This window comes from Streptomyces sp. NPDC048637 (genome assembly GCF_040650675.1).
Lineage (GTDB): Bacteria > Actinomycetota > Actinomycetes > Streptomycetales > Streptomycetaceae > Streptomyces.
Window position 1 is genome coordinate 1 of sequence record NZ_JBEZHQ010000031.1, and the last position, 105015, is coordinate 105015.

The 105015-nt window shown below is 71.2% G+C and carries 85 protein-coding genes; 45 read left to right on the top strand and 40 right to left on the bottom strand.

Translation table 11 applies throughout. The features are described 5' to 3' along the window. Positions 1-207: 207 nt before the first annotated feature. The 4 genes from AB0C46_RS30025 to AB0C46_RS30040 form a co-directional block, all read right to left on the bottom strand. Positions 208-1242 (bottom strand): NUDIX domain-containing protein, encoded by a 1035-nt coding sequence (locus tag AB0C46_RS30025; RefSeq protein ID WP_362831639.1) that lies wholly within the window; start codon positions 1240-1242, stop codon positions 208-210. A gap of 348 nt (positions 1243-1590) precedes the next feature. After that, a complete protein-coding gene (locus tag AB0C46_RS30030; RefSeq protein WP_362831640.1) occupies positions 1591-2508 on the bottom strand; it encodes a carbohydrate ABC transporter permease in 918 nt (305 codons plus the stop codon). Beyond that, positions 2505-3416 (bottom strand): sugar ABC transporter permease, encoded by a 912-nt coding sequence (locus AB0C46_RS30035; protein WP_362831641.1) that lies wholly within the window; start codon positions 3414-3416, stop codon positions 2505-2507. The genes AB0C46_RS30030 and AB0C46_RS30035 overlap by 4 nt, the downstream gene beginning before the upstream one ends. Before the next feature lie 44 nt (positions 3417-3460). Further along, entirely contained in the window at positions 3461-4717 is a 1257-nt protein-coding gene (locus AB0C46_RS30040) for an ABC transporter substrate-binding protein (RefSeq protein WP_362831642.1), read from the bottom strand. Between the two features lie 268 nt (positions 4718-4985). On the opposite strand from AB0C46_RS30040, the gene AB0C46_RS30045 reads away from it, so the two are divergent. Further along, the gene (locus AB0C46_RS30045) at positions 4986-7061 is read left to right on the top strand and encodes an NPCBM/NEW2 domain-containing protein (RefSeq protein ID WP_362831643.1); all 2076 of its coding nucleotides are present in this window, start codon (positions 4986-4988) and stop codon (positions 7059-7061) included. Between the two features lie 94 nt (positions 7062-7155). On the opposite strand, the gene AB0C46_RS30050 is transcribed toward AB0C46_RS30045, so the two are convergent. Next, positions 7156-9405 (bottom strand): protein kinase, encoded by a 2250-nt coding sequence (locus AB0C46_RS30050; protein WP_362831644.1) that lies wholly within the window; start codon positions 9403-9405, stop codon positions 7156-7158. A 107-nt stretch (positions 9406-9512) separates the two neighbouring features. Then, on the bottom strand, positions 9513-10466 hold the full coding sequence (locus tag AB0C46_RS30055) for an ROK family protein (protein ID WP_362831645.1): 954 nt from the start codon (positions 10464-10466) through the stop codon (positions 9513-9515). A gap of 142 nt (positions 10467-10608) precedes the next feature. On the opposite strand from AB0C46_RS30055, the gene AB0C46_RS30060 reads away from it, so the two are divergent. Next, on the top strand, positions 10609-11649 hold the full coding sequence (locus AB0C46_RS30060; RefSeq protein WP_362831646.1) for a LacI family DNA-binding transcriptional regulator: 1041 nt from the start codon (positions 10609-10611) through the stop codon (positions 11647-11649). 272 nt (positions 11650-11921) lie between these two features. Here the strand turns inward: AB0C46_RS30060 and AB0C46_RS30065 are convergent, their stop codons facing one another. Beyond that, on the bottom strand, positions 11922-13208 hold the full coding sequence (locus AB0C46_RS30065) for an aldolase/citrate lyase family protein (protein WP_362831647.1): 1287 nt from the start codon (positions 13206-13208) through the stop codon (positions 11922-11924). A gap of 197 nt (positions 13209-13405) precedes the next feature. On the opposite strand from AB0C46_RS30065, the gene AB0C46_RS30070 reads away from it, so the two are divergent. Next, the gene (locus AB0C46_RS30070) at positions 13406-13924 is read left to right on the top strand and encodes a DinB family protein (RefSeq protein WP_362831648.1); all 519 of its coding nucleotides are present in this window, start codon (positions 13406-13408) and stop codon (positions 13922-13924) included. A gap of 102 nt (positions 13925-14026) precedes the next feature. Here AB0C46_RS30070 and AB0C46_RS30075 read toward each other — a convergent pair whose 3' ends face one another. The 4 genes from AB0C46_RS30075 to AB0C46_RS30090 form a co-directional block, all read right to left on the bottom strand. Then, positions 14027-14989, bottom strand: a complete 963-nt coding sequence (locus AB0C46_RS30075; RefSeq protein ID WP_362831649.1) for an electron transfer flavoprotein subunit alpha/FixB family protein — start codon at positions 14987-14989, stop codon at positions 14027-14029. 49 nt (positions 14990-15038) lie between these two features. Next, the gene (locus AB0C46_RS30080; protein WP_362831650.1) at positions 15039-15824 is read right to left on the bottom strand and encodes an electron transfer flavoprotein subunit beta/FixA family protein; all 786 of its coding nucleotides are present in this window, start codon (positions 15822-15824) and stop codon (positions 15039-15041) included. Positions 15825-16074: 250 nt separating this feature from the next. Continuing rightward, the gene (locus AB0C46_RS30085) at positions 16075-16581 is read right to left on the bottom strand and encodes a flavin reductase family protein (RefSeq protein ID WP_362831720.1); all 507 of its coding nucleotides are present in this window, start codon (positions 16579-16581) and stop codon (positions 16075-16077) included. Between the two features lie 225 nt (positions 16582-16806). After that, positions 16807-17226, bottom strand: a complete 420-nt coding sequence (locus AB0C46_RS30090) for a thioredoxin family protein (protein WP_362831651.1) — start codon at positions 17224-17226, stop codon at positions 16807-16809. Between the two features lie 81 nt (positions 17227-17307). Between AB0C46_RS30090 and AB0C46_RS30095 the strand changes: the two genes are divergently transcribed. Both AB0C46_RS30095 and AB0C46_RS30100 read left to right on the top strand, forming a co-directional pair. Further along, on the top strand, positions 17308-17718 hold the full coding sequence (locus tag AB0C46_RS30095; protein WP_362831721.1) for a DUF4395 domain-containing protein: 411 nt from the start codon (positions 17308-17310) through the stop codon (positions 17716-17718). Positions 17719-17876: 158 nt separating this feature from the next. Continuing rightward, positions 17877-18593, top strand: coding sequence for a lysophospholipid acyltransferase family protein (locus AB0C46_RS30100; RefSeq protein ID WP_362831652.1), 717 nt, complete (start codon positions 17877-17879; stop codon positions 18591-18593). Between the two features lie 57 nt (positions 18594-18650). Here AB0C46_RS30100 and AB0C46_RS30105 read toward each other — a convergent pair whose 3' ends face one another. The 5 genes from AB0C46_RS30105 to AB0C46_RS30125 all read right to left on the bottom strand — a co-directional run bounded on the left by AB0C46_RS30105 (position 18651) and on the right by AB0C46_RS30125 (position 23453). Then, entirely contained in the window at positions 18651-19349 is a 699-nt protein-coding gene (locus AB0C46_RS30105; protein WP_362831722.1) for a phenylalanine--tRNA ligase beta subunit-related protein, read from the bottom strand. A gap of 120 nt (positions 19350-19469) precedes the next feature. Continuing rightward, positions 19470-20087, bottom strand: coding sequence for a transglutaminase domain-containing protein (locus tag AB0C46_RS30110; RefSeq protein ID WP_362831653.1), 618 nt, complete (start codon positions 20085-20087; stop codon positions 19470-19472). A gap of 80 nt (positions 20088-20167) precedes the next feature. After that, positions 20168-21256, bottom strand: a complete 1089-nt coding sequence (locus AB0C46_RS30115; RefSeq protein WP_362831654.1) for a low specificity L-threonine aldolase — start codon at positions 21254-21256, stop codon at positions 20168-20170. Next, the gene (locus tag AB0C46_RS30120; RefSeq protein WP_362831723.1) at positions 21235-21996 is read right to left on the bottom strand and encodes an SDR family oxidoreductase; all 762 of its coding nucleotides are present in this window, start codon (positions 21994-21996) and stop codon (positions 21235-21237) included. The genes AB0C46_RS30115 and AB0C46_RS30120 overlap by 22 nt, the downstream gene beginning before the upstream one ends. Before the next feature lie 59 nt (positions 21997-22055). Further along, positions 22056-23453 (bottom strand): DUF6421 family protein, encoded by a 1398-nt coding sequence (locus tag AB0C46_RS30125; RefSeq protein ID WP_362831655.1) that lies wholly within the window; start codon positions 23451-23453, stop codon positions 22056-22058. A 556-nt stretch (positions 23454-24009) separates the two neighbouring features. Between AB0C46_RS30125 and AB0C46_RS30130 the strand changes: the two genes are divergently transcribed. The 4 genes from AB0C46_RS30130 (at position 24010) to AB0C46_RS30145 (ending at position 27451) form a co-directional block, all read left to right on the top strand. Continuing rightward, entirely contained in the window at positions 24010-24693 is a 684-nt protein-coding gene (locus AB0C46_RS30130; protein ID WP_362831656.1) for a glycerophosphodiester phosphodiesterase family protein, read from the top strand. A gap of 168 nt (positions 24694-24861) precedes the next feature. Then, on the top strand, positions 24862-25743 hold the full coding sequence (locus AB0C46_RS30135) for an ABC transporter substrate-binding protein (RefSeq protein WP_362831725.1): 882 nt from the start codon (positions 24862-24864) through the stop codon (positions 25741-25743). A gap of 14 nt (positions 25744-25757) precedes the next feature. After that, positions 25758-26642, top strand: coding sequence for an amino acid ABC transporter permease (locus tag AB0C46_RS30140; protein WP_362831726.1), 885 nt, complete (start codon positions 25758-25760; stop codon positions 26640-26642). Then, on the top strand, positions 26639-27451 hold the full coding sequence (locus AB0C46_RS30145; protein ID WP_362831657.1) for an amino acid ABC transporter ATP-binding protein: 813 nt from the start codon (positions 26639-26641) through the stop codon (positions 27449-27451). The genes AB0C46_RS30140 and AB0C46_RS30145 overlap by 4 nt, the downstream gene beginning before the upstream one ends. 109 nt (positions 27452-27560) lie before the next feature. Here AB0C46_RS30145 and AB0C46_RS30150 read toward each other — a convergent pair whose 3' ends face one another. Beyond that, a complete protein-coding gene (locus AB0C46_RS30150; RefSeq protein ID WP_362831658.1) occupies positions 27561-28094 on the bottom strand; it encodes a GNAT family N-acetyltransferase in 534 nt (177 codons plus the stop codon). 139 nt (positions 28095-28233) lie between these two features. Here AB0C46_RS30150 and AB0C46_RS30155 point away from each other — a divergent pair, with 139 nt between their 5' ends. From AB0C46_RS30155 to AB0C46_RS30175, 5 genes are all read left to right on the top strand, one after another. Beyond that, positions 28234-28620 carry a VOC family protein gene (locus AB0C46_RS30155; RefSeq protein WP_362831659.1) on the top strand — a complete coding sequence of 129 codons (387 nt, stop codon included), beginning with the start codon at positions 28234-28236 and terminating at the stop codon, positions 28618-28620. 186 nt (positions 28621-28806) lie between these two features. Then, positions 28807-29412, top strand: a complete 606-nt coding sequence (locus tag AB0C46_RS30160; RefSeq protein ID WP_362831660.1) for a DUF5134 domain-containing protein — start codon at positions 28807-28809, stop codon at positions 29410-29412. A gap of 138 nt (positions 29413-29550) precedes the next feature. Further along, the gene (locus tag AB0C46_RS30165; protein WP_362831661.1) at positions 29551-30489 is read left to right on the top strand and encodes a M56 family metallopeptidase; all 939 of its coding nucleotides are present in this window, start codon (positions 29551-29553) and stop codon (positions 30487-30489) included. 86 nt (positions 30490-30575) lie between these two features. Further along, positions 30576-31304 carry a phosphatase PAP2 family protein gene (locus AB0C46_RS30170; protein ID WP_362831662.1) on the top strand — a complete coding sequence of 243 codons (729 nt, stop codon included), beginning with the start codon at positions 30576-30578 and terminating at the stop codon, positions 31302-31304. A gap of 10 nt (positions 31305-31314) precedes the next feature. Further along, the gene (locus tag AB0C46_RS30175) at positions 31315-32013 is read left to right on the top strand and encodes an HAD-IA family hydrolase (protein ID WP_362831663.1); all 699 of its coding nucleotides are present in this window, start codon (positions 31315-31317) and stop codon (positions 32011-32013) included. 22 nt (positions 32014-32035) lie between these two features. Here the strand turns inward: AB0C46_RS30175 and AB0C46_RS30180 are convergent, their stop codons facing one another. The 3 genes from AB0C46_RS30180 to AB0C46_RS30190 all read right to left on the bottom strand — a co-directional run bounded on the left by AB0C46_RS30180 (position 32036) and on the right by AB0C46_RS30190 (position 35748). Next, on the bottom strand, positions 32036-32434 hold the full coding sequence (locus tag AB0C46_RS30180) for a VOC family protein (RefSeq protein ID WP_362831727.1): 399 nt from the start codon (positions 32432-32434) through the stop codon (positions 32036-32038). 297 nt (positions 32435-32731) lie between these two features. Beyond that, positions 32732-34951 (bottom strand): NADP-dependent isocitrate dehydrogenase, encoded by a 2220-nt coding sequence (locus AB0C46_RS30185; protein WP_362831664.1) that lies wholly within the window; start codon positions 34949-34951, stop codon positions 32732-32734. 257 nt (positions 34952-35208) lie between these two features. Continuing rightward, on the bottom strand, positions 35209-35748 hold the full coding sequence (locus AB0C46_RS30190; RefSeq protein ID WP_362831665.1) for a hypothetical protein: 540 nt from the start codon (positions 35746-35748) through the stop codon (positions 35209-35211). Positions 35749-36557: 809 nt separating this feature from the next. Between AB0C46_RS30190 and AB0C46_RS30195 the strand changes: the two genes are divergently transcribed. The 5 genes from AB0C46_RS30195 (at position 36558) to AB0C46_RS30215 (ending at position 42959) form a co-directional block, all read left to right on the top strand. Further along, positions 36558-37499 (top strand): hypothetical protein, encoded by a 942-nt coding sequence (locus AB0C46_RS30195; protein ID WP_362831666.1) that lies wholly within the window; start codon positions 36558-36560, stop codon positions 37497-37499. 79 nt (positions 37500-37578) lie between these two features. Continuing rightward, complete coding sequence (locus AB0C46_RS30200; RefSeq protein ID WP_362831667.1) at positions 37579-39114, top strand: amino acid permease; 1536 nt, start codon at positions 37579-37581, stop codon at positions 39112-39114. A 239-nt stretch (positions 39115-39353) separates the two neighbouring features. After that, positions 39354-40046 carry a response regulator transcription factor gene (locus tag AB0C46_RS30205; protein ID WP_362831669.1) on the top strand — a complete coding sequence of 231 codons (693 nt, stop codon included), beginning with the start codon at positions 39354-39356 and terminating at the stop codon, positions 40044-40046. A 178-nt stretch (positions 40047-40224) separates the two neighbouring features. After that, positions 40225-40884 carry a DUF4255 domain-containing protein gene (locus AB0C46_RS30210; protein WP_362831670.1) on the top strand — a complete coding sequence of 220 codons (660 nt, stop codon included), beginning with the start codon at positions 40225-40227 and terminating at the stop codon, positions 40882-40884. Then, positions 40881-42959: an ATP-binding protein gene (locus AB0C46_RS30215; RefSeq protein WP_362831672.1), complete on the top strand. Its 2079-nt coding sequence runs from the start codon at positions 40881-40883 to the stop codon at positions 42957-42959. Before AB0C46_RS30210 ends, AB0C46_RS30215 begins: the two co-directional genes overlap by 4 nt. A 117-nt stretch (positions 42960-43076) precedes the next feature. Here AB0C46_RS30215 and AB0C46_RS30220 read toward each other — a convergent pair whose 3' ends face one another. Together AB0C46_RS30220 and AB0C46_RS30225 are read right to left on the bottom strand one after the other, a co-directional pair. Continuing rightward, on the bottom strand, positions 43077-44429 hold the full coding sequence (locus tag AB0C46_RS30220; RefSeq protein WP_362831673.1) for a hydrogenase expression protein: 1353 nt from the start codon (positions 44427-44429) through the stop codon (positions 43077-43079). A 371-nt stretch (positions 44430-44800) separates the two neighbouring features. After that, positions 44801-47950 carry a BTAD domain-containing putative transcriptional regulator gene (locus AB0C46_RS30225; protein WP_362831675.1) on the bottom strand — a complete coding sequence of 1050 codons (3150 nt, stop codon included), beginning with the start codon at positions 47948-47950 and terminating at the stop codon, positions 44801-44803. Between the two features lie 328 nt (positions 47951-48278). On the opposite strand from AB0C46_RS30225, the gene AB0C46_RS30230 reads away from it, so the two are divergent. The 6 genes from AB0C46_RS30230 (at position 48279) to AB0C46_RS30255 (ending at position 54111) form a co-directional block, all read left to right on the top strand. Next, on the top strand, positions 48279-49472 hold the full coding sequence (locus AB0C46_RS30230) for a hypothetical protein (protein ID WP_362831677.1): 1194 nt from the start codon (positions 48279-48281) through the stop codon (positions 49470-49472). Between the two features lie 314 nt (positions 49473-49786). After that, positions 49787-51349, top strand: a complete 1563-nt coding sequence (locus AB0C46_RS30235; protein WP_362831729.1) for a DUF4157 domain-containing protein — start codon at positions 49787-49789, stop codon at positions 51347-51349. An 87-nt stretch (positions 51350-51436) separates the two neighbouring features. Continuing rightward, a complete protein-coding gene (locus AB0C46_RS30240) occupies positions 51437-53014 on the top strand; it encodes a phage tail sheath subtilisin-like domain-containing protein (RefSeq protein WP_362831679.1) in 1578 nt (525 codons plus the stop codon). An 85-nt stretch (positions 53015-53099) separates the two neighbouring features. Continuing rightward, positions 53100-53543, top strand: a complete 444-nt coding sequence (locus tag AB0C46_RS30245; RefSeq protein ID WP_018087540.1) for a phage tail protein — start codon at positions 53100-53102, stop codon at positions 53541-53543. Continuing rightward, positions 53543-53956, top strand: a complete 414-nt coding sequence (locus AB0C46_RS30250) for a hypothetical protein (RefSeq protein ID WP_362831681.1) — start codon at positions 53543-53545, stop codon at positions 53954-53956. The genes AB0C46_RS30245 and AB0C46_RS30250 overlap by 1 nt, the downstream gene beginning before the upstream one ends. Beyond that, positions 53953-54111, top strand: a complete 159-nt coding sequence (locus AB0C46_RS30255) for a DUF6760 family protein (RefSeq protein WP_208686034.1) — start codon at positions 53953-53955, stop codon at positions 54109-54111. Before AB0C46_RS30250 ends, AB0C46_RS30255 begins: the two co-directional genes overlap by 4 nt. 330 nt (positions 54112-54441) lie before the next feature. On the opposite strand, the gene AB0C46_RS30260 is transcribed toward AB0C46_RS30255, so the two are convergent. Further along, positions 54442-54837: a hypothetical protein gene (locus tag AB0C46_RS30260; RefSeq protein WP_362831682.1), complete on the bottom strand. Its 396-nt coding sequence runs from the start codon at positions 54835-54837 to the stop codon at positions 54442-54444. A gap of 128 nt (positions 54838-54965) precedes the next feature. Next, positions 54966-55133: a hypothetical protein gene (locus tag AB0C46_RS30265; RefSeq protein WP_362831683.1), complete on the bottom strand. Its 168-nt coding sequence runs from the start codon at positions 55131-55133 to the stop codon at positions 54966-54968. A gap of 2236 nt (positions 55134-57369) precedes the next feature. On the opposite strand from AB0C46_RS30265, the gene AB0C46_RS30270 reads away from it, so the two are divergent. The 8 genes from AB0C46_RS30270 (at position 57370) to AB0C46_RS30305 (ending at position 65316) form a co-directional block, all read left to right on the top strand. Beyond that, positions 57370-57705 (top strand): hypothetical protein, encoded by a 336-nt coding sequence (locus AB0C46_RS30270; protein ID WP_362831684.1) that lies wholly within the window; start codon positions 57370-57372, stop codon positions 57703-57705. Between the two features lie 76 nt (positions 57706-57781). Further along, positions 57782-58219, top strand: a complete 438-nt coding sequence (locus AB0C46_RS30275; RefSeq protein WP_190142579.1) for a phage tail protein — start codon at positions 57782-57784, stop codon at positions 58217-58219. A gap of 1 nt (position 58220) precedes the next feature. Continuing rightward, entirely contained in the window at positions 58221-59015 is a 795-nt protein-coding gene (locus tag AB0C46_RS30280) for a LysM peptidoglycan-binding domain-containing protein (RefSeq protein WP_362831685.1), read from the top strand. A 16-nt stretch (positions 59016-59031) separates the two neighbouring features. Next, entirely contained in the window at positions 59032-60951 is a 1920-nt protein-coding gene (locus AB0C46_RS30285) for a VgrG-related protein (RefSeq protein ID WP_362831687.1), read from the top strand. 65 nt (positions 60952-61016) lie between these two features. Continuing rightward, positions 61017-61457: a GPW/gp25 family protein gene (locus tag AB0C46_RS30290; protein ID WP_362831688.1), complete on the top strand. Its 441-nt coding sequence runs from the start codon at positions 61017-61019 to the stop codon at positions 61455-61457. Continuing rightward, positions 61457-63460: a putative baseplate assembly protein gene (locus AB0C46_RS30295; protein WP_362831689.1), complete on the top strand. Its 2004-nt coding sequence runs from the start codon at positions 61457-61459 to the stop codon at positions 63458-63460. Before AB0C46_RS30290 ends, AB0C46_RS30295 begins: the two co-directional genes overlap by 1 nt. After that, on the top strand, positions 63457-64014 hold the full coding sequence (locus AB0C46_RS30300) for a phage tail protein (protein WP_362831690.1): 558 nt from the start codon (positions 63457-63459) through the stop codon (positions 64012-64014). Before AB0C46_RS30295 ends, AB0C46_RS30300 begins: the two co-directional genes overlap by 4 nt. Positions 64015-64017: 3 nt before the next feature. Then, positions 64018-65316 carry a zinc ribbon domain-containing protein gene (locus tag AB0C46_RS30305; protein WP_362831692.1) on the top strand — a complete coding sequence of 433 codons (1299 nt, stop codon included), beginning with the start codon at positions 64018-64020 and terminating at the stop codon, positions 65314-65316. Positions 65317-65427: 111 nt separating this feature from the next. On the opposite strand, the gene AB0C46_RS30310 is transcribed toward AB0C46_RS30305, so the two are convergent. The 6 genes from AB0C46_RS30310 to AB0C46_RS30335 form a co-directional block, all read right to left on the bottom strand. Further along, positions 65428-66486, bottom strand: coding sequence for a class I SAM-dependent methyltransferase (locus AB0C46_RS30310; protein ID WP_362831693.1), 1059 nt, complete (start codon positions 66484-66486; stop codon positions 65428-65430). Continuing rightward, positions 66483-67676 carry a glycosyltransferase gene (locus tag AB0C46_RS30315; RefSeq protein ID WP_362831694.1) on the bottom strand — a complete coding sequence of 398 codons (1194 nt, stop codon included), beginning with the start codon at positions 67674-67676 and terminating at the stop codon, positions 66483-66485. The genes AB0C46_RS30310 and AB0C46_RS30315 overlap by 4 nt, the downstream gene beginning before the upstream one ends. Further along, positions 67673-68494, bottom strand: a complete 822-nt coding sequence (locus AB0C46_RS30320) for an alpha/beta hydrolase (RefSeq protein ID WP_362831695.1) — start codon at positions 68492-68494, stop codon at positions 67673-67675. The genes AB0C46_RS30315 and AB0C46_RS30320 overlap by 4 nt, the downstream gene beginning before the upstream one ends. Before the next feature lie 3 nt (positions 68495-68497). Beyond that, entirely contained in the window at positions 68498-68752 is a 255-nt protein-coding gene (locus AB0C46_RS30325; protein ID WP_362831731.1) for an acyl carrier protein, read from the bottom strand. 71 nt (positions 68753-68823) lie between these two features. Next, positions 68824-73518 carry a beta-ketoacyl synthase N-terminal-like domain-containing protein gene (locus AB0C46_RS30330; protein ID WP_362831696.1) on the bottom strand — a complete coding sequence of 1565 codons (4695 nt, stop codon included), beginning with the start codon at positions 73516-73518 and terminating at the stop codon, positions 68824-68826. Position 73519: 1 nt separating this feature from the next. Further along, complete coding sequence (locus AB0C46_RS30335; protein WP_362831733.1) at positions 73520-80416, bottom strand: SDR family NAD(P)-dependent oxidoreductase; 6897 nt, start codon at positions 80414-80416, stop codon at positions 73520-73522. Between the two features lie 659 nt (positions 80417-81075). On the opposite strand from AB0C46_RS30335, the gene AB0C46_RS30340 reads away from it, so the two are divergent. Continuing rightward, a complete protein-coding gene (locus AB0C46_RS30340) occupies positions 81076-82278 on the top strand; it encodes a hypothetical protein (protein WP_362831697.1) in 1203 nt (400 codons plus the stop codon). 93 nt (positions 82279-82371) lie between these two features. Continuing rightward, positions 82372-83526, top strand: coding sequence for a N(5)-(carboxyethyl)ornithine synthase (locus AB0C46_RS30345; protein ID WP_362831698.1), 1155 nt, complete (start codon positions 82372-82374; stop codon positions 83524-83526). Positions 83527-83628: 102 nt separating this feature from the next. Here the strand turns inward: AB0C46_RS30345 and AB0C46_RS30350 are convergent, their stop codons facing one another. Further along, positions 83629-85533, bottom strand: coding sequence for an FAD-dependent oxidoreductase (locus AB0C46_RS30350; RefSeq protein ID WP_362831735.1), 1905 nt, complete (start codon positions 85531-85533; stop codon positions 83629-83631). Between the two features lie 591 nt (positions 85534-86124). Between AB0C46_RS30350 and AB0C46_RS30355 the strand changes: the two genes are divergently transcribed. Further along, positions 86125-87222 carry a PP2C family protein-serine/threonine phosphatase gene (locus AB0C46_RS30355; protein WP_362831700.1) on the top strand — a complete coding sequence of 366 codons (1098 nt, stop codon included), beginning with the start codon at positions 86125-86127 and terminating at the stop codon, positions 87220-87222. A gap of 72 nt (positions 87223-87294) precedes the next feature. Here AB0C46_RS30355 and AB0C46_RS30360 read toward each other — a convergent pair whose 3' ends face one another. The 8 genes from AB0C46_RS30360 to AB0C46_RS30395 form a co-directional block, all read right to left on the bottom strand. After that, the gene (locus AB0C46_RS30360) at positions 87295-88506 is read right to left on the bottom strand and encodes a 4-hydroxybenzoate 3-monooxygenase (protein WP_362831701.1); all 1212 of its coding nucleotides are present in this window, start codon (positions 88504-88506) and stop codon (positions 87295-87297) included. After that, positions 88506-89624: a 3-oxoadipate enol-lactonase gene (pcaD, locus tag AB0C46_RS30365; RefSeq protein ID WP_362831702.1), complete on the bottom strand. Its 1119-nt coding sequence runs from the start codon at positions 89622-89624 to the stop codon at positions 88506-88508. The genes AB0C46_RS30360 and pcaD overlap by 1 nt, the downstream gene beginning before the upstream one ends. Next, positions 89621-90958: a 3-carboxy-cis,cis-muconate cycloisomerase gene (pcaB, locus tag AB0C46_RS30370; RefSeq protein WP_362831736.1), complete on the bottom strand. Its 1338-nt coding sequence runs from the start codon at positions 90956-90958 to the stop codon at positions 89621-89623. Before pcaB ends, pcaD begins: the two co-directional genes overlap by 4 nt. A 40-nt stretch (positions 90959-90998) precedes the next feature. Next, positions 90999-91559 carry a protocatechuate 3,4-dioxygenase subunit alpha gene (pcaG, locus tag AB0C46_RS30375; protein ID WP_362831703.1) on the bottom strand — a complete coding sequence of 187 codons (561 nt, stop codon included), beginning with the start codon at positions 91557-91559 and terminating at the stop codon, positions 90999-91001. Then, on the bottom strand, positions 91556-92308 hold the full coding sequence (pcaH, locus tag AB0C46_RS30380; protein ID WP_362831705.1) for a protocatechuate 3,4-dioxygenase subunit beta: 753 nt from the start codon (positions 92306-92308) through the stop codon (positions 91556-91558). Before pcaH ends, pcaG begins: the two co-directional genes overlap by 4 nt. Before the next feature lie 7 nt (positions 92309-92315). Further along, positions 92316-93494 carry an acetyl-CoA C-acyltransferase gene (locus AB0C46_RS30385; protein ID WP_362831706.1) on the bottom strand — a complete coding sequence of 393 codons (1179 nt, stop codon included), beginning with the start codon at positions 93492-93494 and terminating at the stop codon, positions 92316-92318. A 90-nt stretch (positions 93495-93584) separates the two neighbouring features. After that, positions 93585-94223 (bottom strand): CoA transferase subunit B, encoded by a 639-nt coding sequence (locus tag AB0C46_RS30390; protein WP_362831708.1) that lies wholly within the window; start codon positions 94221-94223, stop codon positions 93585-93587. Then, entirely contained in the window at positions 94223-94978 is a 756-nt protein-coding gene (locus AB0C46_RS30395) for a CoA transferase subunit A (protein ID WP_362831709.1), read from the bottom strand. Before AB0C46_RS30395 ends, AB0C46_RS30390 begins: the two co-directional genes overlap by 1 nt. Before the next feature lie 338 nt (positions 94979-95316). Between AB0C46_RS30395 and AB0C46_RS30400 the strand changes: the two genes are divergently transcribed. The 3 genes from AB0C46_RS30400 (at position 95317) to AB0C46_RS30410 (ending at position 98490) form a co-directional block, all read left to right on the top strand. Further along, positions 95317-96306 carry a LysR family transcriptional regulator gene (locus AB0C46_RS30400; protein ID WP_362831710.1) on the top strand — a complete coding sequence of 330 codons (990 nt, stop codon included), beginning with the start codon at positions 95317-95319 and terminating at the stop codon, positions 96304-96306. A 253-nt stretch (positions 96307-96559) separates the two neighbouring features. Beyond that, positions 96560-97180, top strand: coding sequence for an isochorismatase family cysteine hydrolase (locus AB0C46_RS30405; protein WP_362831738.1), 621 nt, complete (start codon positions 96560-96562; stop codon positions 97178-97180). Beyond that, positions 97177-98490 carry an MFS transporter gene (locus tag AB0C46_RS30410; RefSeq protein WP_362831711.1) on the top strand — a complete coding sequence of 438 codons (1314 nt, stop codon included), beginning with the start codon at positions 97177-97179 and terminating at the stop codon, positions 98488-98490. Before AB0C46_RS30405 ends, AB0C46_RS30410 begins: the two co-directional genes overlap by 4 nt. A gap of 233 nt (positions 98491-98723) precedes the next feature. Here the strand turns inward: AB0C46_RS30410 and AB0C46_RS30415 are convergent, their stop codons facing one another. Continuing rightward, positions 98724-99467 (bottom strand): ATP-binding protein, encoded by a 744-nt coding sequence (locus tag AB0C46_RS30415; RefSeq protein ID WP_362831712.1) that lies wholly within the window; start codon positions 99465-99467, stop codon positions 98724-98726. Between the two features lie 26 nt (positions 99468-99493). Here AB0C46_RS30415 and AB0C46_RS30420 point away from each other — a divergent pair, with 26 nt between their 5' ends. From AB0C46_RS30420 to AB0C46_RS30445, 6 genes are all read left to right on the top strand, one after another. Further along, positions 99494-100450, top strand: coding sequence for a helix-turn-helix domain-containing protein (locus AB0C46_RS30420; protein ID WP_362831713.1), 957 nt, complete (start codon positions 99494-99496; stop codon positions 100448-100450). A gap of 302 nt (positions 100451-100752) precedes the next feature. Further along, the gene (locus AB0C46_RS30425) at positions 100753-101523 is read left to right on the top strand and encodes an MBL fold metallo-hydrolase (protein WP_362831715.1); all 771 of its coding nucleotides are present in this window, start codon (positions 100753-100755) and stop codon (positions 101521-101523) included. Positions 101524-101545: 22 nt separating this feature from the next. After that, a complete protein-coding gene (locus tag AB0C46_RS30430) occupies positions 101546-102115 on the top strand; it encodes a CGNR zinc finger domain-containing protein (RefSeq protein WP_362831716.1) in 570 nt (189 codons plus the stop codon). 408 nt (positions 102116-102523) lie between these two features. Then, positions 102524-103561, top strand: coding sequence for a phenylacetaldoxime dehydratase family protein (locus tag AB0C46_RS30435; protein WP_362831717.1), 1038 nt, complete (start codon positions 102524-102526; stop codon positions 103559-103561). 361 nt (positions 103562-103922) lie between these two features. Next, positions 103923-104603, top strand: a complete 681-nt coding sequence (locus tag AB0C46_RS30440) for an alpha/beta hydrolase (RefSeq protein ID WP_362831718.1) — start codon at positions 103923-103925, stop codon at positions 104601-104603. 139 nt (positions 104604-104742) lie between these two features. Next, complete coding sequence (locus AB0C46_RS30445) at positions 104743-104925, top strand: hypothetical protein (RefSeq protein ID WP_362831719.1); 183 nt, start codon at positions 104743-104745, stop codon at positions 104923-104925. Positions 104926-105015: the final 90 nt, after the last annotated feature.

Sequence of the window (105015 nt, forward strand, 5' to 3'; positions counted from 1 at the left end):
ACCAGCCTTTCCCCCCCCCCCCTCCGGGTGGGGTGGGGTGGGTGGGGGTGGGGGTGTCCGGACGTAAAGCGAAGCAGTTCGGACACCCCCACCCGCGCAGGCCCGTCACCGCACCCCAACAGCCCCGCGCAGCGGACCCCGCCCGCCGCCAGGCGAAACGGCGGGACAGCCAAAAACGTGGGGCCGAGGCAAAGCGCAGCGGACCGGTTACCCGAGAGGGACCCCCGCCTCCAGGTGGAGTGGGCAGCCACGCTCGCGGGCCCGCAGGGCCCAGCGGAGGCGGTTCCACCGCACCGGCGGGAGCATCTTCTCGGCTTCGGACTCCGTGACGAAGCGCCAGTCGCGCAGCTCGGCGCCGGGCAGCAGCAGCTTGCTGATCCGGTCGCCGGTCAGTGTGCCGCCGTCGTAGAGGAGCCGGAGACCGCCGAAACCGGGCGGCTTGGGGGCTTCCCAGTCCAGTACCAACAGCCGGAGCGCACGCGGCAGTTCGATGCCCAGTTCCTCGGCGACCTCCCGTACTCCGGCCTGTGCGGGCGCCTCACCGCGTTCCACGACGCCGCCGGGGAATTCCCAGCCGGCCTTGTAGGTCGGGTCGACGAGCAGCACCCGGTCCTGGTCGTCGAAGAGCAGTACACCGGCGGCGAGCGTCTCGGCGATCGGTTCGGGTGTCTGCACGATGTCGCAGGCGGCGGCGCCGGTGCGGACGGCCTCGGCGACCTGTTCGGCGGCCTGCCGGGGCGTGAGCCGGGTGGTGTCGACGACGTGGGCGTCGCCGCGCAGCCATGGCAGTGCGTCGGCGTACGGGGCGAGGTGTGCCAGGCTCCACCGGCGGATCGACGCGTGGGTTTCGGCGTCGCCCGGGGTCTCCTCGCGGTGTGCTATCCGCTCCCGCAGGATCGTTTCCTCGGTGTGCAGCAGGACATGTCGTACGGGTATCCGGCGGGCGGCGAGGGCGCCGAAGATCTCGTCGCGGTACTCCTGGCGCAGCAGCGTCATCGGTGTCACCAGCGGACCGGGTACTTCGGTGAGCAGGGCGGCGGCGGTGTCCACGACCATGCGACGCCAGGCCGGCAGGTCCTGATAGTCGTCGATCTCCTCGAACCGCTTGGCCGGCAGCATCAACCGCAGTCCGCTGCCGAGGAGTTCGGGGTCGTAGAGCGTGCTTCCGGGAAGCAGGTCGAGCAATTCATGAGCCGTAGTGGTCTTGCCCGCACCGAACGTGCCGTTCAGCCAGACGATCACGGTTTCCCCTCTTCCCTAGACCCCAGGTGAGTTGCCCGCAACACCCTGCCACGGAAACGCTCGGGAACCAGGGGCCGCGCGCACGACGGGAACGTTGCACATTCGACCATCGGCCCGGCCAGGGGGACTTCGCTCACCCATGGACGCGCCGATCGAGAAATGCCGCGCACGGCGGATGCCGGTCACCGTATCCGCCGCCGCGAAGCCCCCGGCAGACAAGCGCTCCCCCGCCTCTCCTGTACCGAAACCCTCACCCGATACCGGGTTTTCGCACCGCGGCGGCCAACGGGGCGCCGCATATGACGGCGGCCCATTGCCGGCTCGGTGGCCGGTTCCGTACGGTCCCGCCTACCCCTTGCTCGCGCCGAGGGTCAGACCGGCGATGAAATGCCGCTGGAGGAGCAGGAAGACCAGGACCGTGGGCAGCGCGACGAGGACGGAGCCCGCGGCGAGAAGGTTGTAATCGGTGAAGAACTGGCCACGCAGATTGTTGAGGGCCGAAGTGACCGGGAGTTTGTCGCCGTCGGAGAGGAAGACCAGGCCCCAGAGGAAATCGTTGTACATCCAGGTGAATTGCAGGGTGCCCAGGGCGGCGAGCGCGGGACGGCACAGGGGCAGGGTGACCCGCCAGTACTGCGCCCAGACGCCGGCTCCGTCGACGATCGCGGCCTCCAGGATTTCCCGCGGCAGGGTGCGCATGAAATTGGCCAGAACGAAGACACAGAAGCCGAGTTGGAAAGCGGTCTGAACGGCGATGACGGCCCAGAGGGAGTCGTACATCGTCAGGGAGTCGGACATCCAGTACGGCAGCGGAATCCTGTTGAACAGGACATAGAGCGGGGTGACGATCACCTGCTGGGGCAGCAGGTTCCCGGCGGTGAAGACCATCAGCAGGATGATGCCGCCGGGGATCCGCAGCCGGGAGACGGCGAAGGCCACGAACGAGGCCAGGAAGAGAGTGAGCAGCACACCGGGGACGGCGATGAGCAGCGAGTTCAGAAAGTACTTGCTCATGCCGGAGTCGACGAAGGCCTGGCGGTAGTAGTCGAAGGAGAGCCGGCGCGGGAAGGAGAAATAGCCGTATTTCGCGGTCTCTTCGTAGGGGCGCAGTGAGGCGTAGACGGCGAGCAGCAGCGGGGCGAGGAAGGCGAGGGAGACGGCGCTGAGAAAGAGGTGGACGCCGAAGCGGCCGCGGCGGCGCGCCGGTTCCGGGGCCGCGGGGCCCGGTCGCAGGGTGGGCGGCGCGGTGGTGGCAGAGGCGGTCATCGCTGCTGCTCCCCTCGGAGTTCCTGGACGAGATAGGCCACGATGAATCCCAGGGAGACCAGCAGCAGGACGACGGCGAGGGCCGAGCCGAAGCCGATCCGGCTCGCCTCGCCGATGATGTTGTCGGTGACCAGCACGGACAGCAGTTCCAGGCCGTTGCGGCCCTTGTTGACGGCGTAGACGATGTCGAAGGCGCGCAGCGATTCGATGACGGTGATGACGCCGACGATGACATTCACCGGGCGCAGGGTGGGAAGCACGACCCGGAAGAACGTCTGGCGTGCACTGGCACCGTCGAGGGCGGCGGCCTCTTTGAGACCGGGGTCGACGGATTTCAGTCCCGCGAGATAGAGGATCATGACATAGCCGGTGTGCCGCCAGCAGGCGGCGAGCAGCACCATCCAGATATTGAGTCCGGGATTTCCCAGCCAGTCGGTGGGATTTCGGCCGCCGATGACCGCGTTGAGCGCGCCCTGGTCCCGGGAGAGGATCAGCTGGGCGATAAAGCCGACGACGGCGAGCGAGAGCACCACCGGCATGTAGAGCGTCGACTGGTAGAAGCGGCTGAAGCGGACGCCGCGGTCGATGAGGACGGCGAGCAGCAGACCGAAGGGGGCGGCGAGCAGCCCGAGGAAGACCAGCCACAGCAGGTTGTGGCGGACCGCCGGCCAGAACTGCGGGTAGTCGGTGAAGAGGTGGTCGTAATTCTTGAGGCCGGCCCACCGGATATCGCCGATACCGTCCCAGGTGGTGAAGGACAGCCCGACGGAGGCGAACGTCGGGCCCCAGATCAGGGCGAGGTCGAGCAGGATCGGTATGCCCAGCAGCACGCCCAGGACGACGCGGTCGCGGCGGGTGTGCCGGCGCGGCCCCGGTCGTCGGGCGCGCCGTGCGCGGAGGTTCGGCACGGCGGTTCGCTCCCCGTCTTTCACAGCGGCCGTTCGGCGGCGCCTCACGTGGCGGAAAAAATCTGCTTCTTCTGGCGTTCGATGTCGTTCACCAGGCCGTCGATGTCATCCGGTCTGTTGAGGAACTGCTGGATCGCCTGGATCATCACGGTCGAGGCGAAATCGGGCCGGGTGTCCCGGTCCAGAAATTGCGATATCTGCTTGGCGCCCGAGACTAGCCGGACGGCCTTCTTCTGCAGCGGGGTGTAGGCGGCGGTGTCCGCGCCGCTGTTGACGGCGATGTTGTTGGGGTCGGACTTGAGGTAGATGTTCTCCGCCTCGGGTGTGGCGAGGAATGTCAGCAGATCCTTCGCCCCGTCCCTGTCCTTGGCCTTTTTCGACATCAGAAATCCGTCGATCGGCGCCTCGACCGCGTCCTGGCCATGGGCCGGGTCGATCTCCGGGAAGGGGAAGAAGTCCAGGTCCTCCCGGTCGGCGGCGCTGAACTGCTGCCCGGGGTGCGGCAGTCCGAGCACGGTCATCCCGGCCTTCTTCTGCGCGAGGGTCTGTGCGGCCTCCTGCCAGGTACGGCCGTTGGCGCCCTTCTGGTGGTAGGGCAACAGCCCGCGCCAGAGGTCGAACACCTGCTTCACCTGCGGACTGTTCCAGGATTTCTGGCCGCGCAGCAGGGCGATATGGAAGTCGTAGCCGTTGGCGCGCATATTGAGGTAGTCGAAGGTGCCCATCGCCGGCCAGCCGTCCTTGTCGCCGAACGCGAACGGCACCAGGCCGTCCTTCTGCATTTGCCTGGCGAGCGCCCGGTACTGGTCAAAGGTCTTGGGGATGTCGTATCCCTTTTCCCGGAACACGCTCTTCCGGTGGAAGACGGCCCACGGATAGTAGTAGTACGGGACCAGATACTGCTTGCCGTCCGGACCCGTCGACTGCTTCTTCAGCGCATCGGTGAATCCGTCGAAGTCCCGCCACAGCTCGCTGATGTCGGAGAGCAGTCCCTTCTGTGCGAAGTACTGCATGCGGTTCCCGGCGAACCACATGAAGACATCGTCCGGACTGCCCTGGAGATAGCGGTTGATGTTCTCCTGGAAGTTCTCGTGATGGACGGTATTGACCTGCACCGTCTTCCGTGACTTCTTCTCGTACGCCTTGAAGGCCTCGGCGAAGGCCTTCTTCGGCACGGCGTCCGAGGCGTTGGAGCCCAGGGTGACGCCGCTGGGGCCGCCGCTGCAGGCGGCGAGCAGGGACGGGAGGGCCACGGCCCCCGCGCCGACCGCCGCGCCCCTCAGCAGTGTCCGGCGGGACATCCGATGTCCTGCCGCTCCCTCATGTGCACCCGAGCCGCTGACCGTTGACTGGACCATGTCCCCCTCCTCAGGGGTGGAACCAAACAGAACCGAACGCGAGTGGTGGGATCTCACTCCGAACGGCAGGTCGCGTCAAGGGTTTTGGCAGGCGGAGCAGGAACCGTTACCGCTCCTCTTCCAACAGAGTCAAACAAGCCCTACCGTAAACACTCGCACGCGACCGGTACCCGACCCCACACACCTCTCGCGAAGACGGAGGACGCGAAGCATGCGCGTTCATTTCCGCACCACCCACCGGCGAGGTCACCGAAGAATCGTCGGAGCGCTGTCCGCCGCGCTGCTGTGCACAGCAGGGGTGACCGCCCTGCCCGCCGCGGCCCGGACACCCGACGCCCCGGCCCCCGGCACCGCCCACCCCGCCCGCGCCACCGGCACCGATCCGGCGCCCCGGCTTCCCGGCGGGCTCGCCAAGACGCCGCCCATGGGCTTCAACAACTGGAACTCCACCCACTGCCGGGCGGAGTTCAACGAGGAGATGGTCAAGGGCATCGCCGACCTCTTCGTCGCCAAGGGCCTCAAGGACGCCGGCTATCAGTACGTCAATCTCGACGACTGCTGGGCGCTGCCCACCCGCGACGGGAACGGCAAGCTCGTACCGGACCCGCAGCGCTTCCCGCACGGCATCAAGGCGGTGGCCGACTACGTCCACTCCAAGGGCCTGAAATTCGGCATCTACACGAGCGCAGGCATCAAGACCTGCAACCCGGCCGGATTCCCCGGCGGCCTGGGCCATGAGAAGTCCGACGCCCAGCAGTTCGCCGACTGGGGTGTGGACTACCTCAAGTACGACAACTGCAACAACCTGGGTGTGGACGCCCAGCAGCGGTACCGCACCATGCGGGACGCGCTCAAGGCCACCGGGCGGCCCATCGTCTACAGCATCTGCGAATGGGGCGAGAACAAGCCCTGGGAGTGGGCGTCGGACGTAGGACATCTGTGGCGCACGACCGGCGACATCAGTGACTCCTGGTCGAGCATGCTCGACATCGCGAAGCAGAATCTGCCGCTCGCACCGCACGCCGGCCCCGGGCGCTGGAACGACCCGGACATGCTGGAGGTCGGCAACGGCGGGATGACGGACACCGAGTACCGCAGCCACTTCTCCCTGTGGTCGATGATGGCCGCCCCGCTGCTGATCGGCTCCGATCTGCGCAAGGCGACCCCGGAGACGTTCGAGATCCTGGGCAACAAGGACCTCATCGCCATCGACCAGGACCCCCTGGGCAAGCAGGCCACGGTGCTGAAATCCGAGGACGGCCGCTGGACGGTGGTCAGGCAACTGGCCAACGGTGACCGTGCGGTGGCGCTGTTCAACGAGTCCGGCCGGCCGCAGCGGATCTCCACCACCGCCAAGGACCTCGGCCTGCCGCAGGCCGACGGCTACCGGCTGCGCGATCTGTGGCAGCACCGGGACACCCACACCACGGGCACCGTCTCCGCCACCGTCCCGGCGCACGGCACCACCGTCTACCGTGTCTCCGCCGACGCCCGCTGGGCCGCCTACCCGCCGGCCGTCGAGACCGGCACCGACCGTGCGCCGCTGGTCGAGGCCGGCACCCCCGCCGGACTCCGCTCCACCGTCCGCAACCTGGGCGGTACCCCCGCCAAGAACCTCACGGTGACGCTCAAGGCCCCGCGGGGCTGGCGGGTCAAGGCCACCTCACCCGCGTCGGCCCGCGCCCTCCCCGGCGGCCGGACGCTCCGCACCAGCTGGCGGATCAGCGCGCCGGCCGGCACCGCGCCCGGCGCCTACGCCCTGCCGCTCACCGCCGACTACCGCTCACCGCACGGCGAGCGCAGCACCACGACACTGCCCGGCACGGCCCATGTGGTGGTGCCCCCGCCGCCCGGCACCGCGGACGCCGCCACGCTGCCCTGGCTCACCGCCACCAACGGCTGGGGTCCGGTGGAGAAGAACAGCAGCGTCGGGGAGGACGGGGCCGGCGACGGCAGGCCGCTCGCCATCGACGGCACCGGCTTCGCGAAGGGCCTCGGGGTCCATGCCGCCAGCGAGGTGAGCTTCTACACGGGCGGGCGGTGCTCCGCGTTCCGCGCCCGCATCGGCATCGACGACGAGGCCGGTGACCGGGGCTCGGTGGGCTTCGAGGTGTGGGCCGACGGCAAGCGGGTCGCCCGGACCGCCACGGTGACCGGCGCGGATCCCGCCCAGGCAGTGAGCGCCGCGGTCGCCGGTGCGCAGACCGTCCGGCTGGTCGTGACCGACGGCGGGGACGGTATCGACTACGACCACGCCGACTGGGCGGACGCCACGTTCAGCTGCTGAGGCGGCAGTTGGTGCCGGGCGGGCCCGTCGGTCCGCCCGGCACCCGGACCGCGTTCCGGACGGTCAGCAGGTGGGCAGCCCGGGGACCGGCTGGTCAGCAGACGGGCAGCCCGGGGACCGGCTGGTCGTTCGCCCCGCCCTTGAGGTAGACGACGCTGATGTAGACACCGGAATTGCCGCTGTCGTCATCGGTCTTGGCCCACCAGACGTTCGTCCACTTCCCGTACGTCTCCCGGCGGCCCAGCCTCGCCTGGCAGTAGAAGTAGTTGGTGCCCATGGTGAGCGTGCCGACCTGCTGGAAGGACGCGGTGTACGAGTTCGCGCTGCGCCAGACGTCGCAGTTGGCCTTGCCGCCGCCGATCGGCTCGCACGACGGCCCCTGCGTCGGCTCACCGCCGCCACCGCCACTGTCCCCGCCGGACCCGCCGGACGCCCCGCCGTGGCCACCGTCCGAGCCGCTGCCACCGTCGGTACCACCCTGGGTTCCCCCCGAGTCACCGTCCTGCCCGCCCGGACTCCCGCCCGCACCACCCGGCTTGGGATCCTTGCTCCCGTCACCGTCCGAGGGCCGGCCCGACGCGGACGGCGCCGCGCTCTTCCCGCCGCCCTTGTCCTTGTCGTTGCCCTTGCCGCTGCCCTTGCCGCCTTCCTCACCGCCGGCCTTGCCCTCGGCCGCATCCCGGGTGCCCGGCCCGCCCGGTGTCTCGCCCGGCGGGGCCGACTGCCGCCCGCGGTCCGCGACCGTCCCGCTCGACCCGCCGCCGACCAGCGCATACGTCAGACCACCACCAGCCGCGAGCACGGCGAGCACCGCCGCCACGGTCGGGACCGCACGACGCCGTCCCCGGGCGGACACCCGCTCGGTGTCCCGCTCGGTGTCCCGCTCGGCGGGGCTCGCCGAGTACGGCCCGTGGACGCCCGGTGGGGGCGTGGGGTGTCCAGCTGGGGTGGGGGGCGGTGCCGGTGCCGGTGGCGACAGTGGCGTGGGCTGTGTCACCGGGGCGCCCTGGGCCCCCGCCGGTCCGGAAGGCCAACCGGCGGGCGGTACCCCCGTGTTCACCGGTCCGGCGGGGCCGGTGGGGGTGGCAGGGGTGGCGGGGCCGGGACCAGTGGGTCCCGCTCCGGTGGGACCCGCTCCGGTGGGACCCGCTCCGGTGGGACCCGCAGGACCGGCGGACGCGGCCGCACCGCCCGGCCCGGCCGCGGCCGCCGTCGGGCCGGGCTCCCCCGGCGCGGCCGGCGGTACGGCCGCCCGGACATCCGTCACCGTGGGCGGATGCGGCGCTCCGGGCGCCGGCGTGGGCTCGCGGCCCTCGGCCACCGCCGCCAGCATGCTCCGGGCCTGGGCGGCGGAGGGCCGGTCGGCCGGGTTCTTGGCCATCAGGGCATGGAGTACGGGGGTGAGCGGCCCGGCCCGCCGGGGCTCGGGGAGCGCCTCGGTGACGATCGCGGTGAGCGTCGACCACACCGACGTACGGCGGAACGGCGCGCCACCGCCCTCGACCGCCGCATACAGCGTCATGCCGAGCGACCAGATGTCCGAGGCCGGGGTGGGGTCCTGGCCCTGGGCCCGCTCGGGCGGCAAGTAGTCGAGCGAACCGACCAGTTCGCCGCTGCGGGTGAGGTGCGTGGTCGCGCCGTCGCCCGGGGCCTCGATGCTGGCGATGCCGAAATCGGTGAGCACCACCCGGCCTCCCCCGGTGCCCGAACTGCCTGGGCGGTGCCCCCAGCCGTCCAGCAGCACATTGCCGGGCTTCACATCGCGGTGCAGCACGCCTGCTTGGTGGGCTGCGTCCAGGGCATCCATCACCTGGGCGCCGATCCGGGCGATCTCCCGCGGGTCGAGGGCGCCCCGCTGTTCCAGCGCATCGTCCAGCGAGGGGCCGTCCACCAGCTCCATGACGATGACGGGCCGGCCGTCCTCGTCGAGGACGTCATGGACGGTGATCACGCCGGAGTGCCGGATGCGGGCCGCGGCCCGCGCCTCGCGCTGCATCCGGGTACGCAGATCGGCCAGCTCCGGAGCCGAGGCGTCGGTGTAGGCGCGGAGGACCTTGACCGCGACCTCGCGGCCCAGCACCTCGTCGACGGCACGGCAGACCACGCCCATGCCGCCGCGTCCGATCCGATCGGTGACGCGGTACCGGCCGCCCAGCAGCCGCCCGGTCAGATCCGCGTCATTGCCGCGCCGTGGCCCGCTCGCGGCGGCGGCTCCGGGCGCACCGTGGCCCGCCCCGCCGTCGGCGCTCCGCGGTGGGCCACCGGCCGGCGCACCGGGGCCACTCGCACCGCTCGCCCCAGGCTCCCCGTCCGCTCCGCCCTGCGCACGCTCCCCCGCTGTCACCGTCGCCGATCCCCTCGCTACCCGTACCCCTGCCGACCGCCGTGTGCGTCACGGCGGACGTCGCGATGGGCACCACACTAAGGGGCGCGCGGGGGCCTGTGGTGAGGTCAGGGCGCGGGGACAAAGGCATCGAGACGGGACTGTTGTGCGGCGGCCGCGGCACCCACCACCCCGGCGTCCGTGCCCATTTGGGCGGGTACGACCGTCAGGCCCGACACGAACGACAGCGTCGCGTAGTCCCGCAGAGCCGCCCGCAAGGGACGGAAGAGGACATCCCCCGCACCCGCGACTCCCCCGCCGATGACCGCGATATCGATCTCGACGAGCGTGGCGGTGGCGGCGATCCCGGCGGCCAGCGCCCGCGCCGCTCGCTCGAAGGAGCGTATGGCGACCGGGTCACCCGCGTGCGCGGCGGCGGCGACGGCGGCCGCGCTGGTGTCGCCGTCGGGGCCCGGCTGCCAGCCGTTGGCCAGCGCCCGGCGGGCGATATTGGGTCCGCTGGCGATCCGCTCGACACAGCCGCGGGCCCCGCACGGGCAGGCGTCACCGTCGACCTCGACGCTGATGTGGCCGATGTGCCCGGCGTTACCCGTGGGCCCCGGGTGCAGCCGGCCGTTGAGGACGAGCCCGCCGCCGACCCCGGTGGACACCACCATGCACAGCGCGTTGGCGTGCCCCCGTGCGGCGCCCTGCCAGTGCTCGGCCGCGGTCATCGCAACGCCGTCCCCGACCAGCACGACCGGGCGCTCCCCGACGAGTGCCCGGACTCCGGCCACGAGCGGGAAGTCGCGCCAGCCGGGGATGTTGACCGGGCTGACGGTGCCCGTAGCGGCGTTCACCGGACCCGCGCTGCCGATTCCGACGGCCGCCACCCGCGCCCAGTCCGGCCCCGCCGCCAGCTCGCCGACCACCTCGGCCACCGCACGCATCACCGTCGCCCCGTCCTTATCGGCGGGGGTCGGCCGGGCGATCCGTACGACCAGCCTGCCGTGGGTGTCCACCAGAGCGCCGGCGATCTTGGTGCCGCCAATGTCCAAGGCTGCGCTGAGGTCGGTCTGCATCGGTGTGGAATCTCCTGGTGGGCCCGGGGGCCGAGCGTACCGGCCCGGCGCGAGAACGCCAGTCTCCCTTTGATTGACAACGTTGTCTAGAGGCTATGCTCGACGCCACACGCCGACGCCGACAGAATCAGGACCGCACACCGTGACCGACACCGCGCGGGGCACGTCCCGCCGCTATGGCACCCGGCCCACGATGAAGGATGTCGCGGCGCGCGCCGGGGTCGGCCTCAAGACGGTCTCCCGTGTGGTCAACGGCGAACCAGGGGTCACCCCGGACACCGAACGGCGCGTCCAGGAGGCCATCACGGCCCTGGGATTCCGCCGCAACGACTCCGCCCGGATCCTGCGCAAGGGACGCACCGCCAGCATCGGCCTGGTGCTGGAAGATCTCGCCGACCCCTTCTACGGCCCGCTCAACCGCGCCGTCGAGGAGGTCGCGCGCAGTCACGGTGCGCTGCTGATCAACGGCTCCAGCGCCGAGGACCCGGCCCGCGAACAGGAGTTGGTGCTGGCCCTGTGCGCCCGGCGGGTGGACGGCCTGGTCATCATCCCGGCCGCGGACGACCACCGGTATCTGGAACCGGAGATCGCGGCCGGGATAGCCACGGTCTTCGTCGACCGCCCGGCCGGACGTATCGACGCCGATGTCGTCCTCTCCGACAGCTTCGGCGGCGCGCAGGACGCGGTGGCCCATCTCATCGCGCACGGCCACCGCCGGATCGGCTTCATCGGCGACCAGCCCGGGATCCACACCGCCCACGAGCGGCTGCGCGGCTACCGTACGGCAATGGCCGCCGCCGGCCTGCCCGTTGACGAGTCCTGGGTCTCGCTCGGCCCGACCGCACCGGAGCGGGTACGGTCCGCCGCGACCGCCATGCTGGACGGCCCGCACCCGGTGACCGCGCTCTTCGCGGGCAACAACCGCGTCACGGTCACGGCGGTCCGGGTACTCGCCGAACGTCCGCGCCCGGTCGCCCTCGTCGGCTTCGACGACTTCGAACTCGCCGATCTGGTCAACCCCGCCATCACCGTCGTCGCCCAGGACGCCGCACGACTGGGCCGCACGGCGACGAATCTGCTCTTCCGCCGGCTCGACGGCGCCGATGACGCACCCCGCCGGATGGAGATCCCCACCCGGCTGATCCCCCGCGGCTCGGGCGAGATCCCCCCCTCGGAGAGCTGAGCGCCCCGGCGCGCGGCGGCCCCTGCGAGCACCACCAGCGCGACGAGCACGGTGGCGGCCTTGAGCGCATGGCCGACCGGTAGATGGTGGAGGAGGCCGGCGCCACGGGCCTCCCCCTGCGGGCCCCCATCGACGACCTCGGACCGGCGGTCGGCTGACGCGCGAGGGCCCGCCGATCGGCGGGGCCCTCGTCGGGCACTGCGGGCCCGTAAGCGATTGGCAGCCAACTCCCCGCACCGTGCGAGGAGTTGTGCCGGTTTCGGCTGTCGCCCTCAGGCCTCCGTGGCCGTCGGACGGCCCGCGAGGGCGTTCAGGTCGGCGCGGGTCATCCCGGTCAGGCGGGCGACCTCGGCAATGTCCACGGCGCCGCAGTCCAGACCGCGCAGCAGGTAGCCGCTCAGCGCCTTGGCGGTGGCGGGCTCGTCCATGACGTCACCGCCGGCCTTGGCGACATACGCCGCGAGCCGGGCCGCGGCCTGCTCCAGGCCTCCGCGGTAGAAGGCGTAGACCGCCGCGTAGCGGGTGGGCAGATGGGCCGGGTGCATGTCCCAGCCCTGGTAGTAGGCGCGGGCCAACGAGCGGCTCACGAGGCCGTGGTGGAGCCGCCAGGCCGCGTGGACCCGGTCGGTCGGGCCGACGGGGAGGACATTGGTCGAGCCGTCGGAGAGCCGTACGCCGGTGCCGGCCGCCGCGACCTGCATCACCGCCTTGGCATGGTCGGCCACCGGGTGGTCGAGGGACTGGTGGGCGGCGCTGACGCCGCAGGAGGCGCTGTAGTCGAAGGTGCCGTAGTGCAGGGACGTGGCACGGCCCTCGGCCGCCTCGATCATGCGGGCGACGGTGGCCCGGCCGTCGGCGCCCAGGATCGACTGGGTGGTCTCGATCTGGATCTCGAAGCCGATCCGGCCACTCGCCAGGCCGTGCGCCTTCTCGAAGGCCTCCAGCAGCCGGACCATGGCGGTGACCTGCTCGGCGTAGGTCACCTTGGGGAGCGTGAGGACCAGTCCGCCGGGCAGACCGCCGGCCTCCATCAGGCCGGTGAGGAAGATGTCGAGGGTGCGGATGCCGCGGTCGCGGACGGCGGCCTCCATGCACTTCATCCGGATGCCCATATACGGGGCCGCGGTGCAGTTCTCGTACGCGGCGGCGACCAGGGCGGCGGCGCGGGCCGCGGCCGCGTCCTCCTCGGCGTCCGGGCGGGGGCCGTAGCCGTCCTCGAAGTCGATGCGCAGATCCTCGACGGGCTCACGGGCCAGCTTGGCGCGGACCCGGTCATGGACGTCGGCGGCGAGCACGTCGGGGATGCCGAGGACGGCGGCGAGCGCACCGGCGTCGGGGGCGTGCGCGTCGAGGGCGGCGAGCGCCTGGTCGCCCCAGGAGCGCAGGGTGTCGGCGGCGAAGGCGTCGCCGGGGACATAGACCGTGTGGACCGGCTGGCGGGTGCCGGGGTCGCCCGGGTAGCGCCGCGCCAGATCCGCGTCCACCTGGGCGAGAGCGGCGCCGATGCCCTCGCGTACGGTGTCCGCGAGGCTTGTCGCCACGGTCTCCTGCTGCCCCATTCGCTGCCCCTCCCGGTACTCACGCCCGACAACCGGGCGCATTCCGCTTGACGGAATCAACAATCCGTATAGCGAAGTTAACTGGGTCGTTCGACGAGGTCAACACCCCTCGCCCGGGGCGACGCAGGTCACGGGCCTGCGGCCACTGCCCGAAAACCCCGTGGCGGGACGGTGCCGGCCCCGCCAGACTCGCCCGCATGACTTGGATCGCACCCTCCATCGAACGCAGAGAACTCCCGACCGTGGCCGGTGAACGGGAGATGCTGCAGGGCTGGCTCGACTTCCATCGCGACACCCTCCTCACCAAATGCACCGGACTCACCGCCGACCAGCTCATACAGCCAAGCAGCGCACCGTCCACCCTCACCCTGCTCGGCCTCGTGCGCCACATGGCGGACGTCGAACGGACCTGGTTCCGCAAGCGCTTCCTCGGTGAGCGTCTCGGCGATCACTACTTCACGGGGGACAATCCCGACGCCGATTTCGACGACCTCGACCCGTCCGCCGCCGAGGCGGACTTCGCGGCCTTCCGCGCCGAGATCGAGGCCTGCGACAAGGCCGTGGCGGACAGCGGGCTGGACGAGACCTTCGGTACTGCCCGGGGCCGCACGCTGAGCCTGCGCTGGATCTACGTCCACATGATCGAGGAGTACGCGCGGCACAACGGCCACGCGGACCTGCTCCGCGAGCAGATCGACGGCGCGACGGGCAGCTAGGGCATCCCTCCGCGGCCCCTTCCGCCGCGGACGCACGAGGCCCCGTACGCAGCGCGCGTACGGGGCCTCGTGCATGCGCCGAGGGTCGGCGCCTCGACAGGTTCAGCCCTTGCGGGTCTTGACCTCGTCGGTGAGGGCCGGGACGACGTCGAAGAGGTCGCCGACCACGCCGTAGTCGACCAGGTCGAAGATGGGTGCCTCTTCGTCCTTGTTGATGGCGACGATGGTCTTCGAGGTCTGCATACCGGCGCGGTGCTGGATCGCACCGGAGATGCCCGCCGCGATGTACAGCTGCGGCGAGACCGACTTACCGGTCTGGCCGACCTGGTTGGTGTGCGGGTACCAGCCGGCGTCCACCGCGGCACGCGAGGCGCCGACGGCCGCACCGAGCGAGTCGGCGAGCGCCTCGATGACCGGGAAGTTCTCGGCACCGTTGACGCCACGGCCACCGGAGACCACGATCGCGGCCTCGGTCAGGTCCGGGCGGCCGGTCGACTCACGCGGGGTGCGCGAGACGATCTTGGTGCCCTTGGAGGAGTCGGCGACGGTCACCGCGAGCTGCTCGACCGTACCGGCGGCCGGCGCGGCCTCCGGGGCGGCGGAGTTGGGCTTGACGGTGATGACCGGGGTGCCCTTCGAGACACGGGACTTGGTGGTGTACGAGGCCGCGAAGACGGACTGCGTGGCCACCGGGCCCTCGTCGCCGGCCTCCAGGTCGACGGCGTCGGTGATGATGCCGGAGCCGATGCGGACCGCGAGGCGGGCGCCGATCTCCTTGCCCTCCGCGGAGGACGGCAGCAGCACGGCGGCCGGCGAGACCGCGTCGTAGGCGGCCTGCAGCGCGTCGACCTTGGGAGCGACGAGGTACTCGGCGAACTCCGGCGCGTCGGCGGCCAGGACCTTGACCGCGCCGTGCTCGGCGAGGACCTTCGCGGCCTCCGCGGCGTTGGCGCCGAGGTGCACCGCTACCGGCTCGCCGATGCGGCGGGCGAGGGTGAGCAGTTCGAGGGTGGGCTTGCGGACGGCACCGTCCACGTGGTCGACGTAGACAAGGACTTCAGCCATGGGATTGCTCTCCTGCGGGAAGAATGAGGGCGGTGGAAAGGACTGCGGCTCAGATGAACTTCTGGCCCGCGAGGAACTCGGCGAGCTGCTTGCCGCCCTCGCCCTCGTCCTTGACGATCGTGCCCGCGGTGCGGGCCGGACGCTCGGTGGCGTCCTCGACCTTGGTCCAGGCGCCCTCGAGGCCGACCTCGTCCGCCTCGATCTCCAGGTCCTCCAGGTCCAGGGACTCCACCGGCTTCTTCTTGGCGGCCATGATGCCCTTGAAGGAGGGGTAACGCGCCTCACCCGACTGGTCGGTGACGGACACGACGGCCGGCAGAGCGGCCTCCAGCTGCTCGCTGGCGGTGTCGCCGTCCCGGCGGCCGGTGACCTTGCCGTCGGCGACGGACACCTCGGAGAGCTGGGTGACCTGAGGGATGTTCAGCCGCTCGGCGAGCAGCGCGGGCAGCACACCCATCGTGCCGTCGGTGGAGGCCATACCGCAGACGACGAGGTCGTAGCCGGTCTTCTCGATGGCCTTGGCAAGGACGAGAGAGGTGCCGAGCGCGTCGGTGCCGTGCAGGTCGTCGTCCTCGACGTGGACGGCCTTGTCGGCACCCATCGACAGCGCCTTGCGCAGCGCGTCGTTGGCGTCCTCGGGACCGACGGTGAGGACCGTGATCTCCGCCTCGTCGGCGGCTTCCTTGATCTGCAGGGCCTGCTCGACGGCGTACTCGTCGAGCTCCGAGAGCAGACCGTCCACATCATCACGGTCGACGGTCAGGTCCTCGGCGAAGTGCCGGTCGCCGGTGGCGTCGGGCACGTACTTCACACAGACAACGATCCTCAAGCTCACGCCGACTCTCCTACCTGCTTCGTCTCTTCAGAACTGCCTTGTGCTGGCAGCATAGGCGCCTGTTGGGGCGGCTCCCGGTCGGATCCGGTTCCCCACGCCGACCGTCATATTACTCGCCAGTACATCCAGTCTTGCGCCCCGAATCAAGGCCGTCGAAATGTGACCTTGCCAACGGCCCTGAACGGGCGAAGAGGATGCCGCGCCGGAACCTGAGCCTGTCGTCGCACCAGAGAGGTCCGACGACGGCCCGTCAGTCCCGCAGCGCGTTGAAACGGCCCTGGTGATAGAGGAGCGGACGGCCGGGCCCCGCGGGGTCGCCGACGACGGGCTGGGCGAGCACGAGGCAGTGGTCGCCGGCCGGCACCCGCGCCACGACCTTGCACACCAGCCAGGCCAGCACACCGTCCAGGAGGGGTACCTCCTCGGGGCCGGTGCGCCAGGAGGTGGCGGGGCCGAAGCGGTCGGCGCCGCTGCGCGCGAAGGTGGCGGCCAGCTCCTGCTGGTGCTCGCCGAGTATGTGGACGCCGATGTGCTCGGCCGCCGAGACGGCCGGCCAGCTGGAGGAGCCGGTGCCCACACCGAACGAGAGCAGGGGCGGGTCGGCGGCGACGGAGGTGAGGGAAGTGGCGGTGAAGCCCGCGGGGCGGGAGCCGGGGGCGGTGATCACCGCGACGCCGGCGGCGTGCTGCCGGAAGACCGAGCGCAGGAGCTCGGGAGAGGCGGTGCGAGGCGTGCCGAGGCCGGGCAGGGCCGTCATGGAGTTGTCCTTCTGCTGTCGAGTACGAGCCCGGGTGAAGCCGCCGGCGGCCGTCGGGCGGCCGGCGGCACTGAAGTCGTCGCTGCTCACATACCCGGACAGCGGGCGCTGGCAGTCCGCAGAAGGTCGACGTGGGCGCGTCCGTAGAGAAGGGGTCCTGGCCGCATCACGTCAGAGTGACGATTCGTGACCCACAGCGTCAAGGGGCGATCGGCATCTGGGAGATCAATCACGGACGGCCGCGCCCAGCGCCGCGATGACATCCGCCTTCCTGGGCTGTCCGGAGGCTCGGCGCACGATCGTCCCGTCCGCGTCGAGCACCAGCACGGTGGGGGTGCGCAGCACATGGAGCTGCCGCACGAGGTCCAGATGGTCCTCCGCGTCGATCTCGACATGGGCCACCCCCTCGACCATGCCGGCGACCTCGGTGAGGGTGCGCCGGGTGGCCCGGCAGGGCTGGCAGAAGGCACTGGAGAACTGCAGCAGGGTGGCCCGCTCCCCCAGCTCCGCCCCGATCTCGGCGGCGCCCAGCCGTGCCGTGTCGTCCCGCTCCCGCACCGTCAGCCTCCCATTGCGGCGTTGGTGCCACACGCCGAAGGCGCTCGCCGCCGCGAGCACCGCGATGCACACCATGAGTCCAGTCATCGAGGGATGCAGCGTTCACGAGACCGCAAAGATTCCCGGGGGTGTATCCGGCCCGGTCTGCGGAAGGGTGAGGGCATGCCTATCGACAGGATCGACGTACGGGGCCCGAGGTTCGGGGCGGCGCTGACGACCGTCGTGCTGGCGGCCGTACTGATCACCGGAAGCGGCCCGCTGCTGGCCTTCCAGGCGGTGGTCTTCGCCCTCGGGGCGGTGGCGGGTGTGCCGCGGTCGCCCTATGCCTGGCTGTTCAGGGTGGCGGTGCGCCCACGGCTGTCCCCGCCGGCCGGGTTCGAGGACGCCGCGCCGCCGCGCTTCGCCCAGTGCGTCGGGCTGTTCTTCGCGGTGGTGGGGCTCGCCGGTTACTTCGTGGGGCCGCAGTGGCTGGGGCTCGCGGCCACCGGCTGTGCGCTCGCGGCGGCCTTCCTCAATGCGGTGTTCGGGTACTGCCTGGGGTGCGAGATGTACCTTGTGCTGCGGAGAACGGCCGGCTGAACCGGGCGTCACGTGAGAAGAATCTCCCGGCCCGGGCGGCCGGCGCGCTGGCCGCCACGGCCGACTTCGGGCACGATCTCCCGAAAGCCGCAGTTACGACTGCGTAGGTTTCCGCCGGGAGAACCCTCCCCAGGCGTGGAAAAGGGGTCCTCCGGACAATGGCAGAGCTCGTCTATCCGCCGGTGATCGGCGCCGCCCGCACGCTCTTCAAGGCGCTCGATCTGAAATTCGACATCGCCGGGACGGATCACATTCCGCGCCGCGGCGGGGCGGTTCTGGTGAGCAATCACATCGGGTATCTCGACTTCGTCTTCGCCGGGCTGACGGCGCGGCCGGCCAAGCGGCTGGTGCGCTTCATGGCGAAGGAATCGGTCTTCCGGCACAAGGTGTCGGGGCCGCTGATGCGCGCGATGAAGCACATCCCCGTGGACCGCGGCCAGGGGATGCACGCTTACAAGCACGCGCTGACCGCACTGCGTTCGGGTGAAATCATCGGGGTCTTCCCCGAGGCGACGATCTCCGAGTCCTTCACCCTGAAGACCTTCAAGTCGGGTGCGGCGCGGCTGGCCCAGGAGGCCGGGGTGCCGCTGCTGCCGGTGGCGCTGTGGGGCACCCAGCGGCTGTGGACCAAGGGCCACAAGCGCGATCTGGGCCGTAACCACTTCCCGATAACGATCCGGGTGGGCGAGCCGCTGGAGGCCGACCCGGCCGAACAGGCCGAGAAGATCACCGATCGGCTGCGGACCCGGGTGCAGGATCTGCTGGAGGCGGCCCAGCGCGCCTACCCCGTACGCCCCAAGGGCCCCGAGGACACCTGGTGGATCCCGGCCCACCTGGGCGGCACCGCCCCCGCGGCGCCCGGGCGCCTCGCGTAACGACGCCCGGCTCGCGTAACGACGCCGGCTCGCATAACGACGCCGGACCGGCCCGGATCAGCAGGACCGGATCTCACCGATCTCGATCCGGGCGTCCGGGCAGGCCCGGTGCAGCGCCTCGGCCAGCTCCGCGCCCGCGGCCGTCAGCGCGTCGAGCGTCATGGGGGCCATTCGCTCCAGCAGGAAGAGGGCGCTGACCGAGTCCTCGGTGAGACGGGTGCGGACACCCTGCCGCCAGTTCCAGCGGCGGCAGGTGACGCCCTCGTCGTCGCACCAGACCACCTCGCCCGCGTCGGGGTGCTCGATGATCTCGGCACCCTCCGCCGCGGTCACGAACGGCTCCTCGCCGGTGGCCCGGACGAGCCGCATACCGCCCTGGATGCGGTCCAGGTCCTCACCGCCCACGGGGATGAGATGGGCGACGCTGATGGCGTTGTACAGATCGACGAGGCGGTTGATGCGCGGCAGCCCGCCGTCCGCGAGCGCCCGCCTGGCCAGCGCCTCGGCGGAGTTGCGGGTGCGGGAGGGCTTGCTGCCGAAGGCGGTGTACGCGGCGCGCCAGGCGGCCATGTGCGGATCGTCCTGCGGGGCACGTCCGCCGAGGCGCTCGGTCAGCCGGCGGGTGGCGTCGTCCAGGAGCGCCGAGCCGGCCTCGTCACTGGGCCCGTTGGTCAGGCCGTGGGCTTCCACGGCGAGCCACCCGAACCCGGGCGCCAGGGCGCGGACCTCGTCGGAGACATACAGGGCACAGGTCATGTCGGAGACATGCGGATCACAGGCGATGTCGGAGACATACGGGTCACAGGCGATGTCGGAGACATGCGGATTACCGGCGATGTCGGAGACCTGCGAAGAGCTGGGCATCAGGGCCGTTCCTCAGAGATCGGTGGGAAGCGTCTGCCAGAGGTGAGGCCGGTCGACGGCCTCCCGGAGGCATTGGAGCACGACCGGGTGTGGTTCAGCAAATAGCACTGGGTAGTCCAGTTCGTTGCACTCCGGCCGCACGGTGAAGGCGAGCTGCTCGCGGTCGAGGCGGAACTGCGCGTCGACGCCGGGCTTGTTGCCCCTCGGGTCCTGCCGGGCCCAGCGGTCCTCACCGGGCAGCCTGACGGCCACCAGGCCGTGGACGGCCTCGAATTTCTGGTAGCACAGCGCGGTGGGGATGCCTTCCGCCCGCAGCAGGGCCGCGAGCGCATGCGCCTTGGCGCAACAGAGGCCGGTGCGCTGCGCGAGGACGTCCGAGGCACGCCAGGTAACCCTCCCCCACCCTTCGGCCGGGGGGACCCCCATCTCGCTGCGCTCATCACCGGCGTCCTGGCTGTGCGGGATGGCGTCGCGGACGAACTCGAAGGCGGCCTTGGCGTATGCGTATGCATCGGGGGCGTCGACGGAGAGGGTGGCCGCGATGGCCCGGACGCGTGGATGCTCGTGATCGATGACCTCGCCGGCAGCCAAGTAGGCAGAGATATCCGGGGTGTTCTGGATCAGCTCCATGCCCGGGGAGCGTAGCGATGCGCCCGGCCGAGAGTCAATGACTTTTCAGCCGGGCGCATAGCTATGCAGTGCGTTCCGTCCTAGCGGCCCATCTCCTCGCGGAGTGCGGCGAGGAAGCCGTCGACGTCCTCCTCCGCGGTGTCGAAGGCGCACATCCAGCGCACCACACCGGCCGACTCATCCCAGAAGTAGAAGCGGTAGCGCTTCTGGAGCCGCTCGCTGACGTCGTGCGGCAGACGCGCGAACACCCCGTTGGACTGCACGGGGTAGAGGATCTCCACCCCGCCGATCTCCCGCACCCCGGCCGCCAGCCGCTGCGCCATGGTGTTGGCGTGCCGGGCGTTGCGCAGCCACAGGTCCTTGGCCAGCAGCGCCTCCAGCTGGACGGAGACGAAGCGCATCTTGGAGGCCAGCTGCATGGACAGCTTCCGCAGATGCTTCATCGCCCGCACCCGGTCGGGGTTGAGCACGACCACAGCCTCGCCGAAGACGGCACCGTTCTTCGTGCCGCCGAAGGAGAGGATGTCGACGCCCACGGCGTTGGTGAAGGCCCGCATCGGGACATCGAGCGTCGCCGCCGCGTTGGCTATCCGCGAGCCGTCCAGATGCACCACCATGCCGCGCTCATGGGCGTGTTCGCAGATCGCCCGGATCTCGTCGGGCGTGTAGACCGTGCCGAGCTCCGTGCTCTGGGTGATCGAGACGACCTGCGGCATGGCACGGTGCTCGTCGTCCCAGCCGTACGCCTGGTGGTCGATCAGCTCAGGGGTGAGCTTGCCGTCCTCGGTCGGCACAGTGAGCAGCTTGAGCCCGCCGACCCGCTCGGGCGCACCGCACTCATCGACATGGATGTGCGCGGACTCGGCGGCGATCACCGCGCCCCAGCGGTCGGTCACGGCCTGCAGGGCGACGACATTGGCGCCGGTGCCGTTGAACACCGGGAACGCCTCGGCGCGCTGCCCGAAGTGGCTGCGGAAGACACGCTGGAGGTGCGCGGTGTAGTCGTCCTCGCCGTAGGCGACCTGATGGCCGCCGTTGGCGAGGGCGAGCGCGGCGAGCACCTCGGGGTGCGCGCCCGCGTAGTTGTCGCTGGCGAAGCCGCGTATCTCGGGGTCGTGGTGCTGCCGGGCGTCGGTCTTCGCGCCGGTCACGGCTCGGGGGTCAGCCACAGACGCTGTCCATTCACTTCCTGGGCGGGCCGGCTCCAGACCCCGGCGATGGCCTCGGCCAGCTCCGTGACATCCGTGAAGCCCGCGAACTTTGCGTTCGGTCGCTCGGCGCGCATCTGGTCGTTGACGAGCGCCTTCACGATCAGAATGGCAGCAGCGGCGCTCGGCCCCTGCTCACCCCCCGCCTTGCGGAAACCGTCCGCCATGGCCAGCGTCCAGGCCTCGGCGGCGGCCTTGGAGGCGGCATAGGCGGCATTGCCCCCGGTGGGCTTGCTGGCGCCGGCCGCGCTGGTGAGGAGAAAACGGCCGTTGCCGCTGCGCTCCAGGGCCTCGTAGAACGCGAGGGAGGTGTGCTGGACGGTGCGGACCAGCAGCTTGTGCAGCATGTCCCAGTCGGCCAGGTCGGTCTCCGCGAAGGTCGACGAGCCGCGCCAGCCGCCGACGAGGTGCACCAGGCCGTCGATCCGGCCGAATTCCTTCTCCGTACGGGCCGCCCATTCGCGTGCCTGGTCCAGGTCGAGGAGGTCGACGGTGTCCCCTATCACCGTGGCGCCACCGTGGGCGTAGCGCGCCGCGTCCACGGCCTCCGCCAGGCGCTCGGGGTGGGAGTCCGAACCGACCACCACCGCACCCGCCTCGGCCAGTCGCAGCAGGGTCGCACGGCCGGCCGGTCCGGCCGCGCCCGCCACCGCGATGACCGCACCCTCCAGCGGCCCCTGTCCGCCCGTCGAAGTCACCATCTTCGTCGCCTCCTCGTCCTGCTGCTGGACGGCCTTCGGCCGGGTGTTCCGCTCGGTCTTCATGCCGCCGCCAATGCGTCGCTGTGGGCCGTGATGCCCTTGGTAGAGGCGATCACAGCACGCAGCTTCTTGGCGAGCGCTTCGTAGAACATGCTCAGCGGGAATTCGTCGGGGAGCACGTCGTCCACGAGTTTGCGCGGCAGCTGGTCCAGGTCGAGGGCGTCGGGCCCCTTGGCCCAGACCGAGCCCGGGTGCGGTGCGAGATAGGTCGAGACGAGGTCGTACGCGGCGAACCAGTGGACCAGCTTGGGCCGGTCGATGCCGTCGCGGTAGAGCTTTTCGATCTCGCCGCACAGCTGGTTGGTGACCTTGGGCGCCCGCTCCCAATCGATGTGCAGTGTGTTGTCCGTCCAGCGTACGACGTCGTGCTTGTGCAGGTACGCGAACAGCAGCTGGCCGCCCAGGCCGTCGTAGTTGCGGACCCGGTCGCCGCTGACCGGGAACCGGAACATCCGGTCGAAGATCACCGCGAACTGCACATCGCGCGCCTGGGAGTACCCCTCGGCCTCCAGCTTCACGGCCTCCTTGAAGGCGGTGAGGTCGCAGCGCAGCTCCTCCAGGCCGTACATCCAGAACGGCTGGCGCTGCTTGATCATGAACGGGTCGAACGGCAGGTCACCGTGGCTGTGGGTGCGGTCGTGCACCATGTCCCACAGCACGAACGCCTGCTGGCAGCGCTCCTGGTCGTCGAGCATCTCGCGCAGGTCCTGCGGGAGTTCGAGGCCGAGCGTCTCGATGGCGGCCTCGCTGACCCGGCGGAAGCGGGCGGCCTCGCGGTCGCAGAAGATCCCGCCCCAGGTGAACCGCTCGGGTGCCTCGCGCACGGCGATGGTCTCCGGGAAGAGCACGGCGGAGTGGGTGTCGTAGCCGGCCGTGAAGTCTTCGAAGGTGATGCCGCAGAAAAGGGCGTTGTCGTAGCGGGTGCGCTCCAGCTCGGCGAGCCACTCCGGCCAGACCATGCGCAGGACGACGGCCTCGAAGTTACGGTCCGGGTTGCCGTTCTGGGTGTACATGGGGAACAGGACGAGGTGCTGGAGGCCGTCGGCGCGCTGCTGGGCGGGGTGGAAGGCGAGCAGCGAGTCCAGGAAGTCCGGCACGCCGAAGCCACTGTCGGCCCAGCGGCGCAGGTCGGCGGCGAGCGCCTCGTGGTAGGCCGCGTTGTGCGGCAGCAGCGGGGCGAGCTCACCGACGGCCGCTATCACGCGGTCGACCTCGGCGCGGACGGCGCCGGCGGTCGGCGCGCCCTCCGCCGCCAGGTCGATCGAACCGTCCTTGGACTGCCACGGGCGGATGGTCTCGACCGCGTCCTTGAGCACGGGCCACGCCGGGTGTGCGACCACACTCTCTGCGGTCGTGGTGGCCCCCTGGACACCCACAGGCGAAAGAATTTCCGTCATGACTGCCCTCCGGCGGTAGATCGTGTTGTCAGAACACGGTAACCAGCCGAGGATCGCCCACTCAAGTGGTGCCGGTGGAAATCTTTCTGCCGACACCCCGCGCTCACGCATATTTTTCCTGTGTGTAGCGGATCGGGCGACACATCCTGCCCGTGATGCCGAGGCTTTCGGCGCTTCTTTCAGGGCCTGTTGACAACGGAATGGCGCCTTCCGGCCTCCCGGGCCGGGCGCTGCCCGACCGCCCGGACGCCTACCGTCCGTAGTCGTATGGCATATGCCACATCCGCTCCCCGGCGCCGCCGCGACCCGTGCCGCCCGGGGTCCCCGGGCGGCCCGTCAGCGCGCTGAGGACTCGCCCACGCGAGGGTGAGGGGGTCTGGAAGCCGGATATGGCGGGTACCCGTACTGGACACACCGCGGCCCCGTCCGGCACCCCTTTTTCCGCCGTACGGGCCCGTTAGGCTGTGCGCCATTTCGTTACGCCGTTGCCGACGGCCGTCGGTCGACACCAGGACTGAGCCGACAGCAGCACCGAGCCGACAGAAGCGAGGCAGCCTTGTCCTTTCTCACCATCGGACACCGCGGGATCATGGGCGTCGAGCCGGAGAACACCCTGCGCTCCTTCGTACGCGCCGAGCACGAGGGCCTCGATGTCATCGAACTGGATCTGCATCTGAGCAAGGACGGCGCGCTCGTGGTGATGCACGACGCGGATGTGGACCGGACCACCGACGGCGCCGGTCCGATCGCCGAGCGCACCCTCGCCGAACTGCGCGAACTCGATGCCGGCCAGGGCGAGCGGATCCCCCTCTTCGAGGAGGTCGTGGAGGCGGTCAAGGCGCCGCTGCAGGCCGAGATCAAGGATGTGGCGGCCGCGCAGGCACTGGCCGAGGTGATGCGCTCGCGCGATCTGGTCGGCCGGGTCGATGTGATCTCCTTCCACGACGAGGCGCTGGCCGCGATCCGGACCCTGCTGCCCGGCGTCCGTACCGCGCTGGTCGGCAGCCGCTACGGCGCCGATGTCGTCGACCGGGCCCTGGCCGTCGGCGCGACGATGCTCTCGCTGAACATCCGCCGGCTCACCCTGGAACTGGTCGAGCGGGCCCATGCCGCGCAGCTGAAGGTCGTGGCCTGGACGGTCAACACTCACGACCAGCTCCGTCTCGCGCGCGGCCTCGGTCTGGACGGCGTGGTGACCGACCAGCCGGAGATCCGGCGGGCGGTCCGCTTCACGGCGTAAGGCAGCGGGCGGGGTGCCGAGCCGGGCGGGGTGTACCGCGTCCCCCCCGGCCCCGCCTCCGACACACGGAGAAATCCGCAGTTCACAACCGTGCAATGTGCTTCCGGCATGCGGACGTTTGCCCCGGTGATCTCGACAGATGACCTCGCGCACTGCCACTCTCCCGCCATGCGCCTCGCCAACCGCCCTCTCCGCCTTGCCGCTTGCGCCACCGTCGCGCTACTCGTCGCGGCCGTCGGCTGTGCCCCACAGGACGCGTCCCCCGGTAGCCCGGGGGCCGCCGGGCAGGGCAAGCAGAGCTGCGACCGCGGCAAACTGGCCACCGTGGCCGACGGCAAGCTCACGGTCGGCACCGACAAGCCCGCCTACGCACCGTGGTTCCAGGACGACGACCCGGCCGGCGGCAAGGGCTTCGAGTCCGCGGTCGCGTATGCCGTCGCCCGGCAACTGGGCTATGACAAGGGCGCGGTGCACTGGCAGACCGTGCCGTTCAACAACGCCTTCGCGCCCGGTGAGAAGAAGTTCGACTTCGACATCAACCAGATCTCCATCAGCGCCGCCCGCAAGCGGGCCGTCGCCTTCTCCTCCGGCTACTACGACGTACGGCAAGCGGTGATCGCGCTCAAGGGCTCCCGGGCCGCGCGCGCCAAGAGCATCGCCGACCTGCGGCGGGTCAAGCTCGGTGCGCAGGTCGGCAGCACCAGCCTGGACGTCCTGCAGGACACCGTCCGGCCCACGCAGCCGCCGGCCGTCTTCCAGAAGAACGACCTCGCCAAGTCCGCGCTGAAGAACGGCCAGGTCGACGCGATCCTCACCGATCTGCCGACGGCCTTCTCCATCACTTCGGCGGAGGTGACGGACGCCGAGGTGGTCGGGCAGTTCGCCGCCACCGGCGCCGACGAGGAGCAGTTCGGTCTGGTCCTGGACAAGGAGAGCCGGATCACCGGGTGCGTGACGGCCGCGGTGGACACGCTGCGCAAGAACGGCACCCTGGCCGCGCTGGAGCAGAAGTGGCTGACCGACGCCGTTTCGGTTCCGGTGCTCAAGTGACGTACGGAGAAGGTGTGGTGAAGACCCGTACGGCGCAGGAGGGGGCCGACGGCGGGTATGTGCCGTCGCCGCGGCGGATCGAGCGGGAGCGCTTCAAGCGGGCCAGGGCCCGGCGCGCCACCGCCGTCGCCGCACTGAGCACCCTGGTCACCGGCGCTGTCCTCTTCCTTGTCATCACCCGCTCGCCCGGCTGGCCGCGCACCCGCGAGACCTTCTTCAGCCTGGAGTACGCCCGTATGGCGCTGCCGAAGGTGCTGGACGGGCTGCTGCTGAATCTGCGGCTGCTGGTGGTGTGCGGGGCGGCGGTGCTGGTGCTCGGGCTGCTGATCGCGGTGGCCCGGACGCTGCGCGGCCCGGTGTTCTTCCCGCTGCGCGCCCTGGCCGCCGCGTACACCGACTTCTTCCGCGGACTGCCGCTGATCATCTGTCTGCTGATGGTGGTCTTCGGGGTGCCGGCGCTGCGGCTGCAGGGCGTGACCACCGATCCGGTGCTGCTCGGCGGTTCCGCGCTGGTGCTGACGTACTCGGCCTATGTCGCCGAAGTCTTCCGGGCCGGCATCGAATCGGTGCACCCCTCGCAGCGGGCCGCGGCCCGGTCGCTGGGGCTCTCCGGCGGACAGGCGCTGCGCTTCGTGGTGCTGCCGCAGGCGGTGCGGCGGGTGGTGCCGCCGCTGCTGAACGATCTTGTCTCGCTGCAGAAGGACACCGGTCTGGTGTCCATCGCGGGCGCGGTGGACGCGGTCTACGCCGCGCAGATCATCGCCGCCAAGGACTTCAACTTCACGCCCTATGTGGTGGCCGGGCTCATCTTCGTCGCGCTGACGATCCCGATGACCCGCTGCACGGACTGGATCACGGCCCGCATGGACCGCAGGCGCGCCCAGGGAGGCCTCGTATGAGCACGACGGACGACACCCCGCGGCCGGCCGGCGAGGCCGTCGGGAAGGCGGCGCCCGGCGACGGCCCGGTCCTGCGGCTGGAGTCCGTGCGCAAGACGTACGGACGCGGCACGGTCGTCCTGCGGGAGGTGGATCTGGCGGTCCCGCCGCACACCGTGACCGCGCTGATCGGCGCCTCGGGGTCGGGCAAGTCCACCCTGCTGCGCTGCGCGAATCTGCTGGAGGAGATCGACGACGGCGCGATCTTCCTGGACGGCGCGGAGATCACCGATCCGCGGGCCGACGTGGACGCGGTACGCCGCCGGATCGGTGTGGTCTTCCAGGCCTACAACCTCTTCCCGCACATGACCGTGCTGGACAACATCACGCTGGCGCCCCGCCGGGTGCACGGGGTGCCGCGCGCCGAGGCGGAGACGCGGGCCCGCGAGCTGCTGGAGCGGCTCGGGCTCGGCGGGCGGGCCGGGGAGTACCCGGACCGGCTCAGCGGCGGCCAGCAGCAGCGGGTCGCGATCGTCCGTGCGCTGGCCGGGCGGCCCCGGCTGCTGCTGCTCGACGAGATCACCGCGGCGCTCGACCCGGAACTGGTCGGCGAGGTGCTCGGTGTCGTCCGCGAGCTCAAGGAGGAGGGCATGACCATGGTCATCGCCACCCATGAGATGGGCTTCGCGCGGGAGGTTGCCGACCAGGTGTGCTTCCTGGACGGCGGGGTGGTGCTGGAGCGCGGCACGTCCGCGCAGGTCTTCGGCGATCCGCAGCACGACCGCACCCGGCAGTTCCTGCAGCGGATCATCCAGGCGGGACGGCTGTGAGCGGCTGCCGCCCGCTGGTCAGGGCCGCTCCCGCCCGCCCGAGCCGCTCCGGCCCTGACCGGCCGCACAGGCCCCAGGGCCGCTCCGGCCCTGACCCGTCGGAACGGCCCTAGCCGAGCGGCTTGACCAGCAGCTCGAATTCCAGGTCGGGGCGCTGGGGTATGCCGAAGCGCTCGTCGCCGTACGGGAACGGGGTGCACTCCCCGGTGCGCCGGTAGCCGCGGCGCTCGTACCAGGCGATCAGCTCCGTGCGCTGCCGGATGACCGTCATCCGCATCTCCCGGGCGCCCCAGATGTCCTGGGCGGTCCGCTCCGCCTCCGCGATGATCACCTTGCCGAGGCCGCCACCCTGGAGCTCCGGGCGCACCGCGAACATCCCGAAGTACGCGTGGTCGCCGCGGTGTTCGAGCTGGCAGCAGGCGATCAGCGCACCGTCCCGCTCGGCAATCAGCAGCCGGCCGGTCTCGTTGCGCACCACCGCGGTGACGCCGTCCGGGTCGGTGCGCTGCCCCGCCAGCAGGTCCGCCTCCGTCGTCCAGCCGCTGCGGCTCGCGTCGCCGCGGTAAGCCGACTCGATGAGACCGACGAGCCCGGGGACATCGGCATCGAGGGCGGTACGGAAGGTCAGCTCGCTGGTGGGCATGGTGCGCGGAGTCCTCTCAGGCGGACGGGTGGCTGCAAGGAGGCTAACAACCGGCAGATGTACGGCGTCAGGGCCTTTCATCACGGTCTTCCGGCGGCGGGTGCCCGGCCGCGCGCGGCGGGCGGCGTAGGGTCCGGCCATGGTGCACGTACTGAGCAGCAGGGTGCTGTTGCGGCCGGCCGACCCCGAGCGGTCGCGGGCGTTCTACGGCGGGGCGCTGGGGCTGGAGATCTACCGGGAATTCGGTACGGGATCCGAGCGCGGCACGGTCTACTTCCTCGGCGGCGGGTTCCTGGAAGTGTCCGGCCGCGCCGCCGTTCCGGCCACCGAGACCCTCCAGCTGTGGCTCCAGGTGGCGGACGCGGCGGCGGCACACCAGGAGCTGCTGGCGCACGGGGTGGAGGTGCTGCGTGAGCCCGTGCAGGAGCCGTGGGGGCTGATCGAGATGTGGCTCGCCGACCCGGACGGCCACCGGATCGTGCTGACACAGGTCCCGGCGGACCATCCGCTGCGCTACCGCCCTTAGGGCCTGTCCGATAGGTCAGGGTCGGAAGGCCCTAAGGGTGCCTTCGCGCCCCGTACGGCCGGGGCGGAAACGGTCCCGGCGGGCAGCTGCTGCCGCGCTCCCCCCTTGCGCCCGTGCGCTCCCGTGTGCCGGGCGCCCGGCGGGCATCCTGCCCCCGATGCGTACGGGTACGAGGGGAGGTGCTCCGTGCACGGACCGGTGTGGGTCGGCTGGCCGCTGGTGCTGCTGTGCGCCGCCGCCGGCGCGTACTGCCTGTCGCGGGCGCGTACCGGTCCGGCCGCGCAGCGGGGCGAGGTACGCGGCGAGGGGCTGATGGCGCTGGGGATGGCGGCGATGGCCTGGCCGGTGGCGCCGCCGTCGTGGTCGCCGTGGGTGTTCACCGCGGTCTTCGGGGCGGCGGGCCTGTGGGCGCTGGCACGACGCCATCTGCATCATGCGGTGGGCGCCCTGGCCATGGCGTACATGGCGCTCGCGATGGTGGTGCCGTTCCAACAGCCGGGCCATACGGGGCGGATGAGCCACCTGGGCCAGATCGGCCAGATGGGCCAGGCGGGCGGGGCGGGCCCGATGGCGCACGCGGTGCCGGGCGGCGTGCCGTTGTTGACGGTGCTGTTGCTCGTCTACTTCACGGGGTACGTCCTCGCGGCGGGGGTCCGGCTGGTGCCGGTGGCCGGCGCGGGGGCCGGGGAGGCGAGGGCGAGCGGGCCGGTGGCGGTGGCGGGCACCGGGGTGCTGCGGGCCTGCCGGGTGGCGATGGGTATCGGCATGCTGGCGATGCTGCTGGCGCTGTGAGCTGCGGCAACACGCTGCCGTCCGGTTCGGCGCCGTTGGTGCGCCCGTTGACCGTGCCCACCTGTTGCGGGGGTGGTATGCATCACTTCCGACGCATGGCCGTACCAACGGGTAGTCGTGCGCTCATAGGGTGACGGCATGATGGTCCCTCTCGCGCTGATGATGCTCGGCGTGCTGGCCGCGGCAATGGCGCCACGGCTGATGGCCCGTTCCGACTGGCCCGACCGTGAACCGGTGCTCGCCCTGTGGGTGTGGCAGTGCGTGGTCGCCGGTGTCCTGCTGTGCTGTCTGCTCGCAATGTCGCTGAGCGCAGCCGCCGCCTGGGAAGCCGTCCGCAGCCCGGTGTTCGGGTTCGCCCCACGGGTCGTCGTCGAGGCCTATGCCCTCAAGACGCACGGGCCCTGGGCCGGGGTGCTGGCCCTGCTGCTGGCGGGTGGCGGCGCCTGGACGGCGCTCGCGCTGACCCGCGAGGTGCGGGCGGTACGCGCCCGTCGCCGGCAGCGGCGGGCCGAGCTGCTGCTCCGCTCCCCGCTGCTGCCCGGCGAGGAGCCCTCCGGGGAGCGCCTGGTCGTCCTGGAGGGAGACCGCCCGGAGGCCTGGTGGCTGTCCCACGCCTCGCCCCAACTGGTCATCACCACCTCGGCGTTGCGCCGGCTGAAGGGGCATCAGCTCGATGCGCTGATCGCCCATGAGCAGGGCCATGCGCGGGCCCGGCACGACCTCCTGCTGTACTGCGCCTCGGCGCTGGCCGCCGGTTTTCCGCAGGTCCCGGTCTTCGCCGCGTTCCGCGACCAGGTGCACCGGCTGGTCGAGCTGGCCGCCGACGATGTGGCCTCGCGTCGCTTCGGCCGGCGGACGATCGCCCTGGCCCTGGTCGAACTCAACGAGGACCGTGGGGTGTTCGGCCCCTGCCCGGCCCAGCTCGCCCAGGTACCGGAGCGGGTGGACCGGCTGCTGGCCCCCGCACCGCGGTTCACTCCCGGCCGCCGGCTGCGGATGACGGCGGTGGCGGCGCTGGTGCCGGCGGTACCGCTGCTGGTGACGTTCATTCCCGGGCTGAGCGCCTTGACCTACTAGGGCTGTCTTCAAAGTCCCGCTAGGGGGAGACGCCGTGTAGGGGGTGGCCCTCGCCCGGAACGCCGGGTATCGGCGAGGATCGTCTTATGCCACCGACGCCGCAGCCCACCGTCCGGTCGTCCGCCGTGGACGACGGGCGCCACCCCGCCCCCGCCCCGCGCGTCCCGGCGCTCGCCTGCGCCGGCCTCTGCACGCTCGCCTTCGGCCTGCTGCTCGCCCTGGTCGCTCTGCGCTGGGGACCCTTGATGTCGGTGGACCGCGCGCTGGCCGGTGTGCTGCACCGGACGGCCGTCGAGGCGTCCGGCTGGACCCGCCTCAGCCGGATGCTCAGCGACTGGCTGTGGGACCCGTGGGCGATGCGCGCGGTACTCGCGGGGGCGGTCGTTCTGCTCGTACGGCGTGGTCAACGGCTGCTCGGCGTCTGGGTGGCGGTCACCGCGCTCGTGGGGACGGGACTGCAGCAGGTGCTGAAGGCGGTGGTCGGGCGGGACCGCCCGGTCTGGCCGGACCCGGTGGACTCCGCGCATTATGCGGCGTTCCCGTCGGGGCATGCGATGTCCGCGCTGGTCGCGGGCGCGCTGGTGCTGTGGCTGCTGCGGCTGGGCGGGGCGCGCCCGCTGTGGCGCCGGACGGCCCGGACGGTGGTGGTGGTCTCGGTCGCCGGTGTCGGCTTCACCCGGGTGTATCTGGGTGTGCACTGGCTGTCGGATGTCGTCGGGGGCTGGCTGCTGGGCGGGGCGCTGGTGGCCGCGGCGGCCGCGGCGTACACCGGATATGTGCCCCGCCGGAGGGGCACGGCGCCGCACGGTGGGTAGGGGAGCGGTCATGACGACGATCAAGGGTGTGCTCTTCGACTTCTCCGGGACCCTGCTGCGGATCGAGCCCGCCGAGTCATGGCTGCGGGCGGCGCTGGCCGCGTGCGGTACGGCCATGGCCGATGCCGAGATCGCCCGCCGGGCCGCCGCGCTGGAACGGGCCGGTGCGCTGCCCGGCAGTCCCTCGCCCGCCGAGATCCCCGACGCGCTGGCTGACCTGTGGGAGGCCCGCGACCGCGACGCCCGCCACCACCGCGCGGTGTACACCGGACTGGCCCGCCAAGTGCCGCTTCCCCAGCCGGAGTTGTACGACGTGCTCTACGACCGTCACATGACGGCGGCGGCCTGGCAGCCGTACCCCGACGCCGCCGAGGTACTGGCGGAACTGCACCGGCGCGGCATCCGGATAGGCGTGCTGAGCAATATCGGCTGGGATCTGCGGCCGGTGCTGCGCGCCCATGGCCTGGACCGCTACCTGGACGCCTGTGTGCTGTCCTACGAGCACGGCGCCCAGAAGCCGGACCCGCAACTCTTCGCCCTGGCCTGCCGGGAGTTGGGGCTGGACCCGTCCGCCGTCCTGATGGTGGGCGACGACCGCAGGGCGGACGGCGGCGCCACGGCCCTGGGCTGTTCCTTCCTGCCGGTGGACCATCTGCCGGTGGAACGGCGCCCGGACGGGCTGCGGCCGGTGCTGGACCTCGTGGGCTGAGCCACGGGCGCCGGGCGGGCGGTCAGCCGGCGGACCGCGGTGTCAGCCATTCCTGGAGCTCGACGAGGTTCCCGTCGGGGTCCTTGAGGTGGGCGACCCGCATCCGGTCCGTCATCGGCGCCGGGCCGTGCGCGAGGACGGCGCCGCGCCCGGCCAGCTCCGTGCAGTAGGCGTCGAGGTCGTCGACCCGGAGGACGACCAGGGAGCGGTAGCCGTCCGGCGCGGTCGCCAGCTCGCCGAGGACCCGGGCCATCCGTGCGCGCTCCTGCAGCGCGATGCCCGCGGTGCCGTCGTCGCAGGTGAACTTCGCATACGGACCGTCCGGGGCGGCGAACTGCGGGGTGAGCCCCAGCGTGTCCCGGTAGAAGCGGTAGCAGCCGGGGAAGTCCGAGACGAGCAGGCGGACTTGGGCGAGTTCCATCGATACCCCCGTGCGGAGAAGTGCGGACACTGCGCAGGACGCTACCCCTTCACGGCGCACCGCCCCCGGCCACCTCCGCCGCCCACCCCCGCAGTGTCGCGAAGTCGTCCGGGCGCAGGCCCTTCGCCGGATCGACGCGCGCGCCGGCGCCTGACCCGTGCGGCGGCGGGCGCTCCAGGACCGGTCGCGGCCTGCGGAAACCGACGGCGGGCCCCCGGCATACCACCGGCCGGAAACGGCACCGCCCCGGCCGGTGGGATGCCGGCCGGGGCGGAAGGGGCTTCCGCAGCTGTCGCGTCAGCTGAGGGAGGCCAGGGCCTGGTTGAGGGCCGTCGACGGACGCATGACCGCCGAGGCCTTCGCCACCGTGGGCTGGTAGTAGCCGCCGATGTCGGCCGGCGAGCCCTGCACCGCGGCCAGCTCGTCGACGATGGTCTGCTCCTGCTCGGTCAGCGTCTTGGCGAGGGCCGCGAACGCCTCCGCGAGCTGAGTGTCGTCGGTCTGCTTGGCCAGCTCCTGCGCCCAGTAGAGCGCGAGGTAGAAGTGGCTGCCGCGGTTGTCGATGCCGCCGATCTTGCGGCTGGGCGACTTGTTCTCGTTGAGGAAGGTGCCGGTGGCGCGGTCGAGGGTGTCCGCGAGCACCTGGGCGCGCGCGTTGCCGGTCTTCTGCGCGAGGTGCTCGAAGCTGACCGCGAGGGCGAGGAACTCACCCAGGCTGTCCCAGCGCAGGTAGTTCTCCTTGACGAGCTGCTGGACGTGCTTGGGCGCGGAGCCGCCGGCGCCGGTCTCGAAGAGTCCGCCGCCGTTCATCAGCGGGACGACCGAGAGCATCTTCGCGCTGGTGCCCAGCTCCAGGATCGGGAACAGGTCGGTCAGGTAGTCGCGCAGCACGTTGCCGGTGACCGAGATCGTGTCCTCGCCACGGCGGATCCGCTCCAGGGAGAACGTGATCGCGTCGACCGGCGACATGATCTCGATCTGCAGGCCGTCGGTGTCGTGCTCGGCGAGGTAGGTCTTGACCTTCTCGATGAGCTGGGCGTCGTGCGCACGGCCCGCGTCGAGCCAGAACACCGCCGGGTTGCCGGTCGCGCGGGCGCGGGTGACGGCGAGCTTGACCCAGTCGCGGATCGGCAGGTCCTTGGTCTGGCACATCCGGAAGATGTCGCCGGCGCCGACGACCTGCTCGAGGACGGCGTTGCCGCTCTCGTCGAGGACCCGCACGGTGCCCGTGACCGGGATCTCGAAGGTCTTGTCGTGGCTGCCGTACTCCTCGGCCTTCTGCGCCATCAGGCCGACATTCGGGACCGAGCCCATCGTGGACGGGTCGTAGGCGCCGTTGGCGCGGCAGTCGTCGAGGACGGCCTGGTAGATGCCGGCGTAGCTGCTGTCCGGGAGGACCGCGAGGGTGTCCGCCTCGCCGCCGTCCGGGCCCCACATGTGGCCGGAGGTGCGGATCATGGCCGGCATGGAGGCGTCGACGATGACATCGCTCGGCACGTGCAGGTTGGAGATACCGCGGTCGGAGTCGACCATGGCGAGCTCCGGGCCCTCGGCGAGCTCGGCGTCGAAGGACGCCTTGATCTCGGCGCCGTCGGCCAGCGACTCCAGGCCCTTGTAGATGCCGCCGAGGCCGTCGTTCGGGGTCAGGCCGGCGGCGGCCAGCGACTCGCCGTACTGGGCGAACGTCTTCGGGAAGAAGGCGCGGACCACGTGGCCGAAGATGATCGGGTCGGAGACCTTCATCATCGTGGCCTTCAGGTGCACCGAGAACAGCACGCCCTCGGCCTTGGCACGGGCGACCTGCGCCGTGAGGAACTCGCGCAGCGCGGCCACCCGCATCACGGACGCGTCGACGACCTCGCCCGCGAGGACCGGTACCGACTCGCGCAGGACGGTGGTGGAGCCGTCGTCGCCCGAGAGCTCGATGCGCAGCGTGCCGTCCTGGCCGAGGACCGCGGACTTCTCGGTGGAGCGGAAGTCGTCGACGCCCATGGTGGCGACGTTCGTCTTCGAGTCGGCCGTCCAGGCACCCATGCGGTGCGGGTGGGCCTTGGCGAAGTTCTTGACCGATGCCGGTGCCCGGCGGTCGGAGTTGCCCTCCCGCAGGACCGGGTTGACGGCGCTGCCCTTGACCTTGTCGTAACGGGCGCGGATGTCGCGCTCCTCGTCGGTCTGCGGGTCGTCCGGGTAGTCCGGCAGCGCGTAGCCCTGCTCCTGCAGCTCGGCGACGGCCGCCTTCAGCTGCGGGATCGAGGCCGAGATGTTCGGCAGCTTGATGATGTTCGCGCCGGGAGTCTTCGCCAGCTCACCGAGCTCGGCGAGGGCGTCGTCGATGCGCTGCCCCTCCTCCAGGCGCTCGGGGAAGCTTGCGATGATGCGCCCGGCCAGAGAGATGTCACGGGTCTCCACGCTGACGCCGGCCGTCGACGCGTATGCCTGGATCACCGGCAAGAACGAATACGTCGCCAGGGCCGGGGCCTCGTCAGTGTGGGTGTAAATGATGGTCGAGTCAGTCACCGGGTGCTCCGCTCCACGTCTGCAACATTGCTCGACATCAAGATATCTCGTGAGCGCCTCCCTCTCGACAGGACCCCACCCCGGGCAAAAGCGGAGGAACCGGCTCCGACCGGATTCGGCCGGAGGAATCCCGCCGGCCGCTCGGCGGGCGCCGAGCCCCCTTCCCGCCCGCGCCACCGTCGGGCGGACCGGATGGCGCGGCACGGCGGCCGAGGGCGCGGCCGCCGTAGACCGCGCCCTGAGCTGCGACGCGCCGGTCACCGGACCTTCGTCCACTCCTTGCAGCCGTTGGTCTCGAACGTCTCCCCCTTGTTGACGGTGACGCGGGCCGGGCCCTGGGGGATGCCGGTGGCGATGATGCTGTCCATGTCACCGCTGGAGTTCTTGGCGCGCGCCCAGTGACACAGCGGCCCACCGGATGCGGCCGGGCCGCCGGTCCGGTAGGTGCCGGCGGCGATGTCCTCCCCGACGAGGTGGCTGCCCTGGCCGACGACGGCCTCCGGACCCGCGGGTGCCGCCGCCTTCTCCACGGGCTGCGCGTCGCCCTCCGGCTGCTCCGCCCTGGCCTTGGCCGTCTTGGCGGTAACGGTGCCCCTGACGGCGGGGACGGTCTTCGCCTCGGCCTTCTCGCCGCCGCTGCCGACCGCGGCCCCGAGCCCGAAGACGACGCAAGCACAGACCCCACCCACTGCGATCTTGAGGGCGGCGTACTGCTTCTCCGGCGGCCGGGTGGCCCGCGGCGGCGCGAACGGGTGGGGCTGCTGACCGGACGGCGCGGGCCGCTGCGAGTACGACATGATCAATCCCCCTGGCCGGTGTGATGGTGTCGTGAAGACCACCCATTGCCGTTGAAGGTTGTGCTGCCCGGCGCCCGCGTGTGCCATCCGCGCCTTACGCGCCGTCGCTAGTTGCGGCCGGTGCGGGGTTCAGCACCGGATATCCACCGTTTTCCGCATATTTCACCAGATCACTGCCGCGCACGCGGCATGATGACGGCGCCCCGCGGCGTGGCACCGGCCCGAGCGGTCAACTCGCCCTGGATCAGGGGTCGATGAGCTGCAAGGAAGGCGTGAACCTGCCCAACACGCCGACGGGGAAGCCACATCGCATGAGATTTATCCCCGAAGAAATGTGCGCCGACGTTCCTCAGTGAATAGTCTTCTTTCTCAAGTCAGCACTTCATGAACGAAGTTGACAGTCCGCTTGCGCAGCTCATGCATGCCACGTACAGGAGATTGCGGTGATTGCCCCTCAAGGTCACATCGGGCTTTCGCCTGCGCACGAGACAGCCCGGCAGGGGCCGGATCCGGGGCTCACGGGCGCCGGCCCCGGACCTCACCGGTGTCCGGGCAGGCCTCTCGCCAGCGGCGCGGGAGCGGTGCCACACCGCCCCGCCCGACGCCCTCACCGTCCCGCCCGTCCAGGATTCCGGACATCCGGACCCGGCCGGCCCCGTGGTCGTTCGCTCAGCACCACGCGATCCCCCTACGTCGGCGTCCGACACGGCGGACGCCCACCCGGAGGCCTCAAAAGTGCCTGTTGACACCCCCCTTGCGCACGGTGAGGAACTGTTCCCCTCACCCGAGAGACCGCTGACGGGACAGCGGTGAGACGTCAACCGGCCTTCGACCGGCATCCGGCGCGGGACGACACCCGGTTGCGCGCAGTGGTCGAGGACGCCGCGATGGGCAGATGGGAAGGCGCACGCGAACTGCTGACCGCCACCGGTGCCGACTGGGACCGCCGTATCTTCCGGCTCCAGGTGCTCGCCCGCGCCGGGGCGCGGCTCACGTTCGCCGACACCTGGGCACAGGCCGAACCGCGTTCTCCGCATGCCCTGGCCCTCCTCGCCACCGTCCTGGCCCTGCGTTCGATGGCCGGCTCACGGGGGCAGGGCAGCGGAGCGGAGATGGAGCAGGCGTGGGAGACCTGCCATGCCGCCGGGGACGCCCTGCCGGCCGATCCGACGCCGTACGTCGTCATGCTCGCTCTGCTGCGCTACCACTCGCCCGACCGCGACCGGCAGTGGCGGGAGACGGTGCACAGCGTGTGGCAGGAGGTCGAGGAACGCGATCCGTGGAACAGGGAGGCGCACCACGAGCTCCTCACCTACATGTTCCCCGACTGGCACGGCGTGGCGGGCGAGATGTTCCACTGGGCGCAGGAACGGTGCGCCCATGTCCCCCGCGGGATGCCGTTGCACGTCCTGCCGCTGGTCGCGCTCGCCGAGTCGCACCGCACACGGATGAAGAAGGAAGGGCACCGGTACGGCCTGACGGTGCATCCCTGGACGGACAACCCGTCGACCCAGCAGGCGTGGGTGAACTGGTGGACCTACCGGGCCCCCTCCATGCCGCACGCCGCGTTCCACGATGACGCCAACTACCTGGCCCACGCGATGTCCTTCGCGAATCAGCACCGGGCGGCGGCCGAGGTGTTCGACGCCATCGGCCCGTACGCCACGGATGTGCCGTGGAGCTACTGCGGAGACGCTCAGCAGCTCTTCGCCCGTCATCGGAAGTGGGCGGTGAAGGGGGCCGCGCCGTAGCGCCGTGCACCGTTGCACCGTTGCGCAGACCGATGTTGTTCCGCACGTCACCGCGCCACCAACAGGAGAGGGCCCAGTCATGCCATTGGACATGCCAAGCGTCACGCAGACGGAGGAGGAGCGCCTCGCCGAACTCGGGATCGCCCAGACGTTGGACCGCTCGATGTCCGGGCGGCAGAACTTCGCCGTCTCGTTCACGATCATCAGCATCCTGTCCGGCTGCCTGACCATGTACGGCTTCGGTATGAACACCGGCGGGCCGGCCCTGATCATGTGGGGCTGGGTTCTCGTCGGCCTGATGACCCTGTTCGTCGGCCTGGCCATGGCCGAGGTCTGTTCCTCCTACCCGACCTCCGCCGGCCTCTACTTCTGGGCGCACAAGCTCGCCCCGCGGAAGTCCGCTCCGGCCTGGGCCTGGTTCACCGGCTGGTTCAACACGCTCGGCCAGGTGGCCGTCACCGCGGGCATCGACTTCGGCGCCGCGTCGTTCCTCAACGCCTACCTGAACCTTCAGTTCGGCTATGCCGCCACCCCCACCCACACGATCACGCTCTTCGGCGTGATCCTCCTTCTGCACGCCGTGGTGAACACCTTTCGGGTGCGCGTGGTCGGCTTCTTCAACACCATCTCGGTGTGGTGGCATCTGATCGGCGTCGTGGTGATCGTCGGCGCCCTGCTGATCATCCCCGACAAGCACCAGTCCCCCGGTTTCGTCTTCACCGAGTTCGTCAACAACACCGGCTGGGGCTCCGGGGTCTACGTCGCGCTCATCGGGCTCCTGATGGCCCAGTACACCTTCACCGGCTATGACGCCTCCGCCCACATGACGGAGGAGACGAAGAACGCCTCGGTCGAGGGGCCGAAGGGCATCGTCCGCTCCATCGTCGTGTCCTGGGCCGCCGGATTCGTGCTGCTCTTCGGCCTGACCTTCGCCATCCAGTCCTACAACGGCGCGCTGGAGTCGGACACCGGTGTGCCGCCGGCGCAGATCTTCCTGGACGCGCTCGGTGCGAGCACCGGCAAGCTGATGCTGCTCGTCATCATCGGCGCCCAGCTGTTCTGCGGGATGGCTTCGGTGACCGCGAACTCCCGCATGATCTACGCCTTCTCCCGCGACGGGGCGCTGCCGTTCTCCTCCGTCTGGCACAAGCTCCACCCGGGGACCCGCACCCCGACCAACGCCGTGTGGCTCGCCGCCGGCGGTGCGTTCGTCCTCGGTCTGCCGTACCTGTTCAACACGACCGCGTACGCCGCCGTCACGTCCATCGCGACGATCGGCCTCTACATCGCGTATGTGGTGCCCACCCTGCTGCGGCTGCGCCAGGGAGAGAACTTCCGGCGAGGTCCCTGGCACCTGGGGCGCTGGTCCAAGCCCGTGGGCCTGATCGCGGTCAGCTGGGTCGTGATCATCACCGTGCTGTTCATGCTGCCCCAGCAGAGCCCGGTGACCCTGGAGACGTTCAACTACGCGCCCCTCACCGTGGGTGTGGTGCTGGTCTTCGCCGGCACCTGGTGGCTCGTCTCCGCCCGCAAGTGGTTCCTCAACTCGCAGCACCCCCGGAGCAACCCGTCGCAGACGCCGGCGCCGGAGCGGACGGCCTCCACCTCGCGCTAGGGACGCCCCTCAGGAGCCTCCTTCACGGGGGTAACGCGCTCGCCCGCACAGCGCGTTGCCCCCGGTTCTCGCACCGCTTTCCTCCTCCGCGATGCGGTGGTCGTGGCCCTCTTCGCCCGGATCGTTCGCCCCGATCGCCGAAGGGTTCCGTTCCGGCGTTGATTGCCCGCCAAACGTTTGTTGATTGCCTTCGCTCACTATGCGGCTATCGGTAAACGGGGGCGAGACGAGGAACACAAGTGCCGGATACACGTGTCACGGTGACAGTGCACGCCTCCGACCCGCTCAGTCGGGCCGGAGTCGTCAGTCACCTCCAGCACCAGCCCACCGTCGAGATCGTCCAGAACCAGGGCGGAGCGGCGGCCAAGGAGCAGGCGGAGCGTGCGAGAGCGAGGGAGGGCGGCGGGGAGGCGGTCGGGGCCGTGGCGATCATGCCCATCGACCGGTTCGACGAGCTCGCCGCGGCGGAGCTGAGACGGCTCGTCCGGGGTGGTGAGCAGCGCGTGGTGCTGATTGCCCGGGATCTGCGCGAGCCGGAGCTGCTGACGATCGTGGAGTACGGCGTACGGGCCATCCTGTGGCGTCATCAGGCCACCCCGCAGCGGCTGTTGCGCGCAGTGCAGAGCGCGGCGCGCGGCGAGGGCGACCTGCCGCCGGACCTGATCAGCACGCTGCTCACCCAAGTGGGGCAGCTGCGGCGGTCCGTGGCGACCTCCGCCTCCGTGGGCCTCGTACCGACGCTCGGTATGGCGCCGCGCGAGGTCGATGTGCTGCGGCTGGTCGCCGAGGGGCTGGACACCCGGCAGATCTCCGAGAAGCTCGCCTACTCCGAACGGACCGTCAAGAACGTCCTGCACGCCCTGATGACGCGGCTGCAGTTGCACAACCGCGCGCACGCCGTCGCTTACGCGCTGCGTGAGGGATACATCTGATGGGGGCGGAAGCGGGCGCGGATACGGGTGTGGGTGTGGGTGTGGGTGCGGGTGTGGGTGTGGGTGCGGAGACAGGTGCAGAGGCGACAGCAGAGGGTGAAGCGGTGACGGAGTTGGCACAGGAAATCCGGACGGCGGGCGAAGTCCGGACGGCGGGTCACCGGGCGGGGGAACGAGCGTGATCCACGAAGTCGATGAAGCGATGCGGAGTGTGCTGCGCGGCGGGGTGCTGCCGGACGGCGCCGGGGACGTCGCGTTCGAGGCGCCCACCCGCGACTGGGCGGCGCGGCGCAACGCACCCACGCTCAATGCGTATCTCTACGACATACGCGAGGAGGTCGCCCGCCGCGAGCGCGGGACGATCGCGGAACGGGACGCCAGTGGTGTGGTCGTGCGCAGACATCAGCCGCCGCGCTGGTTCCGGCTGTCCTACCTCGTCACGGCATGGACCACCCGCCCGCAGGACGAGCACCGGCTGCTGTCCGCCGCGCTGGGATGCCTGCTCTCGCACGAGATCCTGCCGGCGGCCGCGTTGCCGAACGCGCTCCGCGCGCTGAAGGTGAGCATCCCGCTCACGGTGGCGGTGCCGCCGCCCGAGTCCCGTTCGATCGCCGACATCTGGTCCGCGCTCGGCGGCGAACTCAAGCCGTCCCTGGACGTGGTGGTCACCGTGCCCTTCCCGGTCTCGCCGTCGTACGAGGTGGCGCCGCCGGTCACGGAGGGCGCGGTCACGGTCGTCCGCGGACTCGACGGTGTCCCCGGCGACTCCCGGCCCCGGATGCTCCGGTCCGCTCCGGGTGGCGCGCCGTCCGCGAGGGACAGCGAGGGGGAACGGTGAGTGGCACCACGGTCGCCGAGCACGCCGGCGGCGCACTGCGGGGCCGGCTGGCGAGGCTGCGCGAGCGGGTGGCCGGGCTGGTCGAGCGGCGCAGCGCCGACGATCCGACGGCCTCGGACCCGCTGCGCGGGCTCTATGTGACCCCCGAGACGGCCAGACGGCTGGCCGCACCATCGCCGACCGAGGGCACGGGCGAGTCGTCCACAGCGGGTGGGGCGGAAGCGGGCGAGCTGGACGACGCGGCACCGGGCCCCTGGGGGCCAGCGGACCGATCGGTCGCGCTCGCCGGGCGGTTCGGGCTGTCGGCCTTGGACCTGCATATCCTCCTGGCCGCGCTCGCGCCCGATGTGGACCGGGGCTTCGAGCCGCTGTACGGCTACCTCAACGACGATGTCGGGCGGCGCCGTGCCACGGTCGCGCTGGCGCTGGACCTCGCGGGCACCGGCCCGTACGAGCCCGCGGCCCGCGCCCGCTTCCACCCCGCCGCGCCGCTGCGGTCCGGTGGGCTGCTGGTCATCGAGGACGAGGACCGGCCACTGCCGGGACGGGCGCTGCGGGTGCCGGAGCGGGTGGTCGCCCATCTGCTGGGCGACGACGGCCTGGATCCTGAACTCAGCGGCAGTGCGGTGGAGTTGCTGTCGGCGGAGCAGCAAGCCGACGACCGTACGGGAAGCGCTGCGCGCACCGGCGACAAGACGTTTGCCGGGCGGCTCGCCGCGCTCGCGGGCGAGGGCCCGCTCGCCGTACATCTGCGGGAGCGCCGGCCCGGTACCGCCGCCGAACCGGTGGCCGACGCGCTGCGGCGCGCCGGCCTGCCCGTGCTGCGGTACCGGCCGGAGGGCCACCGCGATGACGCTGTGGGCCTCGCGGGCGCGCTGCTGCGGGAGGCGCGGCTGCGGCGGGCCGCGCTCGTCGTGGGGCCGCTGCCGGAGCGGCCCGACGGGCTCGTCAGGGCGCTGGCGGGCGGGGACGTGCCGGTGGTCTTCTTCGGAAGCGAGCCGTACGACCCGGGCTGGGCCCCGGATTCCGGGCTGTTCGCGCTGGACGCGCCGGACCACGGGGCGGCCTCGGGCGAGGTCTGGAGCGCCGAACTCGGCTCGGTGGACGAGGGCTTCGACCTCGCCGCGGCCGTCGCGCCGTACCGGCTGGGCGCCGCCCAGATCCGGCGGGCGGCCCGTGCGGCCACCGCTCTCGCCGCCTTCGACGGGACGCCGGTGACCGCCGCCCACATCCAGCACAGCGCGCGTCAGCAGTCCGCACCGCTGCTGGACCGGCACGCCCGGCGCGTACGCCCCGCTGTCGGCTTCGACGGGCTCGTCCTGCCGCCCGAACCACTGTCCCTGCTACACGAATTGGTGCAGCGGGCGCGCCATCGGGAGCAGGTGCTGGGCACCTGGCGGCTGCGCACCGGCGGTGGGCGCGGCAGAGGTGTGGTGTCCCTGTTCGCCGGGGAATCCGGTACCGGAAAGACGCTCTCCGCAGAGGTCGTGGCCGGCGAACTGGGCCTGGATCTCTATGTGGTGGAGCTGTCCTCGGTGGTGGACAAGTACATCGGGGAGACGGAGAAGAACCTGGAGCGGATCTTCTCCGAGGCGGATCGCACGGACGCGGTGCTGCTCTTCGACGAGGCGGACGCCGTCTTCGGCAAACGTTCGGAGGTCAAGAGCTCGCACGACCGGTACGCGAACCTGGAGAGCGCCTATCTGCTCCAGCGGCTGGAGGCGTTCGACGGGATCGCCGTCCTGACCACCAATCTGCGGGCCAACATCGACGAGGCGTTCACCCGGCGGCTGGACCTGGTAATCGATTTCCCGTTCCCGGACGCCGGGCAGCGGATCGCCCTGTGGCGGTCCTGCCTGGCGGCCACCCCGTGCGCCGATGACCTCGGCCTCGACGTCTGTGCCAAGGAGTTCGAGCTCTCCGGCGGGGCGATCCGGTCGGCCGCGGTGACCGCGGGCTATCTCGCGGCGGGGCGCGGCGGACCGGTGACGGCGGCGGATGTGCGGGCCGGGGCGCGGCGCGAGTACCGCAAGATGGGGCGGCTGGTGCCGGACGCGTCGCCGTTGTGGGACTGAACCTCGGACTGAACCTCGCTGTCGGACTGAGGCTCGTTGTCGGACTGACCTCGTTGTCGGACTGAGCCTCCGGGTGCGGCCGGGGCCGGGCGGCGTACCGCCCGGCCCCGGATGGCCTCACTGCCCGTCGGCGATCTTCCAGTCCTGCCGGTCCCAGGGCCCGTCGGCGCACTTCCCGGACAGCGCGCCCTTGTCGTTCTGCAGATCGGTCAGGCACTCCTGGTTGCGCATGTTGACGATGCGGGTGCGGCCGTCGCCCGCGTCCGTCAGCCGCCACTTCTGGTGGGGCGGCAGCCCGCCCGAGTTCAGTTGCTCCGGGTCGGCCGCCCAGAGCTCAACCTCGTTGGTGTTCGGTTTCAGCTGGGCAACGCTGCCCGGGGCGCTGGCCGACTCAAGGGCGACCGTGTTGTCCTCGGGGTAATGGTGGATGATCCACCACTGGTTGCGGCCGAACTGGTCACCCGTCCACTGCGGGCTCTGGCCGATCTGTGTGCCGTCCTCCTGGCTGCCCCCGTTGGCCTGGAGGTACCAGCCGCCGTTGATGTTGGACCGGATGGTCTGCTCCTTCGGGCCCTGCTCCTCCCCGCCGCCGTCATCGGCGGGCTCCTCCGGGGGCTGCTCCTCGGGCTTCTCCTCTGGCTTCTCCTCCGGGGGCTGGGAAGGCGCCGGCGCGGACGGCTTCTCCTTCTCCGGGAGCTTCTTGGACTGGCCGGGCTTCTCCCGCGCGCTCGTGGACACCTTGGGGACGGTTCTGAACCACAGCGCCACGAACGCCAGCGCCGCCACGACCAGCAGCGAGAGCACCGCCATCGCCCAGCGCGGCAGTACGGACGGCTGGAGGTAGGTGCCCCGCAGTTCGGTCGGCTCCGGGGCGCCGGCTCGCTGCACGGAGACGGTGAACGGGTGCTTGTTGAGACCTCCGACCCAACTCACCGTTCCGGGCCGGATGCTGAGCTGTACGAAGCCGGCGCGGCCCGGCGCGACCTGGACCGATGTCGGCTCGGCCTCGACGGTGAGGGCGTCACCGTTCTCGCGCCCGGAGAGGGACACCGTCAGCGGCTGGTTGCCCAGGTTGTCGACGGCGACCGACGCCTTGGCACGCCAGCGGCCGCGTACGGTCAAGGGCACCAGCTCACAGCGGAGTTCGGAGAACGGCCCCACCGTGACCTGTCCCTCGACGACGTCCCGGATCTCGGGGTGCTCGGCCGGCTCGACGCGTATGCCGAAGGGCGTCGGACCGGCCACGGCGTCCGACGTACGCGGAGGCGCGAACTCGACCTGCGCCGTGCCCTCGGCCCCGGGGTACAGCCGCAGCACGTCCGGCTCCACCCGGGTCCAGCCCGCTGCGGCGCCGGCCGGCCGCAGCCGGTACTCCTCAACGGTGTCGCCGGTGTTGCGTACCCGCAGCCTTACCCTCGCGACGGAACCGGGGTCGACGGTGATCGCGGCCGGTTCCAGTGAAGTCCACATGCTCACCAGGGCAGTCAACCGGCGCGCCGTCCCCCCCGTCAGCGTGCGTAAGGGCAGAGCCGGGGGCAGAGCCGGATGTCCTTACGGCTCCCTGCACCCTTTACGGCTCCATGCGCATCCTTGAGAGTCCTTGCGGCGTGCGGCTTGCGGCGTGCGGCTTTCGGATTACGGATTGCGGCGTGCGGCTTTCGGCTCCCTGGCGGTTGCGGGCAGGGGCGGCCGTGTTGTCGTTGCGGCGGTCCGGGTGCGGAACTTGGCCGTCGTTGCGGACCACGCCGTGCCTGCCCCCGTGTTGCGCACCCGCAGCCGGGCGGTGGCACGGACGCCGGGACCTACGGTCACGGCGGCCGGGTCCGGAGCGGTCCACGACGTCATGCCCGCAGGCTAGAGCCGCATCCGCCACCTCTGATGGTACGAAGGTGCCGTCCCGGGGGCACGGACTCCTGCCCTTCCGGCTCCCCCTGGAGGATTCCTGGAGCAGGCCCCGCCACGCCGCATCCGCGAGTGCGTACGGAATCCCGGCCGCGTACGGCCGTTCCGGCCTCGCCTGCACCGACAGCCGGGCGTGGCGGGCCCCGGTCGGACTCTCCGACGCCCAGCAGTGCACCTCCACGGACGGCCTGCGGCAGCCCCCGGGAGAAGGCGCCGCCCACCTCCCGTGCAAGGGGAAGGGCCTGTTGCGCGCACTCCGGCGCCGCCCGCTCCCGGCCACCGCCGGCCGGTTCGCCGTACGCGCGCCTGACCTGGGTCAGCGCTGTCCGGCACGGGTGCTGCTGCGCAGGACCGCACCGCCGCGCCACCTGCCGACGAGGGACCGCCGCCTGCCGTGGAGGTCCGTCCCGCCGCGGCACACCGCCGGCCCGGCACCGGGACAGCACACCGCCGGCCCGGCACCGGATCTGCCCAAGCCTGCCCACGCTCACCGCGCTCCCCGCGCTCCCCGCGCTCCCCCGCTGTGCGGCCGTGGCGCTGACCGGCGGAGCGGCGGGCGAAGGGGCCGGCCGCAGTCTTTCCCGTGGCGCGCGCTCTGCCCGTGCGTAGGTCTCGGTGCCGTGGTGCGAGGCCCTGAGCAGGCGCCGGGCGTGCGCGCTGGCCACGTCGTCGCCGTGCCGCCGGGCGCTGTCCACGGCGCGGCGCACAAGCGGTTCGAGGTCGCGGTGGCGCGCGGTGCTGCTGAGCGTATGCGACCACGCGGTGAGCAGATCCACGGCGGAACCCAGCAGTCCGGGTGCCGCGTCCAACGCCCGCTCCACGGCCGCGTACAGCCGCGGGTACGCCTGGTGCAGCCACTCGCGCGCGGCGTCGGCATCGGTGAGCGTACGGCCCGGGGAGTCGGGGCGGCGCAGCAGATCAGGCAGGACGTGGTGCGGCTCGATCAGCCGCGCCGCGGTCAGGACGGTGGCCAGCTCATGGTCGAAGAAGCGGCGCTGTGCCGCCTCCCGGTCCCCCGGGCTGTCATGGCGCTCGCCCAGCCGCCGGGCGAAGAGCCCGACCAGGTCGTGATAGCCGTAGCGGTCGTCGCCGTGCAGCTCCACGAGGCCGGCATCGGCCAGCGCCTCGACCGCCGCCTCCGCCTCGTCGTCGGTGGTGTCCAGCAGCGCGGCCGCGGCGCCCCGGCAGAAGGTCGGCATGCTGCACAGGGCGAAGACCCGGAAGGCGTGGGCGAGGCCGGGCGCGAGCGCCTCGTAGCCGGCCCGGAAGGTGGCCGCCACTCCCAGGTCGCCCATCCGCAGCTCGTCCAGCCGCCGCTCATCACTCAGCCGGGCCACCAGGCCGGCCATGGCCCAGCCCGGCCGGGCCGCCAGGCGGGCGGCGGCGATGCGCACGGCGAGCGGCAACCCGCCGCAGGCGGCGACCAGTTCGCGCGCGGCAGCCGGCTCGGCGGCCACCCGCTCCGCCCCCACGATCGCGCCGAGCAGCCCCAGCGCCTCCCCCTCGTCCATCACCTCCACGTCGACCCGGTCGGCACCGGGCAGCGCGAGCGTCCGCGCACGGCTGGTGACCAGCACCGCGCACCCTGGCGCCCCGGGCAGCAGCGGCCGCACCTGTGCACTGTCGCGGGCATTGTCGAGGAGTACGAGGACCTCGCGGTCGGCGATCAGCGAGCGGTACAGGGCGGCCTGCTGCTCCGGCCCCTCCGGTACGGCGCTCTCCGCGACACCGAGAGCGCGCAGGAAGTGCGTCAGAACGGCGCTGCTGTCCTCCGGTGCCAGGCTGGTGCCCTGCAGATCCACATACAGCTGCCCGTCGGGGAAGCGGTCCCGTACGGAATGCGCCACATGGACGGCCAGCGCCGTCTTGCCGACCCCGCCGAGCCCACTGAGCGTGGCCACCACCGGTGCCCGTCCACCCGCCGCCCCGCGCAGCGTCGAGGCCAGGCGGGCGACCACCCCTGCACGCCCCGCGAAATCGGCGATGTCGGGCGGGAGCTGAGCCGGTACGGGCGGGAACTGAGCCGGTATGGGTGGGGGTGGGGGTGGGACGCTACGCGAGGCGTCCCGGGTCGGGCGGGGCGGGCGAGGCCGGCGGTCACGGCTGTCACGGCTGTCACGGCTGTCACGGCTGTCACCAGCACGGTCACGACTGTCACCAGCACGGTCAAGGACAGGACGGGCCCGGTCGCCGGCAAGGCCGGCACCGGGCACAGGTCTGGGACCAGGCCCGGAGCCGCCCGGCTCCGCACACAACTCTGCGTACGCCGCGCGGAGTTCACTGCCCGGCTCGGCGCCGAGTTCGGCGTCGAGGGTGCGGCGGGTGGCCGCGTACACCGCGCGGGCCTCCGCCCGGCGACCCGCGCGGTGGAGGGCCAGCATCAGCAGGGCCTGGGCACGTTCCCGCAGCGGATGGTCGGCGGCGAAGGCACGCAGTCCGGCGATCGAATCGGCCAGTGAGCCGGCCATCGAGCCGGCCCTCGCATCGGCACGCCCACCCCACTCGACCACGCAGCCGAAGAGCTCCTCCTGAGCGGTGACGCACAGTTCGGTGAGCCGGTCGCGCTGCCGCTGTGCGTACGGCCCGGGCAGTCCGGCCAGGGCCACGCCCTCCAGGAGCGCCAGCGCACCCCTCAGCTGCTCGTACGCGCCCTCGGTGTCGCCCGCCCTCCGCAACCGGCGCGCCGTGACCAGCCGCTCCTCGAAGGCCGCCGCGTCCAGCGCCTCGCCGGGCACCCGTAGTGCGTAGCCGCCGTCCGACGACACCAGCAGGTGCGCGTGCTGCCTGGGCTTGCGGTCCGGCTCCAACAGGCCGCGCAGTCGCGAGACATACGTCCGCAGGGTGCCCACCGCACGCGGCGGCGGCCATTCGCCCCACAGCGCGTCCACCAACTGCGGTACGGATACGGGCCGGCCCGAGTGCAGGAGCAGCACCGCCAGCACGGCGCGCTGCTGCGGCGGGCCGAGATCCAGCGGACGGTTCCCCCGCCAGGCCCGCACCGGGCCGAGCACCTGAAACCGCAACCGGTCGCCCCGGCCGGGGCTGCTCGCCTTCAACGCGCCCTCCAGCTCGTCCGCGCCGCCGCGCACCGCCTGTTCACTCCCCTGCCCAAGACGGCCTGTTACGCCCACGCTTGGGACCGGCACTGATGTACCGGCCTTACCAACGTAACCCAGCACTCGGACACCGATTCCTGGAAAACGTCCGATACTCGCCCAACCACGCATCCCCCGATTTCTCCGGTCATCAGGGCTTCTCACCGGTGCCCACCGACGCTCACCGGTGTTCAGAAGGGCAACCGCCCTGCCCGTTCGGCTCCCCTTCCGGCTCTGGAGGCGATCCACGGCAGGGCCGAAAATCGGCAGTGGGGCCACCCAGGACGCACCACGAACCACCGGCCGCCAGAACGGAGCCCTCGTGCACGCACACGAACGGCGGGCCACGGGAGGGGAATCGGCGGCGCGCCGCGGACCCGAACGCCCCCGCACCCCCGCCTCAGCCCTGTCCACCCACCGGACGGACGCGCTGCGCACCCTCCAACGGACAGCGGGCAACGCAGCGGTCGCCCGCGCGCTGGCCCCGGCGCCGGAGCACGCACGCGACCCACAGCAGCTGCAGCGGTACGCGGAGGGAGAGGCTGCCCACGGCTTCGACAAGGTCTCCGCGCACGGCGGCATCGCCATCCGGGGCCGGTACGAGGCCTACGCCGACGCAGACATGATCACCGCCGCCGCGCACAGCCTCGACGCCCAGGACCAGGTGCCGATCACCCTGGAGCGCGGAGCAGCGGTGCAGGTCGGTGAGCGCACCCTGTACCGGGTACTGCCCGTGTACAAGGACGCGGGCCGGGCCGCGGCCGCCGTACGGGCCGCCGGCCGGAACCCGCAGGGGGCCGGTCACGAGCCCGTGGCCGGGGACAGCGCGGCACAGCGTGACGACAAGCGCGCCGCCTACCTGCGGTCCCTGACCGACCCCCCGGAAGTCAGGCAGCTCGTCGCGCTCACCCAGCGCATCGTGGCGGCGCTCCAGGGACGGGCCGAACCGCGGAGCTCCACGGTCGACGGTCTGCGGTCCGAAGCCATGAAGCTGGCGGTGGCCACGATGGGCGGCGGCTGGGTCGCCGCGCGGTTCCCCTACCCGGAGCGCACCGGCCGGGAGGGGCTGACCGACCTGGCCGTCATCATGCCGAGCCTGACCGCCGACTTCCTCGCCGGACTCCCCGCCGTCGAGAACCAGGAGGCCCAGGTGCACGAGCTGCTCATCACCCTCCCCAATGACTGCAAAGCGGCGGCGGCCCAGCTCATCGGCACGCCGCCGAACGGCGGCCTCAGCGTGCGGCGTGACGCACCCGCCGTCGGCGAGAACCACTTCGTCGACCTGACCGGAGCGGCCCCGGACGGCTGGGCGAACCACTTCGCCGCCGTCATCCTGCGCGACGGTTCCGACAGCCTCACGTACGAGTCGGCCGCCGACCGCACCAGCGCACTGCAGCAGGGCAAGTCCCTCGGCTACTTCGAACTGTACGGACGGGCCGGGACCGACCAGTCCTTCGACCAGGTCATCGGTGCCAAGAACCAGGCCTACGCGGAGCGGGCGGCGCAGCCCACGTGACCGAACAGGCGGCGCAGCCCGCGTGACCGAACGGGCAGTGCGCTCTGCCCCCGACGGGGCCCGTTCGTCTCTACAGCCGGGCCCGCCCGTCAGCCAGGGTTGAAAGCGTAGGGCGCAGAAACAGCAAGCAGTGGTGATGGGGGAGGAACGTCGTGCGGGCACAGGATCGGCAGCCCCGCTCGGGGAGCGACCGCTCGGGGGCGGCGCACCCCGTCCGCGCAACCTCCTCCCCTGCTTCCGACGCGGCCCGTCTGGCCGCGGCCGGCGAGGCAGGCCGCCTCACGCCGGAGGCGGCCGCCGTCCTCCAGCGGGCCGTGGGCAACGCGGCGTTCGCGGCCGTCCTGGCCGACCGGGAGCAGCACCAGCACAGCGCGGGCTGCGGACACACCGCACCCCCCACCGTGCAGCGTTCGCCCGTCCAGGACGTCCTGCGCGCACCCGGCCGCCCACTCGACGAGCCGGTCCGCGCCGACATGGAGACCCGCCTCGGCGCGGACTTCTCCGATGTGCGCGTGCACACCGACACCTCCGCCCATGCATCGGCCGAGTCCGTCAACGCCCATGCGTACACCTCCGGTTCGCACATCGTCTTCCAGCGCGGCCGCTACAACACGTCCTCCGCGGCGGGCCGCCACATGCTCGCTCACGAACTGACCCACGTCATCCAGCAGCGCAACGGCCCGGTCGCGGGCACGGACCGCGGTGACGGGACGAAGGTGAGTGATCCGTCCGACCGGTTCGAGAGGGAGGCGGAAGCCACTGCGAGCCGGGTGCTTTCCGCAGAGGTGCAGCGTACGGCCGACCCCGTGCCCGCCCCGGCGCACGGCACCACGGACGGGCATCGGCCCGTGCAGCGGACGTTCAAACTGGGACCGAGGAAGACCGTCACATCCGCTGACGACGTCCTCCCCCTCGATGACCTCATCGCAAGGGGCAAGCAACGCCATGCCCGGTGGGACGCGACCTTCAAGGAAAAGGTCCGGGACGAAATCATCGCCATGGCGAGCGATGAGCAGAATTTCGGTCAGTGGTCGTACGAGGACCTCTTGGATGCCGCCGCACGGCGGGTTCACGGGGAAGCGGCGTCCCACCTTGACCCGGTGGTTCCGCTCGCCGTCAAGACCGGTCCGTCGAATCCGGATCACATGGAGGTGGACCTCTCTGAACAGGAGCAGATCCATCGCCTCGCCGAGGTCCGCCGGCGGCTTTCCTTGCGCGGGACGGAACAAGATCTCTATGAGTTCCGCGACAGCAAGAAGATGGCGAACCCGTTCGAGCACACGCCGAGCGGAAGCACCTACTCCATCGGTCATACCGGAAACTTCGTCCTGGGCGGCCCCCAGGAGGGCGATTACGCGGAACTCTTCAAGGGCGCCAGGGACAATTCCGGGCTGTCGGACAAAGAGCTCGCCAAGCACTTCCTCCGGGCACTGACCGAGCCGGACTACAACTTCGGCGAGATGAGCAAGGAAGGCCGCCAGTACTGCGCGAAGATACTCGCCATCATTCAGGGCGCCGAGTTCCGTCGTGCCGCAGCCAACCCGACCGCGGCGATCGCCGCCTTCAACAAGGTCGTCACGGGCGAAGCAGCAACACTGCACGAGGCCCTCAACAGGTACGCCCTCTTCGCCAAGTCCAAGGGGAAGTCCGCCACCGGCGGCTCCAAGGACTCCCAGTTCCATCGTGATCCGGATGTGGACCAGAAGGACGAGGACTTCAAGAAGCGAGCGCTGAGCGAGTACCAGGCACTCGCTCAGCTGGTCTCCGCCAACGGCTTCGACCCGAGCGATGCGGACGAGTTCTACAAGGGGTGCGACGAGATTGGCGCCACCTCGATGAGTTCCTTCATCGCCACGTTCGACTACACGATGCGCTGACCCTTATCGCCAGCCATTCTTCATCGCCACCGCACAGCACGAGAAACCACCGAACGGCCAGTTCGTCCATCCAGGGAGTAACAGAACATGCCCACCTACCTGTCCCCCGGCGTCTACGTCGAGGAAGTCGCCAGCGGATCGCGGCCCATCGAAGGGGTCGGGACGTCGGTGGCGGCCTTTGTGGGGCTCGCTCCCACCGGTCCGCTCAATGATCCGACACTGGTGACGAACTGGTCCCAGTACGTGGCCGCCTTCGGTGAGTTCACGGATGGGTACTACCTCGCGCACTCCGTGTACGGGTTTTTCAACAACGGCGGAACGGCCGCGTATGTCGTGCGGGTCGGCGGCACCGGAGAGGGAGAGACGCAGGCCGCCGCGGCCCCTGAGGCCCCCAGGGCCCTGACGGCCGGGGAGCCGACCGCGCTCGGGGCCTTCAAGGTCTCCGCGATCGCGGCGGGTTCCGCCGGCGGCGGGGCGCTCACCGTCGAGGTGCAGGATGTCGAGGGCGAGGGCAGCGCCGACCGGTTCAAGCTGATCGTCAGGGACGGCGACAAGGTCGTCGAGAGTTTCGACGTCAGCGCGAAGAAGAGCTCGCGGAACTATGTCGTCGCGCTGGTGAAGCAGCGGTCCAAGGCGATCGTCATCGAAGAGGCCGTCCCCGCAGCGCAGGTGACGAAGCCCGACGCGCAGAACGTCACGCTGGCGCCGCCCACCCCGGTACCCGCGGCCCCCGCCGGGAACGGCGCGGTCGAGCAGGTCGCCTCCGGCCAGTTCATCGGCGACTCCGCCGACCGCACCGGCTTCGGCGGCCTGGAGGCGCTCGACGAGATCAACATGGTGGCCGTACCCGACCTGATGGCCGCCTACCAGCAGGGCCTGATCGACCTGGAGCAGGTCAAGGCCGTCCAGCTGGGCCTGGTCGCGCACTGCGAGCTGATGGGCGACCGGATGGCGATCCTGGACCCGCCGCCGTCGCTCAACGCACGCGACATCCGTAAGTGGCGCCAGGAGGTCGCGGGCTACGACTCCCGCTACGCCGCGCTCTACTACCCGTGGATCAAGGCCTTCGACCCGGCCACGGGCCAGACCCGCACCATCCCGCCGTCCGGTCACATGGCCGGTGTGTGGGCCCGTAACGACTCCGAGCGTGGCGTCCACAAGGCCCCGGCCAACGAAATCGTCCGCGGGGCCATCGACCTGGAGCTGCAGATCACCCGCGGCGAGCAGGATCTGCTCAACCCGATCGGCGTGAACTGCATCCGGGCCTTCCCCGGACGCGGCATCCGGGTGTGGGGCGCGCGGACCATGGCCTCCGATCCGGCCTGGCGCTACCTGAACGTACGGCGCTACTTCAACTACCTGGAGGAGTCGATTCTCATCGGCACCCAGTGGGTGGTGTTCGAGCCGAACGACCAGGCGCTGTGGGCCCGTATCCGGCGTAACATCTCGGCGTTCCTGGTGAATGAGTGGCGCTCGGGCGCCTTGTTCGGGCAGCGCCCCGAGGACGCGTTCTATGTGAAGTGTGACGCGGAGACCAACCCTGTCGAGTCCGTCGATCTGGGACGGGTCGTGTGCGAGATCGGCATCGCGCCGGTCAAGCCCGCCGAATTCGTGGTCTTCCGGCTGGCCCAGTTCTCGGGCGGTGGCGGGGAGCTGGAGGAGTAACAGCCGCAGCCGGGGCCGTCCCCCCTTCCTCCGCAACTCCCTCTCGCCCGTCACCATTTCCTTCCCAAAACAGGAGTGAACCACCTTGTCCCTTCAGCCCGGTGATGCCCTCACCTCACACAATTTCGGCCTGCAGATCGACGGCGTGATGGTCGAATATCTGCAGGAGGTCAGTGGTCTGACCATGGAGCAGGACGTCATCGAATACCAGCAGGTCTCGGCGGACGGAAAGCCCGTCGTGAAGAAGATGCCCGGCACGAAGAAGGCCGGCGAGTGCACGGTGACCCGCGGTATGACGCAGAGCGGCGCGTTCAGCGAGTGGATCAACAAGTCCATTGCGGGCGACATGGGTTCGGCCCGTAAGAACGCCACCATCATGATGATGGACTACCAGAACAACCCCGTGAAGCGTTACAACATGCGCAATGCCTGGTGCAGCAAGGTCGAGACCAGCGGGGTCAAGGCGGGCGACGCCGCCGCGCTGACCGAGCAGGTCACCATCGTCTTCGAAGAGCTGGTCATCGAATAATGCGGCGCGACGGCCCGGCGGGGGCGCAACAGCAACGTGAGCCTTTGCGTACGGAATTCGAGTTCGAGTTGCCGCGCGGATTCGTGGACGAGTCCGGGGCCGTCCACCGAAACGGCGCGATGCGGCTCGCGACGGCACGGGACGAACTGATCCCGCTGCGGGATGTACGCGTGCGCGAGAACCCGGCATATCTGTCGGTCGTGCTGCTGGGCCGGGTCATCACCCGGCTCGGGACGCTCGCCACCGTGCACGACGGGACGGTGGAGAACATGTTCGCCTCCGATCTGGCCTTTCTGCAGGACTTCTACCGGCAGATCAATGCGGAGGGACACACGCGCGCCGCGGTGTCCTGCCCGCACTGCGAGGAGCCCTTCGAAGTGGAACTGGCCGGGAGCCGCCTGGGGGAATCGTGACGTACGCGACCGGGCGTATCGAGGAGGAAGTCGCCTATCTCGCCTACCACTTCCACTGGGGCATCGACGACATCCTCGACCTCGAACACGCCGACCGGCGCGCGTACGTGTCACAGATCGCCACCCTGGTGGAGCGGGCTGAACGGGAGCAGTGACTGAGGATGGGGTTGTTCAGGTGGCGGCGGGGGCCGCGGAGTGCCCAGGGTGCGCAGCATGCGCAGGGGCCTGAGGCCGGGGCGTCTGCGGAGGTTTCTGCCGGGCGCGCGGACGGTGGTGGCGATGGCGGCTGGTCCGCCGCGCCCCCCATCCAGCGGGTCCTGAGTGCGCCCCGCACCGTCGCGGAGGCCGGCTTCGCCGCGTCGCTGAGCGCGCACCGCAATCACTCCTTCGGCGGGGAGCTGGGGCACGACGTCCGTGCCACGGCACCCGGTGGTGTCCTGCGCGATGCGCTGGTGCCCGTCGTCGGCCGCCCCGCCGACCTCGGCCTACCGGTCCTGCGGCTGCCGGTCGCGGGACGGGCGGAGGAGGCCGCGCCCGGGAGCGCGGGAGCGGCCTCCGGGTTCGCTGCTGTGCCGGGGGCGGGTGCGGGTGCGGGGCGAAGTGTGGGCGCGGGCCAGGGGCAGGGTGTCGTACGTTCCCGAGGCGGGGCCGGTGTGCAGCGGGTGGCGGCGCCGGGCGCTCCGGGTACCCAGGCCGAAGGTGCAGCACGTACCGAGGCCGGGGGTGCGGCCGCCGTGCAGCGGGCGGCGGCGCCGGGCGCTCCACGTCCCCGGACCCCTAGTGCGCAACGTACCGAGCCCCAGGGTGCGGCCGCCGTACAGCGAAGCGAAAACCCAGGCGGGGCCGTCGTACAGCGGGCGGCGGCGCCGGGCACCCCGCATGCCCAGACCCAAAGCGCAGCACGTAACGAGGCCCAAGGTGCGGCCTCAGTACAGCGGGCGGCTTCACCAGGCACACCAGGCACACCAGGCACATCGCGTGCCCAGACGTCTGCCGCGCGTGCTCTTCGTCAACCGGCTTCGGGGGGCGCGAGGTCGTCCGCGAACCCGCGGAACGACGCGCCGAGCGCCGCGCCGGTCAGGTCGCCTGGCACGCCTCCGGTCGCCTCGTCGGCCGGGCCGTCTGCCACGGCGTCCGCCATCCCGTCTGCCTCGGCGTCCGCCACGCCGTCTGCCATGCCGTCGGGCGCCCCGCTGGGTGGGCAGCAGAGGCCGGCGGTGGCCGAGTCGGCATCCGGGGGTGCGGGCGGTTCAGGTGCGGGTGGACGTGGGCGTGGGGGTGGCACGGTTGCGCCCGGTGCCAAGTCCGCGCCCCATGCCACGGCTTTGCCCGGTGGCAAGTCCACGCCCCATGCCACGGCCTTGCCCGGTGGCAAGTCCGCTCCTCGTACCACGGCTGTGCCCGGTGCCGAGGCCGCGCCCAGTGGCGGAGGGCAGGCGGCTCGCTCCGCGTCGCATGGGGTGGGGTCTGCTGCCCTCCCCTCAGCCCTGCCGGTAGCCATGCCCGTACGGAAGGCCGCCGGCGCGCGGTCTCCGCTCACCTCGGCCGGCAGGGTCCCGATGCCGCCACGCCAGCTGCGGCCGGCCGCCCCGTCGCATCCGGGGAGCACCGGCACCGCCCCCTCCCCCAGCAACACGCCCTTGCAGCGCACCGAAGCACCAGCATCAGCACCAGCACCGGCACCGGCACCGGCACCGGCGGCCATGACGGCCCCGGCAGCGGCGCCCCCTGTCTCTCCCCCCTCGCCCCACACCCCTGCCGCCGGACCGACGAGTGAGGGTGCGGCACCTGCCTCTGCCGCGGTACGGCCCGATGTCCACCAACCGGTCATACAGCGGCGGGCTGTTGGCCCACGCCGATCCATCACGCCCAACCAGAGCAGCGCGCCGGAGGCCGCCCCGAACAGGGACACGGCACCCGGCGCCCGCCCCGCGCCGGGCGATGTCTCGGCCCCGCCGACTCCCGGCACAGCACCGAGCACGAGCCCTGCCCCGAACCCACGACCGGTCTCCCCTACGGCCTCGCCCGCCAGCACGCCTCCCCTCGCAGCCGCTGGCAACAGCGATCAGGCGACCGCGCGCCCGGCCGCGAGCGAGGGCGACCGAACGCCACGGCCGGTCCAGCGAGCAGTGGGACAAGCTGCCCGTCGAACCACGCGGCGAGCCGCAGGAACAGGGACTCAGCGCCTGGGACTTGGTGCTCCACTGGCCCCTAGTGCGGACACCGGCAACCCGGTCAAGGACATGGCGGGCGACGCACAGCCGGCCCAGCCTCCGGCCGACGACGGCCGTACGCCGGGCCCCGGACAGCCCCGACAGACCGCACAACCCGCACAACCCGCACAACCCGCAATCCAGCGGAAGCCACTGATCGGCGCACCCGCCGCGTCCACCGCGATCCATCGCCAGGACACTGCACCGACGCCTACAGCTACGCCGACACCGGGACCGACAGCGACACCGGCCCCAGCACCAGCACCAGCACCAGCACCAGCACCAGCAAAACCGGCCCATACGCCTACCCCAGCCGCGACCCCAGCCCCAGCCCCAGCGCCGATGCAGCGCTCCGCGGCGGCCACCGAACGCCACACCCCCGTAGCGCCGTTGACGCCGACACGTACCTCGGGGAGCCGTGCAACGGAGAGCCGCACACCAGAGACCCGCGAGCCGAAATCCCGTACGCCGCAATCCGGTACGCCGCAATCCCACCCACGGGATCTCCGCCCACGGGAATCCCACACGCCGGGCCCCCTTACGCCGCAACCCCACGCACGGAAATCCCACGCCCCCGAATCCCACACGCCGCAGTCCCACCCGCAGGAATCCCACACCCCCGAATCCCACCCGCAGGAATCCCACACGCCCGATTCCCGCACGCCGACCAGCCGCGCGCTGACGACCGGCGCCCCTCGGCCTCCCCTCGTCACGCGCCGAGCGCCGCTCGCGTCGGCACGTGCGCTGGACCCGGCCGCCCGGCAACAGTCCTCCGGGCAGCGGGCGGAGGCGGCCGGCCCTGCAGCGGTGCAGCGCGCAAGTGTGCAGGCGGCACCCGCCGTCCCCCTGCGCCCCGTGGCGGGCACTGCGGGTACGGAGAGCCCGGCCGGCAGAGCGGGCCCGGTGCCCCGGCGGGCGGGGGTCCCAGCCGTCGCGCTGCAGAAACCGGCGTCGGCGCCGCCGCGGACTCCGGGCCCATCGCCCGCTGCATCCCGTACGGTCCGGACCGCACCGGGTGTCCCCGCCATGCCCATGGTGCGCCAGGCGCCAACCGCTCCCGGTGCCCCGGCTTCAGCCCCGGCTGCGGCCCCGCGGCCCCTCATGTCGGCCGCCCTGCCTGGACGATCGCCGTCAGCCACACCCCCGGGGCCCGCTCCAACAGGAGCCCCCCGTCCGATTCAGCGCGCCCCCGGCTCCGCCATGGCCGCCCCCACACCACCAACCCCCGCGACGGCCAGCCACACACCACCCCCCACAGCAGCCACCCCGAAACGCACCCCAGCTACCCCAACCACCCCAACTACCTCTACCTCAACTGCCTTCACCACCACGGCTGCCACGGCTGCCACGACGACCCCTACCAACCCCACCCGCCCCACCCGCCCCACCACCCCGAGCACCCCCACCGACCCCACCGACCCCGCCGCCCTGGACGCGCTCGCCCGGCGACTGGTGGCCCCGCTCTCACGGCTGCTCCGTGCCGAACTGCGCGGCGACCGCGAGCGCATCGGCCGGCTGCGCGATCACGGCCGCTGACCGCGCCCGCGCCCCTCCCCGTCCATCACCGGCCAGCCCGCCCACCACCACCACCTCACCCGAAAGACCACGCACCATGCCCCAGGCCCAGGACCCCGGCTCCACCGTCTTCTTCAAGCTGACCATCGACGGCCAGGACCTCGGCCTGTTCAACGGCTGCGACGGCCTGGCCTCCGAGGTGGAGGTGGAGCAGCGGCAGGAGGGCGGCAACAACGGTTTCGTCTGGCAGTTGCCCACCCGCGTGACGTTCTCCACGATCCGTCTCACCCGCCCCCTCACCGCCGACACCTCCCGTGTGGCCGCCTGGATTTCGTCCCTCGCCACCGGCATCAGCCGGCCCACCGCGCAGATCGCCGCCCTTCGCGCCGACGGCTCGATCGTCGCCCAGTGGGGGCTGGTGGAGGTGCTGCCCGTGCGCTGGCAGGGGCCGACCCTGGACCCGGCCAGCCCGGGCGTGGCGACCGAGACGCTGGAGATCGCGCACCACGGGTTCACCGACGCGGGAGGTGCCTGAGGTGGCCGCGCCGACGGGCGGGAAGGCGGGCGCCAGCCTCGTACGGGCCGCCCTCGCGATCCATCAGCCCCCCACCGACCTCGGCGGGTCCATCGGCGGCCGCATCGGTGAGGTGGAGTTCCAGTTCAATCCGACCCAGTTGCAGCTGGGGCGGGAGGCGGAGTGGCACACCCAGGCCGCGGTCGCCTATATGCGGGGTGCACCGCCCAAGTTCACCGGCACCCGGCCCGCCACGCTTCAGCTGGAGGTGTTCCTGGACGCCTCCGGCACCCCGAATTCCGGGAAGGTGCAGAAGCAGATCGAACTGCTGTTGTCCTGTTGTGAGGTGACGGCGCAGAGCGTCAATTCCAAGCGGCCGTCGCCGCCTTGGGTGCGGTTCTCCTGGGGCTCTTTCAACACGGTTCAGTTCGTGGCGTATGTGACGAGTGTCAGCGCCACCTACACGCTCTTCAACCCCACCGGCGAGCCGATCCGGGCCACCTGCACGCTGTCCCTCACCGAAGTGGCCATGCCCACCAAGGGGCAGAATCCCACCTCCGGCGCGCTCTCCGCACGCCGTATCCACCGCACGGTCGCGGGTGACTCGCTCGCCTCGCTGGCCTGGCGGGAGTACGGGGACGCCACCCGTTGGCGGCTGATCGCGGAGGCCAACGAGATCGACGATCCGATGCGGCTTCGGCCGGGCACGGAGCTGCTGCTGCCGGCCGCCGACGAAGGCCACCCCGAAGACCCGCCCCCGAGCAGTCCCGCACACGGTCCCACCGGTAGCTCCACATCCCACGAGGCCGCCCGATGATCAGCGAGAAGATCCGATGAGTGAGAAGACGTACACCAGCGTCGTGCACGCCGAGATCGGCGGCGCACCTCTGCCCGACAAACTCGCCGCTCTGCTCACCGCATGCTGGGTGGATGCGAGCGTCAATGTGCCGTCCGCCTTCCAGCTCACCTTCAGTGACACGGGATCGGACATCCTCAAGACCTTCCCGCAGCTGAAGGTCGGCGCGAAGGCGGTGCTGTCGCCGTTCACGGACGGGCGGCGCGGCACGCCGATGGTGACCGGCGAGGTCACCGCTCTTGAGGTGGACGCGGATGCGAGCGGCAAGTCGCTGGTCGTGCGGGGGTACGACCCGGGGCACCGGCTGCTGCGCAATCGCCGCGTCGCGGGCTACCCCAACATGACCGCCAGCGACATCGTGCGCCGTCTGGCCGGCCTCAACAAGCTCTCCCTCGGCAAGGTGGAGGCGACCAGCACCGTCTACGAGCTGGCCACCCAGCCCAATATCACCGACTGGGACTTTCTGCTCCGCCTCGCCCAGGAGAACGACGCCCATCTCTCCTTCGACCCGAAGGGCAAGCTGCAGTTCGGCAAGCTCACCCCGGCCGCGTCGGCACCCGCCGACACCACACCGGCCGCGCAGAGCCCGTACGTCCTGGAGTTCGGCCACAACGCGCTGCACAGCCGCATCGCCGTCACCGCCGCCGGACAGGTCGACAAGGCGGGCGCCCGCGGCTGGGACATGCGGGCCAAGCGTGCGCTGTCCGCGCAGTCCCCGGCCACGGCGAGCAAGGACATCGTTGCGGACATCACGCCCGCGGCGCTCAGCAAGCCCTTCGGGTCGGCCGAACTGACCGCCACGGACCCGCCGTTCACCACGCAGGCCCAGGTCACCCATGCCGCGCGTGCGCTGGCCGATGACGTGGCGGGCTCCTTCGCGGAGCTGGAGGTGGCGGTGACCGGCAATCCGCAGCTGAAGCCGGGCCAACCCGTCGCGCTCAAGGGCGCCGGTTTCCCCTTCGAGGGGAAGTACACGGCGACCGGCGTCCGCCATGTCTTCGAGTCCGGGCGGCAGTTCACCACCTGGCTGACCGTCTCGGGGCGGCAGTTCCGGTCGCTGTACGGGCTCGCGTCCGGCGGCGTGGATCCGGCGCCGCCGATGCCGGGCGTGGCCATGGCGCTGGTCAGCAATGCCAAGGACCCGCTGAAGCTGGGCCGGGTCAGGCTGCGCTTCCCCTGGCTGTCGGACACGTACGAGAGCGACTGGTGCCGGATCGCGCAGCTGGGCGGCGTACGCGGCGGCGGTCTGATGCTGCCCGAGGTCGGCGACGAGGTGCTCGTCGCCTTCGACCGGGGCTCGCTGGAGCATCCCTACGTCCTGGCCGGGCTGTACAACGGCATCGACAAGCCGACGCCCAACACGGACGGGCTGCAGCCGGTTGACCCGACCAGCGGCCGGGTCAACTGGCGCTCCCTCGCGTCGCGCAGCGGCCACACCGTCGAGCTCATCGACGCCAAGTCCCGGATGAAGAGCGGCATCAGGCTGCAGACCGGCAACGGCAAGCTCACCGTCCACATGGACCAGACCCGCACCCAGGTCACCATCCGCAGCGACGGTTCCGTCTCCATCACCGGGACCCGGAATGTGAGCATCAAGGCGGGCGGCAACCTGTCGCTGACCGCGGGCGGCTCGCTGACGATGAGCGCGGGCGGGGCGGTCGACATCAAGGCGGGCGCGAAGTTCGGCGTCGCGGCGGGCGCCGTGGCGGACATCAACGCGACCGGCGCCATCAGCCTCAAGTCGGCCGGTGCGGTGGCCGTCAACTCGGTCGGCGCGGTCTCCGTCTCCGCGGTCGGCGCCGTGGCCGTCAACGCGGGCGCCGCGGCAGCCATCAACTCGCCGGCCACGGTCACGCTGAACGCACCGGCCGTCCTGCGCAACGGCATTCCGTTCTAGGGGCGTGAGGAAGTTGGAGGAGTTGGAGGAGTTGGAGGACATGCGTCTCAAGGGGGGCACCGGACATGAGTGAACAGTTCGTCGGCGCGGGCTGGGCCTTCCCGCTGCGCACGGACGCGGGCGGCGGTATCGCGCTGGTCCGCCGCGAGCGCGAGATCGAGGAGTCGATCCGGCTCGTGCTCGCCACCGCGCCCGGGGAGCGCCCGATGCGGCCGGAGTTCGGCTGCGCCGTGCACGACATGGTCTTCGCCCCGGTCAATGAGGCGACGGCCGGGCGCATCCGCTATGAGGTGCGGTCCTCACTCGACCGGTGGGAGCCGCGTATCGAGGTCCAGGACGTCGAGGTCAGCCCGGCACCCGACGATCCCTCCGTGCTGTTCATCGATGTGCGCTACAGCGTGCGCGGCACCAACAACCCGCGCAGCCTCGTCTTCCCCTTCTATGTCATCCCGTCCACGGAATCCGCCTCCACGGCGTCCCCTGCGTCCGCCGAAAGGGAAGCCTGATGGCCCTGCCCGCACCCCATCTCGACGACCGTCGTTTTCAGCAGTTCGTCGACGACGCCAAGCGCTATATCCAGCAGCGCTGCCCCGAGTGGACCGACCACAATGTCTCGGACCCCGGAGTGACCCTCATCGAGGCCGTCGCGCACATGGCCGACCAGATCGTCTACCGGCTCAACCGGGTGCCGGAGAAGAACCATCTGGCCTTCCTCGACCTGCTGGGCGTCACCCTCTTCCCGCCCTCCGCCGCCCGCGCCGACGTCACCTTCTGGCTCTCCGCCCCGCAGCCCGAGCCGGTCGTGCTGCCCGCCGGTACGGAGGTGGCCACCGGGCGGACCGAGACCGAGGAGTCGGTGGTCTTCGCCACCGAGGACGATCTGGCCGTGGTGCCCTGCGAACTGACCGCCGTACTGCGGCAGGAGGCGGGGACCACGCCCGAGGACTGCAGCCAGGACGTCTTCGCCGGCAGCGATGTGGCCGTCTTCGCGGCCGCCCCGCAGCCGGGTGACACCCTCCTGTTCGGGCTGTCGGCGGCGGTACCGCGGTGCGCGGCCGTGTTGCAGCTGGACAGCCGGGTGGACGGGGTCGGCGTGGACCCGCGCCAGCCACCGCTGCGCTGGGAGGCCTGGACCGCGGACGGCTGGACGGAGTGCGAGGTCTCGGAGGACTCCACCGGCGGCCTCAACCGGCCCGGCGAGGTCGTGCTGCACGTCCCGGCCGGGCACATCGTCTCCCGTGTGGGCAGGACGGATGCCGCGTGGCTGCGCTGCCGGGTCGTCGAGGCCGCGCAGGGCCAGCCGTTCTACAGTGCCTCGCCGACCGTACGGTCCGCCTCCGCGTTCACCATCGGGGGCACGACGACGGTCGCGCACGCCGTCGTGGTGCAGGACGAGCTGCTCGGCGAGTCCGCGGGCGTGCCCGGCCAGCGGATCCGCCTGGCGCATGCGCCCGTTGTCGCCGACCGCCCGCCGCTGCGGCTGGAGGTCTCGGACGGGGACGGCTGGCAGGAGTGGCAGGTCGTTTCCGACTTCGCGGCCTCCGGCCCGTACGACCGGCACATCACGCTGGAGGAGGCGACCGGGGAGATCGCATTCGGCCCTTCGGTGCGCCAACCGGACGGTTCGATACGGCAGTTCGGGGCCGTACCGGTCAAGGGCTCGGTGATTCGGGCCCCGCACTACCGCACGGGCGGCGGGCGGTCGGGCAATGTGGCGCGCGGCTCGATCCAGGCGCTGCGCAGCTCGATCCCGTACGTGGCGCGCGTGGAGAACCGTGAGGCGGCGCGTGGCGGGGTCGACGGCGAGACGGTGCAGGAGGCGAAGGTCCGCGCGCCGATCACGCTGCGCGCGCAGGAACGGGCCGTGACCGCCCGTGACTACGAGGAACTGGCGCGGCGCGCGGCCCCCGAGGCCGCCCGGATCGCCTGTCTCGCGGTCGATCCCGCCGAGCGCGCGACGGGCGGCGCGTCGGGCCCGGAGGCCGGCGAGACCGGCCGGACCGGCGAGAACGCCGTCCGGGTCCTGGTCGTCCCCCAGGCCGTTCCCGACCGCGGTGGCCGGCTCCGCTTCGAACAGCTGGTGCCGGGTGGAGAACTCCTGGGCCGGGTCACGCAGTTCCTCGACGAGCGCCGCCCGGTGGGCACCCGCCTCGCGGTCGGCCCGCCCTTCTACCAGGGCGTCACGGTCGTCGCTACGCTGCACTCCTTCCGGGCGGCACGGGCCGACCGGGTACGCGCCGAGGCCCTGGACGCGCTCTACGCCTACCTGGACCCGCTGACCGGCGGGGCCCATGGCGACGGCTGGCCCTTCGGACGCCCGCTGCGCTCCGGTGAGATCTTCGCGGCCCTGCAGCGGGTGCCCGGTGTGGAACTCGTCGACGAGGTGCTCCTGCACCCCGCCGACCCGCTCACGGGGCGCCGCGGCGACGCCACCGACCGCATCGAACTCGCCCGCTCCGCGCTGCTGTTCCCCTTCGACCACCGCGTCCGTGTGATCGAGGCCCGATGAGGGGCACACCGGCGGGGATGGCCTCCCCGCACCCACTGGGCGAGCAGCTCCCCGCGGTCTACGCCGACGACGACTTCGCCCAGCGCTTCGTCGAGGGCCTCGATTCCGTCCTCGCCCCGCTCTTCAACGTCCTGGACTGTCTGGAGAACTACTTCACGCCCGCCCTCGCGCCCGAGGACTTCGTCGACTGGCTGACCACCTGGGTCGGCACCGAACTCGACGGGACGGAACCGCTGGCCACCCGCCGCCGCGCGGTGGCCACGGCCGTCTCGCTGCACCGGGTACGCGGCACCCGGCGCGGCCTGTCGGACGCCGTCCAACTGGCCTTCGGAGTCCGCCCGGAGATCATCGAGAGCGGCGGCGCGACCTGGTCCGCACGCCCGCTCGGCGCCTTCCCTGGCTCGCCGCATCCCGGCCTGCGGGTGACCCTGCGGGTCCGTGACCCCGCCGCCGTCGACCCGCACCGTCTGCACGCCGTCGTCGCAGCGGCCCGTCCCGCGCACCTCCCCTTCGCGGCCGAGGTGACCCAGCTGCCCACCCCTGAAGGAACCTGACCCATGCCGACCAACCACACCACCTGCCCCGACTGCGGCTCCCCCGCCCCCCAGACGGACCAGTCCTTCTGCGACTCCTGCGGAGCCTTCCTGCGCTGGGACCGGCCGGCGTCGAACTCGCCGACGGCGGCTCCGGAGCGTCCGGCCGCCGCGGCCCCGCCGACTCCCCCGGCTCGCACCACGAACGCCCCGGAATCCGCCCCCGGCCCGAGTGCCCCGAACCACCCGGCGCCCTCCGGCACCGCCAGGCCCGCAGCAGGCCCCGCCGCTCCTCCTCCTGCTCCCGCCACCGGCGCCGGTACCCACTCGGCCGCCGCTCCTCAGCAGGGTGCCGGCGAGGAACCGACCGCCCCGCTCCCGCCGGCCGCCGCGCACGACGGGGACGCGGGCCGGTCCCCGTCCGGTCCGGGCAGCGAGGACGGCCCGGCCGCCCCCCGTCCGGCCGGCGGAGGGGGCGTCTCCGAGACCGGGATCCGCGCCCTCCTGGTCCCCGTACCGGGTGCCTCACCCACCCCGCCGCCCGAGGCTCCCGGCGGGGTGCTGCCGGGCCGTCCCGAGGCGTCCCGGCCCCGGGTCCGTACCCCGCACGCGGTCCCCGAGCCCGAGGACGGCGCACCGTGCCGGAGCTGCGGAACGCGCAACGCGGCAGGCCGGCACTTCTGCCGGAGCTGTGCCCACCTCCTCGCCGACACCGCGCCGGAGGCCGCCGAAGGCCCGTACGCGGGGGAGCGGCCGCGCCTGCACCGCGACCGGTCCCGGTGGATCACCCGGGCCGTGGTGGCGGCGGTGATCGCGGCCGCCGTGGTCGGGGGAATCATCGGGGGGCCACCGGCCGCGCAGGCCGTACAGGACCACTTCGCCAAGCGCGTCCCGGTACCCGCCTCCACCTGGAAGGCTTCGCACGCCGGACCCGACCACGACGCGAAGCTCGCGTTCGACACCTACTCCAACACCTGGTGGGGGACGGGCTACTCGGGCAACTCGGACGGCCAGTACCTGGAGGCCGGATTCAGCCAGCCCACCGACCTGCTCAACATTCTGATCACCCCCGGTGTCTCCGCACGCACCCCGCAGGCCGCCGACCCGGCCCGTCCGCGCGAGTTCGACCTGATCGTGACCGACTCCGCGGGCAAGCAGCACCTCTCGCGCGCCGTGATCAATGACGGCAGGCCACAGAAACTCGATGTGGCCGTGCGGGATGCGCTGCGCGTACGGCTGGTGCTGCACACCGCGTACGGCGCCGCGGAGGACAAGCAAGTGGCCATCGCCGAGCTGGAGTTCTTCGGCCGGTCGGCGGGATAGCCGGCGGGGGCAGGGACGGCCGACGGCGGCACACTCCCCCAGGAGCATGCCGCCGGAACGGCGTTCTCCCGGCGCGCGGCCCGCTGCGCGCCGGGAGAACCGTGCCGAGGGTCACGGCCCATCGCGGCGGGCCAGGAGCCGGTAGGCGTTGGAGAGGCCGGCCCGGTGGGCCACCGGCTTGATCAGCCGGTCGAGCAGCCAGCCCAGCGTGAGGAGGGGAACGCCTCCGGCGAGCACCATGCCCCGCACCGCCCGGCGCGCTCTGCCGGGTGCCTCGGCGCACCATGGTTCGTCCTTGTGCGGGGCCAGGCTGCTCAGGGCCAGCCAGGCCGCGGCGAGCAGGTCGGCGGGGTCATGTGGTGCGGCGTGTTCCTCCGCGACCACGGTGAATCCCAGCCCGGTCAGCCTCTCGCGCAGATTCCCCACCGGAATGAAGTGCAGGTGCTGCGGCTGCAGCCACGGCAGCCACCAGCGGCCGAGAAGCCCGCCGAACCGGCACTGCGGGTCCGGTACCTCGATCAGCAGATGACCGCCGGGGCGCAGCACCCGGTGCGCCGCAGCCAGCTCTTCCTCGGGAGCAGTGCTGTGTTCCAGATAGTGGAACATGCTCACCACGTCGTACTGCGCGGTCAGTTCCCCGGCCAGCTCGGCGAACGCGCCCCGGTGGCCCCGCCGCACCCAACCTCGTTGCCGGGCCGACTCGACGCCCGCGCTGATGTCCAGCCCGTCGAAGACGGTACGGGGCAGAACAGCACGCGCCGCGTCGCAGAAGTGCCCCTGTCCCGTACCGACGTCCAGCCATGTCTCCGGCTCGGCGTGCGGCAGCACGGCTTCCGCCCGGAGCCGGTAGCGGGCCTCGTGCCCCCGGAAGAGAGCGGCGAGGTTCTCCTCACCGAGCCCGTCGTAGAAGTCTCGGTAGTAGAACTCCAGCCCCTCGGGGGTGAGTTGGGGGTTCTGGAAGATGTGGCGGCATTCCTGGCACTGTTCCAGGACGAACCTGCCGGGCTTGCCCTGCAACAGGTCGCGCGTCCTGAGCCGTACCTTCAGCCGGGCCGCACCGCACCACGGGCAGTCGGTTCGTCGCGGTGAGAAGAACCGCGCCCACCCGTGCGCCAGATCGTCCTGGTAGCGGGGGCGGAGCGCGGCGACCTGATCGGCCCTGCTCATCATCGAAGTCTTCCTGTGGCTGGTGCGGCTGGGTGGGCGGCGAGGTGTTCGAGGTGTGCCGCCGCGGCGGCTGCGCCCCCGGCGGCGCGGAAGGACCGGCCCACCCGTTCGGCGGCGGCCCGGTAGCCCGGCTCGCCCAGCACGGAGTCCAGGGCCGTGCCGAGCTGGACGGCGGTCGCCCGGCCGAACCGGACACGCAGGCCCGCGCCGGCCTGCACCACCTGGGCGGCGACGGTGGGCTGGTCGTCCCGGATGGGGGCCACCACGAGGGGCAGCCCGTGCCACAGTGCCTCGCAGACGGTGTTGTGCCCGCCGTGGCAGACCACGGCGTCGCACCGTTCCAGCAGCGCCAGCTGGGGAACGCTCGGGCGCACGAGCAGCCCTTCGCCGTCCCCGCGCAGCGTCCCTGACGGGTCGACGACCACCGCCTGCAACCTGTCCGACCGGAGCCGCACCGCCTCCGCGCACTCGGCGAGGAAGCGTGCCCCGACCTCGGCGTTGGCCGTGCCGAGGGTGATCAGAACCGTGGCCCGCCGGGGGTCCAGCCGGTCCCACGGAAAGTCGACGGTGGACGGTCGGGAGGCCAGGGACGGGCCGACGAACCGCACCTGGTCGCCGAAGGACTCCGCCGGCCCGACCAGTGCCTCGGAGCTGAAGGTCAGCACGAGCCGATCGGACAGCCGGGGGTCCACCGCGCTGCCCGGATCGCCGATCCGCTGCCGCAAGGCGTGGATCACTTCGGTGATCCACTCTTCCACCTTGGGCAGGCCGGCCAGTGCGGTGAACCCCGCCGATGTGGTCGCCGAGGTGGCCCAGGGGACCTGGAGCCGTTCGGCCAGCAGTCCGCCGGCGACGGCCTGCTGGTCGGCGATCAGGACGTCCGGACGGAATGCCGTCACCGCGGCGGACACCCCCGGGGCCATGGCCTCCGCCAGGGGGATGAGGAACCGCTCCCAGAGAAACTTCAGCGCCGCCGGGCCCCGGAGCGAGAGCGGTCGCAGCAGGGCGGGATCGTCGAGCGGAGGCGCGGCGCACGGGAACACCGTCGCCCGCTCGCCGGCCAGCGGTCGCACCACGTCCGGCAGTCCGGCCCAGGCGACCAGGTGCCCCCGCTGGACCAGTTCCGCCGCGACGCCGAGCGTGGGGTTGAGGTGTCCGACCAGGGGTGGCACCACGAACAGGAACCTGCTCACCGGGCGCCGACCTCCGCTGTCCCGGCCGCGTGGTGGGCACGGATCCACTCGGTGATCAGATCGCTCACCAGGTCCGTGGCCCCCATCAGGACCCAGTGTTCCTGGTCCGGTACCACGACGGTCCGGCAGTCGGTGAGCAGCGACCGCAGCCACGGTTCCTGGGCCGCGAGGTCCGACTCACTGCCGTACACGGCCAGCACCGGGCAGCGCAATGACCGGATCTGGTCCTCCGCCATCAGCCGGCTGGCGGGGATGTCCTGGGCCATGGTGCTGGAGCTCAGCAGCCTCGACGCCGACTTCACCCGGCGGGTCGCATGCGCCCCGTGTTCCCGGGTCAGCCGCTCGTGGAGGTCGGTGCGGGCGAACTCGACTGCGGCGCGGCGCAGGTTGACGGCCATCTTGCGCGACCAGGCCGCGGTGGCCGGCTCGGATTCGATCACTGACACGCTGGCCACCCGCTCGGGCCGGTGTGCCGCATAGCTGAACGCGATGGTGCCGCCGTAGGAGTTGCCGACCAGATGGACCGGTCGCGTCACCTCCAGCCGGACGAGCAGCGCATCGAGGTCGCCGACGAAATCCTCCAGCAGGTAGCCGCTCGGCACCCGTTCACTGTGGCCGTGACCGCGCAGGTCGTACATGATCACGTCCATCCCCGCCGCGGCGAACACCGGCGCCAGGGTGAAGTAGTAGCTGACGAGACTGTCCACGAGCATGCCGTGCACGAACACCACCGTGGGCGGTGTCTCGGTGCCCGCGGTGTTCCGGGCGGGCATCCGCTCCACGTGCAGCGCGATGCCGTTGGCGTTGATCACCGCCACCGTTCAGCACTCCCCCGCTCGGCGCAGACAGCCGGCCACGTGGGTGACGAGCTGACCGATCGTGAGGTAGATGATCTCTTCGAGGTCGAGGCCGGCCAGATACTCGGCGAAGTTCACCTGCTCGCCGTACCTCGCCTCCAACTGGCCGCCGAGGGTCACCAGGTCGATGCTCTCCAGGTCAAGGTCGTCGTGGAACCTGGTGGCCATGGTCATCTCGACGTCCTCCAACCCGCAGTCGTCGAGCACTGCCTTGAGCATGCCGGTGATCTCGCCGAACACCACTGCCTCTGCCTCGTCTGCACGTACCGGTGGCTGTGCCTGACCGCTGTTCACTGCGTCGTCTCCTGTTCGTCCATCGTGTCCGTGGTGTCCGTGGTGTCCGTGGCGTCCGTGGCGTCCGTCGCGTCCGTCGCGTCCGTCACGCCCGTCACGCCCGTCACGCCCGTTGCATCCGTCGCATCCGTCGCATCCGTCATGCCCGTCGCATCCGTCGCATCCGTCGCGTCCGTCACGTCCGTCGAATCCGTCGTCCATGCGACGACGTACTCCCTGCTCGGCAGGTCGGCCGGATTGCTGATCCGGCGGCAGTGCACGCGGTGCCGCCGGCCCGCCGACTCCACCAGCAGTTCCTCCGGCTGCGCGGCGACCACGGTGAAGTCCTTCGGCCGCCCTTGCAATCCGGTGCCCTGCGCCTTGGAGACCGCTTCTTTCGCCGCCCAGAACCTGGTGAACCACAGGCCTTCCGGCTCGCCCGCCTCGGTGTGTGTCGCAGCGAGCAGCTCGCGCTCGGCCGGGCCGAGTGCCAGATTCCGGGTCGACACCGGGCGTTCGGTGATCTCCTCCACATCGATGCCGATCCCGCGGTGTCCGTGCGCGGTACGGGGGCGCACCATGGCCACACCGGTCTCCGCGCAGTGCGCCAGCGTGACGTCCAGCTCGGGCAGCGTCCGGCCGTGGAGTCCGGCGACCCGTGGCCGGCCGGCCACGTCGTTGCCGACCCGGATCTCGGCGGGGAACACCGGCCCCTCGCCGTGGTCCCACAGCCACTGGCGCACGGCGTCCTTGACCGCGATCCTGCCCAGCAGCCACTGCGCGCGGCCTCGCGGCGGGCACTGCTCGTAGTCCTCACGTTCCGCGCTGCTCAGGTGGTTGCGCATGACGAGATCGCGGGAGGCGAGGTCCGGCCATCGGTCGTGGACGCGCGACCAGCCGCCTTCCTGGACGCGGGAGAGGGTGTTCCGCTGGGGGAACCGTTCCTGGGCCCTGGTCTCCTGGTGGTTGTCGAAACGGCGGTCCTGCCAGCCGTGGATCTCCGCCCATACCCGGCCGTGGGCGACCAGCTGGATGTCCGCCTCCACCGCGGTGTCGGTGACCGAGGTGATGTTGACGAGGCAGTCCAGCCTGGTTCCGGTCGCGGGGTGCGGGCCGAAGAAGCGCATCTCCCTCATGCGTATCGGGAACACCACGGTCCGCTCGGTCAGGGTGGTGATGATCCAGTAGCCGAGCAGCTGACCCACGTTGTCCAGCAGGGCGCCGGGCGCCGGCGGGGTGGTGAGCTGCCCGCGTACATGTGCGGGACCGATCGCGGTGAGCTCGGTGACGCCTTGGAACAGGGGACCGTGGAACATCCAGCGGTCTGTGTAGAGCTCCTCGGCGCTGATCTCCGGGGTCCGTTCGGCGGTGGGGTCCCATGCCCACGGGCGGGGCGGATCCTTGACGTGGCCTGCCGCCAGTTCGACCTCGGCGCGGGCGAACCGGCCGAAGGTCACGCCGGCCCGCCCGGGTCCCTGCGGGGCCACGCGGACGGGCACGTCCACGGCCGGACTGGCCGTCACCCACCGGTTCAGATGCACCCGGTGCACCGCGACGGCGAACGAGCCGGGCTGCGCCTGCTCGGCGCACGCCATCATGTGGTGGATCACCGTGGTGGCCGGGACCACCGGCCAGCGGTCGGCCTCGTCGGGCCAGCCGGGGCGCTGTGCGAAGAAGCAGTGGTCCAGCAGGTAGGGCATGCTGCCGGTGGACACCGGCAGCACGGTGCGGAACTCTTGCCCGCCGGGCGCCGGCGGGTGGTGCACCGGCGCCGGTGCAGGGGGCGGCGCCGGGGCAGGGGGCGGCGCCGGGGCGTTCGCCCGGGCCGTACCGGCGGCGCCGAGCACCGCTGTGGCGGTGTGTGCGGTGTCCTTCAGCAGCGCGCTCAGTTCGCCGGCGGCGGGATGCCGGTCGGCCAGCGCGTCCAGGGCGGACAGTGCGCCGTCCGTGCGCGCCCCGGGCCGGCCCGCCAGCGCCGAGCGGAGGCTGCCCAGCGTCTCCTGGTCGAAGGAGATCAGCGGCCCTCCGAGGTCCAACCGGACCGGCGGGCGCCGCGCCGGTGCGCCGCCGCCGGCTGTCAGCGGCCTGAGATCCGGCTTCCCGCCGTCCGCCCACAGTGCGGTGGCGACCCGGTGAAGCTGTGCCATCCCGCTGCGCTTGGGGGAGTTGGCGGGCACCGTCAGATGCGGCCGGCCGTGCAGCGTGTTGTCGATCAGCCCGCCGACCTGGCCCGTGCCCGCCTGTACGAAGACCCGGATGCCCGCCGCGTACATCGCCTCGATCAGCGGGCGGAAGCGCACGGGCTCCAGCAGATGCCGGACGAACAGCTCGCGGATTTCTGCCTCGGTGGACGGGTACACCGAAGCCGTGGTCGCCGACCACACGGGAACGGTGGGCGGATACAGCGCGAACTGGCTCGCGGCACGGCGAATCGGGTCGAGGTAGGGGGCCAGCATGGGGGTGTGGAAGCCGGACCGGAACGGCAGGACCTGGCCGACGATGTTGCGCGCGCGACACCAGCGCACGAGCTGGTCCACCGGGCCGGGCGGACCGCACACCATGGTCTGGTCCGGCGCGTTGTCGTGGGACAGCACGATCTCGGGGCGGTCCTCCAGGGCGGCCGCGACCCGGTCGGCCGGGGCGCCCAGGACGGCGAAGGCCAGACCCGGCACCCGGACTTCGCCGGGGTCGAAGTGCGCCACGAACTCGTCCACCGCACGGCCGGCGAACAACCCGCCCGCGACCATGGCGGTCCACTCGCCCACGCTGTGGCCCGCGACAGCGTCCGGCACGATGGCCATCCGGCGCAGGGCGGCGTCCAGTACCCGGCCCACCGCGATCACCTCGGCCCCGTGCCGGCCGACGTCCGCCACCTCGGCCGGCTGCCCGGCGCGGAGGTCGGGGACCATGGCGCTCAGCCCGAAGTGCCGGGCGATGTCGGAGACCTGGGGCCGGAACTCGGCCTCGAGCCCGGGAAAGACGAATGCCAGCTGTGCACCGCTGTCCCCGCCGAGCAGCGGCTCGGCGGTGAACCACACCTCGCCACGGCCCCGCCAGGGGCGGCCCGTGGCCACCGCCCTTCTCGCCAGCGCGAGGCTCTTGCCCGTCGGGGCGACGATGCCGAGGCGGCTGCTCCCCTCGCCCGGGGCCCGGTCGTCGAGACCGGCCGCAAGCACCGACGAGTCGTCGGCGTCCAGCAGGACGGCGAGCTGCTCGGGACTGTCGGCGGTGAGGCGCAGCACGCGTTCCGGTTCCCGCACCGATACCGCGGGCCGCTTCCGCCTGGACACGGTGCCCTCGGGCGGGGCTTCGAGCACGATATGCGCGTTGATGCCGCCGAAACCGAAGGCGTTCACACCGGCCCGCCGGACCTCTTGTCCACCGGTCTGCCAGGCCTGTGCCTCCGGGATCGGCCGGAACCGGGTTCCGGCCAGCGCGGGGTGCGGGTCGTCGCAGTGCAGCGTGGGCGGCAGCACCGCGTGGTGTACGGCGAGCGCGGCCTTGGCCAGGCCGGCCACGCCCGCCGCCGGCATGGTGTGGCCGATCATCGATTTCACCGACCCGATCACGGCCCGGTTCTCGCCGTCAGCGGCGCCGAACACCTCTCGTACGGTGGCCAGTTCGGCGGCGTCGCCGGAAGGAGTGGCGGTCCCGTGCGCTTCCAGCAACCCGATCGCACCCGGCCGGGTGGGGTCGAGACCGGCCGCGCGCCACGCCTGCCGCACCGCCTTCACCTGGCCTTGGGAGTCGGGGTTGACGAGGCTGCCGCTGCGGCCGTCGCTCGCCACTCCGGTGCCCCGGATCACCGCGTAGACCCGGTCACCGTCGCGCTGCGCGTCGCTGAGCCGCTTGAGGGCCACGACGCCGGTGCCCTCCCCGATGAGCAGGCCGTCCGCGGCCCGGTCGAAGGGACGGATCCGCTGGCTCGGGGACAGTGCGCGCAGCTGGGCGAACACGCTCCACAGTGTGATGTCGTGGCAGTGGTGGACGCCGCCCGCGAGCACCATGTCGCAGCGTCCGCCGGCCAGTTCGCCCACCGCCTGGTCGACGGCGACCAGTGAGGATGCGCAGGCGGCGTCCACGGTGTACGCGGGGCCGCGCAGGTCGAGCCGGTTGGCGACCCTGGAGGCGGTGAGGTTGGGCACCAGGCCGATCGCCTGATCGGGGTCGTCCGGCCCGAGCCGCGCGACGAACTCCTGCCGCACGCGTTCGAGTTGGCTGTCGCCGAGGTCGGGCAGCAGCTCGCCGAGCGTGCGCACGAGCTGGTTGGCCGTCCGCACCCGCTGGGAGCCGCGGGACAGTCCGGGGGTCAGATAGCCGCCGCGGCCAAGGATCACGCCGATCCGGTCGCGGTCGGGCAACCGGCGCTCGCCGCCTGCGTCGGCGAGCGCCTCCGAGGCCACTTTCAGCGCGATGAGCTGGTCCGGTTCGGTCGCCGCCACCGAGTTGGGCATGATCCCGAACTGGGTGACCTCGACCTGGGCCAGATCGTCGACGAATCCGCCTCGCCGGCAGTAGACGCGATCCGAGCGCCCCACCGCGTGCGGATCGTAGAAGCCGGCATCCCACCGGCCGGCCGGGACGTCGGTGATCGCGTCCACTCCGGCGACCAGGTTCCGCCAGTACGCTCCGAGGTCTGCCGCCCCCGGCAGCAGGACGGCCATGCCGACAATGGCGATCTGGGTGCGCAACGTGTCTTTCCCGCTGGTCATCTCACCACCCCGATGCGGTGTAGACGACCGTGCGGACCGACTCCTCGCCCCAGGCGAGCTCGCGCAGCAGACTGAGCGTCCCCTCCTCGGGGTCGATCAGCCTGACCCCCCGGCGGGCGTACTCCCGGGCAAGCTCGGGGGTCACCATTCCCTGGTGCTTGCCGGTGGGGGCCCACGGTCCCCAGTGGACCGTGAGCAGCCGGCCGCCGGTGCGTGCGGCCCAGCGGCTGCCCAGGCTCTGCAGTGCATCGTTCGCCGCCGCGTAGTCCACCTGACCGCGGTTGCCCAGGACGGCCGCGACACTGCCGAAGAACACCGTGAAGCGTGGCGGCTGCGGCAGGTTCTCCACCGCCTGCAGCAGTGTGCGGGCGCCTTCGAGCTTGGTGTCGTACACCCGCCGGAAGGACTCGATGTCCTTCTCCGCCAGCGTCCGGTCCTCGATCACTCCGGCGGCGTACACCACGCCGTCCAGCCGGCCGTGCTCGGCGTAGATCTCCTTCACCACGCGCTGCACCGCTTCGGCGTCACGGATGTCCGCCGAGTGGTACCGCGCCATGCTCCCGAGGTGGCGCAGTTCCTCGACCGTGGCGCTGATCTCGCGCTGCGCGAGGATCCGCGTGACGGTTCGCTCGATCTCGGCCGGAGTGCGGTCGCCGAGCGCCGACAGGGTCGCTCGGAGCCTGGCGCGGTCGGGCGCCGACCGCGTGCCCGGGTCTTCCGGACCACTCGGCGCGGCGGTCCGGCCGACCAGCTCGATCCGGCAGCGGGCGGCCGCCGCCAGCGTCGCGGCGAAGCGCGCGGTGATGCCCCGGGCTCCGCCCACCAGCAGCACCACGGCGTCCCGTTCCAGGCCGAGCGCACCGGCCTCGGCCGCACCGTCGCCGGCCGGCCCGGCTCCCCTGCCGCCCAGCGGGCCGAGTTCGCTCCCGGCCAGTTCGAGGCCGTAGCGACCGCCGGTGGACCGGACGACCACCGGGGCGGGGTCGGTGGCCAGCAACTCGCCCACCAGCGCGGTTGCCACGGCCGCCGCCGACTGCTCAGGGGCGACCTCGACCAGCCTGGCCACCGTGTCCGGATACTCCTGGCCGATGGTCCGGAACATCCCCCGCAGTCCGTCCGCTCGTCCGTCCGCGCGCCCCTCGTGTGACTCCGCCCCGCCGGGGACGGCGGAGAGCACCCACCGGGGCCCGCGCCCCAGCGCGGCCTGCAGCACCGGGAAAGACTCGGGCAGCAGCGGCTCCTCGGCGCCGGTCAGCGCCGCCAGATGGAGCACCCCGTCCAGCGGGCCGTCCTGATCCGTCAGCATGTGCCGCCCGTCGCGTATGACGAGGTCCGCGCCATGGTCGGCGAGTTGGGCCGACAGGCTCTCGGTCACCGGGCCGTTCCCGCCCAGCAGCGCGAACCGCTTTCCGGCCAGCGCGGCCGGGTCTCCGGCCGGCTCGGGCAGGGCCACCTGCCGCAGCAGCAGGCGGGCCGGCGCCTCGGCGACCGCCGCCACCGGGGCCGGGCGACTGACCTCATCCGGCGGGGTCTCGTCCTCGGGGGGCTGTTCCTCGACACCGCGGAGTCGTGCAATCAGCAAGCCGGCCATGCCGGAGGCGGTGCGCGCCGCGGACAGGGCGTCCAACTCCGCGTCGTCGAGCTGGGAGACGCCTGACCCGCTGACGCTGCCGCCCCGGAGCCGGGCGACCAGTTCACCGGCGATCTCGATCCGTTTGATCGAGTCGACGCTCAGGTCGGCCTCCAGGTCGAGATCGGGTTCGATCATGTCCACCGGATAGCCGGTGCGCTCGCTGATGATGCCCAGGATGGTCCGCAGCACGTCGTCCTCGGCGAGCGGCGCGGCCTCCGTGGGGGTCTGCCGCGCCGCCGGGGACGCCGATTCCCCAGCGGGCGCGAAGGGGCCGGGGTCGCCGACAACCGGTGTGGACGTGACCGATGTTGCCGACACCGGTGCGGCCGGGACAGGTGCCTGGTTGAGGGGCGGCGGCGGAGCCGGCGGTGCGGCGACCGGCGTGCCCGGCGCGGCACCGAAGTACGTGAGCAGCACATCGCGCTGCGCGGCGACGATGTCCCTGCTGCTGCGCAGGAACTCCGAGACCATACGGTCCCGGTTGACGGCAGCTTCATGGGGGTCCGGCGTCGTCACCATCGTCTCCTGGATACGGCGGGCAGGCATGAGAGATCCGGGCAGCGGGCTGCCGTCACGGGTGCGCACCAGGTGCCCGTTGACGGTCCAGCCAGGTCGTTCGGGCAGCGTCGCGTGCCTCAGGTCGGTGGCGTGGCGTCCGTGGAACAGCCAGCCGGTGCGTACCCGCACACCGGCGACGGCCAGTTGGGCGAGCGCGGCGAGAAAGCCGCGCAGCCCCCGGTTGCCCGCTGTTTCGGAGCTGACTGTCGTGTGCGGGCGCTCGCCGAGGATCGCCGACACGAAGGAGGTGAGCGTCGAGCCGGGCCCGGCCCCGACGAAGATCCGGGCTCCGGCCTGGTACATCCGCTCGATCTGCTCGGTGAATCGGACGGGCGCACCGATTTGTGCGGCCAGTTCGGCGCGTACGTCCTCGGGGCGTCGCGCATGGACGGACGCCGTGCGGTTGGACCACACCGGGGTCTGCGGTTCCCGTACGGGTGCCGCGGCGAGCGCCTCGGCGAACCGCTCAGCGGCACCGGCGACGACCGGGCTGTGGAAGGCGCAGGCCACCGGGAGGGGCGTGGCGCCGTAACCGTGCTCGCGCAGTCGTGCCACGGCGGTCGCGAGGGCGTCGGCGGGCCCGGAGAGGACGACCTGTTCGGGCGCGTTGTGGTTCGCGATGACGACGCGGTCCGCCAGGCCCGCCGCGCTGAGCTGCCGGGAGACGTCCTCGGCACCGGCCGACACCGCGGCCATGGCGCCCGGATCCGTGCCGGCCGCGGAGACGATCGCCGCCGCCCGCTGGGCGCTCAGCTCCAGGAGGGTTGCGGGGTCCAGCGCCCCGGCAGCGCACAGCGCGACCAGTTCACCGTAGCTGTGCCCGGCCACCATGTCCGGGACCACACCGGCGCGGCCGAACAGGTCGTGCGCGGCCAGGCCGACCATGCCGAGCACGGGCTGGGCCACCGTGGTGTCGGTGATCCGGGCCCGCTGCTCCGCCGCGGCGGCGGGGTCGAAGGCGTCGGGCGGGTAGAGGAGTTCCGCCCACCCGCGGCCGAGCTGAAGGTAGCGCTGGACCTCCGGGAAGGCGACGAACAGCTCGGCGAGCATGTCCGGTCGCTGGCTGCCCTGGCCGGGAAAGAGGAACGCCACCTTCGCGTCGGCCCCATGGCCGTGGGATCCGCCGTCCGCCCCGGCGACGAAGACCCCCGCGGCGGGGTCGTGCTCGCCCGCAAGCGCCCGCCGAAGCAGCACGGTCAGCTCGTCCAGGTCTCCCGCCACGATCGCCGACTGCGCCGGCTGGCCGGAGTCCTCGCAGCGGCGGGACGTGGTCACCGCGAAGTCGCGCAACTGCCACGGGCGGCCGTTGTGGTCGTTCTGCTCGGCCAGTTGCAGCAGCTGCCGGATCGCCCGCCGGGCGTCCTCGCGGTCGGCGCCGCAGAAGACGAACAGCTCTGCCGGCCAGCGGTCGAGCCCGTGCGCCGGCGGCGCCCCCTCGTGGGCACGCAGCACGACGTGAAAGTTGGTGCCGCCGAAACCGAAGGCGCTGACCCCGGCGACGCGCTCGGCCGGTCGCGCCGCCCACGGCCGCGCCGAGGTGTGGAAGGCGAACGGGCTGCTCCCCTGCTCCCAGGCCGTGTTGGGCCGCTCCAGGTGCGTGGTGGGCGGCTTGACCCCGGTGTGCAGCGCCATGGCGGTCTTGATCAGACCGGCCAGGCCCGCGGCGCACTTGGTGTGCCCGATCTGCGATTTCACCGACCCCAGCGCACAGCTTCCGGGCGCCGCTCCGGCCTGCGTGAACAGCTCGGTGAGGGCGCTGAGCTCCGTACGGTCGCCGACCACGGTCCCGGTGCCGTGCGCTTCGATCAGACCCACCTTCGTCGGGGATATCCCCGCGTGGCGATAGGCGCGTTCCAGCGCGGCACGTTGTCCCTCGGGACGGGGTGCGGTCAGGCCGAGGGACTTGCCGTCACTGGCACTGCCGACCCCCTTGATCACGGCGTAGATCCGGTCCCCGTCCCGCTCCGCGTCGGCCAGCCGCTTGAGCACGAGACAGGCGACGCCCTCGCCCAGCGCTATACCGTCCGCCGCACTGTCGAAGGGGCGGGAACGGCCGGTCGGTGACAGCGCACGGACCGAGGAGAAGAGCAGATAGTCGTTGATCCCGTTGTGCAGGTCGGCGCCGCCGCACAGGACGAGGTCACTGGTGCCGGCGGACAGCTCCTTGCACGCCACGTCCACCGCGGCCAGCGAGGAAGCGCAGGCCGCGTCCACCGTGTAGTTCGCACCGCGCAGGTCGAGCCGGTTGGCGATCCGGCCGGAGATGACGTTGGCCAGCATGCCGGGGAAGGAGTCCTCGGTGAGCCGGGGAAGCTGTGCGTCCAGCTCGGGCGGCAGCTGCCCCACGTAGGCCGGCAGCAGCGAGCGCAGCGCGGCCGCGTGGGACAGATCGCTGCCCGCCTCGGCGCCGAAGACCACCGCGGCCCGGGACCGGTCGAATTCCCGCTCGCCGTATCCGGCGTCCTCCAACGCCCGGCGCGCGGCTTCGAGCGACAGCAGCTGCACCGGCTCGATGCTGCCCAGCGCGGCCGGAGGAATGCCGTAGCGCAACGGGTCGAAGGGTATGTCGGGCAGGAAACCGCCCCACTTCGCATCGGTGTGGGCGCTGTCCGCCTCGGGCGCGTAGTAGACCGCCGGATCCCACCGCTCGGCGGGCACCTCGGTGACGGCGTCGACTCCCGCGACCACATTCGCCCAGTAGCCGGCGAGGTCCGGGGCCTGCGGGAACATGCAGGACATTCCCACTACGGCGATGTCCAGGGGGGCAGGGACGGGCGGTTCGTCGCGGGGCCGGGCGGCACCGAGCCGCTCGCGCGCCCGCGCGGCGTGCTCGGCGTAGAAACCGGCGGCGGCGCCGCTGACCGAGTCGTGCAGCTCGGGGATCGTGGTGGCCCGGGACCGGAGGACGGCGACCTCACCGGCCATGAACATTCCCTCGGCGAGCTGCCGGGACTCCGCCACCTCGGTCAGCTCCCCGCCGACCCGTTCGACACCCTTGCTGGCGATCCTGAGCCGGCCGACATTGAGCCGTTCCAGCTGTTCCCACGCCTGTCGTTCCGCGACGCCCCCCGACCGCAACTCCTCCTTGAGAGCCAGGTAGTTATCGGCGAACGGGCTCGCCACACACCGTGTCGTGTGGCCGGGCGCAGTCTCCAGCAGCTCGGTCCGCCGCGCCGCCAGGACCTGCCGCTGGAAGAGCGGCCGCACCGCACCATGACGCACCGCCTCCTCGGTGAACAGATACGCGGTGCCCATGAGCACGCCCACGGCCACGCCACGGGCGGTCAGCGGAGCGGCGAGCGCAGCGACCATGGCCGAGGACCGTGCGTCGTGCACCCCTCCGGCGAACAGCACCCGCAGCTCGCCGGGGTCGGTGTCCCCGGCCGTGTCGAGGAACTCGGTGAGGACCGAGATCTGGGCCTCCCACAGCGCGAAACTGCTCCTCGGCCCGATGTGGCCGCCGCACTCGGCGCCTTCGAAGACGAACTTGCGGACGCCGACGTCCAGGAACTGCCGCAGCAGGCCGGGCGAGGGCACGTGCAGGAAGGTGTCGATACCCGCCTCTTCCAGGGCGGCCGCCTGCGAGGGCCGGCCTCCCGCGATGATCGCGCAGGACGGCCGGAACTCCCGGATGAGCTCCAGCTGGGCGTTCCTGGTCCGCTGGGGAGCGAAGCCGAGCACCCCCACGCCCCAGGGCCGGCCGTCGAGGGCGGAACTCGTCTGCTCCAGCAGGGTTCGCGTCTGCTCCGGGCCGGCGAGCGCCAGCGCCAGGAAGGGCAGCGCTCCGTGCTCGGCGACCGCCGCGGCGAACCGCGGCTGGTCGCTGACCCGGGTCATCGGTCCCTGGGCGACGGGCAGCGGCGTACCCAGCGCCTGGCTCATCGCGGAACCGCGACGCAGCGCGTCGGCCGGCGCGTCATCCCGCACCGCCTCGCACAGGGCGGCGGTGATCCCGCGGACCGCCCCGCCGACGTCGCGCCACTGCTCCGCGAAGCGGGCGGCCAGGAAGCCGTCCTGTCCGACGGGGAGCAGCTGCGTCCGCAGATCGCCGGCGCCGAGCAGACCGGCCACGGTCGCCGGGTCTTCCGGAACCGGTGACGCGTCCGGCCCACGGCGCCGCAGCACTCGATGACCGGCCACCACGACGGTCTCCGAACCGTCGAGGGTCCGCACGGCGGCAGCCACGTCGTCCGTGAGGCCGGACTCCTCCAGAAGTGCGAGCTGCGTGTCCAGGACGACTCCCGCCGCGCCTCCGACCACGGCGGCCGCGGCGGTGTGCGGCCCGATACCGCCGCAGGCCCAGACGGGCAGGGCCAAAGCCGGTTCCGCCACGAGTTGTTGGAGCAGCACAAAGGTGCTCAGCTCACCGATCCGCCCGCCGCTCTCCTGGCCCCGGGCGATCAGTCCGTGCGCACCGCCCCCGGCTGCCGCAAGCGCCTCGTCGCGGCTCGTGACCTCGACGAGCACCCGGTGGTCGGCGACGAGGTCGTCCAGCCGCAGCGGCGCCTCCACGCCGAGCAGCACGGTGTGCACGCCCCCGCCGCTCCTCAACTCGTCCGCGGTGACGGAACATCCGGCGGACACCCGCACCCCGAAAGGCCCCGGCACCCACTCCCGGACTCTCTCCAGCGCCTCCCTGGCCCGCCTGTCCCCCTTGCCGAGATCGAGCACACCGAGCCCACCGGCCCGGCAGACAGCGGAGACGATTCTCGGATCGGGTGCACCGAAAGGGCTTATCCCCAGGACAGCATCAGTCAGGGGTGCGATTGTCACGGAAACTCCGGAAAACGTGGGTGCAGGACATACACGCAGTCGCAGGGCAGCGGTCCACCTGCATGCGGTGCGGGGGCACCAGCCTCAACAGCCGTTCCTGGCACGTCAACGAACGCCGCGGAAGTCCGTGGTAGGCCACGACGTACATTGCGGTAGCCACGAGACGCAGACCGTGCCGACGGCAGGGAAAGCGGCAAAAGGCCGGGGTTCAGCTGGTCAAACCCACGGCCATTCCGCACGGGGCGGCCGAACTGCCGTACAGCGGCATCAAGTTGCCAAAAGACGCCGCCCCCTCTCCCCCGGAACACAGCGACATCACCCTTCGGCGGAATTCCGCGAGAGTCCCTTGCGACCCGCCCCACCCCCGAGCAGCACTCGCAAATAGCCGCATTTAACTGCTGCTCATTGGAAATAAAGGACAACCCCCGCACCCCGCACGCCAGATGCGGGGGGCATTAACGATGCGTTACTGCCCCGTTAGTCGACCGCTAGCGCCCCGGATCACGCTGGAAGCACAACGGGCCGACCGTTCCTGCCCATCTCCTTGGGCGTCCCACTGACAAGAACTCCGAACGAATGCCATGGGGGCCGATATGCGTAAATACAGCCGACGAGGGATGCTCGGGCTCGGGGCAGGAGCGGCGGCCGCTTTGTCCGTCGCCGGCTGCTCCCCTTTCTCCGGGTCGTCCGCCTCCGGCAAGGTCGGCACCGGGCCCGGCAAGACGACACCGGCCAAGCCGATCGGCGACGGCTCGACCGCCTTCACAGGGAAGCAGCCGAACCAGCCGCCCAAGCCGGAGCGCCTGGCGCCGGGCCAGAAGCCCCCGCAGTTCGTGGTTTTCTCCTGGGACGGGGCGGGCGAAGTGGGCAATGGCCTCTTCCCGCGGTTCCGCAAGCTCGCCCGCGACCACAACGCCTCGATGACCTTCTTCCTCTCCGGGCTGTATCTGCTGCCCGAATCGAAGAAGCGCCTGTACCGGCCCCCGAACAACCCCGTCGGCGCCTCCGCCATCGGCTATCTCACCGATGACCACATCAAGGAGACGCTGAAGAACCTGCGCGGGGCCTGGCTGGAGGGCCACGAGATAGGCACCCACTTCAACGGCCACTTCTGCGACGGCACCGGCACGGTCGAGCACTGGACGCCCGCCCAGTGGGACTCCGAGATCGAGCAGGCCATGGACTTCGTCACCAAGTGGCGTACCCACACCGGCTTCACCGACATCGAAGCGCTGCCCTTCGACTACAGCAAGGAACTCGTCGGCGGCCGTACGCCCTGCCTGAAGGGCCAGGACAATCTGCTGCCGACGGCACGGAAGCGCGGCTGGCGATACGACGCCAGCTCCGGCGGCGGCCTCCAGGTCTGGCCCACCAAAAAGCAGGGCATATGGGACTTCCCGCTCCAGTCCATACCGTTCGGCGGCCTCCCCGCCGGTGTCCTCTCGATGGACTACAACCTGATGTACAACCAGTCCCAGAACTCCACCAAGGGCCCGCCGGCCAACTACCCGCGCTGGCGCAAGCAGGCCACCGACGCCTACATCGCCGGCTTCCAGCGCGCGTACGAGACGAACCGGGCCCCCTTCTTCGTCGGCAACCACTTCGAGGAGTGGAACGGCGGCATCTACATGGACGCCGTCGAGGAAGCGATCAAGCACATCGCCGACGAGAAGCACAAGGACGTCCGCATGGTCTCCTTCCGCCAGCTCTGCGACTGGCTCGACGCCCAGGACCCCCAGGTCCTCGCCGACCTGCGCCAACTCGGGGTAGGCCAGCAGTTCACCGGACGCGGCTGACGCCCACCGGAGCCCCCGGCCCGAAGGAGCGCCGCCGCCCCGGGCCCCCGCGCCCCGGAGGTGTGTTAAACAGGGCGTAATCAAAGGGGTACTTTGCAGCAGCTCAAGCTCGGAATCATGTCGCAGACCCGTAAAGAGAACGAGCACCGTCTGCCGATCCACCCAGCGCACTTCGCACGCATCGACGCCGACCTCCGGCCCAGCATCTATCTGCAGAGCGGTTACGGAGAGCACTTCGGTGTCCCCGACAGCTGGCTCGCACCGCTGGTCGCCGGTTTCCGCACACGCCAGGAGCTGATCGCGGAGTGTGACGTCATCCTGCTGGCCAAACCACTGCACGAGGATCTGGAGGAGCTGCGGGACGGGCAGGTGCTGTGGGGGTGGCCGCACTGCGTGCAGGACGAGAAGGTCACGCAGGCCGCCATCGACCGCGGGCTCACCTTGATCGCCTTCGAGGCGATGAACCACTGGACCCAGGAGGGTTCGTTCAACCTGCACGTCTTCCACAAGAACAACGAGCTGGCCGGCTACTCGTCGGTGCTGCACGCCATGCAGCTGACCGGTGCGACCGGTGACTACGGGCGCCGGCGGCGTGCGGTGGTGATCGGCTTCGGCGCCACCGCCCGCGGCGCGGTCACCGCGCTCAGCGCGCTGGGCGTGCACGACGTGGACGTGCTGACCGCCCGCGGCGTCACCGCCGTCAGCTCACCGATCCACTCGGCGCGGATCGTGCACTTCGACCACGACGTGGCCGACGACACCCTCGATCCACGGCGCAGCATCGCGCTCACCGAGGACGGCCCGGAGCCTCTGGCCGAGTTCCTCGCCCGGCACGACATCATCGTCAACTGCGTACTCCAGGACACCGCGGCGCCGCTGATGTTCCTGATAAAGGAGGACCTGCCGAAGCTCGCGCCCGGCACTCTCGTCATCGACGTCTCCTGCGACGAGGGCATGGGCTTCGCCTGGGCCCGGCCGACCACCTTCAACGACCCGATGTTCACCATCGGCGACCACGTCCACTACTACGGCGTGGACCACAGCCCGTCCTACCTGTGGGACGCGGCCACCTGGGAGAACAGCGAGGCGCTGATCCCGTTCCTGCGACCGGTCCTCGACGGACCGGCCGGCTGGGACGGTGACGTGACGATCCGCCGGGCGATCGAGATCCGCGGCGGCACCATCCAGAACCCCGCGGTCCTGGCCTTCCAGAACCGCGCCGAGCAGTACCCGCACGCCGTGCTCTGAGCCGGCGCCGCCCGGTCGACGGCGTACCCGCACCGGGTACGCAGTCGACCGGGCGCTCCCTCGGACCCGGTGACACCACCCCCAGGCGTCCGATCACCCCTGTCAGCCCGTGTGGACCTTCAAGGCCGTCCGGACGGCGGATTCGAGGGCGCCTTCGATCCAGGCGGGCTTGATGGACGTGTGGTCCCCCGCGAAATGCAGCGGCCCCTCGGATCCGGGGACGTCGGGGAACAGTTCCGTGTGCTGGCCGGGAAAGAGCACAGAAGCCTCACCATAGGCATAGTGGTCGCGCATCCACGACTGCGTCTTGCACTTGTTGGTGAAGAAGACCTCGCAGCGGCGGCCGAAGACAGCCTGCACTCCGGCGAGCGCGCGCAGATACCGTTCCTTGTCGGCGAAGGCATCCCATTTGAGGGCGTCGTCGGACCAGCTGTAGGAGGCGAGCATGATGCCTCCGTCGCTGCCCTCCACGGGGTGCGCGTGCTCGAAGTACATGAAGCGGTTGGCGTTGTCGCTCACGGTGCCGCCGCCACGGACATGAGCGGCATCCGGTTCGTTCCTCATGACGGGCCGGAAGACGCCGAAGCACTTCTTGAGTTCGCCGGGGATCGTCACCCCCAGGTCCTTCACGGACTTGTGCGCGCCGAGGTATTTGCCGTTCTTGACCCCGCCCGCCTTGTACTTCTCGTAGAGCTTGTCCTCAATGGAGTTCAGCGCCTCCTTCCACTGCGCCTCGGTGAACTCCCACCAGCGGTGGGAGAACTCCAACAGCACCTTGGTCGCGGCGTCGTAGTGCAGTTCCGTGATGGCCCGGCGCTTGCCGTAGGCGAGCGGAGGGTCGAAGGCCACGTGGCGCAGTCCGGAGAAGGGGACGGTGATGATCGCCTCGTCACCCTCGAAGACCTCCGTGACACCCCCGTCGCCGGTCTGGCAGTCCTCGGAAACGGTGTGCACCCTGACCTTGCCGCCGTGGTGTTCGATGCGTAAGGCGCGCCTGTCGAGCCGTACCTTCCCCTTCACCGGTGCGTACAGCGCGTCGGCGAGCAGCGCGGTGCCGCCCTTGATCTCCCAGAACTTGGTCTTGGGGTCGATCAGCGCGGCGGACAGGAAGCTGTGCGTGAAGGAGAGGTGCAGCCGCGAGGTCAGGTTCTGGATGGTGCCGATGAGGTCGATGGTCCTCGTGTCGAGTCCGGCGACTTCGGTGAGGTACCGGTACATGGACCAGTGGCCGTACTTCTTGAGCACCTCGGCCCATCCGTTGACGAGAGCCGTCCCCTTCTTGCCCCGGATGAGCTGGTGTGCGGGTTCGAGGGCCTGCGCGAGGATGGCAGCGGCGGTCTTCGTGCGGTGGGGGCCCGTGACACCGAAGGTGTCGTTGATCTTTTGGGGGTTCTTCTCGTAGTCAGCACGGCGCATATGGATGCCATTGACGTGGATCCAGGTGCGGTTGGCCTGCTTCGTCGGGTTCTCGACCTCCACGTCCACCAGGTAAAACTCCTGGAGCTTGAGGTCGAGCTTCTTGATCAGTGCCATGAGGAGCGGGTGGCTGTCGGGCAGCCGCATGGCCCCGGCTTCGGCGTACTGCTGGGGGTCGGCGAAGGGCTGCTCCCCCTTCTCGTGGCCGCCCTTGCGGAACGTCTTGATGCGGCCGCCGACACGGTTGCCGTTGGCCTCGATCACCACGACATCGTGGCCTGACCGCTTGAGCAGGTTGGCGGCGAGCAGACCGGCCGGTCCGGCCCCGACGATCAGGACCCGCTTCGTTGCCTTCGCCCCGCTGGCGGGCAAACCGTTCTCGATGGCCTTCACGTAGGCCGGGACCAGGGGTTTGTCGTGCTCGTCGTAGACGGCGATGGCGCGGGCGACCGTGGTGTACGCCTTGGGATCGACGCCGGGCAGCACCTCGGCCGGCGCCGTCGAGGGTGCGGCGGCAGGGCTCAACGCGGTCGCGGGCGTGACGGAGGCGGCGGTGAGCCCGGCAGCGAGCGCCGAGGCACCGGTCGCCATGACCACGGAGCGCCGTGAGGGCTGCGCGCCGTGCGACCGGGGCGAGGGGAGCGAGGCGCGTGAAGCATCCGGCGCGAGTCGCTCCTCGCTCGACGCGTCCGTGTTCTTCGTGCTCGGAGTGCTCAGCTCTGGAGTGCTCAGCTCTGGGGTGCTCATGTCTTGTGTACTCATCGGGCATCACACTTGGCATACGAACGGCGCAGAGCCAGTGCATTCACACGGACGAGGACGGTAAACCACTCGAACCGCTACACGCGGCATGGGGCACTGCACGTCAGGTGACCGGGTGGCGCGGGGCAAGGCCGGCACCTGGGGCCTGCAGCCTCGGCAGGCCAAGAGATCCTCCGCACGTACATTCGATTACCGGCATCCTTTCGGCCGCCGGCCGCAAGGCCTGAGCACAGCACAGAGACACCCCGCTGGAGGCGGCGGTGCTATCGCGGGGGGGCACAGACTTCCGCCGACCTTGACCGGAGTCGCGCGGAACAGCTGCGTGCGACACCACCAAAGCCGGCAAGCCGGACCAGGGCAGGCGGCCGACTCCGATCCGTCGGAGCGCTATGTCGTCTTTGCGTAGATATTCTGTGAAGTGTGATCGAGTCTGGACAGCCGCGGCTCCGTCGTCGCCACGGCCGGCGAAGGTTGGTGCGGCTGTCGCCGGTGATCCTGACCGTCGTCATCGCCGGCCTGGCATACGCCACTCCCCCGGACGTGGCCTTCAGCCGCCTCCTGCCCGCGGCGCCCGCCCTCGCCGCCGCCATGTGGCCGGTGCTCCCCACCGTCCTGCTGGGGACGGTCTGCCTCTTTCTGATGATCGGCCTCAGCATCGTGTTCCCCGGCCTGGGGACGTGGTGGACGGCTGCGGGGATCATCGCGGTCACCGTGGCGGCCGCGTACGGAAGTCATGTCCGACTCCAGCGGGAGCGGACCCTCTTTCAGGTGCGGCTCGTCGCCGAGGCGGCGCAGCAGGTCGTGCTGAGTCCGATGCCGCGCCGCTTCGGGAGCGTCGAGATCGAGTCGCTGTATCTCGCGGCCGCGGCGGAGGCCCGTATCGGCGGGGACTTCTACGAGGTGGTCGACACGCGATACGGGGTCAGACTGCTCATCGGTGACGTCCGGGGCAAGGGCTTGCCCGCAGTGGGGGCGGCCGCGGCGATCGTCAACTCCTTCCGGGAGGCGGCCTACGGCGAGGCCGACATGGTCAGCGTCGCGCGGCGGCTGGACGCCAGCAGCACCCGTTACAACGCCGCCTTTCCTCCCGACGGGCCGATGGAGCGCTTCGCCACCGCCCTGCTTGTCGAGATCCCGCACGGGGGCGGGCGAATCGGGATCCTCAACTGCGGACACCCGCCACCACTGCTCCTGAACGGCGGGGAACTCCGTGCCCTCGAACCCACCGCCCCCTCGCCGCTGCTCAACCTCGCGGAGCTGATCGGCGATCACTACACCATCGACACCTTCGACTTCGCCCCCGGCGACCTGCTCCTTCTCTATACCGACGGGGTCGCCGAGGCCCGCGCCCGCGACGGCCGGTTCTTCCCGCTGGCGGCCTGGATACGCCAACAGCCTCCGACGCCGCCCCACGAGCTGCTCACGGCTCTCCACCGCGACCTCCTCCGCTACAGCAGAGGACGCCTGGACGACGACATCGCCGCCCTCGCAGTGCGCCTGTGCGAACCCTCGGAGTAGGCCGGACCGGATCGCGGCCATGTGGCGCAGGCGGTCCGCGGCCGGCCGTCGGCCGCTCTCGTGCCCCGGGCGTCAGGCGCGGAGTCGTGCGGTGGTGCCGTGTCCGCCCGATCGAAGGGCCGGGCCGAGGGGAAGCCCGACGTAATTCTCGGCGAGTTCGGCGGCGGCGTGCGGTGAGGTGGTGATGCGCTCCAGCTGGGAGAGCTGCAGCCGGGTGTCGAAGGTGGACTGCGCCGGGTCGGCGTGCAGGGTGGTCGTCATGAAGTACGAGAAGTGCTCGGCCCGCCAGACGCGCCGCAGGCAGGTGTCGGAGTAGGTGTCCAGGAGCTGTGTGGACCCGGTCGCTGCGAGGTGGGCGAAGGCCTCGGCGAGGACGATGACGTCAGCGGCCGCGAGGTTGAGGCCCTTCGCGCCGGTGGGCGGGACGATATGGGCGGCATCGCCTGCCAGGAACACCCGGCCGTGGCGCATCGGCTCGGTGACGGAACTGCGCATCGGCAGAACGGACTTGGCGGTGATCGGGCCGCGTACCAGGGGCTGGTCGAGGCGAGCGTCAAGTTCGTCCCAGATCCGCGCGTCCGGCCATTCGGCCGGGTCGGTGCCGTTGGGCACCTGGAGGTAGAGGCGGCTGACGGTGGGCGAGCGCATGCTGGCAAGGGCGAATCCGCGTGCGGAGTGGGCGTAGATCAATTCCCCGTAGGCGGGCGCCGCATCGGCCAGGATGCCCAGCCAGGAGTACGGGTAGGTCCGCTCGTACGTGCGGCGCAGGACCTCGGGAACGGCGTGTCGAGCGACACCGTGGAAGCCGTCGCAGCCGACCACGTAGTCGCAGGTGAGGCTCTGCTCGCGGCCTTCATGGGCGAAACGGATCGTCGGGCGGTCGGTGTCCGCGCCCTCGACCGCGTGGACCTGGGCGTGGAAGAGGAGCGGGCCGCCTTCGGCGAGTTGGAGGGCGATCAAGTCCTTCACCACCTCGGTCTGGGCGTAGACCATCACGCTGCCGCCACCGGTCAGGGCGGGGAAGTCGATGCGGTGGGCGCGGCCGTCGAAGCGCAGTTCGATGCCGTGGTGGACCAGGCCTTCGCGGTCCATGCGCGCTCCCGCGCCGACGGAGCGCAGTACGTCGACGGTGGCCTGTTCGAGGATGCCGGCGCGCTGGCGCTGTTCGACGTACGAGCGGGCGCGGCTCTCCAGGACGACGCTGTCGATGCCGGCCTTGTGCAGGAGCCGGGCGAGCAGCAGGCCGGCGGGGCCGCCGCCGATGATGCCGACGGTAGTGTGCATCAGTTCTCTTCCTCACGGAGGGTGCGGTCAGCGACGGCGAAGGCCGCGTTGGCGGCGGGGACGCCGCAGTAGACAGCGGTCTGGAGCAGGACTTCGCCGATCTCGTCGGGGGTGAGGCCGTTGCGCAGAGCGGCGCGTACATGCATCGCGAGTTCCTCGTGGTGACCGCCGGCAACGAGGGCGGTGAGGGTGACGCAGCTGCGGGTCCGGCGGTCCAGCCCCGGCCGGGTCCAGATCTCACCCCAGGCGTAGCGGGTGATGAAGTCCTGGAAGGGGGCGGTGAATCGGGTGGTGCGGTCGGTGGCGCGGTCGACGTGGGCGTCGCCGAGGACGGCCCGGCGCACGGTCGCCCCGGTGCTGCCCGGGAGGTGGCCGAGGAGTGCGGCCGTGACGTGTTCCGGCTGTTCGACGCCGGCCAGGTGGGCTGCGCCGGCTATCTCCGTGAGAGCGGCTCCCGGGATGCCGTCGGCCAGTTCGCGGGCGTGGGCGAGCGGGGTGGCCCGGTCCTCCCGTCCGGCGATGACCAGGGTGGGCGCGGTGATGCGGTGCAGGTCGGCACGCAGGTCGAAGGCGGCAAGGGCGTCACAGCAGGCGGTGTAGGCGCCGGGGTCGGCGGCGCGCTGGTCCTCGACCAGGGCGGCGCCGCCGGTGAAGCCCGGGGTGAACCAGCGCCCGGCCGCGCTGGTGGCGAGCTGTTCGGTGCCCTCCTTCCGGACCAGTGCCGCGCGTTCGTGCCAGGCGCGGGGTTCGCCGAAGTGCGCGGAGGAGCAGACCAGGGCGAGGGAGCCGACCCGCTCGGGGTGGTGGACGGCGAGCCAGCTGCCGATGGCGCCGCCGAGCGAGATGCCCGCGTAGGCGAAGCGGTCGATGCTGAGGTAGTCGGCAAGGTTGAGTACCAAGCGGCCGAGGTCGGCGATGGTGGCGCCGGCGGCGGGGATCAGCGATGCGGGTGCGCTCCCATGGCCGGGCAGGTCCCAGCGGATGACCCGGTGGTGCCGTGCGAGCGCCGGCACTTGGGGCTCCCAGACGGCGAGTGAGGTGCCGAGCGAGGGCCCCAGGATGAGCGGCGGAGCCCAGGCCGCTCCGTCGACGCGGGGGTGTGGCCCGGGGCTGTTCATGGTGCCTCCCTGAGGGCACGGTCCACCAGAGCGCCGGCGGAGCCCAGGTAGCTGGTCGGGTCGGTCAGGTGACGCAGGCGTTCCTTGGGCAGGAGGCCGGCGAGCGACGGTTCGTTGTCCAGGGCCGCTTCGAGGTCGAGGCCCTCCTCGGCGGCGCGGCGGGCGGCCCTGGACAGGGCCTGTTTGGCCTTGCCACGGCCGATCAGGGGGCTGAGGGCCGCGGCAAGGTGCTCGGTGACGATCAGCCCGTCGGTCCGGTCGAGGTTCTCTCCCATGCGGTGGGGGTGGACGCGCAACTGGGCGGTCAGCTCGGCGGCGTCGCGGGCGGCGCCGCCGACCAGCCGGAGGGCCTCGCGCAGCGTCTGCCATTCGGCATGCCAGGCGCCGGCCGGGCGCTCGTCCTCGGCGCCCAGGGCACCGAAGAGTACGGAGGCCAGCGCGGGGACCTGCCGGGCGGCGGCCGCGATGAGGGTGGCGCGGACCGGGTTGGCCTTGTGCGGCATGGCGGAGGAGACACCGCCGCTCCCTTCGCCGAGTTCACCGATCTCGGTGCGGGAGAGGGTGAGCACGTCGGCGGCCAGCTTGCCCAACGCGCCGGCGGTGAAGGCCAGAGCGGCGCCGAGGTCGGCGATGGGCGTGCGCAGAGTGTGCCAGGGGAGGGCGGGCTCGGCGAGGCCGGTCTGCCGGGCGTAAGCGGCGAGCAGACGCAGCCCGAGTGCCGGGTCGGCGGCGGCGCCGTCGGCCTCGGCGAAGGCGTGGAAGGCCGCCAGTGTTCCGGCCGCTCCGCCGAGTTGGGCGGGTAGGCCGCGCAGGGAGTCGTCCAGTCGGTTGCGGGCGTCCATGACCAAGGCCAGCCAGCCGGCTGCTTTGAGGCCGAAAGTGGTCGGCACGGCATGCTGGGTGAGGGTCCGTCCCGCCATCACCGTGTCCCGGTGCGCGCGGGCCAGGCCGGCCAGCGTCCGGGCGGTGCGCTCCAGGTCGGCGAGGGTCAGGTCCAGGGCCCTGGCGGCAACCAGCATCATCGCGGTGTCGAGGATGTCCTGGCTGGTGGCGCCCCGGTGGACGTACGGGGCGGCCTCGGGGCCGACAGCCGCCGTCAGGTCGGCGACCAGCGGGACGACGGGGTTGCCGGCGGAGCGGGCGCGCCGCGCCAGACTGCGCAGGTCGTGGTCGGTGACGGCTTCGGCCACGGCCGTAGCGGCGGTGGCGGGTGCCAGGCCGAGTTCGGCCTGGGCCCGGGTGAGGGCGGCCTCGGCGTCCACCATGGCCCGCAGGAAGGCGGCGTCGCCGGTGGCTGCGGCCACCGCGGAGCCGGCCCAGACCGGCGAGAGCATCCCGACGTCGTCGGGCCTCTGGTCGTGGTCGGTCACCTGCTCAGTCGAAGACAAGGAACGCCGTCTCCTTCTCCCCCTGCAGATGGATGTCGAACCGGCGCACCCGCTCCCCCTCGGGGCGCGCTTCGAGCGTGCCGAGCCGTGCCGGATCCAGGGCTCTGACCAGGGGGTCTGCCGGGAACAGCGGGTGGTCGGTCAAGTAGGCCCGCGTGTAGAGATGGTGGAGCAGACCACGGGCGAAGACGCACACCGACAGGTAGGGCACTCCGCCGGGTGGGAGGGTGCGCAGCGCGTAGTGGCCGTCGGCGTCGGTGGCGACCCGTCCGAAGCCGGTGAAATCGACACCGTTGCGGCCCAGGAAGCCACCGGTGACCGGGTCGCGGCGCAGTGAACCGGGACATCCGGTCCGCGAGCCCGCGGGGCTCGGCTGCCAGAACTCCAGCAGCGCGTCGGGGACCGGCTCTCCGGCACCGTCGTGAACCTGCCCGTGCAGGGTGAGCGCCTCGGGATGCCCCGCGGGCGCGAGGTCACCGCCGCCGGGGAACGGCAGGGCGTAGCCGTAGAACGGGCCGACCGTCTGCGAGGGAGTGGGAAGCGTCATCGGCCTTCTCCGGTCCAGGTGGCGGCGGGGCCGTCGAGGACGATGTCCCAGCGGTAGCCGAGCGACCATGCGGGAGTGGACAGGTCGTGGTGGTACGTGGCGACGAGGCGCTGCCGGGCGGCGTCGTCGGTGACGGACTGCAGGATCGGGTCGTGGGCCAGGAGCGGGTCGCCGGGGAAGTACATCTGGGTGACCAGGCGTTGGCTGAACGCGGTGCCGAAGAGCGAGAAGTGGATGTGTGCGGGCCGCCAGGCGTTCAGGTGGTTGCCCCACGGGTACGCACCGGGCTTGACGGTGGTGAAGGCGTACTGCCCCTGGTCGTCCGTCAGGCAGCGGCCGGCGCCGGTGAAGTGGGGGTCCAGCGGGGCCGGGTGCTGATCGCGCTGGTGGGCGTAGCGGCCGGAGGCGTTGGCCTGCCAGATCTCCACCAGCTGGCCGCGCACCGGCCGGCCGTCGCGGTCGAGGACACGGCCGGTGACGGTGATCCGCTCGCCGAGCGGCTCACCGTGGTGCTGACGGGTCAGGTCCGAGTCCAGCTCGGTGACGTCGGTGACACCGAAGACCGGCCCGCTCAGCTCCACCGCCTCCGGGTCCGCCACGACGGTCATCGGCAGCTGGGGGTGGCGCAGCACGCTGCTGCGATAGGGGGCGTAGCCGCGGTCCGGGTGGTGCCGCACCGCGTCCGACGCGGCATACGCCTGCCGTTGGGCCGCGATCTCGCGGCTGACGTCCGCTTGGGTGAGCGTCATGGGTGTTCTACCTTTCCAGGACGAGGGCGGCCCCCTGGCCGACGCCGATGCAGAGCGCGGCCAGTCCGGTGCCGGAGCCCGCAGCGGCGAGCTGGTGGGCGACGGCTCCTGCGATGCGGGCGCCGGAGGCACCAAGGGGGTGGCCGAGAGCGAGGGCGCCACCGCGCGGGTTGACGACGGCGGGGTCGAGCTCGGGCCAGTGGTGGAGACAGCCGAGCGCCTGGGCGGCGAAAGCCTCGTTCAGTTCGAAGGTGGTCAGCTCGTCGAAGGTACGGGCCGCCTTCGCCAGCGCCCGGCCGGTGGCCTCGACCGGGCCGAGACCGAAGTACTGCGGTGCGATGCCGCTGACGGCCGAGGCGCTGATCCGGGCGAGCGGCTCGCGGCCGGTGGCCGTCAGGCCCGCCTCGTCGACGATCAGCAGCGCGGCCGCCCCGTCGTTGAGCGGGGACGCGTTGCCGGCGGTCACCGTACCGTCCTTGCGGAAGACCGGCCTGAGCTTGGCGAGTGCCTCCAGGGCGGCGTTGTCGCGGACGGTCTCATCGCCCCTCAGGCCGGTGCCGCCGACCGGGACGACCTCCGCGTCGTACGCACCGGCCGCCCAGGCCCTCGCGGCCTTGTGGTGGCTGGCCAGCGCGAAGACGTCCTGGGCCTCGCGGGTGATCGCGTGCTTCTCGGCGATCAGCTCGGCGCCCTCACCGAGCGCGACCGTCCACGCCTCGTCGAGGCGGGGGTTGACCATCCGCCAGCCGATGGTGGTGGAGTACAGCTCCTGGTGCCCGGCCGGGAAGGCCCGTTCGGGCTTGGGCAGCACCCAGGGCGCACGGCTCATCGACTCGACGCCGCCCGCAACCGCGATCGAGGCGTCCCCTACCGCGACCGCCCGGTAGGCCTGGATGACGGCTTCCAGTCCCGATCCGCACAGTCGGTTGACGGTCGTCCCGGGGACGGTGACCGGCAGCCCGGCGAGGAGGACGGCCATCCGGGCGACGTCGCGGTTCTCCTCTCCCGCACCGTTGGCGTTGCCGAGGAACACGTCGTCGATCCGCGCCGGGTCGAGCTGTGGTGTGCGGTCGGCCAGCGCCTTGAGCACGTGGGCGGCCAGGTCATCCGGGCGGACGGCGGCGAGGGCGCCGCCGTACTTGCCGATGGGGGTGCGGACGGCATCGACGATGTAGACGTCGCGCATGAGGGCTCCAGAAGGGGTGGGCACCACCCGACGGGCCGGCAGTTGTTCCGGGGGCCGGGCCGTTCGGGCAGGTGAGGGTGGGACGGTGGGTCAGTGGACGGCGACCAGCAGGCGCGCCGCCGTACGCGCGGCCACCTCGTCGGCCGTGACGGCGGGCGCGGTCTCGATCAGGACCGGCCCGTCCCGGGTGATGTCGAGGACGCCGAGGTCGGTGATGATCCGGTCGACACAGGACGTGCCGGTGAGCGGCAGCGAGCACTCCTCGACGATCTTCGGGGAGCCGTCCTTCGCGGTGTGTTCCATGAGCACGATGACCTTGCGGGCGCCGTGGGCCAGGTCCATCGCCCCGCCCATGCCCCGGACCATCTTGCCGGGAATCATCCAGTTGGCCAGGTCGCCGCCGGCGGACACCTGCATCGCGCCGAGGATCGCTGCGTCGATGTGGCCGCCGCGGATCATGCCGAAGGAGAGCGCGGAGTCGAAGAAGCTGGCGCCCGGGTGGACGGTGACCGTCTCCTTGCCCGCATTGATCAGGTCCGGGTCGACCTCGCTCTCCGTCGGGTACGGGCCGACACCCAGGACGCCGTTCTCGGAGTGGAGCACCACGTCCACCCCCTCGGGGAGGAAGTTCGGCACCAGCGTGGGCAGTCCGATCCCGAGGTTGACGTAGCTTCCGTCCCGCAACTCCGCTGCGGCACGGGCCGCCATCTCGTCCCTGTTCCAGGCCATCAGCTTCGCACCGTCCTCTTCTCGATCTGCTTGTCGCCGGCCTGGTCGGCGGTGAGCGGCACGACCCGCTGCACGAAGACGCCCGGCAGGTGGATCTCGTCGGGCGTCAGCACGCCCGGCTCGACCAGTTCCTCGACCTCGGCGATCGTGATCCGTCCGGCCATCGCCGCGAGCGGGTTGAAGTTCCGCGCGGAGCTGTGGAAGACGAGGTTGCCGTGCCGGTCGCCCCTGGCCGCGCGGACGAGGGCGAAGTCCGTGCTGATTCCGCGCTCCAGGACGCAGGAGAGGCCGTCGAACTCCCGGACCTCCTTCGCCGGCGAGGCGAGTGCCACGCTGCCGTCGGTGCCGTAGCGCCAGGGCAGGCCACCGTCGGCGACCTGGGTGCCCACGCCGGCCGGTGTGAAGAAGGCCGGGATGCCGCAGCCGCCGGCCCGCAGCCGCTCGGCGAGCGTGCCCTGCGGGATCAGCTCCACCTCCAGCTCGCCGCCCAGGTACTGGCGGGCGAACTCCTTGTTCTCGCCGACGTAGCTGCCCGTTACCCGGGCGATCCGGCCGGCGGCGAGCAACCGGCCGAGCCCGGCCCCGTCGACGCCGCAGTTGTTCGACACCACGCTCAGGCGTCCGGCGCCCTGGGTGAAGAGCGCCTGGATGAGCACGTTCGGCACGCCGCTGAGGCCGAAGCCGCCTACGGCCAGTGTCGATCCATCGGTGATATCGAGGACCGCTTCGGCAGCGGTCTGCTTGACCTTGTCCATGGAGAAGTCCTTGCCGTCCACGGCTGTTCGCAAAGTGAACTAAAGTTCGTTGCTGATGGGCTCAGAGTGTGCGCCCGCCGGCCCCGCCTGTCAACGGTCGCTCGCATCTCGCCTGGACTCCTGCGCCGGAACCGCGCGGGATTCAAGGAACGCCGTGGTAATGTCCCGCCCCACCAAACCCACGGGTCCGGAGCAGGTCACATGAGCGCCGGTCCGCTGAAGCGCCCGCGAACGGGACACCCGGTGTCGCGGTGGGGTTCGTCCAGCCCTTCGCAGTGCGGCTGAGCCCGATCCCTGCCGGCGACCAGCAGCCCACTCATCGGCAGACGGGGCGACCTGTGCACCTTGAGGTCATTGAGTCATTCCTGGCCGTAGCCAAGTACCGGAGCATCTCCAAAGCAGCCGCCGGCCTCTACGTCACCCAGCCGACCATGAGCCAGCGGCTGCGGCGGCTTGAGGAGAGTCTTGGCTTCGCCCTCTTCGAACGGGCCTGGACCGGCGTCAGGCTGACGCAGCAGGGTGCCTACTTCCTGCCTTATGCCGCCCAGCTCATGCGGGACCTCACGAATGCCTCGGCGGTGCTCGGCAAGCACGACAGGCCCAGGCCCCGCAGCTTCGCGGAGGTGGCGGACCACCCCCACAAGGCCATGTTCGGTGTCGACAACTGGCTTTCCGGGAGGGCCGTGGGCGCCGTGGTGAACGCTGCCCTCCACACCTACCGGCTGGACGACTTCCGGGTGACCAACCGTCCGGCTGCCACCCTGATCGACCTGCTCGAACTGAACCAGCTCGACGCGGGGTTGTTCTACTCGACGTGCAGGGACTATCCGATCGACATCGAGACCGTCGGTACCGAGGAGCTGGTCCTGGTACATCCGCGGGGCACCGCCCTGGAGGAGATCAGTGCCCCGGCGCTGAAGGAACTGCTCGCCCGCTACCGGTTCATCCTGTTCGACAACCCGGTGCTGACCCATCATGCGCGCATCACGACTGCGCTCATCGACACCTACGAGATCTCGCGTTTCCACGTCGTCGACGATTTCCGGACCGTGCAGGCGCTCATCGGGCTGGGCGAGTGCGTCACGGTGCTGCCGGCCGGTGTCGTCCGCGACCAGCGGGAGGGGCGGGATACAGAACTCTCCTCGACCCGGATGCCCGGGGTCCTTCCGGAGATCAGCCTGACCGTGGGCTTCAGTGATGCCGGCCGGGAGCATGGCGTGACCGGAGCGTTCGCCCGGTCGGTGGCCCGGTTCCTCGCCGGAGAGGGGACCGAGGACGCCCGCTCCCCGGAGGGTGCCGAGGACGGTGCGGAGACGGAAGAGGGCTGAGCCCCGGGATGTGAGTCCACAAGGGCCCGGACCTTCGCTTCTGCCCTTTTCTGCTCTGCGTGCGGACGCGCCACAAAGGAAACACTCCCCCATCGGCGAACCCGAACGTGAAGACCCATGGCGCCGAGGACGGTATAGAAAAACGCTATGTCTTGGGTAACGCGTTCCGTGGTTAAGATCTGCGCCTAATAGGCAGGCCGGGAATCCGGCCGGCCGCATGCGAAATACAAAGGGAGCCCACCCCTTGAATGCGATGTGGCGCGTGAATCCGCAGAAAGCGGCACTGCTGGTCATAGACATGCAGAATGATTTCGTGCTGGCAGGTCATCCCATGGAGGTGCCCATGGCACGCCGGCGGATACCTCGCATGCAAGAAGTCATCGGCGAGTGCCGGACGGCCGGGGTACCGGTGATCTATACCGAGCACATTCTGCTGGACACCTTCAACGTGTCCCCCCTCGAATCCACCTACAACCCGGCGCTGCTGGTGGCAGGCATGCGCAAAGGCAGCTTCGGTTCCCAGGTCATCGACGACCTGAAGCCCCGGCCCGGCGACACCGTCGTCCAAAAGCACCGCTACGACGCCTTCCACAACACGCAACTGGAGACCGTACTGGCGACCGTCTCCGGATCGCGCCAGGTGGACACCGTGATCATCATCGGGACCCTCACGGAGGTCTGCTGCGATTCCACCGCGCGTGGCGCCTATATGCGTGACTACAAGGTTGCCTTTGTCGGCGACGCCACCGGCGCCTTGAGCGACGAGGCACAGACGGCCACGGAAAAGAACATCGGCACATTCTTCGGCAGGGCGCTCTCGACCGGGGAACTGGTCGCCGAGATCCGCGAAGGCCGGAAAGGACAAGAGGAATGAAACCAAGAGAGTACGACATCCGCTACGAGCGCTCGGCGGTACTCCTGCTGGCCCTCGGCTTCGGCCTTGTGGGACTGGACCGCTGGATCATCAGCCCACTGTTTCCGTCGATGATGAAGGATCTGGGGCTCAACTACCAGGACCTCGGCAACATCGTCGGCGCCCTCGGGATGGCCTGGGGAATTGCGGCCCTGGTGATGGGAGGGATCTCCGACCGGCTGGGACGCCGCAGGGTCCTGGTCGGGTCGCTCGTCTTCTTCTCGGTCTGTTCACTGCTGACCGGCTTCGCCACCGGGCTGTTCAGCCTGCTCCTCATCCGGGTCATCATGGGCATCACGGAGGGAGCGTTCACCCCGACGGCGATAACCGCCACGGCTGAGGCGTCACGGCCGCACCGCCGCGGCCTGAACATGGGCATACAGCAGAGCACCTTCGCCCTGTTCGGTATCGGGCTGGGCCCGATCATCGCCACCCAGCTGCTACTGGTCGTGCCCAGCTGGCACTGGATCTTCGGGCTCCTGCTGATTCCGGGGCTGGTGCTGGCCTACTTCATCTTCCGGACGATCAGGGAGACGGACCAGCTGCCGGCCTTTGAGTCCGCCGTCCCGGCCGGGCCCCCGGCGACGTCTTCGCCGCCCGCATCCGACACGTCCGCCGGGCCCACGGCCCCGGAGGCGGTCCGATGGCTGGACGTCTTCCGGTACCGCAACATCCGGCTGGCCATCCTCGGCCTGTGCGGGGCGATGACCTGCATCTTCGTACTCAGCGCCATGGTGCCGAGCTACCTCGTCGACCACCTGGGCATCGGCACGTCCGCGATGGGCGTCATCGCGTCCGGCATCGGGTTCGGGGCCTTCGCCGGACAGCTCGTCGTCCCGGGGCTGTCCGACAAGTTCGGCCGCAAGCCCGTGGCGGTCGTCGCCCTGCTGATGGCGATGTGCATGCTGACCGCCTTTGTCCTCCAGGGCCCGGTGGTACCGGTGCTGTTCGTGCTGCTCTTCTTCGTCGCCTTCGGGGCGATGGGCTGCCTGGGGCTGCTGGCCGGGACCGTGGCGGTGGAGTCCGTCCCCCCGCGCCTGATGGCCGCCGCCGCGGGCACCGTGATCGGCGTCGCGGAGATATTCGGCGGCGGTGTGGCCCCGTCCCTCTCGGGCTTCCTCGCCCAGAACTACGGCATCGAGTACGTGCTTTACCTGGCCCTGGCCGGGCTGCTGCTCTGCGTGACGGCGACATCCTTCCTCACGGAGACAGCACCCACGAGGGCCGCCGCCCCGGAAGCGGACGGCGTCGGCGTCCCCGCAGGGCGGTAGGCGTCAGCGAGGCGGTCCCCGCCCGCAGGGGCGCGGGCCGGCCGCAGCGGCAGCACCGGTGACCACATGGTTCACCGGTGCGGCAGCTGCGGCCGGCCACCCCAGCGGCCGGAAGTCAGGGACACCGCACGGGAGATGGGGGACACCGCACGGGAGATGAGGAGCAGATACGGGAGCGAAGACCGGGACGGCGGAACTCCGCCGGCCGCGCACGGGAACCCGGCGGAGTCCACTCAGGCAGCAGGCCGTTGTCCCACCGTGCCGCGATCGGCCTGCCCCAGTGCCTCACATCCCGCCGGTTGGGGGTCGGCAGCGATCTCGAACCAGACGGTCTTGCCGGTCCCGGTCGGATGGGCGCCCCACACGGTGGCGAGCGCGTCGACGAGCAACAGGCCACGGCCTGACTCGCCCTGAGCGTCCGACGGGGCAGGACCGGGGAGCTGCGGGTGGGTGTCAACGACCTCGACCCGCACACCGGACGTGGTTGCCGACACCCGGACCACGCTCGCGGCTCCGGTGTGCTCCATGGCATTGGCCACGACCTCTCCCGCGCACAACTCCACGTCGCCCAGCGAAGCCTCGCTCAGCACCCCCCAGCTACGGGCGGCCTGCACGACGAGCTTCCGGGCACGGTGCATACATCCAAGATCGGCCGGAACCCGGAGCACCGTCTCTCCACTACGGTCGATGACACCACCGACGACGGTGGGGTGGTCCGGGAGAGTGGGGGAGCAAGCGGCCGGTGCCGCAGAGACGCCTTGACGCGGTGCTGCCGTCTTCACAGTCATGGAGCTCACGCTTTCGCGGTTTCCGGCTTGGGTTCGGGGCGCGGGGTCGCCCTTCCTGCCAGGGACGCTAGGGTCGCCCGGCAGCAGATCTTGGACGGCCGTGCACCACGCTTTGGCCGAAAACGAACGTTCTCCCCCGTGGATGCCGTGCGCAACGCAGTGACTCCACTCGGAGACGTTGCCGTGCATGGCCGGTGGAATACGATGTAGGAGCCATGAGCGACGTGTGGTCGACAAACGCGTTGCCAGTGGGAGAGCAGCTCGCCTTCTGGCACAACCTGGTCTGTGACACTTTCGTCCGGCTCGACGTGGCGACGCCCGGCACCGGCCCGTTCGCCGGGTCCCTGACCAGCCACCAGGTGGGCAATCTGCGGATCGCCACGGTCGACGCGGATCCCCACTGCGTGACCCGGAGGCCCCGCCTCATCACGTCCGGTGAGGAATTCACGCACATAGGGTTGCTGTGCAAGGGCCAAGCCGTGGTCGAACAGGACGGACGGCAGGCCTCGCTGCACCCGGGGGATCTTGCCTTCTACGACACCGCCCGCCCCTTCTTGCTCGGTTTCCGCGAGCCGGTGGAGTGGAAGGTCTTCATGCTGCCCCGCCGGCTGCTCAGCATTCCCGAAGCGGATCTGCGCAGGATGAGCGCCGAGACGGTTCGCGGCGACGAGGGGCTGGGACAGCTCGTCATTCCGTTCCTCGCCGGCCTCGCTGAGCAGACCGGCCCGTACGGAGAGGAGAGCAGCACGCGGCTGGCCGCCAGCGCCGTGTGTCTGCTGGAGACTCTGATCGCCGAGCGGAGCGGGAGGCAGGGGCTCACCGCGGAGGCCGACCAGTTGTCGCTCTCGCCGCGGATCCGCACCTACATCAACGAGCGCCTCCCCGACCCCGGCCTCTCCCCGGAGTCGATCGCCCGTGCTCACCACATTTCGGTGCGCTACCTGCACAAGCTCTTCCAGCGCGAGGGGACCACCGTGCACCGGTGGATCCAGCAACGCCGACTGGAGGAGGCCCGGCGCGAACTGAGCAGGCAGGGGCGCGCACCCGTCACGATCGCTTTCGTGGCCCACCGCTGGGGATTTGCCGATCCCGCCCACTTCAGCCGCTCGTTCCGCGCGGCGTACGGCATGACTCCGCGCGAATGCCGGGAATTCGGCAGGACCGGCGAGTAGGGCCGAAGCCGGGCCCGGCACAGGACACCACGGCCGCGGCACCGCGCGGAGTGCCGGCCCCGCAACCACCCGGACCTGCTGTGCGCCACCCCCGACCGGATCCGGCGCTGCGCGCACGAGGCGCGCATCCTGCGCTTCTTCGGCACCTCACGGAACGGCACCCGCCGCCGGCCATCGGCGGCAGAGTCGCCGCCGATGGCCGGCAGAGCGGCCTTGCGCTCCGGCGACATCTCCTGTCTCATGGAAAGTACGTTCGTTATCCATGAGAGTGAGGGTATGTGTCTCACGCACAGGCATCACCGTTGTCCGTTCGCCTGATAGGCGGGCCGACCGTTCTGATCGACGTCGCAGGTCTGCGCTTTCTCACCGATCCGACCTTCGACCCGCCCCGCACTTTTGAACATGACGGCGTCATCGCGGTCACCAAGATCAAGGGGCCCGCGGTCTCGCCCGAGGAACTGGGCCCGGTCGACGTGGTCCTGCTCTCCCACGATCAGCACCCCGACAATCTGGATGAATCCGGCCGGGCCTATCTGTCGGGGGTTCCTCAGGTACTCACCACGAAGGGCGGTGCCGAACGGCTGGCGGACGGCGCACAGGGCCTGCAGCCCTGGGACACCACCACCGTCTCGAACGTCCACGGCGAATCCGTGCGGATCACCGCGGTACCGGCGCAGCACGGGCCGGGCCCCGACGCCGAAAAAGTGAACGGCACCGTCATCGGATTCCTGCTGGGTGCGCCGGACGGACGCAGCATCTACATCAGCGGTGACAACGCCTCCGTCGACGTCGTACGCCAGATCGTGCAGCGCACCGGACAGCCCGATGTGGCCATCCTGTTCGTGGGCGGCGCGAGCCTGCCGTTCAAGTTCGACGGTGGATTCGTCACGCTCGATGCGCCCCGCGCCGCCGAGGCCGCGGGCCTCCTGGGCGCGAACGCTGTCGTTCCGGTCCATCTCAATGGGTGGAGCCATTACACCGACAGCGAATCCGATGTGGCCCAGGCCTTCGCCGCGGCCGGCCGCAGCGATCAGCTGCACGTGCTGCTGCCTGGGCAGACCCTCGCATGGTGAGCCGGCGATTACGCTGGCAACCATGGTGAAGTACGACCCGGCGCCCGGCGAAGAACGTTCCGTCGCCGTCGCCTTGGCGAACACTCTGCGCCGCGGACCGACGGGCGAAGTCGACCACCTCGCCCCTGCGCACAGCGTGGAAGGCTGGGTCGCCGGGCACCGGCTCGCGACCCAGCCGCTCCGGTTCAGCGATCACGACGTCGGCCGCCTCACCGAGCTGCGTGCAGCAGTGCGCGCACTGTTCACCGCGGCCATCGAGGAGAGCGCGCCCGACAGTGCCGCGCTCGGCACCGTCAATGGGGCAGCGGCCGGGGCGCCCGGCTCAGCGCAACTTCGGTGGCACCCCCCTTCCCTCCGGAGCGAGTGGAAAACCACGGCGCCCCACACCGTCGACGCCGTTCTCGCCTGCATCGCCTCCGATGCCATCGACGTCCTCTGCGGCCCCCGGGGCACCTCGCTTCGGCAATGTGCGGCGCACGGTTGCATACGGTTCTTCCTCCGCGAACACGCCCGCCGCCAGTGGTGCTCCACCATGTGCGGAGACCGCGTGCGCGCCGCGCGGCACTACCAGCGGCGTCGCGATCAAACATGACAGGTGACGGTGGCCCACCTGCCGAGCCGGCGTCCTTGCCGACGGCCCACACAGCGAGCAACACGCAAACCCCTGACGGCCTTTCGGCACCGGGTCCGCCCGGCGAGGCAATCGGCATCGACCCCGTTTGCCAGGCCTCAACGGCGAGCCGGATCGGCTCGGTACGGCAGGTGCTGGCCCCCGCCCGGAAGTGTCCCCTCGGCAATCCTCAATTCGGCCGCGCCGGATCCATCTGCTGACCGTTGCTTCTCCACCTGGAGGAGACAGTAACCGGCCCGTTGGACGGCTCTGCCCCGGCCGGTCCATGCGGCGCTCACGGCCAAGTCGCCGTGCGCTGTCGGACAAAACGGGGGTCTCGCCCGCTCCTAGCCTCCAGCCACACGACCAACGGCTTGAGAAGGAGACGACATGCCAAGGACCGGCCCCGGCCACACTCCCCGTGTCCCCGCTTACGCCGCCCGTTTCCCGGAGGGCACCGAGGCGTTCGTGTTCGTCCAGTACGCCTGCCAGGCGCCGTCGGCCGAGGAAGCCGCGCAGGGCGCCGCCGTACTCGCGGGACATTTCGCGGGGCAGCACCGGCCGGACGTGCTGGACCGCGGATCGTTCCTCGACACCGCCGGGTTGCACAACGTGGTGTGGCTGGCGTACTGGTACGACCCGCAGGCGTACAGCAAGTGGCAGGAGTCCGCCCCCGTCCGCTCGGCCTGGAGCGGACTGCCCGACCAGGGACCGGTGGGCCATTGGCGCGAGGCATGCGTCATCCCGCTCGAACGCAACGAGATCTTGCACAGTCACCACTGCGACGACTACGCGACCAGCGGCGTGTGCCAGCACCACGCGGTCCAGATGCACGAGACCCCGGTGCACGACTACTGGGGTGCCGCCCGTGACCGTATCCCCGCGTCGGCCACCGAGGCACTGGAGCCGGAACTGCCGGTTTTCGAACCGAGCGCCCCTGGGGAGGGGGAGACCCGCGGCCGGCGCATCACTGTGGAGGTGCCCGGGAACGTCACGCTGATCCGTACCGCCCAGGACTGGTCCGCCAGCACCCTGTACCGCGAGAAGTACCTGGCCGACGTCAGGCCGGTCAAAGACCGGGGCGTCGACTTCCTCGCCACGAACCCCGATTCCGGCTGCATCGCGGCCCGTAACCTCGTCGAGGAGTCGGCCGACGGTACGCCCCTTGACCGCGCCTGCACCCTCGCCTGGTTCGCCTCGCTGGAGCACCTCATGACCTGGTGCCGCTCACACCGCACCCACCTGGAGATCTACGCCAGCTTCTACCGGATGGCCGGCGGCGCGGAGGGGCCGCTGGACGTCGCCTTCTGGCACGAGGTCTCGGTGCTGCCGAGCGGGTCGGTCACCGCCGACTACATCAACTGCCACCCGAGGACCGGCTTCCTGCCACTCCCCGACCGTCAGCGCAGCGTATCCGGCACCTTCTGACGGAGGTCGGCGCCGTGCACGCAACGAGGGGAACACCAGGGTCGAGTACGCGGTGGAGGCGTAGGCGGCATGCGCCGCGGCGTATCCAGCGAATGTTCAGCAGCCCCCACGAGACGGGCTCTCCGATCAGGCGCGGACCGGCCGCGGCCATCCCTCTCCCCCGCCCCGTCCCCATCTCCACCCGTCACGCCTCACCCCCGATCTAACCACTCAAGGACGCATGATCGGTTGACGCCCCCGCAATCTAACCCCTAACATCTATTTCAGCAGTTAGGTCGCGACACTGTCGAGGCATTCCTGGCCTCTCCTGCAACGGCGATTCCCCCCACGCCACTCCCCCCGACTTCCCGGAGGCTTACGCATGACCGCCATCGTCCTCGTCCACGGCCTGTGGGCCGACGGCTCCGCCTGGAGCGAGACCCTCACCGCACTGCGCGCTCTGGGCCACGAGCCGGTCGCCGCCCAACTCCCCGTGGACTCACTGGAAGGCGACATCGCGGCCGTACGCCGCGTACTGTCCACCGTCGACGGACCGGTGCTGCTGGTGGGCTGGTCCTACGGCGGCGCGGTGATCACCAACGCGGCCACCGGCCAGGACCACGTCAAGGCCCTGGCCTACATCGCCGCATTCACCCCCGACGAGGGGGAGTCGGTCCGGGACTTCGTGCAGCGCCACCCCGGCAGCGCACTCCCCGAGCACCTCAAGGTCACCGACGACGGGTACTCGTACATCGACCGGCCCGCGTACGGGACGGTCGTGGCCGCGGACGCCCCCGCCGAACGCATCGCGCTCGCCGCGGCCGTCCAGAAGTTCCCGCGCCTGGGCATCGACGCCGCCCCGTCCGGCACCCCGGCCTGGCGCGAGAAGCCCTCGCACTACCTGGTTGCCACACAGGACCGCGCACTGCCCGCCGCCACCCAGCGCGAAATGGCCGACCGCATAGGCGCACAGACCACCGAATGGGACACCGGCCACGGCCCCATGTACGCCCACCCCCAGGACCTGGCCAACTACCTGCACACCATCGCCAAGAGCCTGTGACACCCGCCTTTCCAGCGCATCCCCTACTGGAACAGGCAGCCCTGCAGCCGGGTTCGGCGAGGCGGTAGCCGTCACGCCCGTACGGCGCATACTGCGCCCGTGCTGCACGCTGCATCGACGCAGCGTGCAGCACGGGCGCGTGGCCTTTTCGTCCACCCCGGAGTGCGCCCATCAGGACCTGGGCAAGCAACTCGGTGTCCAGCCCGGGGCGTTCTTGGGCGAGCAGCCCGCTGATACAGCCGTGCTCGATCCGCGCCCACTGCGCATCAGCCAACGGCTCACACAGACCAACAACCAGCTGCTTCGGACGAAAGTCACCTAGATGAATGAGTCCGATGTTCTCAGTGGTCGTAGGCGGTCAGGGATCGTTTGGCTGGGGCTCCGGTGGTCCAGTTGTGCCAGATGGCGGTTG

What these genes read in the sequence shown, in the direction of transcription:
- AB0C46_RS30030 (WP_362831640.1), bottom strand. Translation starts at nt 2,508, where the DNA reads ATGACCGCCTCTGCCACCACCGCGCCGCCCACCCTGCGACCGGGCCCC.
- AB0C46_RS30040 (WP_362831642.1), bottom strand. Translation starts at nt 4,717, where the DNA reads ATGTCCCGCCGGACACTGCTGAGGGGCGCGGCGGTCGGCGCGGGGGCC.
- AB0C46_RS30045 (WP_362831643.1), top strand. Translation starts at nt 4,986, where the DNA reads ATGCGCGTTCATTTCCGCACCACCCACCGGCGAGGTCACCGAAGAATC.
- AB0C46_RS30055 (WP_362831645.1), bottom strand. Translation starts at nt 10,466, where the DNA reads ATGCAGACCGACCTCAGCGCAGCCTTGGACATTGGCGGCACCAAGATC.
- AB0C46_RS30065 (WP_362831647.1), bottom strand. Translation starts at nt 13,208, where the DNA reads ATGGGGCAGCAGGAGACCGTGGCGACAAGCCTCGCGGACACCGTACGC.
- AB0C46_RS30070 (WP_362831648.1), top strand. Translation starts at nt 13,406, where the DNA reads ATGACTTGGATCGCACCCTCCATCGAACGCAGAGAACTCCCGACCGTG.
- AB0C46_RS30075 (WP_362831649.1), bottom strand. Translation starts at nt 14,989, where the DNA reads ATGGCTGAAGTCCTTGTCTACGTCGACCACGTGGACGGTGCCGTCCGC.
- AB0C46_RS30085 (WP_362831720.1), bottom strand. Translation starts at nt 16,581, where the DNA reads ATGACGGCCCTGCCCGGCCTCGGCACGCCTCGCACCGCCTCTCCCGAG.
- AB0C46_RS30090 (WP_362831651.1), bottom strand. Translation starts at nt 17,226, where the DNA reads ATGACTGGACTCATGGTGTGCATCGCGGTGCTCGCGGCGGCGAGCGCC.
- AB0C46_RS30100 (WP_362831652.1), top strand. Translation starts at nt 17,877, where the DNA reads ATGGCAGAGCTCGTCTATCCGCCGGTGATCGGCGCCGCCCGCACGCTC.
- AB0C46_RS30105 (WP_362831722.1), bottom strand. Translation starts at nt 19,349, where the DNA reads ATGACCTGTGCCCTGTATGTCTCCGACGAGGTCCGCGCCCTGGCGCCC.
- AB0C46_RS30110 (WP_362831653.1), bottom strand. Translation starts at nt 20,087, where the DNA reads ATGGAGCTGATCCAGAACACCCCGGATATCTCTGCCTACTTGGCTGCC.
- AB0C46_RS30120 (WP_362831723.1), bottom strand. Translation starts at nt 21,996, where the DNA reads ATGGTGACTTCGACGGGCGGACAGGGGCCGCTGGAGGGTGCGGTCATC.
- AB0C46_RS30125 (WP_362831655.1), bottom strand. Translation starts at nt 23,453, where the DNA reads ATGACGGAAATTCTTTCGCCTGTGGGTGTCCAGGGGGCCACCACGACC.
- AB0C46_RS30135 (WP_362831725.1), top strand. Translation starts at nt 24,862, where the DNA reads ATGCGCCTCGCCAACCGCCCTCTCCGCCTTGCCGCTTGCGCCACCGTC.
- AB0C46_RS30145 (WP_362831657.1), top strand. Translation starts at nt 26,639, where the DNA reads ATGAGCACGACGGACGACACCCCGCGGCCGGCCGGCGAGGCCGTCGGG.
- AB0C46_RS30150 (WP_362831658.1), bottom strand. Translation starts at nt 28,094, where the DNA reads ATGCCCACCAGCGAGCTGACCTTCCGTACCGCCCTCGATGCCGATGTC.
- AB0C46_RS30155 (WP_362831659.1), top strand. Translation starts at nt 28,234, where the DNA reads ATGGTGCACGTACTGAGCAGCAGGGTGCTGTTGCGGCCGGCCGACCCC.
- AB0C46_RS30165 (WP_362831661.1), top strand. Translation starts at nt 29,551, where the DNA reads ATGATGGTCCCTCTCGCGCTGATGATGCTCGGCGTGCTGGCCGCGGCA.
- AB0C46_RS30170 (WP_362831662.1), top strand. Translation starts at nt 30,576, where the DNA reads ATGCCACCGACGCCGCAGCCCACCGTCCGGTCGTCCGCCGTGGACGAC.
- AB0C46_RS30175 (WP_362831663.1), top strand. Translation starts at nt 31,315, where the DNA reads ATGACGACGATCAAGGGTGTGCTCTTCGACTTCTCCGGGACCCTGCTG.
- AB0C46_RS30180 (WP_362831727.1), bottom strand. Translation starts at nt 32,434, where the DNA reads ATGGAACTCGCCCAAGTCCGCCTGCTCGTCTCGGACTTCCCCGGCTGC.
- AB0C46_RS30190 (WP_362831665.1), bottom strand. Translation starts at nt 35,748, where the DNA reads ATGTCGTACTCGCAGCGGCCCGCGCCGTCCGGTCAGCAGCCCCACCCG.
- AB0C46_RS30200 (WP_362831667.1), top strand. Translation starts at nt 37,579, where the DNA reads ATGCCATTGGACATGCCAAGCGTCACGCAGACGGAGGAGGAGCGCCTC.
- AB0C46_RS30220 (WP_362831673.1), bottom strand. Translation starts at nt 44,429, where the DNA reads ATGTGGACTTCACTGGAACCGGCCGCGATCACCGTCGACCCCGGTTCC.
- AB0C46_RS30240 (WP_362831679.1), top strand. Translation starts at nt 51,437, where the DNA reads ATGCCCACCTACCTGTCCCCCGGCGTCTACGTCGAGGAAGTCGCCAGC.
- AB0C46_RS30250 (WP_362831681.1), top strand. Translation starts at nt 53,543, where the DNA reads ATGCGGCGCGACGGCCCGGCGGGGGCGCAACAGCAACGTGAGCCTTTG.
- AB0C46_RS30260 (WP_362831682.1), bottom strand. Translation starts at nt 54,837, where the DNA reads ATGCGGGGTGCCCGGCGCCGCCGCCCGCTGTACGACGGCCCCGCCTGG.
- AB0C46_RS30265 (WP_362831683.1), bottom strand. Translation starts at nt 55,133, where the DNA reads ATGGCAGACGGCGTGGCGGACGCCGAGGCAGACGGGATGGCGGACGCC.
- AB0C46_RS30270 (WP_362831684.1), top strand. Translation starts at nt 57,370, where the DNA reads ATGGCCGCCCCCACACCACCAACCCCCGCGACGGCCAGCCACACACCA.
- AB0C46_RS30275 (WP_190142579.1), top strand. Translation starts at nt 57,782, where the DNA reads ATGCCCCAGGCCCAGGACCCCGGCTCCACCGTCTTCTTCAAGCTGACC.
- AB0C46_RS30285 (WP_362831687.1), top strand. Translation starts at nt 59,032, where the DNA reads ATGAGTGAGAAGACGTACACCAGCGTCGTGCACGCCGAGATCGGCGGC.
- AB0C46_RS30290 (WP_362831688.1), top strand. Translation starts at nt 61,017, where the DNA reads ATGAGTGAACAGTTCGTCGGCGCGGGCTGGGCCTTCCCGCTGCGCACG.
- AB0C46_RS30295 (WP_362831689.1), top strand. Translation starts at nt 61,457, where the DNA reads ATGGCCCTGCCCGCACCCCATCTCGACGACCGTCGTTTTCAGCAGTTC.
- AB0C46_RS30300 (WP_362831690.1), top strand. Translation starts at nt 63,457, where the DNA reads ATGAGGGGCACACCGGCGGGGATGGCCTCCCCGCACCCACTGGGCGAG.
- AB0C46_RS30305 (WP_362831692.1), top strand. Translation starts at nt 64,018, where the DNA reads ATGCCGACCAACCACACCACCTGCCCCGACTGCGGCTCCCCCGCCCCC.
- AB0C46_RS30310 (WP_362831693.1), bottom strand. Translation starts at nt 66,486, where the DNA reads ATGATGAGCAGGGCCGATCAGGTCGCCGCGCTCCGCCCCCGCTACCAG.
- AB0C46_RS30325 (WP_362831731.1), bottom strand. Translation starts at nt 68,752, where the DNA reads ATGCTCAAGGCAGTGCTCGACGACTGCGGGTTGGAGGACGTCGAGATG.
- AB0C46_RS30330 (WP_362831696.1), bottom strand. Translation starts at nt 73,518, where the DNA reads ATGACCAGCGGGAAAGACACGTTGCGCACCCAGATCGCCATTGTCGGC.
- AB0C46_RS30340 (WP_362831697.1), top strand. Translation starts at nt 81,076, where the DNA reads ATGCGTAAATACAGCCGACGAGGGATGCTCGGGCTCGGGGCAGGAGCG.
- AB0C46_RS30350 (WP_362831735.1), bottom strand. Translation starts at nt 85,533, where the DNA reads ATGGCGACCGGTGCCTCGGCGCTCGCTGCCGGGCTCACCGCCGCCTCC.
- AB0C46_RS30360 (WP_362831701.1), bottom strand. Translation starts at nt 88,506, where the DNA reads ATGCACACTACCGTCGGCATCATCGGCGGCGGCCCCGCCGGCCTGCTG.
- pcaD (WP_362831702.1), bottom strand. Translation starts at nt 89,624, where the DNA reads ATGAACAGCCCCGGGCCACACCCCCGCGTCGACGGAGCGGCCTGGGCT.
- pcaB (WP_362831736.1), bottom strand. Translation starts at nt 90,958, where the DNA reads ATGCTCTCGCCGGTCTGGGCCGGCTCCGCGGTGGCCGCAGCCACCGGC.
- pcaG (WP_362831703.1), bottom strand. Translation starts at nt 91,559, where the DNA reads ATGACGCTTCCCACTCCCTCGCAGACGGTCGGCCCGTTCTACGGCTAC.
- pcaH (WP_362831705.1), bottom strand. Translation starts at nt 92,308, where the DNA reads ATGACGCTCACCCAAGCGGACGTCAGCCGCGAGATCGCGGCCCAACGG.
- AB0C46_RS30385 (WP_362831706.1), bottom strand. Translation starts at nt 93,494, where the DNA reads ATGCGCGACGTCTACATCGTCGATGCCGTCCGCACCCCCATCGGCAAG.
- AB0C46_RS30390 (WP_362831708.1), bottom strand. Translation starts at nt 94,223, where the DNA reads ATGGCCTGGAACAGGGACGAGATGGCGGCCCGTGCCGCAGCGGAGTTG.
- AB0C46_RS30395 (WP_362831709.1), bottom strand. Translation starts at nt 94,978, where the DNA reads ATGGACAAGGTCAAGCAGACCGCTGCCGAAGCGGTCCTCGATATCACC.
- AB0C46_RS30405 (WP_362831738.1), top strand. Translation starts at nt 96,560, where the DNA reads ATGTGGCGCGTGAATCCGCAGAAAGCGGCACTGCTGGTCATAGACATG.
- AB0C46_RS30410 (WP_362831711.1), top strand. Translation starts at nt 97,177, where the DNA reads ATGAAACCAAGAGAGTACGACATCCGCTACGAGCGCTCGGCGGTACTC.
- AB0C46_RS30415 (WP_362831712.1), bottom strand. Translation starts at nt 99,467, where the DNA reads ATGCACGGCAACGTCTCCGAGTGGAGTCACTGCGTTGCGCACGGCATC.
- AB0C46_RS30420 (WP_362831713.1), top strand. Translation starts at nt 99,494, where the DNA reads ATGAGCGACGTGTGGTCGACAAACGCGTTGCCAGTGGGAGAGCAGCTC.
- AB0C46_RS30430 (WP_362831716.1), top strand. Translation starts at nt 101,546, where the DNA reads ATGGTGAAGTACGACCCGGCGCCCGGCGAAGAACGTTCCGTCGCCGTC.
- AB0C46_RS30435 (WP_362831717.1), top strand. Translation starts at nt 102,524, where the DNA reads ATGCCAAGGACCGGCCCCGGCCACACTCCCCGTGTCCCCGCTTACGCC.
- AB0C46_RS30440 (WP_362831718.1), top strand. Translation starts at nt 103,923, where the DNA reads ATGACCGCCATCGTCCTCGTCCACGGCCTGTGGGCCGACGGCTCCGCC.